Annotated in this window: 113 protein-coding genes, 3 pseudogenes, 1 riboswitch and 1 other annotated feature (2 of these 118 cut by a window edge); of the genes and pseudogenes, 65 read left to right on the top strand and 51 right to left on the bottom strand. The window is 42.3% G+C overall.

The annotated features are described in order from the left end of the window. Positions 1 to 84: the start of a membrane protein insertion efficiency factor YidD gene (yidD, locus tag AC0VX1_RS23745; protein ID WP_377331496.1), read on the bottom strand. It extends 138 nt beyond the left edge of the window; the window shows 84 of its 222 coding nt (coding positions 1-84); its start codon is at positions 82 to 84; the stop codon falls past the left edge of the window. Between the two features lie 209 nt (positions 85 to 293). Here yidD and AC0VX1_RS23740 point away from each other — a divergent pair, with 209 nt between their 5' ends. Further along, positions 294 to 767 (top strand): S-ribosylhomocysteine lyase, encoded by a 474-nt coding sequence (locus AC0VX1_RS23740; protein ID WP_034310515.1) that lies wholly within the window; start codon positions 294 to 296, stop codon positions 765 to 767. A 37-nt stretch (positions 768 to 804) separates the two neighbouring features. On the opposite strand, the gene ytzI is transcribed toward AC0VX1_RS23740, so the two are convergent. Beyond that, positions 805 to 960, bottom strand: coding sequence for a YtzI protein (gene ytzI, locus AC0VX1_RS23735; RefSeq protein WP_034310518.1), 156 nt, complete (start codon positions 958 to 960; stop codon positions 805 to 807). 124 nt (positions 961 to 1,084) lie between these two features. Between ytzI and AC0VX1_RS23730 the strand changes: the two genes are divergently transcribed. Then, on the top strand, positions 1,085 to 1,525 hold the full coding sequence (locus AC0VX1_RS23730) for a Dps family protein (protein WP_048686502.1): 441 nt from the start codon (positions 1,085 to 1,087) through the stop codon (positions 1,523 to 1,525). Between the two features lie 95 nt (positions 1,526 to 1,620). On the opposite strand, the gene AC0VX1_RS23725 is transcribed toward AC0VX1_RS23730, so the two are convergent. Further along, positions 1,621 to 1,887 (bottom strand): DUF6154 family protein, encoded by a 267-nt coding sequence (locus tag AC0VX1_RS23725; RefSeq protein WP_370020242.1) that lies wholly within the window; start codon positions 1,885 to 1,887, stop codon positions 1,621 to 1,623. Between the two features lie 226 nt (positions 1,888 to 2,113). On the opposite strand from AC0VX1_RS23725, the gene AC0VX1_RS23720 reads away from it, so the two are divergent. Next, complete coding sequence (locus tag AC0VX1_RS23720; RefSeq protein ID WP_048686500.1) at positions 2,114 to 2,464, top strand: hypothetical protein; 351 nt, start codon at positions 2,114 to 2,116, stop codon at positions 2,462 to 2,464. A gap of 113 nt (positions 2,465 to 2,577) precedes the next feature. Further along, the gene (ytkD, locus tag AC0VX1_RS23715) at positions 2,578 to 3,048 is read left to right on the top strand and encodes an RNA deprotection pyrophosphohydrolase (protein WP_475469328.1); all 471 of its coding nucleotides are present in this window, start codon (positions 2,578 to 2,580) and stop codon (positions 3,046 to 3,048) included. 3 nt (positions 3,049 to 3,051) lie between these two features. Here the strand turns inward: ytkD and AC0VX1_RS23710 are convergent, their stop codons facing one another. From AC0VX1_RS23710 to AC0VX1_RS23695, 4 genes are read right to left on the bottom strand one after another with little or no spacing between them, the layout of a single operon-like run. Continuing rightward, positions 3,052 to 3,261, bottom strand: a complete 210-nt coding sequence (locus tag AC0VX1_RS23710; protein ID WP_475469326.1) for a hypothetical protein — start codon at positions 3,259 to 3,261, stop codon at positions 3,052 to 3,054. A gap of 50 nt (positions 3,262 to 3,311) precedes the next feature. Next, positions 3,312 to 4,103, bottom strand: coding sequence for an ABC transporter permease (locus AC0VX1_RS23705; protein ID WP_223255909.1), 792 nt, complete (start codon positions 4,101 to 4,103; stop codon positions 3,312 to 3,314). Beyond that, complete coding sequence (locus AC0VX1_RS23700; RefSeq protein WP_475469324.1) at positions 4,093 to 4,863, bottom strand: ABC transporter ATP-binding protein; 771 nt, start codon at positions 4,861 to 4,863, stop codon at positions 4,093 to 4,095. The genes AC0VX1_RS23705 and AC0VX1_RS23700 overlap by 11 nt, the downstream gene beginning before the upstream one ends. Positions 4,864 to 4,890: 27 nt before the next feature. Further along, on the bottom strand, positions 4,891 to 5,892 hold the full coding sequence (locus AC0VX1_RS23695) for an ABC transporter substrate-binding protein (protein WP_475469322.1): 1,002 nt from the start codon (positions 5,890 to 5,892) through the stop codon (positions 4,891 to 4,893). A gap of 135 nt (positions 5,893 to 6,027) precedes the next feature. On the opposite strand from AC0VX1_RS23695, the gene AC0VX1_RS23690 reads away from it, so the two are divergent. From AC0VX1_RS23690 to AC0VX1_RS23675, 4 genes are all read left to right on the top strand, one after another. Then, on the top strand, positions 6,028 to 6,816 hold the full coding sequence (locus tag AC0VX1_RS23690) for an alpha/beta hydrolase family protein (protein WP_252267928.1): 789 nt from the start codon (positions 6,028 to 6,030) through the stop codon (positions 6,814 to 6,816). A gap of 50 nt (positions 6,817 to 6,866) precedes the next feature. Further along, complete coding sequence (locus AC0VX1_RS23685) at positions 6,867 to 7,109, top strand: DUF2584 domain-containing protein (RefSeq protein WP_034310541.1); 243 nt, start codon at positions 6,867 to 6,869, stop codon at positions 7,107 to 7,109. A 214-nt stretch (positions 7,110 to 7,323) separates the two neighbouring features. After that, positions 7,324 to 7,788, top strand: a complete 465-nt coding sequence (locus AC0VX1_RS23680) for a 2-thiouracil desulfurase family protein (RefSeq protein WP_475469319.1) — start codon at positions 7,324 to 7,326, stop codon at positions 7,786 to 7,788. A gap of 42 nt (positions 7,789 to 7,830) precedes the next feature. Further along, positions 7,831 to 8,601: a sulfite exporter TauE/SafE family protein gene (locus tag AC0VX1_RS23675; RefSeq protein WP_268591881.1), complete on the top strand. Its 771-nt coding sequence runs from the start codon at positions 7,831 to 7,833 to the stop codon at positions 8,599 to 8,601. 26 nt (positions 8,602 to 8,627) lie between these two features. On the opposite strand, the gene AC0VX1_RS23670 is transcribed toward AC0VX1_RS23675, so the two are convergent. Then, on the bottom strand, positions 8,628 to 8,936 hold the full coding sequence (locus AC0VX1_RS23670; RefSeq protein WP_475469317.1) for a hypothetical protein: 309 nt from the start codon (positions 8,934 to 8,936) through the stop codon (positions 8,628 to 8,630). Positions 8,937 to 9,139: 203 nt separating this feature from the next. Then, positions 9,140 to 10,276 (bottom strand): non-hydrolyzing UDP-N-acetylglucosamine 2-epimerase, encoded by a 1,137-nt coding sequence (gene wecB / locus AC0VX1_RS23665; protein WP_413024134.1) that lies wholly within the window; start codon positions 10,274 to 10,276, stop codon positions 9,140 to 9,142. 195 nt (positions 10,277 to 10,471) lie between these two features. Between wecB and AC0VX1_RS23660 the strand changes: the two genes are divergently transcribed. From AC0VX1_RS23660 to AC0VX1_RS23650, 3 genes are read left to right on the top strand one after another with little or no spacing between them, the layout of a single operon-like run. Further along, entirely contained in the window at positions 10,472 to 11,677 is a 1,206-nt protein-coding gene (locus AC0VX1_RS23660) for a glycosyltransferase family 4 protein (RefSeq protein WP_063574846.1), read from the top strand. A 23-nt stretch (positions 11,678 to 11,700) separates the two neighbouring features. Beyond that, positions 11,701 to 13,017, top strand: a complete 1,317-nt coding sequence (locus tag AC0VX1_RS23655) for a glycosyltransferase (RefSeq protein ID WP_413024131.1) — start codon at positions 11,701 to 11,703, stop codon at positions 13,015 to 13,017. 41 nt (positions 13,018 to 13,058) lie between these two features. Beyond that, positions 13,059 to 14,360, top strand: coding sequence for a nucleotide sugar dehydrogenase (locus AC0VX1_RS23650; protein WP_413024129.1), 1,302 nt, complete (start codon positions 13,059 to 13,061; stop codon positions 14,358 to 14,360). Positions 14,361 to 15,303: 943 nt separating this feature from the next. On the opposite strand, the gene pckA is transcribed toward AC0VX1_RS23650, so the two are convergent. Further along, on the bottom strand, positions 15,304 to 16,890 hold the full coding sequence (pckA, locus tag AC0VX1_RS23645; RefSeq protein WP_063574849.1) for a phosphoenolpyruvate carboxykinase (ATP): 1,587 nt from the start codon (positions 16,888 to 16,890) through the stop codon (positions 15,304 to 15,306). A gap of 418 nt (positions 16,891 to 17,308) precedes the next feature. Beyond that, positions 17,309 to 17,471, top strand: a riboswitch (SAM riboswitch). A gap of 163 nt (positions 17,472 to 17,634) precedes the next feature. On the opposite strand from pckA, the gene metK reads away from it, so the two are divergent. After that, positions 17,635 to 18,828 carry a methionine adenosyltransferase gene (gene metK / locus AC0VX1_RS23640; protein ID WP_268591885.1) on the top strand — a complete coding sequence of 398 codons (1,194 nt, stop codon included), beginning with the start codon at positions 17,635 to 17,637 and terminating at the stop codon, positions 18,826 to 18,828. Between the two features lie 289 nt (positions 18,829 to 19,117). On the opposite strand, the gene AC0VX1_RS23635 is transcribed toward metK, so the two are convergent. Further along, positions 19,118 to 19,636, bottom strand: a complete 519-nt coding sequence (locus AC0VX1_RS23635) for a gamma carbonic anhydrase (RefSeq protein ID WP_053537396.1) — start codon at positions 19,634 to 19,636, stop codon at positions 19,118 to 19,120. 210 nt (positions 19,637 to 19,846) lie between these two features. On the opposite strand from AC0VX1_RS23635, the gene AC0VX1_RS23630 reads away from it, so the two are divergent. Further along, the gene (locus AC0VX1_RS23630) at positions 19,847 to 20,650 is read left to right on the top strand and encodes an alpha/beta hydrolase (protein ID WP_098936419.1); all 804 of its coding nucleotides are present in this window, start codon (positions 19,847 to 19,849) and stop codon (positions 20,648 to 20,650) included. A 63-nt stretch (positions 20,651 to 20,713) separates the two neighbouring features. Here AC0VX1_RS23630 and AC0VX1_RS23625 read toward each other — a convergent pair whose 3' ends face one another. From AC0VX1_RS23625 to mnmL, 3 genes are all read right to left on the bottom strand, one after another. Continuing rightward, positions 20,714 to 21,109, bottom strand: a complete 396-nt coding sequence (locus AC0VX1_RS23625; RefSeq protein ID WP_098865865.1) for a hypothetical protein — start codon at positions 21,107 to 21,109, stop codon at positions 20,714 to 20,716. A 347-nt stretch (positions 21,110 to 21,456) separates the two neighbouring features. Further along, complete coding sequence (gene mnmM / locus AC0VX1_RS23620; RefSeq protein ID WP_475469312.1) at positions 21,457 to 22,029, bottom strand: tRNA 5-(aminomethyl)-2-thiouridylate-methyltransferase MnmM; 573 nt, start codon at positions 22,027 to 22,029, stop codon at positions 21,457 to 21,459. After that, positions 22,026 to 22,985, bottom strand: a complete 960-nt coding sequence (gene mnmL / locus AC0VX1_RS23615) for a tRNA modification radical SAM protein MnmL/YtqA (RefSeq protein ID WP_048686310.1) — start codon at positions 22,983 to 22,985, stop codon at positions 22,026 to 22,028. The genes mnmM and mnmL overlap by 4 nt, the downstream gene beginning before the upstream one ends. A 168-nt stretch (positions 22,986 to 23,153) precedes the next feature. On the opposite strand from mnmL, the gene AC0VX1_RS23610 reads away from it, so the two are divergent. The 4 genes from AC0VX1_RS23610 (at position 23,154) to AC0VX1_RS23595 (ending at position 30,377) form a co-directional block, all read left to right on the top strand. After that, the gene (locus AC0VX1_RS23610) at positions 23,154 to 23,660 is read left to right on the top strand and encodes an SMI1/KNR4 family protein (protein ID WP_052137365.1); all 507 of its coding nucleotides are present in this window, start codon (positions 23,154 to 23,156) and stop codon (positions 23,658 to 23,660) included. Positions 23,661 to 23,756: 96 nt separating this feature from the next. Further along, on the top strand, positions 23,757 to 24,020 hold the full coding sequence (locus AC0VX1_RS23605) for a DUF2524 family protein (protein ID WP_034310579.1): 264 nt from the start codon (positions 23,757 to 23,759) through the stop codon (positions 24,018 to 24,020). A 153-nt stretch (positions 24,021 to 24,173) separates the two neighbouring features. Beyond that, positions 24,174 to 24,404 (top strand) — a binding site (T-box leader). 53 nt (positions 24,405 to 24,457) lie between these two features. Beyond that, a complete protein-coding gene (gene leuS / locus AC0VX1_RS23600; protein ID WP_475469309.1) occupies positions 24,458 to 26,872 on the top strand; it encodes a leucine--tRNA ligase in 2,415 nt (804 codons plus the stop codon). Positions 26,873 to 27,209: 337 nt separating this feature from the next. Then, positions 27,210 to 30,377 (top strand): Ig-like domain-containing protein, encoded by a 3,168-nt coding sequence (locus AC0VX1_RS23595; RefSeq protein WP_475469307.1) that lies wholly within the window; start codon positions 27,210 to 27,212, stop codon positions 30,375 to 30,377. Positions 30,378 to 31,398: 1,021 nt separating this feature from the next. Here AC0VX1_RS23595 and AC0VX1_RS23590 read toward each other — a convergent pair. The 3 genes and pseudogenes from AC0VX1_RS23590 to gltC all read right to left on the bottom strand — a co-directional run bounded on the left by AC0VX1_RS23590 (position 31,399) and on the right by gltC (position 33,656). Further along, positions 31,399 to 31,998: a hypothetical protein gene (locus AC0VX1_RS23590; RefSeq protein WP_475469306.1), complete on the bottom strand. Its 600-nt coding sequence runs from the start codon at positions 31,996 to 31,998 to the stop codon at positions 31,399 to 31,401. Positions 31,999 to 32,127: 129 nt separating this feature from the next. Further along, positions 32,128 to 32,621 (bottom strand): annotated as a pseudogene (locus tag AC0VX1_RS23585) (spore coat protein). 132 nt (positions 32,622 to 32,753) lie between these two features. Beyond that, positions 32,754 to 33,656 carry a glutamate biosynthesis transcriptional regulator GltC gene (gene gltC, locus AC0VX1_RS23580; protein WP_475469304.1) on the bottom strand — a complete coding sequence of 301 codons (903 nt, stop codon included), beginning with the start codon at positions 33,654 to 33,656 and terminating at the stop codon, positions 32,754 to 32,756. Between the two features lie 133 nt (positions 33,657 to 33,789). Between gltC and gltB the strand changes: the two genes are divergently transcribed. Together gltB and AC0VX1_RS23570 are read left to right on the top strand one after the other, a co-directional pair. Beyond that, complete coding sequence (gene gltB, locus AC0VX1_RS23575) at positions 33,790 to 38,340, top strand: glutamate synthase large subunit (RefSeq protein ID WP_475469301.1); 4,551 nt, start codon at positions 33,790 to 33,792, stop codon at positions 38,338 to 38,340. A 16-nt stretch (positions 38,341 to 38,356) separates the two neighbouring features. Next, positions 38,357 to 39,838, top strand: coding sequence for a glutamate synthase subunit beta (locus tag AC0VX1_RS23570; RefSeq protein WP_475469300.1), 1,482 nt, complete (start codon positions 38,357 to 38,359; stop codon positions 39,836 to 39,838). A 269-nt stretch (positions 39,839 to 40,107) separates the two neighbouring features. On the opposite strand, the gene AC0VX1_RS23565 is transcribed toward AC0VX1_RS23570, so the two are convergent. The 6 genes from AC0VX1_RS23565 to AC0VX1_RS23540 form a co-directional block, all read right to left on the bottom strand. Next, entirely contained in the window at positions 40,108 to 41,448 is a 1,341-nt protein-coding gene (locus tag AC0VX1_RS23565) for an MmgE/PrpD family protein (RefSeq protein WP_475469298.1), read from the bottom strand. Positions 41,449 to 41,453: 5 nt separating this feature from the next. Then, a complete protein-coding gene (locus tag AC0VX1_RS23560; RefSeq protein WP_413022015.1) occupies positions 41,454 to 42,221 on the bottom strand; it encodes an amino acid ABC transporter ATP-binding protein in 768 nt (255 codons plus the stop codon). 4 nt (positions 42,222 to 42,225) lie between these two features. Beyond that, a complete protein-coding gene (locus tag AC0VX1_RS23555; protein WP_057279163.1) occupies positions 42,226 to 42,897 on the bottom strand; it encodes an amino acid ABC transporter permease in 672 nt (223 codons plus the stop codon). Positions 42,898 to 42,921: 24 nt separating this feature from the next. Then, positions 42,922 to 43,722: an amino acid ABC transporter substrate-binding protein gene (locus AC0VX1_RS23550; RefSeq protein WP_187050188.1), complete on the bottom strand. Its 801-nt coding sequence runs from the start codon at positions 43,720 to 43,722 to the stop codon at positions 42,922 to 42,924. A gap of 19 nt (positions 43,723 to 43,741) precedes the next feature. Continuing rightward, positions 43,742 to 44,275 carry a GNAT family N-acetyltransferase gene (locus AC0VX1_RS23545; protein ID WP_413004712.1) on the bottom strand — a complete coding sequence of 178 codons (534 nt, stop codon included), beginning with the start codon at positions 44,273 to 44,275 and terminating at the stop codon, positions 43,742 to 43,744. A gap of 84 nt (positions 44,276 to 44,359) precedes the next feature. Beyond that, the gene (locus tag AC0VX1_RS23540; protein ID WP_413022018.1) at positions 44,360 to 45,685 is read right to left on the bottom strand and encodes an LLM class flavin-dependent oxidoreductase; all 1,326 of its coding nucleotides are present in this window, start codon (positions 45,683 to 45,685) and stop codon (positions 44,360 to 44,362) included. Positions 45,686 to 46,123: 438 nt separating this feature from the next. On the opposite strand from AC0VX1_RS23540, the gene AC0VX1_RS23535 reads away from it, so the two are divergent. Further along, positions 46,124 to 47,266 carry an amidohydrolase gene (locus AC0VX1_RS23535; RefSeq protein WP_268565134.1) on the top strand — a complete coding sequence of 381 codons (1,143 nt, stop codon included), beginning with the start codon at positions 46,124 to 46,126 and terminating at the stop codon, positions 47,264 to 47,266. A 27-nt stretch (positions 47,267 to 47,293) separates the two neighbouring features. After that, positions 47,294 to 47,716, top strand: a pseudogene (locus tag AC0VX1_RS23530) (cytidine deaminase). Between the two features lie 57 nt (positions 47,717 to 47,773). On the opposite strand, the gene AC0VX1_RS23525 reads toward AC0VX1_RS23530, so the two are convergent. The 3 genes from AC0VX1_RS23525 to AC0VX1_RS23515 form a co-directional block, all read right to left on the bottom strand. Continuing rightward, positions 47,774 to 48,370, bottom strand: coding sequence for an MEDS domain-containing protein (locus AC0VX1_RS23525; RefSeq protein WP_475469294.1), 597 nt, complete (start codon positions 48,368 to 48,370; stop codon positions 47,774 to 47,776). A gap of 89 nt (positions 48,371 to 48,459) precedes the next feature. Continuing rightward, positions 48,460 to 49,095: a FusB/FusC family EF-G-binding protein gene (locus AC0VX1_RS23520; RefSeq protein ID WP_475469292.1), complete on the bottom strand. Its 636-nt coding sequence runs from the start codon at positions 49,093 to 49,095 to the stop codon at positions 48,460 to 48,462. A gap of 144 nt (positions 49,096 to 49,239) precedes the next feature. Beyond that, positions 49,240 to 49,503, bottom strand: a complete 264-nt coding sequence (locus AC0VX1_RS23515) for a CD3324 family protein (RefSeq protein ID WP_034310602.1) — start codon at positions 49,501 to 49,503, stop codon at positions 49,240 to 49,242. A 358-nt stretch (positions 49,504 to 49,861) separates the two neighbouring features. Here AC0VX1_RS23515 and AC0VX1_RS23510 point away from each other — a divergent pair, with 358 nt between their 5' ends. Further along, the gene (locus AC0VX1_RS23510; protein ID WP_048686325.1) at positions 49,862 to 50,506 is read left to right on the top strand and encodes an SDR family oxidoreductase; all 645 of its coding nucleotides are present in this window, start codon (positions 49,862 to 49,864) and stop codon (positions 50,504 to 50,506) included. A gap of 42 nt (positions 50,507 to 50,548) precedes the next feature. Here the strand turns inward: AC0VX1_RS23510 and AC0VX1_RS23505 are convergent, their stop codons facing one another. Continuing rightward, entirely contained in the window at positions 50,549 to 51,115 is a 567-nt protein-coding gene (locus tag AC0VX1_RS23505) for a sugar O-acetyltransferase (protein WP_413022021.1), read from the bottom strand. Between the two features lie 360 nt (positions 51,116 to 51,475). Here AC0VX1_RS23505 and brnQ point away from each other — a divergent pair, with 360 nt between their 5' ends. The 4 genes from brnQ to AC0VX1_RS23485 all read left to right on the top strand — a co-directional run bounded on the left by brnQ (position 51,476) and on the right by AC0VX1_RS23485 (position 57,104). Further along, positions 51,476 to 52,807, top strand: coding sequence for a branched-chain amino acid transport system II carrier protein (gene brnQ / locus AC0VX1_RS23500; protein ID WP_475469290.1), 1,332 nt, complete (start codon positions 51,476 to 51,478; stop codon positions 52,805 to 52,807). A gap of 649 nt (positions 52,808 to 53,456) precedes the next feature. Further along, positions 53,457 to 54,323 (top strand): ATP-binding protein, encoded by an 867-nt coding sequence (locus tag AC0VX1_RS23495; protein WP_082609479.1) that lies wholly within the window; start codon positions 53,457 to 53,459, stop codon positions 54,321 to 54,323. A 15-nt stretch (positions 54,324 to 54,338) separates the two neighbouring features. Continuing rightward, positions 54,339 to 56,255 carry a vWA domain-containing protein gene (locus AC0VX1_RS23490; protein WP_034310612.1) on the top strand — a complete coding sequence of 639 codons (1,917 nt, stop codon included), beginning with the start codon at positions 54,339 to 54,341 and terminating at the stop codon, positions 56,253 to 56,255. 156 nt (positions 56,256 to 56,411) lie between these two features. Then, positions 56,412 to 57,104 (top strand): hypothetical protein, encoded by a 693-nt coding sequence (locus AC0VX1_RS23485; protein WP_034311721.1) that lies wholly within the window; start codon positions 56,412 to 56,414, stop codon positions 57,102 to 57,104. A gap of 49 nt (positions 57,105 to 57,153) precedes the next feature. Here AC0VX1_RS23485 and AC0VX1_RS23480 read toward each other — a convergent pair whose 3' ends face one another. Next, positions 57,154 to 57,273 carry a DUF4023 domain-containing protein gene (locus tag AC0VX1_RS23480; protein ID WP_034310614.1) on the bottom strand — a complete coding sequence of 40 codons (120 nt, stop codon included), beginning with the start codon at positions 57,271 to 57,273 and terminating at the stop codon, positions 57,154 to 57,156. 275 nt (positions 57,274 to 57,548) lie between these two features. Here AC0VX1_RS23480 and AC0VX1_RS23475 point away from each other — a divergent pair, with 275 nt between their 5' ends. The 6 genes and pseudogenes from AC0VX1_RS23475 to eutC form a co-directional block, all read left to right on the top strand. Continuing rightward, positions 57,549 to 58,922 carry a sensor histidine kinase gene (locus AC0VX1_RS23475; RefSeq protein WP_475469288.1) on the top strand — a complete coding sequence of 458 codons (1,374 nt, stop codon included), beginning with the start codon at positions 57,549 to 57,551 and terminating at the stop codon, positions 58,920 to 58,922. A 9-nt stretch (positions 58,923 to 58,931) separates the two neighbouring features. After that, positions 58,932 to 59,516 (top strand): ANTAR domain-containing response regulator, encoded by a 585-nt coding sequence (locus AC0VX1_RS23470; protein ID WP_053537393.1) that lies wholly within the window; start codon positions 58,932 to 58,934, stop codon positions 59,514 to 59,516. A 144-nt stretch (positions 59,517 to 59,660) separates the two neighbouring features. Further along, on the top strand, positions 59,661 to 60,932 hold the full coding sequence (gene eutH, locus AC0VX1_RS23465; RefSeq protein WP_034310619.1) for an ethanolamine utilization protein EutH: 1,272 nt from the start codon (positions 59,661 to 59,663) through the stop codon (positions 60,930 to 60,932). Positions 60,933 to 60,950: 18 nt separating this feature from the next. Continuing rightward, a complete protein-coding gene (locus tag AC0VX1_RS23460) occupies positions 60,951 to 62,360 on the top strand; it encodes an ethanolamine ammonia-lyase reactivating factor EutA (RefSeq protein WP_475469286.1) in 1,410 nt (469 codons plus the stop codon). An 18-nt stretch (positions 62,361 to 62,378) separates the two neighbouring features. Beyond that, a complete protein-coding gene (locus AC0VX1_RS23455; protein ID WP_475469285.1) occupies positions 62,379 to 63,743 on the top strand; it encodes an ethanolamine ammonia-lyase subunit EutB in 1,365 nt (454 codons plus the stop codon). Between the two features lie 23 nt (positions 63,744 to 63,766). Continuing rightward, positions 63,767 to 64,501: pseudogene (eutC, locus tag AC0VX1_RS23450) on the top strand (ethanolamine ammonia-lyase subunit EutC); the annotation flags it as partial. 320 nt (positions 64,502 to 64,821) lie between these two features. On the opposite strand, the gene AC0VX1_RS23445 reads toward eutC, so the two are convergent. Next, positions 64,822 to 65,547: a DUF4261 domain-containing protein gene (locus AC0VX1_RS23445; RefSeq protein WP_413022030.1), complete on the bottom strand. Its 726-nt coding sequence runs from the start codon at positions 65,545 to 65,547 to the stop codon at positions 64,822 to 64,824. A gap of 259 nt (positions 65,548 to 65,806) precedes the next feature. On the opposite strand from AC0VX1_RS23445, the gene AC0VX1_RS23440 reads away from it, so the two are divergent. Continuing rightward, a complete protein-coding gene (locus AC0VX1_RS23440; RefSeq protein ID WP_053536610.1) occupies positions 65,807 to 66,526 on the top strand; it encodes a YebC/PmpR family DNA-binding transcriptional regulator in 720 nt (239 codons plus the stop codon). Positions 66,527 to 66,624: 98 nt separating this feature from the next. Here the strand turns inward: AC0VX1_RS23440 and AC0VX1_RS23435 are convergent, their stop codons facing one another. Beyond that, complete coding sequence (locus AC0VX1_RS23435; RefSeq protein WP_475469282.1) at positions 66,625 to 68,022, bottom strand: polysaccharide deacetylase family protein; 1,398 nt, start codon at positions 68,020 to 68,022, stop codon at positions 66,625 to 66,627. Between the two features lie 185 nt (positions 68,023 to 68,207). Between AC0VX1_RS23435 and AC0VX1_RS23430 the strand changes: the two genes are divergently transcribed. Beyond that, complete coding sequence (locus AC0VX1_RS23430; protein ID WP_034310632.1) at positions 68,208 to 68,723, top strand: sigma-70 family RNA polymerase sigma factor; 516 nt, start codon at positions 68,208 to 68,210, stop codon at positions 68,721 to 68,723. Beyond that, positions 68,708 to 69,577, top strand: coding sequence for an anti-sigma-V factor RsiV (gene rsiV, locus AC0VX1_RS23425; protein WP_475469280.1), 870 nt, complete (start codon positions 68,708 to 68,710; stop codon positions 69,575 to 69,577). Before AC0VX1_RS23430 ends, rsiV begins: the two co-directional genes overlap by 16 nt. A gap of 82 nt (positions 69,578 to 69,659) precedes the next feature. Here rsiV and AC0VX1_RS23420 read toward each other — a convergent pair whose 3' ends face one another. Then, the gene (locus AC0VX1_RS23420; protein WP_057279147.1) at positions 69,660 to 69,884 is read right to left on the bottom strand and encodes a hypothetical protein; all 225 of its coding nucleotides are present in this window, start codon (positions 69,882 to 69,884) and stop codon (positions 69,660 to 69,662) included. A gap of 339 nt (positions 69,885 to 70,223) precedes the next feature. Between AC0VX1_RS23420 and AC0VX1_RS23415 the strand changes: the two genes are divergently transcribed. Next, the gene (locus tag AC0VX1_RS23415; protein WP_475469278.1) at positions 70,224 to 71,717 is read left to right on the top strand and encodes a peptide MFS transporter; all 1,494 of its coding nucleotides are present in this window, start codon (positions 70,224 to 70,226) and stop codon (positions 71,715 to 71,717) included. 4 nt (positions 71,718 to 71,721) lie between these two features. Here AC0VX1_RS23415 and AC0VX1_RS23410 read toward each other — a convergent pair whose 3' ends face one another. Both AC0VX1_RS23410 and AC0VX1_RS23405 read right to left on the bottom strand, forming a co-directional pair. Then, a complete protein-coding gene (locus AC0VX1_RS23410) occupies positions 71,722 to 71,853 on the bottom strand; it encodes a hypothetical protein (RefSeq protein WP_440438787.1) in 132 nt (43 codons plus the stop codon). Positions 71,854 to 71,891: 38 nt separating this feature from the next. Continuing rightward, positions 71,892 to 72,164 (bottom strand): YesK family protein, encoded by a 273-nt coding sequence (locus tag AC0VX1_RS23405; RefSeq protein WP_440438786.1) that lies wholly within the window; start codon positions 72,162 to 72,164, stop codon positions 71,892 to 71,894. A 780-nt stretch (positions 72,165 to 72,944) separates the two neighbouring features. On the opposite strand from AC0VX1_RS23405, the gene AC0VX1_RS23400 reads away from it, so the two are divergent. Then, positions 72,945 to 73,136, top strand: a complete 192-nt coding sequence (locus AC0VX1_RS23400) for a hypothetical protein (RefSeq protein ID WP_063574880.1) — start codon at positions 72,945 to 72,947, stop codon at positions 73,134 to 73,136. A gap of 210 nt (positions 73,137 to 73,346) precedes the next feature. Here the strand turns inward: AC0VX1_RS23400 and AC0VX1_RS23395 are convergent, their stop codons facing one another. The 4 genes from AC0VX1_RS23395 to AC0VX1_RS23380 form a co-directional block, all read right to left on the bottom strand. Further along, on the bottom strand, positions 73,347 to 74,294 hold the full coding sequence (locus AC0VX1_RS23395; RefSeq protein WP_098865844.1) for a hypothetical protein: 948 nt from the start codon (positions 74,292 to 74,294) through the stop codon (positions 73,347 to 73,349). A 225-nt stretch (positions 74,295 to 74,519) separates the two neighbouring features. Then, a complete protein-coding gene (bioA, locus tag AC0VX1_RS23390) occupies positions 74,520 to 75,902 on the bottom strand; it encodes an adenosylmethionine--8-amino-7-oxononanoate transaminase (protein WP_475469274.1) in 1,383 nt (460 codons plus the stop codon). Beyond that, a complete protein-coding gene (gene bioD, locus AC0VX1_RS23385; protein WP_475469273.1) occupies positions 75,899 to 76,606 on the bottom strand; it encodes a dethiobiotin synthase in 708 nt (235 codons plus the stop codon). Before bioD ends, bioA begins: the two co-directional genes overlap by 4 nt. Further along, positions 76,585 to 77,169, bottom strand: a complete 585-nt coding sequence (locus tag AC0VX1_RS23380; RefSeq protein ID WP_098865841.1) for a biotin transporter BioY — start codon at positions 77,167 to 77,169, stop codon at positions 76,585 to 76,587. Before AC0VX1_RS23380 ends, bioD begins: the two co-directional genes overlap by 22 nt. A gap of 495 nt (positions 77,170 to 77,664) precedes the next feature. Between AC0VX1_RS23380 and bioB the strand changes: the two genes are divergently transcribed. The 5 genes from bioB to modA all read left to right on the top strand — a co-directional run bounded on the left by bioB (position 77,665) and on the right by modA (position 83,167). After that, a complete protein-coding gene (gene bioB, locus AC0VX1_RS23375) occupies positions 77,665 to 78,630 on the top strand; it encodes a biotin synthase BioB (RefSeq protein ID WP_218013321.1) in 966 nt (321 codons plus the stop codon). A gap of 1,048 nt (positions 78,631 to 79,678) precedes the next feature. Further along, a complete protein-coding gene (locus AC0VX1_RS23370) occupies positions 79,679 to 80,377 on the top strand; it encodes a polysaccharide deacetylase family protein (RefSeq protein ID WP_475471873.1) in 699 nt (232 codons plus the stop codon). A 17-nt stretch (positions 80,378 to 80,394) separates the two neighbouring features. After that, positions 80,395 to 80,994 carry a DedA family protein gene (locus AC0VX1_RS23365; protein ID WP_057279139.1) on the top strand — a complete coding sequence of 200 codons (600 nt, stop codon included), beginning with the start codon at positions 80,395 to 80,397 and terminating at the stop codon, positions 80,992 to 80,994. Positions 80,995 to 81,126: 132 nt separating this feature from the next. Then, positions 81,127 to 82,293 carry an MGDG synthase family glycosyltransferase gene (locus AC0VX1_RS23360; RefSeq protein ID WP_475469271.1) on the top strand — a complete coding sequence of 389 codons (1,167 nt, stop codon included), beginning with the start codon at positions 81,127 to 81,129 and terminating at the stop codon, positions 82,291 to 82,293. Between the two features lie 82 nt (positions 82,294 to 82,375). Then, positions 82,376 to 83,167 carry a molybdate ABC transporter substrate-binding protein gene (modA, locus tag AC0VX1_RS23355; RefSeq protein ID WP_413022045.1) on the top strand — a complete coding sequence of 264 codons (792 nt, stop codon included), beginning with the start codon at positions 82,376 to 82,378 and terminating at the stop codon, positions 83,165 to 83,167. Between the two features lie 482 nt (positions 83,168 to 83,649). Here modA and AC0VX1_RS23350 read toward each other — a convergent pair whose 3' ends face one another. Then, complete coding sequence (locus tag AC0VX1_RS23350) at positions 83,650 to 84,144, bottom strand: VanZ family protein (RefSeq protein ID WP_413022046.1); 495 nt, start codon at positions 84,142 to 84,144, stop codon at positions 83,650 to 83,652. A gap of 119 nt (positions 84,145 to 84,263) precedes the next feature. Here AC0VX1_RS23350 and AC0VX1_RS23345 point away from each other — a divergent pair, with 119 nt between their 5' ends. From AC0VX1_RS23345 to AC0VX1_RS23335, 3 genes are read left to right on the top strand one after another with little or no spacing between them, the layout of a single operon-like run. Next, a complete protein-coding gene (locus AC0VX1_RS23345) occupies positions 84,264 to 84,635 on the top strand; it encodes a hypothetical protein (RefSeq protein WP_413022047.1) in 372 nt (123 codons plus the stop codon). Then, a complete protein-coding gene (locus AC0VX1_RS23340; protein ID WP_095679297.1) occupies positions 84,632 to 85,132 on the top strand; it encodes a hypothetical protein in 501 nt (166 codons plus the stop codon). The genes AC0VX1_RS23345 and AC0VX1_RS23340 overlap by 4 nt, the downstream gene beginning before the upstream one ends. Positions 85,133 to 85,170: 38 nt before the next feature. Then, positions 85,171 to 85,680, top strand: coding sequence for a GrpB family protein (locus tag AC0VX1_RS23335; RefSeq protein WP_475469267.1), 510 nt, complete (start codon positions 85,171 to 85,173; stop codon positions 85,678 to 85,680). 68 nt (positions 85,681 to 85,748) lie between these two features. On the opposite strand, the gene AC0VX1_RS23330 is transcribed toward AC0VX1_RS23335, so the two are convergent. The 3 genes from AC0VX1_RS23330 to kduI all read right to left on the bottom strand — a co-directional run bounded on the left by AC0VX1_RS23330 (position 85,749) and on the right by kduI (position 88,593). Next, a complete protein-coding gene (locus AC0VX1_RS23330; RefSeq protein ID WP_063589890.1) occupies positions 85,749 to 86,756 on the bottom strand; it encodes a LacI family DNA-binding transcriptional regulator in 1,008 nt (335 codons plus the stop codon). Positions 86,757 to 86,940: 184 nt separating this feature from the next. Beyond that, positions 86,941 to 87,717 (bottom strand): 2-dehydro-3-deoxy-D-gluconate 5-dehydrogenase KduD, encoded by a 777-nt coding sequence (gene kduD, locus AC0VX1_RS23325; RefSeq protein ID WP_034310689.1) that lies wholly within the window; start codon positions 87,715 to 87,717, stop codon positions 86,941 to 86,943. Between the two features lie 45 nt (positions 87,718 to 87,762). After that, a complete protein-coding gene (gene kduI / locus AC0VX1_RS23320; protein ID WP_034311737.1) occupies positions 87,763 to 88,593 on the bottom strand; it encodes a 5-dehydro-4-deoxy-D-glucuronate isomerase in 831 nt (276 codons plus the stop codon). 309 nt (positions 88,594 to 88,902) lie between these two features. On the opposite strand from kduI, the gene AC0VX1_RS23315 reads away from it, so the two are divergent. From AC0VX1_RS23315 to AC0VX1_RS23275, 9 genes are all read left to right on the top strand, one after another. Then, complete coding sequence (locus AC0VX1_RS23315; RefSeq protein ID WP_328118580.1) at positions 88,903 to 89,868, top strand: sugar kinase; 966 nt, start codon at positions 88,903 to 88,905, stop codon at positions 89,866 to 89,868. 84 nt (positions 89,869 to 89,952) lie between these two features. Then, positions 89,953 to 90,978 carry a 2-keto-3-deoxygluconate permease gene (locus tag AC0VX1_RS23310; RefSeq protein ID WP_034310693.1) on the top strand — a complete coding sequence of 342 codons (1,026 nt, stop codon included), beginning with the start codon at positions 89,953 to 89,955 and terminating at the stop codon, positions 90,976 to 90,978. Positions 90,979 to 91,121: 143 nt separating this feature from the next. Further along, entirely contained in the window at positions 91,122 to 91,661 is a 540-nt protein-coding gene (locus tag AC0VX1_RS23305) for a GrpB family protein (protein WP_475469265.1), read from the top strand. An 11-nt stretch (positions 91,662 to 91,672) separates the two neighbouring features. Next, a complete protein-coding gene (locus AC0VX1_RS23300) occupies positions 91,673 to 91,894 on the top strand; it encodes a hypothetical protein (protein WP_413022051.1) in 222 nt (73 codons plus the stop codon). A gap of 86 nt (positions 91,895 to 91,980) precedes the next feature. Beyond that, positions 91,981 to 92,736, top strand: a complete 756-nt coding sequence (locus tag AC0VX1_RS23295) for an AAA family ATPase (protein ID WP_034310704.1) — start codon at positions 91,981 to 91,983, stop codon at positions 92,734 to 92,736. Between the two features lie 178 nt (positions 92,737 to 92,914). After that, a complete protein-coding gene (locus AC0VX1_RS23290; protein ID WP_034310706.1) occupies positions 92,915 to 93,295 on the top strand; it encodes a GntR family transcriptional regulator in 381 nt (126 codons plus the stop codon). Further along, on the top strand, positions 93,292 to 93,978 hold the full coding sequence (locus tag AC0VX1_RS23285; protein ID WP_258249300.1) for an ABC transporter ATP-binding protein: 687 nt from the start codon (positions 93,292 to 93,294) through the stop codon (positions 93,976 to 93,978). The genes AC0VX1_RS23290 and AC0VX1_RS23285 overlap by 4 nt, the downstream gene beginning before the upstream one ends. Then, the gene (locus AC0VX1_RS23280) at positions 93,975 to 94,802 is read left to right on the top strand and encodes a hypothetical protein (protein WP_475469262.1); all 828 of its coding nucleotides are present in this window, start codon (positions 93,975 to 93,977) and stop codon (positions 94,800 to 94,802) included. Before AC0VX1_RS23285 ends, AC0VX1_RS23280 begins: the two co-directional genes overlap by 4 nt. A 24-nt stretch (positions 94,803 to 94,826) precedes the next feature. Next, the gene (locus AC0VX1_RS23275) at positions 94,827 to 96,035 is read left to right on the top strand and encodes a hypothetical protein (protein WP_475469260.1); all 1,209 of its coding nucleotides are present in this window, start codon (positions 94,827 to 94,829) and stop codon (positions 96,033 to 96,035) included. 59 nt (positions 96,036 to 96,094) lie between these two features. Here AC0VX1_RS23275 and AC0VX1_RS23270 read toward each other — a convergent pair whose 3' ends face one another. From AC0VX1_RS23270 to AC0VX1_RS23260, 3 genes are all read right to left on the bottom strand, one after another. Continuing rightward, positions 96,095 to 97,294 carry an MFS transporter gene (locus tag AC0VX1_RS23270; protein WP_475469259.1) on the bottom strand — a complete coding sequence of 400 codons (1,200 nt, stop codon included), beginning with the start codon at positions 97,292 to 97,294 and terminating at the stop codon, positions 96,095 to 96,097. A 12-nt stretch (positions 97,295 to 97,306) separates the two neighbouring features. Further along, positions 97,307 to 97,726, bottom strand: coding sequence for a MarR family winged helix-turn-helix transcriptional regulator (locus AC0VX1_RS23265; RefSeq protein WP_048686687.1), 420 nt, complete (start codon positions 97,724 to 97,726; stop codon positions 97,307 to 97,309). Positions 97,727 to 97,827: 101 nt separating this feature from the next. Beyond that, positions 97,828 to 98,115: a hypothetical protein gene (locus tag AC0VX1_RS23260; protein ID WP_475469257.1), complete on the bottom strand. Its 288-nt coding sequence runs from the start codon at positions 98,113 to 98,115 to the stop codon at positions 97,828 to 97,830. 42 nt (positions 98,116 to 98,157) lie between these two features. Here AC0VX1_RS23260 and AC0VX1_RS23255 point away from each other — a divergent pair, with 42 nt between their 5' ends. Continuing rightward, the gene (locus AC0VX1_RS23255; RefSeq protein ID WP_475469255.1) at positions 98,158 to 98,550 is read left to right on the top strand and encodes a VOC family protein; all 393 of its coding nucleotides are present in this window, start codon (positions 98,158 to 98,160) and stop codon (positions 98,548 to 98,550) included. Here the strand turns inward: AC0VX1_RS23255 and AC0VX1_RS23250 are convergent. Next, positions 98,547 to 99,191, bottom strand: a complete 645-nt coding sequence (locus AC0VX1_RS23250; RefSeq protein ID WP_475469254.1) for a DUF6944 family repetitive protein — start codon at positions 99,189 to 99,191, stop codon at positions 98,547 to 98,549. The two genes, AC0VX1_RS23255 and AC0VX1_RS23250, sit on opposite strands and share 4 nt — an antisense overlap. A gap of 135 nt (positions 99,192 to 99,326) precedes the next feature. Here AC0VX1_RS23250 and AC0VX1_RS23245 point away from each other — a divergent pair, with 135 nt between their 5' ends. The 3 genes from AC0VX1_RS23245 to AC0VX1_RS23235 all read left to right on the top strand — a co-directional run bounded on the left by AC0VX1_RS23245 (position 99,327) and on the right by AC0VX1_RS23235 (position 101,513). Then, on the top strand, positions 99,327 to 99,809 hold the full coding sequence (locus tag AC0VX1_RS23245) for a DUF4306 domain-containing protein (RefSeq protein WP_475469253.1): 483 nt from the start codon (positions 99,327 to 99,329) through the stop codon (positions 99,807 to 99,809). 216 nt (positions 99,810 to 100,025) lie between these two features. Next, complete coding sequence (locus tag AC0VX1_RS23240) at positions 100,026 to 100,673, top strand: pentapeptide repeat-containing protein (protein WP_413011848.1); 648 nt, start codon at positions 100,026 to 100,028, stop codon at positions 100,671 to 100,673. 150 nt (positions 100,674 to 100,823) lie between these two features. Then, positions 100,824 to 101,513, top strand: coding sequence for a VOC family protein (locus AC0VX1_RS23235; RefSeq protein ID WP_475469251.1), 690 nt, complete (start codon positions 100,824 to 100,826; stop codon positions 101,511 to 101,513). A gap of 125 nt (positions 101,514 to 101,638) precedes the next feature. On the opposite strand, the gene AC0VX1_RS23230 is transcribed toward AC0VX1_RS23235, so the two are convergent. After that, positions 101,639 to 101,839, bottom strand: a complete 201-nt coding sequence (locus AC0VX1_RS23230; protein ID WP_057279124.1) for a hypothetical protein — start codon at positions 101,837 to 101,839, stop codon at positions 101,639 to 101,641. 124 nt (positions 101,840 to 101,963) lie between these two features. Between AC0VX1_RS23230 and AC0VX1_RS23225 the strand changes: the two genes are divergently transcribed. The 5 genes from AC0VX1_RS23225 (at position 101,964) to AC0VX1_RS23205 (ending at position 108,321) form a co-directional block, all read left to right on the top strand. Next, positions 101,964 to 103,241 carry a family 8 glycosyl hydrolase gene (locus tag AC0VX1_RS23225; RefSeq protein ID WP_475469249.1) on the top strand — a complete coding sequence of 426 codons (1,278 nt, stop codon included), beginning with the start codon at positions 101,964 to 101,966 and terminating at the stop codon, positions 103,239 to 103,241. Positions 103,242 to 103,286: 45 nt separating this feature from the next. Next, entirely contained in the window at positions 103,287 to 103,682 is a 396-nt protein-coding gene (locus AC0VX1_RS23220; protein WP_191929563.1) for a VOC family protein, read from the top strand. A gap of 749 nt (positions 103,683 to 104,431) precedes the next feature. Continuing rightward, entirely contained in the window at positions 104,432 to 104,794 is a 363-nt protein-coding gene (locus AC0VX1_RS23215) for a thioredoxin family protein (RefSeq protein ID WP_475471870.1), read from the top strand. A 168-nt stretch (positions 104,795 to 104,962) separates the two neighbouring features. Next, entirely contained in the window at positions 104,963 to 105,469 is a 507-nt protein-coding gene (locus AC0VX1_RS23210) for an Rrf2 family transcriptional regulator (RefSeq protein ID WP_063574903.1), read from the top strand. Positions 105,470 to 105,471: 2 nt separating this feature from the next. Next, positions 105,472 to 108,321, top strand: coding sequence for a YhgE/Pip family protein (locus tag AC0VX1_RS23205; RefSeq protein WP_413003190.1), 2,850 nt, complete (start codon positions 105,472 to 105,474; stop codon positions 108,319 to 108,321). Between the two features lie 38 nt (positions 108,322 to 108,359). Here AC0VX1_RS23205 and AC0VX1_RS23200 read toward each other — a convergent pair whose 3' ends face one another. From AC0VX1_RS23200 to AC0VX1_RS23185, 4 genes are all read right to left on the bottom strand, one after another. Further along, positions 108,360 to 108,731, bottom strand: a complete 372-nt coding sequence (locus tag AC0VX1_RS23200; protein ID WP_063589905.1) for an ArsR/SmtB family transcription factor — start codon at positions 108,729 to 108,731, stop codon at positions 108,360 to 108,362. Next, on the bottom strand, positions 108,732 to 109,160 hold the full coding sequence (locus AC0VX1_RS23195; protein ID WP_095391274.1) for an SRPBCC family protein: 429 nt from the start codon (positions 109,158 to 109,160) through the stop codon (positions 108,732 to 108,734). 119 nt (positions 109,161 to 109,279) lie between these two features. Beyond that, positions 109,280 to 109,723, bottom strand: coding sequence for a DUF6376 family protein (locus AC0VX1_RS23190; RefSeq protein ID WP_054399099.1), 444 nt, complete (start codon positions 109,721 to 109,723; stop codon positions 109,280 to 109,282). A 34-nt stretch (positions 109,724 to 109,757) separates the two neighbouring features. Then, positions 109,758 to 110,363, bottom strand: coding sequence for a protein kinase family protein (locus AC0VX1_RS23185; RefSeq protein ID WP_413011857.1), 606 nt, complete (start codon positions 110,361 to 110,363; stop codon positions 109,758 to 109,760). A 584-nt stretch (positions 110,364 to 110,947) separates the two neighbouring features. Here AC0VX1_RS23185 and AC0VX1_RS23180 point away from each other — a divergent pair. Continuing rightward, complete coding sequence (locus AC0VX1_RS23180) at positions 110,948 to 114,049, top strand: SH3 domain-containing protein (protein ID WP_475469245.1); 3,102 nt, start codon at positions 110,948 to 110,950, stop codon at positions 114,047 to 114,049. Positions 114,050 to 114,092: 43 nt separating this feature from the next. On the opposite strand, the gene AC0VX1_RS23175 is transcribed toward AC0VX1_RS23180, so the two are convergent. Next, positions 114,093 to 114,527 (bottom strand): Rrf2 family transcriptional regulator, encoded by a 435-nt coding sequence (locus tag AC0VX1_RS23175; RefSeq protein ID WP_475469244.1) that lies wholly within the window; start codon positions 114,525 to 114,527, stop codon positions 114,093 to 114,095. A gap of 312 nt (positions 114,528 to 114,839) precedes the next feature. On the opposite strand from AC0VX1_RS23175, the gene AC0VX1_RS23170 reads away from it, so the two are divergent. Continuing rightward, a protein-coding gene (locus AC0VX1_RS23170) for a DsbA family protein (RefSeq protein ID WP_057279115.1) crosses the window boundary here: on the top strand, positions 114,840 to 115,343 show its 5' portion. 189 nt of this gene lie beyond the right edge of the window; the window shows 504 of its 693 coding nt (coding positions 1-504); the start codon lies at positions 114,840 to 114,842; its stop codon lies beyond the right edge, outside the window.

Here is a 115,343-nt window from a genome sequence, read left to right as displayed (position 1 = left end):
ATAATGGGAACAAGTTGGATAAAAACGGCAGGTGGGCGGTTTTAATGGAGAAATGGCAACTTGGTAAAAACGGATGACTCCCATTACTATTTTTTTCAGCACGATGCTTTCAGCTCTTTTCGAGTAAATTGACTACCCTCAATTATAGCATATTTTCTAAATTTCCCAAAAGGGTAAAAAAGGAATGAGCCTATTGGCAATCCGATTGATATAATGAGAATTAATTTTAAAGGATGAAATATATTGTTATTCAAGGTAAAATAGAGATGACATACAATTAAGGAGTGAATTAAATGCCTTCAGTTGAAAGCTTTGAATTAGATCATAACGCTGTTAAAGCCCCATATGTTAGACATTGCGGTGTCCATAAGGTAGGAACAGACGGTGTTGTTAATAAATTTGATATCCGTTTTTGCCAGCCGAATAAACAAGCGATGAAGCCGGACACGATCCATACCCTGGAACATTTGCTTGCATTCAATATCCGTAAGCATTCCGAGCGCTTCGATCACTTTGATATTATCGACATTTCGCCAATGGGATGTCAAACAGGATATTACCTTGTGGTCAGCGGCGAGCCGACTGTGACGGAAATCATCGATGTTCTTGAAGATACATTCAAGGATGCTGTTACAATTACCGAAATTCCTGCTGCAAACGAAAAACAATGCGGCCAAGCAAAATTGCATGATCTTGAAGGAGCTAAGAAATTAATGAATTTCTGGCTTGCACAAGATAAAGAAGATCTTCATAAAGTTTTCGGTTAATAAAAAAGTTCCTGTCCATTTGTGACAGGAACTTTTTTCATTTTTCGGGTTCTTCTTTTTTTCCCTCATCCTCTGGCAAAGGTTTGACCGGATCGACTGTATGCTTGTAGCTGTAACCTTTTCCGATGGTTAAGACCGATAGTGCCAATACAATCAGAATCACAATAATGGAGATAACTAAAACCGTAATCATACTTTACAGCTCCTAACGTTCACAATTTAGATTCATTTTAGCATAAGAACCGAGTCAGATAATGTTTCAATTTTCGAATAGAGGGAATTATAAAGGTATAACCAACTTACGGAGGTAGATATTTATGGCTCAGAAAAAATTAGGAACTTTAGTGAATAAGGAAATAGCAAACTTCAGTGTTCTTTATACAAAAATTCATAATTACCATTGGTTCGTGAATGGACCGCACTTCTTTGAACTTCACCAAAAATTGGAAGAGTTATATAAAGAAGTGACATCCAACTATGACGAATTGGCTGAAAGACTATTGGCCATTGGTGAAAAGCCGGTTGCTACCCTTAAAGAGTACATGGAATTAACGACGATCGAAGAAGCGACAGGTAATGAAAATACAGAAGATATGGTCCAAAGCGTCATAAGTGATTTTGAAAAGCTTTCCGAAGAGTTCCTGGAAATCATCGAAGTTGCCGAACAAGAAGATCCGGTTACGGCCGATATGCTGACAGGCATGAAGAAAAGCTTAAACAAACATGCTTGGATGCTGCGTGCGTATTTAGGACATTAAGATTTAGGAAAAGCCCTGCTTCGGTGGGCTTTTTTTTTGGTTAAACCTATAAAAAAGGCATCCATCAAAAGAGGGACACCTGACATGGTATGTATTTAATGAATATTCCTAGGCGGAAAATGTGTAGGTTTCGTGTCGCTCATACTATTTTGAGCAAACTTCCCTTTTAACGTTTCAATAATGTAAAGGCCCATTAAATTGGTTAGTTCCTGATCATCCATCTCTTGAAGCAATTCGAAAATTTCCTTGCGGTCAAGCTGTTCAAGAACCGCAAACGTAAGCATATCAATATCTTCTTCATCACCAGTCATCTTATCACGGTACATATTGTATAATTCTTCAATTAACTTCAAAACTTTCACCTCACATTTATTAGAAATCCGTTATCTCTTTATATGTAGGTTATCAAAAAAACCTCTGGGTGCATATAAAAATCTTAAGGGATGCTTGGGCTTATTATATGTTTTACCCTTTGAAAGATACTTTAATCTATTATTTAACATCTTTGTTCTTCTGTAAACAAAATTTTCCATTGTATGAAGTGGGGAAATACGTGAAAAATAAGCGTAGGATATATGGAAAGGGTGGATGAATGTGTCTGAAGACAGGAAAAAATATTACATTTGGCTTCCGAATGGCCAGATAACACAAGATAGGGAAAGTTCTCCATGGAACTTCGAAATCGAGGCGACAGATAATGAAATCATCAAATTACGTGAATTATTTGATTACAATTATTCAATAGGGGAAGAAAATTTTTACCGGGCACATGTCCCATACCTTCAATATCATTTTGACCGTGAAAATGATAAGCAGGATATCACCCTTCAAAAAATTTACGAAATGATTTACGCCCTGGGAACTGAAGAAGGAAGGCGGCATATAGAAAGCATGGGAATACTACAGGCAAAACCAACAGACGATGGCCTCGAATATTGAGGGTCCATCGTTTTTTTGATGTAATGCAGATTCCCGCTGGATAGTGATTTTTTTTACCCATATAATGAAACAAGGAGCATAGCACCATTTCTTATACGGAGAGAAGGGGAAAAATGAAACGATTTTTTGATAAGAACGGATATAAGGTCGAATTCTCCGAGAATCCTGTCTTTGGAGAGCCTTGGCATGTTTTTGTGCTAAGCCGATATAAGGGCAGGTGGGTATTGACCAAACACAGAGAAAGGGGATTCGAGTTCCCTGGCGGTAAACGGGAAGCAGGGGAATCCATTGAAGAAACGGCCATACGGGAAGTTTATGAAGAAACAGGAGGCTTGGTGGGCCAGCTGCAGTTTTTGGGACAATATAAAGTGCATGATCCAGTGAAGCCATTCGTTAAATCAATATACTATGCCGAATTGCGTGAAATAGAGAAGAAACGGAATTACCTGGAAACGGATGGCCCGATCTTTATGGAATCATTGCCGGATGTACTCGGTGAGGAGTTTAGCTTCATCATGAAAGATGAGATTGTACCTTTGAGCTTATCGAGACTGGATGATGGCACTTTGCAAAGAAACGAGTGAATGTCAGGAACTCACGAGTAAAACGGTAGAATTCACGAGTAAATCACGAAAACTCACGAGTAAAAGTCCGAAACTCACGAGTAAATCATCGAAATTCACGAGTAAATCATCAAAACTCACGAGTAAAAGTCCGAAACTCACGAGTACATCACGAAAACTCGCGAGTAAATCATCAAAACTCACGAGTAAATCGCCGAATCCAACTACATTCATGTTTTAACTCAGCATGAGTGAAAAACTGCCGAGGGTTATCGGCAGTTTGGTCAGTCTTTGATTAATTTTCGCTCGAGCAGTTCTACTAGTTGATACATGATTGTGGCAAAGACGGCAATGATCATCAAGGCAAGCATTACAAGGGTGAAGTTGAAGACTTGAAAGCCATAAATGATTAGGTAGCCGAGTCCTTTGGCCGAAACAAGGAATTCCCCTACGATGACGCCGACCCAGGAGAGGCCGACATTCACTTTCAATGTCGAGATGATCGTTGGGAAGGATGCGGGTAATATGGCTTCCCGAAAAGCTTGTGTTCTTGTGGCGCCAAAAGTTTGGAGTACTTTCAGGTAGTTCGGGTCCACTTCGCGAAATGCAGTGTAGACGACGATGGTGGTGATGATGATGGAGATGATCGCCCCCATCGAGATGATGGATGGAAATCCAGGGCCGAATGCTACAATGATGATGGGGCCGAGTGCCACTTTCGGCATCGCATTTAAAATGACGAGATAAGGATCAAGTGTTTTGGATAATCTTGGCGACCACCAAAGCAGGGATGCCAGGATCGTTCCAAGCAGTGTTCCTATGATAAAGCCGAGAACGGTCTCGAATAGCGTCACTCCGGAATGGGATAGCAGGGTTCCGTCACCCAATTTCTGTATGAAAAGATGCCACACTTTAGTCGGGGAGCTGAAGATGAGCGGATCGATCAGTTCCTTCCTGGATAAAAGTTCCCAACTGCTGAAAAAAACGATGAAAATCAGGATCTGATAAAAGCGAATGAGCCTGTTTTCTTTTTTTAATGAGGTTTTATATTGGTTATGAAGCTGTTCAATATTCAAGGCTCTCAAGCTCCTTCCAGATCGTTTGGAATAGCATCGGATACTGCGGATGGTTGCGTGCATGGAAAGGCGTGCGTTCACGCAATTCATCGGGCACCTTGAAGGTTCTGTGCACGCTTCCCGGATTCGCGGAAAACAGAAAGATGCGGTCACTCATCGCAATGGCTTCACCGATATCATGGGTGACGAGCACGGCTGTCTTTCCGAAGGATTTCAGGGTTTCAAAAACAAGGTCTTCCAGCTTCAACTTGGTTTGGTAATCAAGAGCTGAAAACGGTTCATCAAGCAAAAGGATTTTTGGGTCGACCGCCAGTGTCCGTGCCAGTGCAGCCCTTTGCCTCATTCCTCCCGATAGTTCGCGCGGATATAATTTTCCAGTTTCTCCCAATCCAACGTCACTTAAAAGTTTAAGCGTTTTTATTCTCTCGAGTCCTTCATCTTTTTTAATCAGTTTCAATCCTAATAATATATTTTCTTCTATCGTCTTCCATGGAAATAGATAATCCTGCTGCAGCATATAGCCGATTGAAAGGTCGCTGTTGGCTTTCAGCGGTTTGTTTTCGAGCAGGATCTTTCCTGAAGTGGGGGGAAAGAGCCCGGCGATGATGGAAAGCAGGGTGGTTTTTCCGCAGCCGCTCGGACCTAGAAAAGAGACGAATTCACCTTTTTCAATGTCGAGGGAAATGTCCGCAAGTGCGGTCGCTGCCGTCTGATTTGAAAAATAAGTATGGTGAATGTCTTGGATTTTTAAAAAGCTCATCGGACATCCTCCTTACCTTTTGCTATGTTATTTTGTGACTTCTTCAGCAAAGTCGGTATTGACCAGCTCTTCATGGCTAATACGTGATGGAAGCTCGCCTGCTTCATCCATGATGTTTTGCAGATTGTTCCATTCTTCTTCATCAAGAATGGGATCGGTGGCAAAGGATCCTTGTTCTTTGTAGCGATTGATGACTGTTTCCATCGTCTCGAGATTGGTATCCTCAAAATACGGCTGAATGACTTTGGCAATTTCGGCAGCATCGTTTTCCTGAACCCAATCTTGTGCTTTCTTCAAGGCCCTCGTGAATTTTTCGACAGTCTCTTTGTCTTCTTTCAAATAGCTTTCTTTAGCCATATAAACTGTATATGGAAGATGACCGGACTCAGTGCCGAAAGAAGCGACGATATAGCCTTTTCCTTCTTTTTCAAACACACTGGCCGTTGGTTCGAACAGTTGAACGAAATCACCGGTTCCGGAAGCGAAGGCAGTTGCGACATTCGCGAAATCAATGTTCTGGATGAGGTTCAAATCTTTTTTCGGGTCTATGTTATGTTTTTTCAATACGAACTCTCCGGCCATCTGCGGCATCCCGCCTTTGCGCTGGCCTAGGAATGTAGTGTCTTTCAGCATATCCCAATTGAAGTTGTCAATTTTTTCACGTGAAACAAGAAACGTTCCATCCGTCTGTGTTAATTGAGCGAAGTTGATGACGGGGTCATTCGAGCCTTGTGCCTGAACGTAAATCGATGTTTCGGAGCCAACGAGAGCAATATCCGCGCCATCGGAAAGAAGCGTGGTCATCGTCTTGTCGCCGCCTGCCGTCGTTTTCAAATCAATGCTGAGGCCCTCATCTTTAAAAAAGCCTTTTTCGATCGCGACATATTGCGGTGTATAGAAAAGGGAGCGGGTTACTTCGGCAACCCTTACCTTCGTTGTTTCCTGTTCTTTGTTGCCGCATGCGCCAAGCGGGATCACCAGCACGCACAGAAGTAAAAATACGACACCTGCTTTACACCATTTTTTCAAAATGCCTTCCTCCTTGATATATGGGTATTTTGCCTACATTATCGTATGAACGGAAGAAAAAAATGTGAATGCCTCTCAGGGGATAAAAACAAGCGGATGTTTTACAATAAGAATAAAGAGAAAGGAGAGTGGAAATTGGAGAACGGAACGATTATTTCAAAACAGCGGTTTCCATCACCGCATCCACGAATCCATCTTTATTCAGTTACGTACATATCACAAGGCCTGAAGGTAAAAGGTTTGCTGGCTGAACCGGTTGATGGCGAAATACATGACGCCTTCTTATATTTACGCGGCGGGATTAAAAATGTCGGCAAGGTGAGGCCTGCAAGGATCGTGCAGTATGCTGTAGAAGGTTTCATCGTTTTTGCTCCTTTTTACCGTGGAAATCAAGGCGGGGAGGGGGATGAGGATTTTGGAGGCGAAGATCGATTCGATGCGATATCAGGATTCAATCTTCTTGAACAGCACCCCAGGGTGAACAAGGATCACATTCATATCCTCGGATTCTCCCGTGGCGGCATCATGGCTCTTTGGACTGGGATATACTGCAGGAATGCAGCGTCGATCGTCACATGGGGAGGTGTGTCGGATATGTTTTTAACATATGTCGAACGGGTCGATATGCGTCGAATGATGAAGCGTGTCATCGGCGGAACACCTAAAAAATGCCCGGATCAATATGAATACCGTACTCCATTGTTTGCGATTGAAGACTTGAATGTACCCGTCCTGATCATACATGGTGAAAAAGATGACAATGTCGCCATAGAACACGCATACCGGCTGGAAAAAAGGTTGAAAATGCATGACAAAGAGGTCGAAAGCTGGTATTTCCCTCAATTCACGCATTACTTCCCGCCTGCCGTAAACAGAAAAGTAGTCGAAGATTTAACATCTTGGATGAAAAGTAAAACCGAATAATGATAGAATGAAGGATATACTAAGTATATTGGCAAGAGGAGGAGATACACATGGGCATGCCTATGGAGCTAAATACCATGATCGTTACAAAAGGGAACGAAACCCGTGAAGAAGAAAACATTTTTCGGCTGGCGAAAGCTGGTTACAGGTTATACCCTATCGATATTCCAATCGATGTCCGCAAAACGATCCAATCTGATTCAAGCGGAACAGCCGTTATCCAAAAAATTGAATGGACCAGTGAAAAGACCATCATTACGTACCAACTGCTATCACTGAATTCAACTAACTAAATAGACAAGCGCTTGCCGGGTATCGCCTCCGCTGCAAGCGCTTTTTTTGTTTTGGCGGAATTCGACAGATGCACGGAAAATTCGTGAAAAAAATCCGACTCAAGTAAAACGGGATTTTATCAGCGCGAAATCCCTGGTGGATATTCAATCTTCGAAATGATTGTCACGAAAAGAGTGGTAAAATGGTGTAAAGTGCATGAGGCGGGGTGGTTTGATGATTTTGGTGAGTTCTTGTTTAGCGGGTCTTGAGGTAAGATACAATGGTACTCACAGCTTGGATGATGGAATTATGGCATTGATGAGGGAGAAAAAGGCTATAGCGGTTTGTCCTGAATTGCTTGGCGGTTTTTCGACACCGAGGGAACCTGCTGAGATAGTTGGCGGTGAAGGTGGGGATGTCCTTGATGGAAAAGCGAAGATCATCGAAAAGTCGGGCAGGGATGTAACGGAATTGTACATAAAGGGAGCGAATCTCACGTTATTGAAAGCACAGGAGGTAGGGGCGACGTTAGTCGTTTTAAAAGAAAATAGTCCATCCTGCGGGAGTGCCACGATATATAATGGGGAATTCAAGGGGAAGAAGAAGGACGGGAATGGAGTGACCGCGGCTTTGCTTAGGAGTCATGGGTTCACGGTCATTTCAGAAGAAAGGTTATTCGATTATTTGGATAAAAAATGAGTAATGGCATTTTAGATAGTGCTTTTGAAAGAAGGGGAATACATGGAGGATATCAATCTCTATACTTTGCTATTTTTAGTACTTGCGGGTTTTATTGCCGCATTCATCGATTCCGTAGTGGGCGGGGGCGGGTTAATTTCCATTCCTGCTTTATTGTTCACGGGGATATCGCCTTCAGCGGCACTTGCCACTAACAAGCTGGCGGGTACCATGGGGTCTTTAACGAGTACGATTTCATTCATTCGGGCTGGAAAAGTGGATTTCAAATTCGTCATCAAGTTGTTTCCGATCACCGTGATTGGAGCGGCGTTAGGAGCATACGTTGTACATTTCGTTTCCGCAGAGATATTGAAGCCCCTCATTTTGATCTTGCTGGTCATTGTCGCGATTTATACGTTGGTAAAAAAGGATTGGGGTAAAGATGCAAAGTATAAAGGGCTGACAAGGAAGAAAATGATTCTATTGATAATCATTATATTTGCGATTGGTTTTTATGATGGTTTTCTTGGACCAGGCACAGGTTCCTTTTTATTATTTTCATTTCTGATCATTGGGTTTGATTTTGTCCAGGCAGCCGGGAATGCAAGAATATTGAATTTTGGAAGCAATATTGCCGCACTTATCATTTTTTTATCTATGGGGACCGTCAATTTTGCCTATGGAATCCCGATGGGTCTTGCAATGGTCGCGGGAGCATTGGTAGGAACGAACTTCGCCATTAAGAAAGGTGCTTCCTATGTCCGTATCTTATTCATTTGCGTCACGGTTTTATTGATTGGAAAAAATGTCCTTAATTATTTTCATATTTTTTGATGGAGTGTTCAGCGAATGAATTCCTATTAAAAATGGCCGGGGATACAATGCGTATTTTCGGCCATTTTTAAACAAGGTTTCGCTTCTTCAGGTGTTGGGAAATCAGCTTCCCCGTAGGTTTGCAGTTCGCCATGAAATACTTCTGCATAAAAGGCCAATGCGTCTTTTGCTAATCCTCCTGTTTCGTGTTGACTATCCATTCGGGAGATATTTTTTAAATATGCTTTTATTTCAGTCACCCCTTTACGCCTTGGATACCGCATTTTCACAAGAACGACTTCGTCCCCCTTCATTTCTTTCCCACATTTAACACAATTGGGATCCTTCCCGAACATTACAGCACCTCCAAGGTAATAGATTGACTTCAATGAAACGTTAAATCTCCCCGAACTATCACATATGTATTTAACATTTACAAATCTAAATTGGACTTTGCTTTAATCCTTCGCTAATGAAAATGAAGGCAGCCGTTTCATAATCTGGCTGAATAGAAAAAGCCTGCCGCTTACGTGACAGGCTTTTCTCTCTATTTTATTTTTTATAATGGAAGGGGGGATTTCACTTTGCAATGCGTTAATAGGATATCGACAATCCGCTTTGAAGCGAATCCATCTCCATATGGGTTGGAAGCTGTCGCCATTTTTTTATAGGTTTCTTCATTTGTAAGTAATTCTGAGGCTAGTTGATAAATTCGTTCTTCCTCAATTCCTGCCAATAAAAGGGTACCGGCATCGATTCCTTCCGGACGTTCTGTTGTATCGCGTAACACAAGGACAGGAACGCCAAGTGAGGGAGCTTCTTCTTGCACCCCTCCGGAATCTGTCAATATGAGATGGGCGTGCGCCGCAAAATTATGGAAATCGAGCACCTCAAGCGGCTCTATTAAGTGAAGCCTTTCCGTTTCACCCAAAATCCGGTAAGCAATTTCACGGACAACCGGGTTTTTATGAAGCGGGAAAACAACTTGGATATCCGTGTAATCTTCAAGCAGCCGTTTGACGGAACGGAATATCTCTTCCATTGGTTTTCCGATATTTTCCCTTCTGTGCGCTGTCATCAATAACATGCGATCTCCATTCAAACCAGATAGAATCGGATGTTCATAGTCTTTACGTACTGTTGTTTTCAAAGCATCGATAGCCGTATTGCCAGTAATATGGATACAATCACTCTTTTTATTTTCCAAAATTAGATTCTCTGCCGCCTGATTTGTAGGGGCAAAGTGCAAATCAGCCATGACGCCTGTCAGCTGCCTATTCATCTCTTCAGGATATGGAGAATACTTATTCCCAGTCCGCAGACCAGCTTCAACGTGACCTATCTGTATCTTATTATAGAAGGCTGCCAGGCTGGCGATGAAAGTTGTCGTGGTATCCCCATGTACGAGGACGATATCCGGTTTTATTTCTTTCATGAGCGAACTCAATTTTTCAAGCCCTCGAGTTGTAATCTCTTCTAATGTTTGTCTATCCTTCATCATATCCAAATCGTGATCTGGATTTATTTGAAAACATTGCAAGACTTGGTCGAGCATTTCCCTATGCTGGGCGGTGACCACCACGATGGTTTCTATTTCTTCTGGATGCTTTTTCAGTTCCAAAACGACTGGTGCCATTTTGATAGCCTCTGGTCTTGTACCAAATACGGTCATGACCTTAATACGTTGTTTAGGCATGCTCATTTCCTCCCCTTCTGAATGTCTCCCCCATTATAACGGGAAGTTCATGGGAAATATAAAAACGAAACAATTATTAACAGAATTTTTACAATATTAATAATGACTTTATACTTCTTTAACCTTAAGTTAATATCTGGCATTTACAATATAAAGCAGGAAGTAAGCTAAGCAGAATAGAGGTGATAGGCGAATATGAAAAGCGTCCTGATGATCGTGCAAAACTTTTATCCGGAAATCGGAAGTGCGGGAAATAGAATGAAAAATATATATCTCCATTTGAAAAGAAACGGATTCGAGGTAACGGTCATCACATTGAAGCCGAGTTATCCTAATCAAAGTTTATATCAAGATACAAAGTTTTGGGATGAAGATAGCATTGAAGAAGATGTCATCAGGATTAAGCCGGACAAAGTGAAGAGGTATACAAGCAATATGGGGAAGCGGTTGCTTCATTATCTTGAAGCGATGTGGCTTTTCATTTATACAATCATCCGTCTCGAAAAAAAATATGATTATGTGTTTGCCACGACCCCGCCCATCTTCCCTACATTGGCAGCGTTGATCGCCAAGAAAAAGATGAAGGCGAAACTCATTACCGATGTCAGGGATTTATGGCCGGAATCGTTGATAGGTGTAGGCGTATTCAATAATAAGTGGGTATTGAAAATCGCTTTCTTCCTGGAAAGGAAGCTATATAGGCATTCAGATTTTATCATCATCAATAGTCCTGGTTTCAGGGATTATATCGTTGCAAAGGGAGTCAAGGAAGAGGCCATCCAATTCATCCCCAATTCGCTTACTGCGGATGAGCTGACGTTAAAGAACTTGCTTACACCCGTATCGGAAAAGGTAATCAAGGTCGTTTATGCGGGGAATATCGGACTGGCCCAGGATTTGAAAAAACTGATAGCCGTAGCTGAAAAGCTAAGGGAACATAAACAAATCGAGTTCTCGATGATTGGATATGGATATCGGATATCCGAAGTGGAGAAGGAGATAAGCTCCAGAGGGCTGACTAATATTAAGATGATTAATGCGATGAATCGAAGAGTGACTCTTCATGAAGTTTCAACGTCTCATATTGCCTATGTGAGCTTGGTTGAAAAAGAAGTCTTCAATAAGGTCCTGCCTGGTAAAATCATCGATTATATGTGTGTCGGAAAACCCATTGTCGGTGATGTGGACGGCAGGGCCAAGAAGATGCTAATAGAGGCGAAATGCGGGTTGGTGGCAGAGAGCAGAAATGTTGATGAAATCTGTCAGCATATATTGACAATGGCCTCAGATCCGGCCCTTCGTGAAGAACTGGGAGAAAACGGTCATCGGTATGCTAAACAACATTTTCAATGGTCTAAAAATATTAAAGGTCTCATCAACGTGATGGAAGCGTCAGGCTGAAAAATCCGGAAGTGGAGGACAACATGGCGAAGAAAGTATGTATGTTCGTGTGGAATCACTTTACGAACGATGCGAGGGTTCTAAGAGAATGCACAGCACTTACAGAAGCAGGTTATGAAGTCGATTTAATTGCCATTCATAACTGGAAAATCGAGGGTTTGGCCAAAAAGGAGAAACACCAAAATGGTTTCTCGGTCACTAGGGTGAATAACCGCTGGGAGGCGCTTAATAAGATTCTTAGGATCGTAGGTAAATTGAAGAAAAAGAAGTTTGAAATCGCCCTATTTGCCTTAGTGATCTGGAATACGTTGTGGAATTTGAACTTGATCAACGGCTGGGTGGGGTCGGGAATACTGTTCGGTGCATTTGGACTCCTTGCGCTGGGCACCCTGTTCATCACGAAAACGAAGCTGCCGACACTATTAACGAGGAGTTACATTTTTGGTCAAATGATCTATCATGGCCGGAAAAGGAAATATGATTTCTATCATTCAAATGACTTGAATACGCTCATGCAGGGAGCGATCAGCAGTAAATGGCTGAGAAGGAAAAAGCTTATTTATGACTCGCATGAAGTTCAAACGAGCAGAACGGGATATAATAGCCGAATTTACGGGATGATGGAGAAATTCCTATTAATGTTCGTCGATGAAATGATCGCCGAAAACCATACGAGAGCTAAGTATAACGAAGACTTATATGGTCTGTATCCCAAGGTGGTCCATAACTACCCGATTCCAACCAATCCGGAGGAAAGTACGGCCGTGAATTTGCATGAGCTGCTCGATTTGCCAGAGAATGAACCGATATTGTTATACCAAGGCGGCGTTCAAATGGGAAGAGGGTTAGAGCAATTGGTTGATGCTGTACCGATGATCGAGGGCGGAACGGTAGTTTTTATCGGGGATGGAAGGATCAAGGACGAATTAATGAAGAAAGTGAGCGACATGAATCTGGAGCATCGTGTGAAGTTCCTGCCGAAGGTTCCGGTCGACGAGCTGCTCCATTATACAAAAAATGCGTATTTAGGTTTTCAGATATTGAATAATGTCTGCTTTAATCACTACTCCGCTTCTTCAAATAAATTGTTTGAATACATGATGAGCGGTGTGCCAGTGGTTGCCTGCAGCTTTCCTGAAATTCAAAAGGTTGTCGATACGGAAAAAATCGGTGTATGTGTCGATTCGCATGATCCAAAATCAATTGCCGAAGGTGTCAATTACTTATTGAAGCATCCTGAAAAAAGGGCGGAAATGAGCCAAAACTGCCTGAAGGCGCGACAAAAATACAATTGGAAACAAGAGAAGGAAATCTTTATCGAAATCTATCAAACAGCCTAACAAATTTGAGTGCAGCAGAAAAATAGATAGGAGTGGTTTATATGAAACTTTGTACAATCGGACTAGGTTATATAGGACTTCCAACTTCTTTAATGTTTGCGAAATACGGTGTCGATGTTGTCGGCGTGGATATCCATCCTGAAATTATTTCCAATTTGAATAGCGGCAGGCTCCATATCGAAGAACCTGGATTGGATGAGGTATTAGAAGAAGTGATTGCTTCCAATAAGTTCCGAGCTGCGTTAAGCCCGGAACATGCGGATGTGTTCATCATCGCGGTGCCTACCCCAAATAAAAAGGACATGCACCAATCCTGTGATTTAACACATGTCATGGATGCAACCTCAAACATTCTTCCTTTTATCAAAAAAGGAAATGTCATCATTATCGAATCGACGATAGCGCCAAGAAGCATGGATGATCATATTAAACCGATGATCGAGAGGACGGGCCTTACCATCGGAAAAGACATTTTCCTCGTACATTGTCCGGAACGCGTTTTACCTGGAAGGATTCTTGAAGAGTTGGTTCATAATAACCGTATCGTCGGGGGCATCACCGAAACATGCTCATATAAAGGAAGTCTTGTTTACAAAACCTTCGTTCAAGGGGAGATCATTCAGACCGATGCGAAAACTGCTGAAATGTCCAAACTGATGGAAAACACCTTCAGGGATGTAAATATCGCCCTTGCGAATGAGCTGACGAAAATCTGTTTCGAGCTGGACATCAATGTTTTGGATGTCATATCGATGGCAAACAAACACCCTCGTGTCAATATACACCAACCAGGACCGGGAGTTGGCGGCCATTGTTTAGCGGTCGATCCGTATTTCGTCGTTGCAAAGGCGCCAGAGTATGCGAGAATCATTAAATTGGCCCGTGATACCAACGTATCGATGCCTTATTACATCGTTAATTCCGTAAGGATGATGCTAGAGGGGATCCGGAAGCCAAAAGTAGCTGTTTTCGGTCTAGCATACAAAGGAAATGTAGATGATATTCGTGAAAGTCCCGCCATTGATGTCGTCAATATCTTGATGGGGATGGAAAACATGGATGTAGCCTTGCATGACCCGCATGTCAAATCTGGAAAGATGCCAGTCGTATCAGTGGAAGACGCTGTAATTGATGCCGACTTGATACTTATCCTGACTGACCATGATGAATTTAAACAGATGGATTATGATAAGCTATCGAATCTCATGAGCAATAAATTAGTTCTAGATACACGCAATTGCATTGATGCAACGAAAACAGATATCCCGGTGGCCAACCTGGGCAATATATATCAATACAAAACGGTGTCCATGAAAAAAGACAGGAATAAAGCGATCATCTAAAAACTTGGACAACATCGATAATGGAATAACGATTAAGGGGGCACTGACTATCACAGTGCCCTTTTTCCACTGAAAAAAAGGACCATGCAAGAACGAGGCCCTTTCAGAACGTGGAAACGATCCAGTTGTTTTCAGATCCGCTTCCTGTACGTCAAGCCTCCTCACCGCAAGCATCCTAGGAGAGTCTCGGCTAGCCAATTATTCGAGCGCAGCCGCCATATTTCGGGTTATAAGGCAGTAAATTCGACCACAGATGGCGAATTTCGAGCTGAAAGGCAGTGAATTCGACGGTAGACGCGTATTCGGGTGTAAGGCATGCAGTAAGTTCGAGCGAAGATGCCGTATTTCGTGCTATAAGGCAGTATTTCGACCACAGATGGCGAATTTCGAGCTGTAAGGTAGTAAATTCGACTGAAAGAGCCGTATTTCGGGCTATAAGGCAGTAAATTCGACCACAGATGGCGTATTTCGAGCTGAAAGGCAGTGAATTCGATGGTAGACGCGTATTCGGGTGTAAGGCAGTAAGTTCGAGCGAAGATGCCGTATTTCGTGCTATAAGGCAGTATTTCGACCACAGATGGTGAATTTCGAGCTGTAAGGCAGTGAATTCGACTGAAAGAGCCTTATTTCGTGCTATAAGGCAGTATTTCGACCACAGATGGCGAATTTCGAGCTGAAAGGCAGTGAATTCGACGGTAGATGGCGTATTTCGAGCTGAAAGGCAGTGAATTCGACGGTAGACGCGTATTCGGGTGTAAGGCAGTAAGTTCGAGCGAAGATGCCGTATTTCGGGTTACTTGGTACTTTATTCGACAGTAGACGAGGTATTTCCCTTTCTATGGCACTTAATAAAGTAATCCATAATCATGGTTCGGGAAGTGACGTTTCTTACCGACAAACTGAAAGGACCAAGCAAGAGCTTGGTCCTTTTGTGTACAATTTATTAAGCTGTCGGGCCGCCAAGTTCTTCAATTTCACTTGGAACGCTTTTGAATTTCTTGAAGTTTGCACGGAATTGTGCGGCAAGGTCTGTTGCTGCTTCTTTATAAGCGGCAGGATCTGCCCAAGTCTTGATTGGTTGAAGCACTTCATCAGGAACACCAGGAACATGAAGCGGGATATCCAAACCGAAGATATCATCTTTGATCGTTTCGATGTTCGCTAATTCACCTTCAAGCGCCGCTTGTACCATTGCACGGGTGTAAGCAAGTTTCATACGGCTTCCAGTTCCGTATGCACCGCCAGTCCATCCTGTGTTGACAAGGTATACCTTTGCATTGTGCTCGTCAATTTTATCACCAAGCATCTCAGCATAGCGTGTAGCTGGAAGCGGTAAGAATGGTGAACCGAAGCAAGTGGAGAATGTAGCTTCCGGTGAAGTTACGCCTCTTTCAGTACCAGCCAATTTACTAGTGTATCCGCTTAGGAAGTGGAACATTGCCTGTTCTTTGGAAAGCTTGCTGATTGGAGGCAGAACGCCTGAAGCATCAGCCGTTAAGAAAATGATTGTATTTGGATGTCCTGCAATACTTGGGTTCACGATGTTATCGATTGCTTGCATTTGGTAAGCAGCACGAGTGTTTTCAGTCAATGAACTGTCATCATAGTTTGCTTCACGCGTATCCGGGTCAACAACAACATTTTCCAATACAGCACCAAAACGGATTGCATCGAAAATTTGCGGTTCTTTTTCACGAGAAAGGTTGATCGTTTTTGCATAGCAGCCGCCTTCGATGTTGAATACGCCGTTAGAAGACCAGCCGTGCTCATCATCGCCAATCAATTTACGGCTAGTGTCTGCTGATAAAGTTGTTTTGCCCGTACCGGACAGTCCGAAGAATAAAGCGACGTCCCCTTCACGTCCTACGTTGGCAGAGCAATGCATTGGAAGGATTCCAGCCTCTGGAAGTAAGTAGTTCATGATCGAGAAGATCGATTTTTTCATTTCTCCTGCATATTCCGTTCCGCCGATCAGGATCGTACGGCGTTCAAATGATACGATGATGAACGTTTCGGATGTAGTTCCGTCCACTTCTGGGTCCGCTTTGAAGTTAGGTGCAGAAACGATCGTGAATTCAGCTTCGTGACCTCTCAGTTCCTCTTCGTTTGGACGGATGAACAAAGTATGGGCGAAAAGGTTATGCCAAGCATATTCATTAACAACACGGATGGGAAGACGTGATGATTCGTCTGCACCAGCGAAACCTTTAAAAACAAAAATCTCTTCTTTTGCTTTTAGGTAGTCAACTACTTTATTATATAGTTTATTGAACACATCTTCGGAAATCGGCCGGTTCACTGGACCCCAATCGATTTTATCTTTAACTGATGCTTCTTCCACGATATATTTATCTTTAGGTGAACGACCAGTATATTTGCCAGTTTCAGCTTTTACCGCGCCGGTTGATGTTAAAACGCCTTCATTTCTGCTTAGTACTTTTTCGACCAATTGAGGAACTGATAGTTGAGTTTGCACATTGTTTCCTGTTAATAATTGGTGTAACTCATTAGAAACATCTACAGAATTCATATATGAGGTACCTTCCTTTGTTTGAGTTTTTAGATTACAATTAGTATAACACATTCATTTAATTAGTCTATACTATTTCTTTTAATTTGTGATTATTTTCAGCTAGCCGCATTAATCATTTTAATCCGGCAGGAACCGAGTCAGGATGATCGCATATACTTTCATGAGGAAAAATTTATTTAAATAGGAAGTAAGTAAGTAATAGGAAAGTCAGGGTGTCGTTCCTTTTCGATGTTCAATACTTTATTATTAATGGAAATTTACAATATTCCTATTCGTATTTTGCGTTGTAAACCCCTCTAGGACTTAGTATCAACATGTTTTTTCAAATGAACGCCATTCTGGGTGGAAATGTTCTTTTTAGAAAAGCATTGACAAGTTCCAGCCAGATACGATAATATCTTAAATTGTACGGATTCTCTTATCCCGAGTTGGTGGAGGGACAGGCCCTTTGAAACCCAGCAACCTGCCATATTGAACTTGACTCCAAGATCGATCGCCGAAAATAAAGCGAAGGTCTTCAAGGAATAGTGGTGATGGTGCTAACCTGAGCAAGGTAAAAAACCCTTGAACGATAAGAGTGAAAGGATAGAAGACAGAATTTTAAACCTTTCCTCATTTGCCAGGGAAGGTTTTTGTGTTTTTTATAAGTAATTCTGTGTCTATAGTTGAAACTAATGAGGGAAACGAGTTCCGTAAAAATCAGGCTTATGCCTACAACATACTAACTTCCAAGGAGGAAATATGATGTCAAAGAAACGTCTATTTACTTCTGAATCTGTTACAGAGGGCCATCCGGACAAAATTTGTGATCAGATTTCAGATTCCATTTTAGATGCTATCCTAGCTAAGGATGCAAATGCACGTGTTGCGTGTGAAACTAGTGTAACTACAGGTCTTGTACTTGTTGCTGGTGAAATTACAACGTCCGCTTACGTGGATATCCCGCGTATCGTTCGTGATACGGTTAAAGGAATTGGCTATACACGTGCGAAATACGGTTTCGATGCTGAAACTTGTGCCGTTTTGAGTTCCATTGATGAGCAGTCTGCCGATATCGCAGCTGGTGTCGATAAAGCATTGGAAGCTCGTGAAGGAAACATGTCAGATGAAGAAATCGATGCAATCGGTGCAGGGGACCAAGGTCTTATGTTCGGATTCGCTTGTAATGAAACAGAAGAGCTTATGCCGCTTCCGATTTCATTGGCGCATAAACTTTCATTCCGCTTGGCTCAAGTTCGTAAAGATGAAACTCTTGCTTACCTACGCCCTGATGGTAAAACACAGGTAACCGTGGAATATGATGAGAATAACCGTCCTGTACGTGTAGATACAATCGTCATCTCTACACAGCATGATGCAGAAATTACGCTTGAACAAATTCAAGCCGATCTAAAAGAACATGTGATCAAAGCTGTCGTTCCAGCCGAGTTGATCGATGCAGATACTAAGTACTTCATCAACCCGACTGGCCGTTTCGTAATCGGCGGACCTCAAGGGGATGCTGGTCTTACTGGACGTAAAATCATCGTTGATACTTACGGCGGATACGCTCGTCACGGCGGCGGTGCATTCTCTGGTAAGGATGCTACTAAAGTTGACCGTTCTGCTGCATACGCTGCACGTTACGTTGCGAAAAACATCGTGGCAGCCGGCCTTGCCGATAAAGCGGAAGTTCAATTGGCATACGCAATTGGTGTGGCAGAGCCTGTATCGATCTCCATTGATACGTTCGGAACTGGTACAGTTAGCGAAGAAGTCCTTGTTGACCTAGTTCGCGCAAACTTCGACCTTCGTCCAGCTGGTATCATCAAAATGCTTGACCTTCGTCGCCCAATCTACAAACAAACAGCTGCATACGGACACTTCGGCCGTACAGATGTCGATCTTCCATGGGAACGCACGGACAAAGCAGAAACATTAAAAGCACAAGCGTAATTCATATAAAAAAAGGTGTCCCGTTATTTGCGGGGCACCTTTTTTATGGATTAACTTAGCCGTCTGCGGGAATAATTCAAGAAATCCCAAAGAAATTAAACTTTAAGGGCCATACTCGTGAGCTAGAGCGATTTACTCGTAAGTTTGGAGCAATACTCGTGAATTTGGAGCAAATACTCGTGAGTTTTAGCGAAATACTCGTGAATTTGGAGCAAATACTCGTGAGTTTCAGCGAAATACTCGTGAGTTGCGTTCACGTACTCGTAATTTTCAGTCAAGTGAACGTGCGTTACTTTATTCGTTCCGCCGTTTTATAGTATTGGCCTTTTTCGGCGTATTCGCGTACGATGCGTTCCATATCCTGACGATCTTCTTCATTGATTTCACGGATGACTTTAGCTGGACGTCCGAATGCCAACATATTCGGTGGAATGACTTTGCCTTGGGGAACGAGACTGCCGGCACCGATGAAAGCCCCTTCGCCGATTTCGGCTTCATCAAGTACGATCGATCCCATGCCAATTAAAGCTCCTTTGCGGATTTTACAGCTATGTAATATGACCTGATGTCCAATGGTTACTTCATCCTCGATGATCAATGGATTATTTGGGCTTTGGTGCAGGATGCTGTTATCCTGTATACTGACTTTTTTTCCGATGATGGTTGGGGATACATCACCGCGAATGACGGAATTGAACCAGATTGATGTTTCGTCGCCAATTTTGACATCACCTGTGACGACAGCATTTTCAGCAATATAAGCGCTTTCAGCAATTTCAGGTTCTTTGCCTTTATACGGATAAATAATCATTTTCAATCATTTCCTTTCCGAAGTGAATGTTTTTATGTATTATTTTAATATACCGTATGCAAATACACTTGGCTATTTATAATAGCAATGTACAACTTGTTAGATTTCTTTTTTGTCGAAAATCACGAATATGGTTATAATTTATATATATTATTTCAACTATCATGGATCGTACACAACAAGTGAAAAGTGAAAGGGGGATTTCGAATGTGGAAATGGGAGACAGAAGGAGACGCAAAGGGCGTCATTGTCATCATTCATGGGGCAATGGAACATCACGGGCGTTATAAGTGGATAACACAAATGTGGCTTTCAGCTGGATACCATGTCGTCATGGGCGACCTTCCTGGGCAGGGTATGACTACTCGCGCCTACCGGGGACATATCGATTCCTTTGATGAGTATTTGGACGAAGTGAAAAGCTGGATAGAAGAGGCTTATGAATATTCGTTGCCGGTCTTTTTACTTGGACACAGCATGGGCGGTTTGATTTCGATACGCCTTCTTCAGGAAGAGGAATGGGACATTGCAGGGGTGATTCTTTCTTCTCCTTGCTTGGGCCTCGTGACGAAGCCGCGGAAGTTCCTTACAATGCTCTCGCATGGTTTGAACATCGTTATGCCTCAGTTCAGGGTGGATTCCGGATTGACACCTGAAATGGCGACGAGAAGTGCGGAAATTCGTGAATCCGATAGAAACGATACCTTATATATCACAAAGGTTTCGGTTCGCTGGTATCGCGAGCTTGCACAGGCTATGAAGGATGCTTTTGAAGAGATTCCTGAATTTCAGGATGTTCCGCTTTTGGTGATGCAGGGCGGAGATGACCGAATCGTGAACAAGAAGGCGGTTCGTGAGTGGTTCAATTATAATTTGGCCAGTGAAAAGCAATATAAGGAATGGCCGAAGCTTTATCATGAAATCTTCAATGAACCGGAGCGTGATGATGTATTTCAATATGCGCTGAGTTTTGTTGAAAACCGTTTAAAGATATTAGGGTATGTCGTTTGATTCCGTACATACTTCAGGATAAATGAAAAACTGCCGAAGTTAGCCTTCGGCAGTTTTTTTGGATCAGCCTGCGTTTTTAAGCAATTCGTTCGACTTGATGACCGGTGCCCAGAAAGTAACCGGGTACATAAATTGGTTCAAATGAGGAAGTTCCTTTTTGTTGGATAATGCAGTGGATAGGAGATAAATGGATTTGAAGGTCAAGTCATTGGCGAATAGGTCTAAAAGCGTCGCTTTCATATTCATGATCGCTTCATGGTTTTGGGTGGAAATCATTAAATCGAGCTGTGGCAGGAACTTATCAAAATGATGGTCAAATTGTTTGAGGCCCTCCATGGTTTTTTGTTCTTCTGTCAACGAGTTGAGCGAGCTGACAAAATCCCCGTATTGCTCGCTTGAATCCCTTTTGATTTTTTCAGTCAATATATCCGTCAGTAATGAAGTAGGCAAATGTTCCATTTTCTGCACCCTCTTATCTATTTTCTATCATTATAATCATTAAAGACGAAAAATTCAAAAAGTTAAGATTGGTAATTCTGCTGCCTGCGAGTTCGGATTGAAAAAACACAATTCTTATAGAACGGTGTTCAGACTGTAGATGTTTGTCTACAGTTTTTATGAGGGTTTGTAAAATCACGAGCGTTTTCCACTCTAGGCACTCGCTTTCCGCGGGCGGTCCAGCGCCTGCGGGGTCTCCCCTGGACGCGTTTCGTGTGGAGTCTTGCACACTCGCTCTAATCAAAAATTAGATAAAACCGCTTTTGTCTACAAATGAACACCGTTCGAATAGAACGGTGCCAGATTTATCATCTCTTTTCAATCGCGACAATGAATGGCGGATTGTTTGCTTGGTTGATGAACCCGTATCTCAGGATATGGGCTTTCTGTTGAGGGAAGTTCTCTACATAATCCATCAATGCATCCCGTTCTGCCGATCCCCCTGGATGACCATGGTATATGACGAGGATGATGATGCCTTCAGGCGCCAGCAGTTCGAACAGCTGTTCAATGGCTGATATCGTCGTCTCGGCTTGGGTGATGATTGATTTGTCTCCGCCAGGTAGGTAGCCCAGGTTGAAGATGGCGCCTGTGACCTTTCCGGAATGTTCTTTCCTGATATATTTGCTTAAATGTTCATGCCCATCGTGAATGAGGGTGCAGTGCTCTTGTAAATTCTCGGCGTTCAGTTTTGCCATTGTGGTTTCGATCGCTTCTTTTTGAATATCAAAACTATAGACATGTCCGTCTTTACCTGTAAGTCCTGCAAGAAAGACGGTATCAAAGCCGTTGCCCATCGTGCCATCTATGGTTATATCCCCGGGGCGGACCGCTTTTTCCAGCAGAATCCTGGCGAAAGGCAAAATTCGATCTAGCTTCATGATTGTACCTCCATGTGATGATTTTTCCCCTGCCAGCTGTTGCGGCGTTTCAGTTCGGCGTCAATGGCATTCAGGACATCCCATTTATTGACGCTCCACATTGGACCGATCATCAAATCGATCGGACCATCACCAGTAATGCGGTGAACGATCATTTCTGGAGGGATTATTTCCAGCTGGTCACATACAAGGCTGACATAATCGTCACGGTCAAGAAACTCGAGCAGGCCTTTTTCGTATTGTTTGACCATCGGTGTCCCTTTTAATAGATGAAGTAAATGGATCTTTATCCCCTGCACATCGAGTTTGGCGACTTCACGGGCTGTTTCCATCATCATGCCGTAATCTTCCTGAGGCAGGCCATTGATGATATGGGAGCAGACACGGATGCCGTGCTTGCGCAGTTTATCGACGCCTTCTTTGTAGCAATCGAAGTCATGGGCGCGGTTGATCATCGTTGCGGTCTTTTCATGGACCGTCTGGAGACCCAGCTCGACCCAAAGGTAAGTGCGTTCGTTCAATTCCGCTAAATACTCGACTACATCATCTGGAAGGCAATCCGGGCGTGTCGCGATGGAGAGTCCGACGACACCTTCCTGGGTCAATACACTTTCATATTTCTCGCGAAGCTCTGCCACGGGTGCATGCGTATTCGTGAATGCTTGGAAATAGGCCATATATTTTCCATCTTTCCATTTGTGGTGCATCCGTTCGCTGATTTTTTTAAACTGGACGTCCAAGGGTTCAACCCTGCTGCCAGCGAAGTCACCAGAGCCTGAGGCACTGCAGAAGGTACAGCCGCCATGTGCGACGGTGCCATCACGGTTCGGACAATCAAAACCGCCATCCAGGGCAACTTTAAAGACCTTATGTCCAAAATGTTCTCTCAGGTGGTAATTCCATGTATGATATCGTTTGTTGTCCGTTGCATATATAAACGGGTTTGCTTGATTCAAATCAGCAACCTCCTAAATAAAATAAAGCGCAACATATATTATACAACATTCTCGCAGCTAGGTCTTTTTTTGAAAAATAAGCGTATACTGTATACTTGAAGGCTAAATATTTTGCCGCTATTTCCAGTTTATCTTTGAATGACTATATCCAATCGGGAGCTGATGGACATGACCGGTCAAGTTGAAGAAGCGATCAAACAAATGAAAAAGAAATTAGCCGAAAATAATCAGGTGATCGAAGTAAATGAAGATGGATTCACATACAAAGCCACTTGCACCTTCAATTCACCTGCTTCGGATGAGCAAATTCATTCCTTTGAAAAGAAAACCGGACTGCTTCTGCCTGAGGATTATAAGGAGTTTTTAAAAATAACCAATGGATGCCGTCTGTTCGATAATGTGGAATCAGGCGGGGAAAACGATTTATACAGCTTGGATGATATTATTAATTACACATATGAAAATTCCTACGAGGGATGCTATAAAGTGGCCTGCATTTATCAAGATAATATTGTGATCGATGGGGAAGCCGTCGCCAAAGGCGATAAGGAGTATTTAATGGTAAAAGGCCATATCGATGATTTTGAAGAAGGCGAGAAGCTCCATATGGGCTTTGCCGAATGGATCGAACAGTTCATTTCCCATCAAGGTGAGAAGTTTTGGGATAAAGGTTGATTGCTCAAAAAAAAATGATAATCCTCCCGTTATTTGCTCAAACTAGAAAAGATGATTCCGAATCATCCAAATGAGACGCGAAGGAGAGGGTTTGAAATGGCAACCAGACAATCCGTCGATCATTTTTTAGAGCAATGTGAAGGGGCTCTCCATTTTGCAGAGTTTGAATTTAACGAGGCCTCACGGCAGGAGCATTATGATGATGAACAATTTCAAAATTCGCAAAGGTATATCGAAGAGGCTTTGACGGATATGGAACGATTGTATGCCAGTTCGAATGACCAGCAACGGGAAATGCTTTCGCGGATGAAGCAGCAGTTGAACGAATTGAGGAATGAAATGATTTTACTGCGACATTAAATGGAAGCAGGGGAGCTATGAATGAATAGCTCCCTTTTTTGCACGAATTTTCCTGATTTCGCATATATAATGAAAAACCTGTCGATAATGTTTATGTACGGCTATTGCAATTATCGGTGAAATTGACTAGAATGAAATAAAATCAATATTCTCATAAAGACTATGATGAGGAATAGTAGCGGTTTAAACCAGTAAAGAGAGTTGACGGGTGGTGCAAGTCAACCTGGGACGGTCGCGAACTCGCCTTGGAGTCCCGGGTGTGAATGAATAAGTAATGCCTGGCGTTTTAATCCATGTTACGGATGTTTTAAGCTGGGCGGATTTTAGCTATCGCCAATGTGGGTGGTACCGCGGGAAGATATACATAATCCTCTCGTCCCTATTTTGGGATGAGGGGTTTTTTATTGTTTTTTAAACGGAAATTAGGAGGAAATCATATGAGTTTTGACCATAGAAGCATAGAAACGAAATGGCAAAAGTATTGGGAAGGCAATAAGACATTCAAAACGGGTGAAGATAGCGGCAAACGCAAATTCTACGCGCTGGATATGTTCCCATATCCTTCAGGGGCCGGTCTTCATGTGGGGCACCCGGAAGGTTATACGGCAAGCAACATCCTGGCACGGATGAAACGGGCACAGGGGTATAATGTATTGCATCCGATCGGGTGGGACGCCTTTGGACTTCCGGCAGAGCAATATGCGATCGATACGGGAAATGATCCAGCTGAATTCACGGAGCACAACATCAACACGTTCCGCCGCCAAATCAAAGCCCTTGGTTTTTCTTATGACTGGGATCGTGAAATAAACACGACAGATCCCGACTATTACAAATGGACGCAATGGATTTTCTTGAAATTATATGAAAAGGGCCTTGCCTATATTGATGAAGTGGCCGTTAACTGGTGTCCTGCACTTGGCACGGTATTGGCGAATGAAGAAGTCATCGATGGGAAAAGTGAGCGTGGAGGCCATCCTGTTGAGCGCCGCCCAATGAAACAGTGGATGCTTCGTATCACGGCGTATGCTGACCGTTTAATCGACGATCTGAATGATGTGGATTGGCCGGAAAACATCAAGGATATGCAGCGTAACTGGATTGGCCGTTCCGAGGGAGCGGAGGTTACATTCAATATCGATGGCTTTGATGAAACATTCACGGTGTTCACGACTCGTCCGGATACGTTATTCGGTGCAACATATGCCGTATTGGCACCTGAACATCCGTTTGTCGATAAAATTACGACAGCTGATCAAAGTGCGGTAGTTGAAGCCTATTTGGATGAAGTGAAACATAAAAGCGACTTGGAAAGAACAGACTTGGCAAAGGATAAATCAGGCGTGTTCACGGGGGCTTATGCGATTAACCCGGTAAATGGCGAAAAAATGCCGATCTGGATTGCCGATTATGTGTTGATCAGCTACGGAACAGGAGCAATCATGGCCGTTCCTGCCCATGATGAGCGAGATTATGAATTCGCAGTAAAGTTCGACTTGCCGATCAAGGAAGTCGTAGCTGGCGGAGACGTGACAAGTGAAGCATATACAGGCGATGGACTTCATGTGAATTCGGAATTCCTTGATGGGTTGAATAAGGAAGATGCCATTTCGACCATGATCAAATGGCTGGAAGAAAAAGAAATCGGCACGAAGAAAATAACATACCGCCTTCGCGACTGGTTATTCAGCCGTCAGCGTTACTGGGGTGAACCGATTCCAATCATCCATTGGGAAGACGGCACGATGTCTCCAGTGAAGGAAGAAGAACTTCCATTGATTTTACCGAAAACTACGGACATCAAGCCTTCGGGTACAGGCGAATCACCACTTGCGAACATATCGGAATGGGTGAATGTAACGGATGAAAACGGACGAAAAGGGCGCCGTGAGACGAATACGATGCCACAATGGGCAGGAAGCAGCTGGTACTTCCTTCGTTATATCGATCCGGATAACAAAGAAGCACTTGCCGATCCTGAAAAATTAAAAGAATGGATGCCGGTCGACATTTATATTGGCGGCGCCGAGCATGCGGTGCTTCACTTGCTTTACGCTCGTTTCTGGCATAAATTCCTGTACGATATCGGTGTCGTGCCAACGAAGGAACCGTTCCAGAACCTATTTAACCAAGGGATGATCCTTGGTGAGAATAATGAAAAAATGAGTAAATCCAAAGGGAACGTCGTGAACCCGGATGATATCGTGGAAAGCCATGGTGCCGATACACTTCGCATGTACGAAATGTTCATGGGGCCATTGGATGCTTCGATTGCCTGGTCCACAAACGGATTGGACGGTTCCCGCAGATTCCTTGACCGTATCTGGCGTTTATTAGTCAACGATGACGGGACGATCACAGATAAGATGACAGAGACGGATGACACGGGCAAGCTCGAAAAAGTCTATCATCAAACGGTTAAAAAAGTGACCGAGAACTACGAGGAATTGAAATTCAATACGGCGATTTCACAATTGATGGTATTCATTAATGATGCTTATAAAGCGGATTCGCTTCCTAAGGTGTATATCGAAGGCTTCGTAAAGCTGCTTGCACCAGTTGCACCGCATATCGCCGAGGAGCTTTGGTCTAAACTGGGCCATTCCGAGAGCATCACCTACGGAACATGGCCGGCTTTCGACGAAGCGAAGTTAGTGGATAACGAAGTCGAAATCGTCATCCAAATCAACGGAAAAGTCAAAGCGAAATTAATGGTGCCGACTGACACTACGAGAGAAAAACTGGAAGAAATCGCGATGGGTGATGATTCCATCAAAGAACAAATCGATGGGAAAACCATTCGTAAAGTGATTGCCGTACCAGGCAAATTAGTCAATATCGTCGCAAACTAAATAAAAATGATTGGAAGCTGTCCCGCATATGTTTACTGCGGGGACAGCTTTTTTTTCGTGGCATTGGCTGATTTTAGGAAAAAGGTCATGTTAGGATACTCACCGATTTAACTCTATTAGCGATCAATCTGCCAAATGGACATCTACTATCGTCATGAGAGGAAATCGGAACGTAAATAACTTGCCTAATTGGTTCATGCGAATCATTTTTCAGCTCTTTGGCCAAGGAAATCAAGCATTTGACATAAAAAAGGGAAAAAATTGGTTGATAAAATTTTACAGTGTGATAGTTTGGTATAGTACTATATTTTTTTAACCAATTATTGGAGGGAAAACCGTGAAATTTAAGAATGTGAGTCGAATTACGGCGTTTGCACTAATTTTTGCACTGATTTTCAGCTTGATGGTTCCACTGAATTCTCAAGCAGCAGCTGCAGCACCCATTGAAAATGTAAAAACGATTAAAAATGGGGACACTCTGGACGGAAAGTTTGAAAAACCGGATGTTCAATGGTACCAAATCAGTCCCACAACAGAAGAAGTACAAAAGTTCTCCCATATTGAGTTCGAAGTCAATTCGGACAAAATCTTGAATATCTCCGTATATCAAGATAAAGAAAAAGCAGAAAAAGATGAGAGCAATTATATTGTCTCTGCTTATCCTGATGAAAAAGCTGTAGTCGATTTCCCATATGCATGGGAAGGCACATATTATGTTAAAGTTGAATATTTCGGCGATACGGATGATGAGGGAAATCCCATTCCGGATGCGGAAAATGTAGCTGAATACTCCATCAATGCGCATTCAGTAACATTGCCGCCATCTGCCGGGGACGAAGGGGAGGAGCTTGAATCTTGCCCGGTTGAAGTGAGTGTAAACGATAAGAAAACGGGAGAATCCATGTTAAAAACACTCCGCGTGTTTAGAGATGAAGTTCTTACGAAGTCGTCTGAGGGACGTACCCTTTCCTCTTTATACTATAAAGCTTCGCCATTCCTGGCCCTTCACCTGGCTGGTAATAAAACGGCAAGGGAAGCCGTTTATAATCACTTAGTCGAGATTAAGCCGCTTATTGAGGATCTTAATGAAAATGGAGCAAGCAGTACGGCAGTCATTAGCAATAAGCAGCAAGAAGCGATCAAGGCCTTATTCAAAAAGTCGGCAGACGTTGCTCCGGCCGGATTGAAAAAGGATATGGACGCCATTGCAAAGAAAATCAATCTTGATAAGCTTGCAGGTGAGAGGATCGTCGATATCGCAAGCAAAGCGGGAGTCGAACTTCCTGCTTCGAAAAATGTAAAGAACAAATATATCGTCAAACTTAAACCTGGGAAGTCATTAAGCGCTGTCCAATCCAAGATAAGCGGAAAAGGATATGGAACATTATCGGCACCTAAGCAACAAGAGGTTCTGTATGATGATATGTATGTCGTCGAGTTAAAGAACCAAGCTAAAATGAGCACAGCAGCTCTATCCGGTATCGAAAAACTTCCAGAAGTGGAATATATCGAAGCGGTAAAAACGTACAAAGCACTTTCTTCCGACATTCAATCACCGTATCAATGGTCTTTGAATAACGCCGGCGGGGAAGAAGGCGTAAAGGGAGCGGACATCGATAACGAAAAACTGCAGAACCTTATCAAGAAACGCAATTTAAAAGATACGTTGGTAGCGGTTATCGACACAGGTGTCGATGATTCACTTGCGGATCTACAGAGTGTCGTTGAAATGGAGTCAGGTAAGAATTTCATCGATAAGAAAGAAAAAGCAATCGATGACAATGGACATGGTACACATGTATCCGGAATCATCGCTGCCAAAGCAGATAACGGTTATTCCATGCAAGGAATCAATCCGGCAGCTAAAATCATGCCTGTGAAGGTCTTGGACTCTTCAGGATTTGGAGACAATGAGAAAATTGCACTAGGCATTAAATATGCCGTGGATCATGGTGCAAAGGTCATAAACCTTAGCTTGGGCGGAGAATATAGCAGGACGATTGAATATGCCTTGAAACATGCCGCTGCCAAGAATGTAATGGTTGTCGTGGCAAGCGGTAATGATGGGATGGAAGGTCTTTCTTATCCTGCATCATCAAAATACGCCATATCCGTCGGTGCAACCAATGCCCTTGATTTAGTATCCGATTATTCCAATTATGGATCGAAGTTGGACATGGTCGCACCAGGGACAGCCATCCCAAGCCTTGTGCCTAACGGGAATGTTACTTACATGGATGGTACATCAATGGCAGCTCCCCATGTTGCGGCAGCCACAGCCTTATTATTATCCGGAAACCCTGGGTTGAAAGTGAATGAAGTAAGGGAAATCCTTCATGAGACATCGGAATATGTCGCTTTTGAAGAAGAAGATAATGTAGACCCTTATGAGGACTATGTACCGGAAGATGGCGAAATCATCATACCGGAAGAAGAACTTCCTGTCGGAAAAGATTTAGTCTCTGGATACGGAAGATTGAATGCGTACAGTGCACTTAGTACAGTGGACTTGAATGCTAAAGTCAATCTTGTGATGGATACGCAAACAAAACTGACTGGTTCAGCTAAAAAAGGGTCAGTGATCGAAGTGAAAAGCGGAAGCAAAACGCTTGGTAAAGGAACGGCGTCAGCCAAGGGAACGTTCAGCGTTACGATTCCGGTCCAAAAAGCTGCGCAGCTGCTTACTGTGAATATCTCTGATTCTTCCAAACTATCAGTATCTTCAATCAAAGTATTCGTGAATAAGGGTGTAACCCCTAACAAGCCAACTGTCAAAGCTTTAAGTGACAAAGATACGTATGTAACGGGTCAATCGCAAGCGGACATGAAAATCTCGATCAAAAATAGTGCCAAAAAAGTGATTGGTTCAGGTAACACGGACAGCAAAGGGAATTTCAAAGTGAAAATCAGCAAGCAAAAGGCCGGAACTAAACTTTCAGTCACGGCTACAGACTTAGCGAAACGTGAAAGCAAGGCGGCAACCGTGACGGTTCTCGATAAAACAGCCCCGGATGCACCGAAAGTGAATGAAGTAAGCGATAAAGCAACGAAAGTAACTGGTAAAGCGGAAATCGGTTCAACCGTTACCGTGAAGCACAGCAATAAAAACATCGGAACGGCAAAAGCTGATAGTAAGGGGAACTTCTCCATCAAAATCAGCAAGAAAAAAGCAGGGTCCGCATTATACGTCTCAGCAAAAGACAAAGCGGGCAATACAGGAAAAGCTGCAAAAATAATCGTTAAAGATAAAACGGCTCCAGGATCACCAAAGGTGAATGAAGTAAACGACAAAGCAACAAAAGTAACAGGTAAAGCGGAAATCGGTTCAACCGTTACCGTGAAGCACAGCAATAAAAACATCGGAACGGCAAAAGCTGATAGTAAGGGGAACTTCTCCGTCAAAATCAGCAAGAAAAAAGCAGGGTCCGCATTATACGTCTCAGCAAAAGACAAAGCGGGCAATACAGGAAAAGCAACAAAAGTAACAGTGAAAAAATCAAAATAGTAATTAGAGGTGAAGGCCGTTTAGCTACATGTTAAACGGCCTTTTTTTTGTGAGAAAACGAATGAAAACACCGCTCGATGATATGCGGTGTTTTTGTCATGAGCGTGTCTTGTGCCTGTGCGTTGTCATAGCATGATATCAGATCTGGAGCTTCGTGTTTTAATTCTGAAACCTCATGTACTCGCCGTTCTTACATCATTAACCTGTTCAATAATAAATATCAGGAGGAAATATAATGAAAAAAGGAAGAGTAATAGCATAAGGTATTATTTTAGCTTGCTCAATTGGGTTAGGAACGCTTTCGGTTGAGGCTGGGAATGAGCGTTTGGGGTAACTTCCTGCTTAAATCCAAATCTCTTACTATGTGCTAAAAATGTTAACATTAACAGTTTAATGCATTATAAGAATCAAACTTTTATAAATGATTCCTTATTTTAAATGTATATACCTAGGGCGGGATTTTCGAGGGTCCATATATCCGCCGTTTATTTGATGTCCGAGAGAGCTTGCAATGACTACTGCTGCAAAGAGGAGGAGGATTTTCTTCAATTAAATATCTTCTTTCCGTTTTTTATTTTTAAAGATTACACCCAAATGCCTTTTTCTTCAACCCCCTTTTTTTGGATGTCGAATTAATTGTGACAAACATTAAATGATCGTTTTTAACTAATGTATCAAAGATGAAGTAGATGGTATTAATTTAGAAGTGAAAGACTTGAAATAATTCACTAATATAGATGAGAATAATAAGAGGATGTGAATTTATGGGAGTCAGTTCTTGGGGGACTCTCATATGCTTTTGGATCCGCTAATTCCACCACTTCGATATTGAATTGCTCTTAAAGCATGAGTTTTTATCTAGCTTGATGCAGAATATATGTAGTTCGTCGGGCGGCTAATTGGGATTACTGTAAGGCTAGGGAGATGACTGAAAGGGGAGGTCTTGATGCGGTAAATAGGGCGGAATGAAAAAACAATGCAGGGGCATGTTCGATTTAACTTGCCCCTTTAATTTGTCAGCTCATTTAGTGAATTCACTTCTCAGGAGATAGACCACATCGTATTCCTTCAACTCGTCCATATGTCCTTCCGTATCACCATAAAAATCAGTGGAAAGTGAACGTATGCCTTCATTTCCGCTGGAGTAACATATACTCGCCAATGCAAGCTTGTTTGTGCTGTTTATTATGAGTTTTCCTGCATTTCCCCATACGCTGGAATCCATTTCATCAATGGTTTCAGGATAAGTAAACGTATCCGTACCATCATGGTTTTGAATGCTGACGTTGAACATCGATCGTTTTTGATCATCATCCGTTTTCGATGTCGTAAAAATGATTGTCCCATTCTTTTCAATCCCCGTTGTCATGCGTCCCATTTCAGGTTCGACAAGTTTGCCAAATTCATATTTTTCGACCCAGACGGACATTTCCTTGTATGTATCATCCACACTGAAATCGATAAGAAAGGAATGTTCACTTGAATTCTCCAGGATGGCTTTCTCCCTTGCTGTCAGCTCTGGAACTGAAAGGATATTCTCGGACTTTTGATCATCGGCCTTACAAGCAACTAAGGAAAATGGGAGCAGGGAGAGGATAATGGATAAAATGATTTTTTTCATGATTTTCACCCCTTGAATACTAATGACCTAATTAAATCCAATTCTCGTATATTATAACATTATAATGAAAAACGGAATCGGAATGCGGCAAAAAAGGCAAGCAATCGGAATGCTTGCCTTTTTTCGTATTTAGAAAGGTTGGGAAAGAGCCTTATTGGCAACATCGACGTCATTTTGAAGCAATTGGTTAAGTCGTAAGCAGGATAGAGATTTCTTTCATAAAGGTAGTTGAAAATCTTGGCATGGGTATCGATGGCTCCATTTAAATGTTTCTTAAATACCTTTCGAAGGGAAGGGGTGGCTGTTTCCGTAATCGCCATTGCGTAATTTTTGATCGATGATTTGGCAAAGCCCAGCAATTCCCCGGCAGCGGCGGCCGATGTTTCATCTCTTGATGCATCGTCATCCCTGCCCGTTTTAGGCGTCAACGGGTAAAATTGCAGCAGCTCCATGATATTTTGGGTAAGGGTGTCGATCGTTTGCTTATATATCGTTTTTAGAATGGGGTCTTTTATTTTTGGATAAGCAATTTTAAATTTCATAAGGGCATTGGACTGGGCGGTGACCAACTCATGAAGCTCGAGTGTCTCATGCCAAGCAAGATGTGAATGGGTGGGTTGCATGTAAATTCCTCCTGAACGAATAATCTTGATACATTATTCGTTCAGTGGGCTATAGGTAAGTTGTCTAGTGAAATATTTATGGGAAGATCTGTCCCATCTTCAATTTCCATTAACAGTTTTGAAGGCCATGTTTTATTGATATTGTTCGAGAACAGAGAAGAACTTTTTGGCAAATTGGTAAAAAAGTTTTTCTGATGGAGCCAACTCCCTGTTTTTAGGAGTGATGATGCCGACCGTCCGTTTGACTTCGGGCGTATCGATCGGGACCTTGACAGTGAGTCTTGGAATGACTTCATAAAAGGTACTGTCAGGGAGCAGACTTACTCCGATTCCGGCAGAAACGAGCCCTTTTATGGAATCCATGTCTTCACCTTCCGAGGCGATGTTCGGTGTGAAACCGGCTGCTTTGCACGCTTCGAGAGCGATAGTGTGAAAGATATATCCTTTTGGAAACAAGACGAAGGGATCATTTCTTAAATCACTTAGGCGCACACTCTTCCTATCAGCCAATGGGTGAGTGATTGGCAGTAAAGCGGATATGTTTTCCGTGAACAGGATATGACCCTCGATATCTGGATCGTTTGTCGGGATCGGTCCAAGGAAGGCTAATCCGATTTCGCGATTTTTGACAGCTTCCTTTAAAGAGGAATAAGATCCCTGTCTTAAGTGGAAGCCGATATTCGGCTGCTCATCTTTAAAAGCGGAAATGACGGTAGGCAGTAAATGGGTGGAGAGGCTGGTCGGGAACCCGATTTTAATGCTTCCGTGTTCAGGGTCCAAAAACTCCTCAATTTGATATTTGGCATATTCAATCGCCTGTATCGCCGTTTTGGCATGGATCAAGAAAATTTTACCAATAGGGGTTAACTGGATATTACGGCCGACTTTCTCGAATAAAAGTACGCCAAGCTCATCTTCCAGTCTGGAGATTTGCCGGCTGATTGCTGATTGTGCGATATGCAGGTGCTCTGCGGCTTCTGAGACGTGTTCCCTCTCGGCGACTTCAACAAAATAACGTAATTGTCGTAGTTCCATTTATTCATCCTCCTGCCATTCATCTCAAATTGAGATGGATTCTACTAGAATTATATATTGTTTATATCGATTTGAAAACCTAGAATAAATGTAAGTGACATAACGGTGTAAGAATACGATGGGGGCGATTAATATGACATACAATCAAATACCAAAAGCACAAGGGCTCTACCATCCTGAATTTGAACATGATGCATGTGGAATCGGTTTATACGCTCATTTAAAAGGGCTTGCTACACATGACATCGTCAAACAAGGACTGAATATGCTGTGCCAATTAGATCATCGCGGCGGACAAGGCAGCGATCCCCTTACAGGAGATGGCGCAGGATTAATGGTACAGATTCCTGATGAATATTTCAGGCTGGCATGCCCGGAAATGAATTTGCCGGCAAAAGGACGCTATGGTGTAGGCATGCTCTTTTTCTCTAACAATGATGATGAACGGAATGAAATCGAAGCTCGTTTGAATGCATTTATCGAACAAGAGGGCCAAACGTTATTAGGCTGGAGAACGGTTCCTGTTGATGCAACGAAAATTGGGGAGGTCGGCAAGGAGACATGTCCGACGATCCGCCAAGTATTCATCGGGGCAAGCGTAGAGATTACCGATGATTTAGCTTTTGAGCGTAAATTGTTCGTTATCAGAAAACAAGCTGAAAACTGGGCCCGGGAACGCGGCAATCGTTTTTATTTTGCCAGCCTTTCAAGTGCTACGATCGTATACAAAGGATTGTTGACGCCAGAGCAGGTGGATGCTTTTTATCTTGATCTCCAACAGGAGTCTTTCGTTTCCGCTTTCGCTTTAGTGCATTCCCGCTTCAGTACGAATACTTTTCCTAGCTGGGAACGGGCACATCCAAACCGTTACCTGATCCATAATGGTGAAATCAACACGCTTAGAGGCAATGTGAATTGGATGAAAGCGCGTGAGCAGCAGTTTGTTTCGGAAGCATTCGGGGATGACCTGCAAAAGGTCCTGCCTATTTTGGATATAGACGGCAGTGATTCCTCGATTCTTGATAATGCACTTGAATTCTTCGTGCTTGCCGGGCGTAAACCGGCACATGCGGCGATGATGCTCATTCCTGAACCGTGGACGGAAAATCCGCATATGACGAAGGAAAAGAAAGCATTTTACGAATATCATAGCATGCTCATGGAGCCATGGGATGGACCGACGGCCATATCCTTTACGAATGGCAAGCAAATCGGTGCCATCCTTGATCGAAATGGTTTAAGGCCGGCAAGGTATTATGTAACAAAAGATGATTACATCATTTTCTCCTCTGAAGTCGGCGTGATCGATGTGGAGCCGGAGAATGTATTATATAAAGATCGTTTAAGTCCAGGCAGAATGCTTTTAATAGATTTAGAGGAAGGCCGTATTGTTTCCGATGAAGAGATCAAGTCGGAAATGGCCCAGGAAAATCCATACCAGCAATGGCTGGACGAACAGCTTGTTCAATTAAGTGACGAAGAACCTGTGCTTGAAGGGGAGCCTTTGAGTGATTTATTATTCAGGCAAAAAGCGTTCGGATACACGTATGAAGATGTCCAAAAGTATTTACTGCCGGTCATTAACGAAGGCAAAGATCCACTGGGCAGCATGGGCAATGACATTCCGTTAGCGGTCTTATCAGATCGCCCGCAATCGCTTTTCAACTATTTCAAGCAATCTTTTGCACAGGTAACCAATCCGCCGATCGATTCGCTGCGTGAACAGATCGTCACGTCAACGATGACATTTCTCGGTGCGGAAGGAGATTTGCTGAAGCCGGATGAAACGAACAGCCGCCGCATTCAATTGGATTCGCCTGTTTTGACGCCGGGTCAAATGCAGCAGTTGAAAGAAAATGCCTATCCTGAATTCAGGAGCAAAGTCATTCACACTTTATTTTCAGAAGATTTAGAGAGTGAACTCGATCGCATCTGCCGTGAAGCGGAACAAGCGATCGCTGATGGTGTCAGCCTTTTGATATTATCTGACAAGGATATGAGCAAAGAAAAAGCTGCGATTCCTTCCCTGCTGGCTGCGAGCGCCCTTCATCAAGAGCTGATCCGCCATGGTAACCGTACGAAGGTGAGCATTATCGTTGAATCGGGGGAAGCGAGGGAAGTCCATCATTATGCATCCCTAATCGGGTATGGAGTGGATGCAATTTACCCGTATCTTGCCTATGAAACATATAAGCAGGCGGTATTGGAAGGCAGTTTGGCCACCAGCTACGAAGAAACGGTAAGGAAATATGTAAGCTCTGTGACAGAAGGCATCGTAAAAGTGATGTCGAAAATGGGGATTTCAACGATTCAAAGTTATCGCGGCGCACAAATTTTCGAAGCGGTCGGAATCGGTGCTGATGTGATCGAACGCTATTTCAGCGGTACGGCATCGCAGCTTAGTGGAATCGATTTGGTAACGATCGCAGATGAAGCGTTGATTCGCCATAGGAAAGCTGCAGCCGATTCCCTTGATGAAACGCTTGAAAGCGGAAGTGATTTTCAATGGAGAAAAACAGGGGAACATCATGCTTTCAATCCTAAAACGATCCATACATTACAATGGGCGTGCCGGAAAGGCGATTATAATTTATTTAAGCAATATTCAAACTTGGCGAATGAAGAGAGACTTGGGTTTTTACGGAATTTATTCTCGTTCGATCAAAAACGCCAAAGCATTTCAATAGATGAAGTGGAATCCGTGGAAACCATCGTCAGCCGATTCAAAACGGGCGCGATGTCATTCGGTTCATTGAGTCAGGAAGCACATGAAACATTAGCGATCGCGATGAACCGTTTAGGCGGAAAAAGCAATAGCGGTGAAGGCGGGGAGCATCCTAGCCGTTACCAACTGGATGAAAACGGCGATAATCGCCGCAGCGGTATTAAACAAATTGCGTCCGGCCGTTTTGGAGTGAAAAGCCATTACCTTGTTAATGCCGATGAACTTCAAATCAAAATGGCGCAAGGTGCTAAGCCGGGTGAAGGCGGCCAGCTGCCCGGAAACAAAGTATATCCTTGGGTTGCAGAGGTCCGCGGTTCCACACCGGGTGTCGGCCTGATTTCACCGCCTCCGCATCACGATATCTATTCGATTGAAGATTTGGCACAGCTGATCCATGATTTGAAAAATGCGAACCGTGAGGCCAGGATCAGCGTCAAGCTTGTGTCAAAAGCAGGCGTAGGCACGATCGCAGCCGGCGTGGCCAAAGGAGCCGCAGATGTCATCGTTATCAGCGGGTACGATGGCGGTACGGGTGCATCACCAAAAACGAGTATCAAACATACTGGTCTTCCTTGGGAGCTGGGTCTTGCAGAAGCACACCAAACATTGATGCTGAATGGCCTGCGCAGCCGTGTTGTCCTTGAAACGGATGGGAAGTTAATGACGGGACGCGATGTGGTCATGGCAGCTATCCTTGGAGCGGAAGAATTCGGCTTTGCTACAGCACCGCTTGTGGTCCTAGGCTGTGTCATGATGCGTGCTTGCCATTTGGATACATGTCCTGTCGGGGTAGCTACCCAAAACCCTGAACTTCGCAGCAAATTCACTGGAGATGCGGATCATGTCGTGAATTTCATGCGCTTCATCGCTGAGGAAGTCCGGGAAACGATGGCTGAACTTGGCTTTAGAACACTGGAGGAAATGGTCGGCCGCACTGATGTTTTACAAGTGAGCGAGCGGGCGCAAAACCATTGGAAAGCGAAGCATCTGGACTTGACGACACTTCTTTTCCAACCGGAGGGGATTCGTACGTATCAACTCCCGCAAAACCATAAAATAGAAGAATCTTTGGATATCCGTGAGATTTTACCTGTTGTGGAGCCTGCTTTAAATGACCAAACCCAGGTGGATGTCAGCTTCCCGATTACCAATGTGAACCGTGTGGTCGGAACGATCGTCGGCAGTGAAGTATCCAAACGCTACGGTGAGGAAGGGTTGCCTGAAGATACGATCACACTTCGTTTTACAGGATCGGCGGGCCAGAGCTTCGGTGCGTTCATTCCAAAGGGGATGTCGATGTATTTGACTGGTGATGTGAATGACTATGTTGGGAAAGGTTTATCTGGCGGGAAGATCATTGTCACGGCACCTTCTGGAAATCAGATCGAGGCCGGGGACAATGTAATTGCCGGAAATATCGCCTTATATGGTGCAACAAGCGGCGAGGCCTACATTAATGGGCGTGCGGGAGAAAGATTTGCCGTACGGAACAGTGGAGTCAATGTCGTCGTTGAAGGAATTGGAGACCATGGCTGTGAGTATATGACTGGCGGACGCGTGGTCATTCTGGGAGACGTCGGCAAAAACTTTGCGGCAGGCATGTCAGGCGGCATCGCTTATGTACTTGCTGATGATGCAGAAGAATTCAAGGCATTATGCAATGGCGAAATGACAGAATTCGAGACGCTTGATGATATGGATGATGCCAATGAGGTAAAAGAAATGCTTTACAGCCACCTTCATTATACAGAAAGTGCCAAAGCATCGTATGTACTGGAGAACTGGGAGGATTTCGCAAAGAAATTCGTAAAAGTCATTCCGAAAGATTACAAACGGATGATCAAAAGCATCAATGAGCAGAAGCGTGCAGGGCTATCGGATGAAGAAGCAATCATGAGTGCATTCCAAGCAAATGCCGTTCAAGATAAAAAAATCACTAAACAAGCTGTGATGCAGTAAGGAAGGGGAGAGAAAGATGGGAAAAGCAACAGGATTTATGGATTATCCGCGAGAAAAACCAAAAGACCGGAATCCTCTCACTCGTTTAAATGACTGGAGAGAGTATACTGCTCCTTTCTCTGACGAAAAGTTAAGTACACAGGGAGCGCGGTGTATGGACTGCGCCACCCCTTTCTGCCATATGGGCATGGAATTGAACCGAGTCACTACGGGCTGTCCGATTCATAACCTTATTCCGGAGTGGAATGATTTGGTGTACCGCGGCAGATGGAAAGAAGCATTGGACCGTTTATCGAAAACGAATAATTTCCCTGAATTCACCGGGCGCGTCTGCCCGGCCCCTTGTGAAGGGTCTTGTACGGTAGCGATAAACGATCCTGCCGTTACCATCAAGAACATAGAACGGACCATCATCGATAAAGGATTTGAAAATGGCTGGATAACGCCTCGCATCCCTGAAAGCAGGACCGGCAAGAAAATTGCCATCATCGGTTCGGGCCCGGCAGGAATGGCGAGTGCCGACCAGTTGAATCAAGCGGGTCATTCGGTCACGGTTTATGAGCGCTCAGACCGTGCAGGCGGGCTGTTGACATACGGAATCCCGAACATGAAACTTGAAAAGGATATCGTTGCACGCCGAATCAAATTATTGACCCAGGAAGGCATCGATTTCATTACCAATACAGAAGTAGGCAAAGATATAACAGCTGAAGAACTGCAAGATCAGTATGATGCAGTCATCCTTTGTACAGGTGCCCAAAAGCAGCGTGACCTGGTAATTGAAGGACGCGGGGCATCAGGCATTCACCTTGCAATGGATTACTTGACTACATCGACTAAAAGCCTGTTGGACTCCAATTTTGAAGACGGCAAGTTCATCGACACAAAGGGGAAGGATGTCATCGTCATCGGCGGCGGGGATACAGGAGCTGACTGTGTCGCAACTGCCCTTCGCCAGGGATGTAAGAGCGTCGTACAATTCGGGAAGCATCCAATCCTTCCGACGGCCCGTACATCTGATAATATGTGGCCGGCCTACCCGAATGTCTTTTCCCTTGATTATGCATATGAAGAAGCGGAAGCGAAATTCGGTGCAGATCCGCGTCAATATTCAATCCAAACAAAAAAAATCGTCGCCGATGAAAATGGCAACGTTAAAGAACTGCACACAATCTCCATGGAAAAAATCAAAGGCGATGACGGAATGTACATTTTCAGGGAAGTTCCAGGAACTGAAAAAGTATGGCCTGCACAATTCGTTTTCATCGCAATCGGATTTGAAGGAACGGAAATGCCGCTATTAACTCAATTTGGCGTAGAAACAGTCAATCAAAAAATTGATGCCGTCTATGGCGAATACAGAACGAATGTCGAAGGGGTTTTCGCTGCCGGAGATGCAAGAAGAGGGCAAAGCCTCATCGTTTGGGCAATCAATGAAGGCCGAGAAGTGGCAAGAGAAGTGGACCGCTACTTGATGGGCGCAACCGTATTGCCTTAAACTCAAAAAAAAGAAGTGCCATTATGGCGCTTCTTTTTTTTCTGTGGTGGGAAATATGTACTCACGAGTAAATGCCCGGAATTCACGAGTAAAACGCCGAAACTCACGAGTAAATGCCCGGAATTCACGAGTAAAGCGCCGAAACTCACGAGTAAAGCGCCAAATTCACGAGTGAAACGCCGAAACTCATTTCACGTATAAAGATACCGTATTGATGGTATACAAAATAGGCGAGCAGCATAAATACTGTTCGCCTAATTTACTTTCAGTCAGCTTCTATAGTCAGCTTCTTGAAGAACGCCAAGTGATGTGTGATTCAGTGCATGGACAGCCGCTATTATTTTCTCTGTCTCTACTTCATCTCCTATGGCTTTATGCAATTTTTCTATTAGCTGGGGTTTTGTTAATGGGTTCCCAGGACTTCCTTTAGGTGTATCGATTCGTTTCGATAGTACGTCCCCACTCGTTGTGGTCACGGTCACAATTGTAAATCTTCCCACTGGGAGTGCTGCTTTGGCAGGCTTGATCGTTGCATCCGTCTCCCTATTTACTTTTTGCAAGGATTTTCTCCATGAATGGGGAAGAGGTTTCGATTCAAAAGAAGCAAAGGTCAGGGGCTTGCCTGTTAGCGCGAGCCATACAATATACTCAATCGAAAATCTTCCTTCTTCACCGGTTGAAGGGCTATGGTGAATCAAAGCGGAATCACCATTTGGAGGAAAGCAAACACTCACCGATTCAATATCTTCTTCCGACAAATCGTACGTCTTATGTAAAAAGACAGCTGCATCAGCGCCATGTGCCGCAGCAGAACAAAAAGGGTACTGTTTAAACCATAATCCCGGTGTTACGATCCGCCATGTCTTTCCCCAATTTTCCGTCAAATCGGGAACTCCATTTTCCGCATATACCTCAAAGAATCCATTCTTATCATTCAAAAAGTCGGGGTTGCTATGTAATCCCATCCGAATCCAATCAGCGGAATCCACAGCGTTTTTAGCAGCAATCCCTACATGGAGCGGCTTTATTACAGTGCCAAATTGGAATCGTAAACCCGCCGATTGGGTAGCTGCAAGACTCATGGTTTCAGCTATTAAGCGTGGTGAGTATTCCCGTAAATACGCAACCGCACCAGCTGCAGCTATTACGCCAAGTGTAGCTGTATTATGCCAGCCTTTTGTATAATGATATGGATTCATAGCTTCCCCGAACCGAGCCATGATTTCCACACCAACCACATAGGCAGCTAAAAAACGTTTTCCTGTCATTTCAGGTTCTCCAACTGCTAACAAAGCAGACAAAATGACTGCGCTTGGATGACCTCGTACGTCTGAATGTACATCATCATAATCTAGTAAATGAGCTTGAAAGCCATTGAAGAGTGCGGCCTGGGATCTTGTTGCATGTATGTGGCTTCCAATCAAATAACTCGTCCCATTTCCGCCTTCTTCCAAAATGATTTGCTTTAAAATCGTAATTTCCTTTTCGGATTTCGTTTGATAGGAAACAGCAAGATAATCAAGAAGTCCATCAATTGCAGCTTGTAATACTCCTTCATTTACCAACGGATTGGAATGATAAATCATTTCAGATAACCTTTCCGTGTTCATGCACTTCACTTCCTTTTTTGCCTGGCAGATCCTTCCGTTTCATCTCCCATTTGCCGTAAAAAACGCTGAGTTCGCGGATTAAGAGAATGCTCAATTACTTGTTCTGGGGTGCCTTGTTCGATAATATGTCCGTCTGCCATGAATATGACATGGTCAGCAACTTCCTTGGCAAATTGCATTTCGTGCGTCACGATCACCATTGTGGTATCCTCTTTCGCTAACTCCCGTATGACTTGTAAAACCTCATTAACCAATTCGGGATCTAGAGCGGAGGTAGGTTCATCAAATAAAATGGCATGTGGTTTCACAGCTAATGCTCTAGCGATGCTGACACGCTGCTGTTGCCCGCCGGATAAGGTAGCGGGGTATTGTTGGGCTTGTTTTTCCAAGCCAACCCGTTTCAATAAATCAACGCCGATTTGAATGGCTTCCTCTTTTTTCATTTTTTTGCTGACAAGCAATGCTTCAATCACGTTTCTTAAGGCCGTTTTATTTTTAAAAAGGTTATAGTGTTGGAATACCATCGCTGTTTGCTGTCTTAATTGATAGGCGTCTTTCTCTTTATATTTTTGGGTATCCAATTTTACATCCTTGATTTCGATGGTGCCGCTGTTGGGCTTTTCCAACAAGTTCAGACAGCGTAATAACGTTGATTTTCCAGAACCTGAAGGGCCAATAATGGCGACAACTTCCCCGGTTCTTATTTCCAAGTTAATATCGTTCAATACTTGTTTATCATCAAAATATTTAGATAAGTTTCTTACTTTTATCATATGATCACCTTCTAAGTGGTTTGCTGAGCCAAATTTCCAGGTATTTTTGTATCCAAGAATAAAGAATAACCAATAGCCAGTAAATCAAGCCAACCACCAAATACGTCTCGAAAAAGCGCATGTTAGCGGATGCAATAATTTTTCCCTCTGCAAATAGTTCCGTAATTCCTAATGTAAAGGCAAGGGACGTTTCTTTAATCAAAGATATAAATGTATTCCCTGTTGCGGGCAATGCATTTAAAGCAGCCTGTGGTAATATGATTCGCGAGTAAATCTGCACTCTTTTCATGCCTGTTGCAAGGCCCGCTTCCATCTGCCCTTTGTCCACGGAGTTCAAACCAGCTCGAAAAATTTCTGCTAAATAAGAGGATTCCTTCAAACTGAATCCAATGATTGCCGCCGTCATTGCTTCCATCGTTGACAACGACGGGAATAACTGTGGTAAACCGTAATAAATGATGAATAATTGTACCAATGTTGGCATTCCACGGAATAAAGAGATATATAAGCCTGCCAATTGGGTGATTCCAAAAATATTGCTATTTCTTATCAAGGCTACTACAAGTCCGATTATAATGGCTAAAGCCATCGAAATGATGGCTAAAACCAGAGTGATTGGAATAAATTTTGCGATTTGCAGGGAAATTTCCAACATATATTGTAAATCAAAATTCATAATGCTTTAAAACCTCCGCTATGCTTATTCGCCGGAATTCGTGGTGATGTCTTCACCAAAATATTTATTGGACAGCTTCGCTAATGTACCATCTTCTTTAAGTTTTTTGATTTCTGTCGTGAATTCATCATTTAATTTTTTGCCTTTTTCTGTTTTGGTAAATGGATACCCTACATTTTCATAGGCCACTGGATCGCCAACCAGTTTTAGCGGAAGATCATTTTTCTTTATCTCGGCAACCAGGATTGGGCGGGAATTGATATAGCCATCTACACGGTTGTTAATGGCATCTTGCATCGCACCATCCCGGGTTTCATAAGTTCGTATTTTGATTTCGCCATTTTTATCATATTTTTCTAGGTTTGTGACGTTATTAGACCCCAGCACACCGGAAACGGTTTTGCCTTTAAGATCAGCCAAACCTTTAATATCATCGTTTTTTGTGCTTGATACAATTTGTGCACCATAATAACTATACGGCTCTGTAAAATTAAATTGCTCTTCGCGTTCCGGTGTTATAGCAACGGCATTCGCAACGGTGTCCAGTTTACCTGATCCCAATTGCCCCATTATCCCACTGAAATCAGAAGTGACCCACTCTACCTTGTATCCTAAATTCTTGGCGATGAGTTCTGTAAGTTCTACGTCAAAACCTATTAATTTACCATCCTCTTGATAACCATTTGGATAGCTTTGGCCAGTGGACCCCACTTTAATTGTTTTTTGTTCGGAATCATTGGCCGCATTCTCTTGTTTTGAATTGCCACATGCTGCAAGTACTAATATGAAAAGTAATGCGAGTCCAAGGGAAAGAATTTTTTTCATCGTTATTTGCCTCCTGTTATTAAATGGTTTGATTATGTTTTTCAGTCCAAGCTTGATATTGTCCAGGCTGCAAGATTTTCCTCAAATAAATTGTGAGATGGCCTTTGCCTAAATCTTTTTGCCCGATCTCTTCAAATCCACTTTTTTCGTACATTTCCTTTAGCCATGGATGATTATCCGCGGTTCCGAGCGTAACCGCAGGGGCTCGCAGTTGCTTCTTCAAAATTTCTTCTTCGAGCCATGTCAGCACTTTTTTCCCTATTCCTTGACGCTTATACGCAGGGTTTGTAGCGAACCAGCCTATGTGTGGCAATACGAGCGGGCCAGGATTAGGGCCCCAAGGCAACCGGATCGATACGGTCGAAATAAATGTCCCGTTTTCCTCCAGGACATATACCTTATTTTCGGATATATGCTTTATCGCTTCCTCCCTCGTGGCCGTTGCTGCAGAGAAGTGAATATCCAACTCTCTTATACTCGCATAAGCATCCAATGTTAATTGGAGGAATTTATCCACATCTTCTACACGTACTTCACGAAATGTTTGACTCATCTTGCGCCTCCTATACTCTATCTAGTTAATTCCTCTTCGGGTGGGTGATTCCGTCTTTGAGAACTATCCGCCAGGTGTAAGTGTTTAAAGCTGGGAATATTGGTTGGCCGGTTTATCCAAGCCAAGATTCCCTCGTAATGTGTTGCTTTCATATTCAGTACGGAAAATTCCTTTCGATTGCAGTTCAGGGACAACAAGTTCTACAAAATCCGTTAAAGAATCAGGCAAGAGGGCTGGCATGATATTAAAGCCATCAGCCGCATTTCCATTCACCCAATCTTCAATCTTATCCGCAATCTGCGTTGGTGTTCCAATTGCGATATGATGTCCACGTGATCCTGCAACCCACTGATATGTCTGACGTAACGTCAAATTTTCATTGATCGCCCGTTTAACGATCAAATCATATTTACTTTGGATGCCGTCTACATGTTCTGGCAGCGTAATATCAGCGAACGGTGTATCCAAAGGGATGTTCGAAAAATCCACATTTCCAAAATATCTTCCCATAACAGCCAATCCTATTTCGGGAATGATCAGCTCCTGCAATGCCTCGTACTTTTCTTTGGCTTCCTTCTCGGTCTGTCCCACAATCGGGAACAACCCTGGCATGATGCTCAAGCTGTTTTTCCCCCGATTGAAAGCGGCCAATTGACCTTTTAATTCATGGTAAAATGAAACCGCGTCCTCCTTGTTCTCCTGGGCAGTAAAGACGATCTCTGCGTGCTTTGCTGCAAGCAATTGCCCAGGGCCAGAAGAGCCTGCTTGTACAATGACCGGATGCCCCTGGGGGGAGCGGGAAATATTTAATGGTCCTTTTACATTGAAAAACTCACCTTGGTGATTGATTTCATGAAACTTGCTTTCATCAATGAATTGGCCTGTTTCTTTATCGATGACCAATGTATCGTCTTCCCATGAGTCCCACAATTTCTTGGTAACTTCAACAAATTCAGCCGCCCTTTTATAACGGAGTCCATGTTCTAAATGTTCTGATTTATTGAAGTTTACTGCAGTGGAGGCAAGGGACGTCGTGACTACGTTCCATCCAGCGCGGCCGGAGGTAATATGGTCTAAAGAAGCAAATTTCCTAGCAACATTAAAGGGTTCTTCGTAAGTGGTGGAGGCCGTTGAAACCAAACCAATATTGGAAGTCGCCGAGGCTAGATAAGATAACAAGGTCAATGGCTCGAATCGAGTCAGAATATTAGGATGCGAGTCCTTTCCAACTGACAGACTATCTGCCAAAAATAATAAGTCAAATAAACCTTTTTCGGCAGTCTGGGCCAAACCTTTAAAATAATCGATGCTCATATTACCTTTCGGGTTGGCGTTAGGATGTCTCCAGGAAGCAACGTGATGTCCTGTTCCGGCCAAAAATACACCAAGCTTTACTGTTTTCTTTTTCATGTGTCAATTGCTCCTTTATGTCTTCACTTTTAAACGCAGGGGATTTATAATGGTAATATCCTTACTGGTTTACTATGAATTAATGCTGAAATAAAACCCGCTTCAGTTTAGAAGAGGGTTTCTTCCGACTATATATTTCCTTACTTGTTTTCTACTAAATTGAATCCTTTTTCGGGTTGATACGTTAATATAATATAGAAATTAAATCAAATGGTAGCATCTTATATAATAAATTGTCAATGTTAAATATTCGGAATATACACATTTATCATTTCCGGAAAACATTGTTATGGTGCTTATGACTCGACCTAAATTAGAGCTCAGTCTTTATACGTTAATCAAATAGCTTATTTGAAAGCTGTTTCAATTGATATTCCTTGGCTATTAGCTTTCGTTCTTTACTATTCGGATTTTTAAGGAGATGGACAACCGTTGACCATGAGCAATGTAGAATTGGAAAATTATTTATTGGAATTCAGACGCGATCTTCATATGACACCTGAATTATCAAACCAAGAATTTGAAACGACTAAAAAAATTAAAGAAGCGCTTCAAACTCAAGATATCAAGATACTTGATTTCCCATTGAAAACTGGTGTCGTAGCTGAGATAAAAGGGAGTAAGCCGGGACCTACGATAGCTCTTCGCTCCGATATTGATGCTTTACCAATTTTAGAGCAATCTGAGGTGGATTTTCCTTCAAGGCACAGCGGCGTGATGCATGCATGTGGTCATGATTTTCACACTTCCGTCATTTTGGGGACTGCTTTTTTATTAAAAAAAGAAGAAAGAGATCTATCCGGAACGATTCGCTTGATTTTTCAGCCTGCGGAGGAAACGGGGCATGGTGCAAGTGCTTTAATGGAAACCGGTGTGCTGGATGATGTGGATGTGATTTTTGGCCTTCATAATGATCCGACATTGCAAGTTGGGGAGTTAGGGACAAAACATGGAGCTCTGACAGCGGGAGTCGATCGCTTTGAAGTGCATGTTAAAGCAACTGGTTCTCATGCGGCCAAACCGGAAGAGGGTAATGATCCGATTATCATAACAGGACATATTATCTCAACGTTGCAAACCATCATCAGCCGCAATGTGGCGCCTAAAGAGTCCGCGGTTTTGAGCATCACCCAAATTCATAGCGGCTCAACGTGGAACGTTATCCCGGATAGTGCATATATGGAAGGAACCGTCCGCACCTTCAGTAAAACTCAACGAGAGTTCATTCAGAAACGTATGAAACAGGTCCTGCACGGTATTAGTGAAACATTCAATGCAAATGTTGAATTATCATGGCATCCTGGCCCGCCATCAGTTGATAATACGCCTGAATGGGCAGATTTGGCGCTTCAGGTTGGAGACACAGCAGGTTACACGACAAAAACCTTGGAAGCTAGTTCAATAGGGGAAGACTTCGCTTTTTACCAAGAAAAAATTCCAGGTGCTTTCGTAATGATAGGGTCGGGCGGTCCTTATGACCTGCATCATCCTAAGTTTATAGTAGATGAAAAAGCACTTTTTCCAGCTGCTTCTTATTTCCGCTTATTGGCTTTAGAAGCGTTAAAAAAAATTCCTGAATGAAATATTAGAAGCGAGGGAGGTCCAGTCATCAAAACTTATCCATTGAATGAGTCGGATCGTGATTTAATAGAAGCTGCAAGTGCAAAAATTAGAGATCTTTACGAGGAAAATAGGCATCATGTTGGCGCTGCATTAAAAACGAGTTCAGGAAAAAAGTTGCTGCCGTACATATTGAAGCATATATTGGCCGGGTTACTGTATGTGCAGAAGCCATTGCGATCGGCAAGGCGATATCGGACGGGGAAAAGGGATTCGATACCATCGTGGCGGTTAAGCATCCCTTTTCCGATGATGAAGAAAGAGCTTTAAAAGTGGTTAGCCCGTGTGGGATGTTCGGGAATTAATCTCGGATTATGCAAAAGAGTGCTTTGTCATCCTGAATATTAATGGGGAAACGGTAAGACGAAGATCGGTGAATTACTGCCGTATAAATACACGAGGGATTCATGATAAATGCAATGGAAAACAACACGCTTACGGGAATCCTAAGCGTGTAAGTGTATTATTTCATACAGATGGCAAGTATTGTTCACAGATGGTGATATCATCGTCTTCTAGAACATAAGGATGTGTTTCCAGCAAAATGGTTTTCAGGTATTCTGGCATCCTCTCACCTTTGTACGCACAAATTAATGGAAATGACAGCAGATTTACAGCTTTGTCTACTGTTCTCTCAAATTCCTCTATGATATGCAGGGGCTCTTCCAAGGTTGCCCATTCCACATGTGCCCATGATCGGAAAGAGATTTTATTTTCGACATAGGGCTGAACCGTTTTATTAAAGTATTCTTCGATTGCAGGAGGATGATAACTGCCGCTTGAGCAATAGAAATCGAAGTTGTTCACAAAGTGAAGGAGCTTCATTTGATCTTTTGTTAACCGAGTGCTTAGTTCTTTATGGATAAGGGGGTAAATACGGTCATTTTCAACAAGAATGACGTAATCCCCCGCCATGATGCCATCTTGGATATAACTTAAAACTTGTTTAATGTAATTTTCCATTTCATTATAGGAATATAGCACATGAACATTTTTTTGGTCTTCGAACAACTGATTCATTTTGCTTTTCAATATATCAATCCTTCTTTCATGTATCGTTTCCATTATACTAGAATTCCATAGCAGGACTAAATGAGAGTTTTTTAACAAGGGCAAAAAGCAATCCTTCTCCATTGAAGGATTGCTTTTCCGTTTTATTTCAGCCGTCCGATCAGGTCGGTCATTTTATCCAAAGTGGTTATGTTCTGGTTGCATTTCATGCTGTCCAGACAAATATAATTCCCTTTTTTAATGAATGTCCCTTGGACGGTTCCTTTTGTTTCAGACATGAACATCCCTACTTCTTCAAAGCGGCTGCATATGGCACAGATCCCTTTTTTGTTGGCAGGTTTAATGGTTCCATGCAATCCGGTGAGTTTATGATGATGGGGGGCAATGATGAATTTCTTTCCGGATCCGACATCATCCCAACCCAGGTATGAAATCTCTCTCAAATCGATGTTTTCCAACAAAGGGGTTTTTAATTTCTTTGCTTTAGGAAATAGTTTTTTTATCGTTTTTTCGGTTACTTCTTTAAATGGGATCACAAATGGCTTCACCTGTAGTAGAAAGGCTTCGGCTTGTGCGGGATCTTTGATGGTATCCACTGGATCCAGCAGTTGTTTTTGCTCTTCGCTCAAGTCACTGAATAAGCTTAGTACCCTTTCTTTGGCGACTGTTTTCAGGGTGTTGATCACATCCTTATCGTTGGCAGTCGCGTGTCCATTTATGAGAATTTGTGTTTGGGATTTTATGAAGTTATACTGCTCGCTCCTGATAAAAGGTTCCATTTTCTTCACTCCTGTTTCTTCAAGTGTTACCGTTTCTCTTTACTTTACATAAATTGCATCTGCTTTAAAAGGGGGGAAACGACTAAGAAACATACTCGGCATACAAATAGCACTGATATTATTATCAGTGCTACCCGTGTAATCCTATTTAGAATATACGATTTTCTTGATGGTTTCCGCGGAGAGAAAATGTTCCTCGGCTAATTGATGGATGGAATGCCCGTCTTTGAAAGCGTATTTTATAGAGGCATTTCGGTCATCGATCAATTCCCTTGATCCCGAACGGGTTCCCCATTTGTGATGGGCTTTTTCGGGTTTAGGGATATATATGGTTTCACCTTGCACATACTTTTGAATTTCAACGATCAGCTTTTCAGGTAAAACGGCCGTCGCTTTTACATACTTCATTTCTGCCAGCCCCTTATTCTTTATTAAGAATGAAATAAGGTGCAAAGCCGAATATTAGAAATGATAAGGCGGGCGATTAAATTTAGCTTAATTCAACCCCATGCAAAGTATCGCCTCCAATACTAGGCTTTGCATGAGACGCTGCAGAAGGTGGCATTAACATTCGTATTGCCATCTTTACACCTCCCCTTTGTGTTTCTAAGAACACGTGTTGTTCTTATTATAAAATAGAATAGGGTGAGTTGCCAAACTTTTTCCAATGTTAAAGCTGAATCGGCGGGCTGATTGTTTGATAATGTTCTGAGTCCATGAAATAATTTGGAGGGAAACCAAACTAAACATTATGGGAGCTGACTTTATGAAAGTATTCGTAGTTGGGGCAAATGGGCAGATCGGTAAACATCTTGTAGATTTATTAAAAGACAGCCCGGATCATAGTGTACGGGCAATGGTTCGCAAAGAAGAACAAAGTGAGCATTTAAAGAAAAATGGAATTGAATCTGCAGTCGTCAGTTTAACTGGATCAGTGGATGAGATTGCGAATGCGGCAAAAGGCTGCGATGCCATCGTGTTCACAGCAGGGTCCGGAGGTAGCACCGGTGCTGATCAAACGCTGTTGATTGATCTGGATGGTGCAGTTAAAACGATTGAAGCGGCAGAAAACCTGGGAATCGACCGATTCATCATGGTGAGTGCTTTTCAGGCCAATAATCGCGAAAACTGGAATGAAGCGATCAAACCGTATTATGTGGCCAAGCACTATGCGGATAGGGCATTGTTACAAAGCGATTTAAATTATACGATCATTCGGCCTGGCGGTCTGGTTAATGAACCGGGAACGGGCAAAGTGACCGCCGCCGAGGAATTGGAAAGAGGCTCGATTGCCCGTGAAGATGTGGCTCGAACGATTCTTGCTTCATTGACCGATGAAAATACCTATAAGCGTTCATTTGATTTAATCTCTGGCGATACTGCAATCGCGGAAGCCTTGAGGGAAATTTAACGTAAAATAGGGGCAGGGCCACTCAGGGGGAGTGGACTCTGCTTATTTAATTCCTTCGATATGCTTGATGACCTTCGCTGGGTTTCCACCGACAACAACGCCTTCAGGAACATCCTTTGTTACGACGGCCCCTGAGGCGACAACGGAATGACTCCCTATTGTAACGCCAGGATTGATGATGGCCCTTCCTCCAATCCATACATGATCCCCTATCGTAACCGGTTTTCCGTATTCCACTCCAGAACTGCGTTCAAAGGGATCCAGCGGATGTGTAGCTGTATAGATATGCACTCCGGGAGCCAACATGCAGTCCCTGCCAATTTTCACTTCGCAAACATCCAAAATGACACAATCAAAATTAGCATAAAAGTTTTCCCCGACAGAAATATTGTATCCATAGTCACAACGGAAGGTGGGTTCAATATATACATTTAGCCCAGTGGAACCTAAAAGCCGTTTCAGCAGTGCGGTCCGTTCATCCCCCTCGCTTTCCGTTGTCTGATTGTATGACCGGGTCAACTTTCTGGCATTTTCCCTATCTCTGATTAATTCCGGATCAGCGGCGATGTAAGGTTTCCCGCTCACCATCTTTTCTTTTTCATTATTCATGTATGCGCCTCCTGTTTCTTTTTTTATATAGTTTGAAAAAATATCTGAATATTAAAACATTTTTCCTGCAAAATAAATTGCAGTACTTTTTACTCAACTTTTCTGTTGAATCTAAATGCCTCTCTCGTTTTTTAAAAAAGAAGTTAGAAAAGAAAGATTTTTCCGAATAATGAATGAAATAGCTTTGACAAACGTTCCGCCGGATTTTATAGTAAGAAGAGTTATGGATGATTCATAGTTTCATGAAGGTCCATTTTAACAGATCAGTAGAATGGTTCGAAGTTCATGTCATTTTTTTTCGGAAATTGTGGACAACTCTTTTCTTGGTTAAGATAATCACAAAACAATGGAGGGCTCTATATGTCACAGAAAGCACCGCTGTCTTTTGTCATTGTAACAGGATTAATGCTTTTTGCTTTATTTTTTGGTGCAGGAAACTTAATTTTCCCTGCCATGCTCGGTCAATCCGCGGGGACCAATTTATGGTCGGCCAGTTTAGGATTCATCATTACTGGTGTTGGACTGCCATTCATTACAATATTGGCCTTTGGTTTTTCAGGAAAAAATGATGTTCAATCGCTTGTAAGCAGGGCACACCCGTTATTCGGCATCATTTTCACCGTCGTTCTTTATTTATCATTGGGACCGCTTTTCGCACTTCCCAGAACGGGGAGTGTATCCTACGAAATAGGGATTAAACCTTTCCTATCTAATGATGTCGGTTTTTTACCATTGCTGATATTCACGATCATATATTTTGGAATTGCCTGTTTTTTATCCATCAATCCATCAAAAATGCTAGATATCGTCGGAAAAATATTAACACCCTTATTATTGATTTTCATCGGGATTCTTATTGTGGTAGCGGTTATTAATCCAATGGGTGAAATCCAGTCACCAGTGGCAGATTATTCAGATAATTCTTTCTTCAAGGGATTTAAAGAAGGATATTTGACCATGGATACGCTAGCCGCATTTGCATTTGGGATCATTGTCATCAATGCGATCAAAGATAAAGGGATAACATCAAGAAAAGAAGTGTTAGGCTTCTGTCTGAAAGCCGGCTTAATAGCTGCCACCTTGTTGGTGATCGTTTATACGTCCTTAGTATATGTCGGGGCAACAAGTGTGGAAAAACTCGGTCAACTGGGTAATGGCGGAGACGTTTTGGCTCAAGCCTCGAATCATTTTTTCGGACAGGGTGGTGCCGTGTTGTTAGGGTTGATTGTGATCGCTGCTTGCCTGACGACAAGCATTGGTTTGATAACGGCTTGTGCTACGTATTTCAATAAAATACTGCCTGCCGTATCGTATAAATCATATGTCGTCATCTTCTCCGTTTTCAGTGCGGCTGTTGCCAATGTAGGTTTGACCAAGCTGATTTCCATTACAGTGCCTGTGTTAACTGCGCTTTATCCCGTGGCGATCGTTTTGATCGTTCTTACGTTCTTCCATTCCTTATTCAAAGGGAAATCGGAGGTATATTTAGGAAGCTTATTATTAACGGCCATCATCAGCATAATGGATGGAATAGTGGCATCAGGCATTAAACTGGATGCCGTTTCGGACCTTTTCACTCAATACCTTCCACTATATAGTGTAGGGGTGGGCTGGGTGATTCCTGCCATCATCGGCGGTGTATTGGGCTATATGGTATACCTATTGAAAGGTGACCCTAAGGAAGCCTATTAAGGGATATCAGAATGAACCTCGAATAACGTTGATTTCCACTCCAGGCACTCGCTTTCCGCGGGCGGACCGGGAGCCTCCTCGGCGCTCTTTGCGCCTGTGGGGTCTCCCTTGGCCGCGCTTTTCCGCAGGAGTCTTGTACCTTCCGTTCCAATCAACTGGATTGTCTTTAAAGAAAAAACTGTAGTCGGTTTCATCTTTAAGCTTGATTAAGACAGGGTTACACTTTCGTTTTTTATTGTTTTATGAACCCTTGTTGGATTGAAGAAATTTGCGACACTCCTGCCGAATATCTGGCTAGCCAGACCCCACAGCCGCTTGCGGTGAGGAGGCTTGGCAGACAGTCGGCGGAAAGGGAGCGGATTTCAGATATCAAGCTGGAACGTCTTTTTCATAAAAAGCTGACGCGAACTAGTTCTATATGGTTTTTTATTGTTTTATGAAACTCTTATTGTATGGAAGAAAGCTGCGACACTCAGTTTGTTTTGAGGAGTTTTGGTTAGAGTAAGGAACGGATTTCTGAAATGAAAAACTCACTTTACTCCGGGTTTATCTACAGTCGGGGAGCTGTCTTGATGACAGCTCCTTTTCTTAGTGTTTGTTTTTAATGGGAAAGAGCCTTAAAATGTTCAGAAAGGGGTGTAGGAACATAATGATCAATCGATTACCAACAGAAATAGCAAATATATTACAAGCAAGCAAAAAGAATCCTGCTCAATTTGAGGAATTGATCAGGAGCGGCGGATATCTCCCTCCCGAGATGGAGTTGATGGTGGATGCCATCACGGCCTTGAGCATGGGGAAGAATATCCTTTTGAAGGGTCCGACAGGGGCTGGAAAGACAAAGTTTGCCGAGACTTTATCGAACTTATTCAATCAGCCGATGTTCAGCGTCAACTGCTCAGTCGACTTGGATGCAGAAAGCTTATTGGGCTTCAAGACGCTGGCTTACAAAGAGGAAAAACAAGTGATAGAATTCGTACCTGGACCAGTGACCAATTCGATGAATCACGGTCACTTCTTATATATAGATGAAATCAACATGGCAAAACCGGAGACTCTGCCGCTTATCAATGGTGTGCTTGATTACAGAAGGACAATAACGAATCCGTTCACGAATGAAGTGATAACGGCAAAAGAGGGCTTTAATGTGATTGCTGCAATCAACGAAGGGTATGTCGGGACAGTGCCGCTGAACGAAGCACTAAAAAATAGGTTTGTCATCATTGAAGTTCCTTATATCGAAGGGGAGCAGTTAAAGCAATTGATAGAAACCAATACAAAGCTGAAGGACCCAAGAAGTATTGATTTGTTCGTTAAACTGTCGAGTGATTTGATAAATGCCGTGAATCAAGGGAAGGTGGCTGAAGATGCGGCGTCGATCAGGGCTTTGCTTGATGCTTGCGATCTGAGTGTGTTAATCCCGCCGAAACGGGCGATCCTTCGTTCCATTGTGGATAAGTTGGACGAGGAACGGGAGCGTGAGTTCGTGAAGAACTTGGCTGACACATTATTCTAACTAGGAGAATGCCTCATGAAGTATATCCGGTTCAATGATTCAATAATAGATACGGCACTTTTTTTACAGCTTCAGGATCTCTCGACTGTTTTATCCGGCATTCCTGAGCTGGAATTCGAATACAATTATGGCTCCTTCATTGATCTGATCGAGAATAAGGTCACTGCCAGCCACTTTTGGGAAAATGGCAATAAGGAAGTGAAGGAAGCAGGGCTGAAAACGGACGTGCTTCTTAGAACGATAGGCACGCTGCATCATACAACAATCCGGAGCATGAAGGAGTACCAGGACAGCATCGGGGAAAGTTCACTTCCGAAGTTTGCAGCGCAATTATTCGCTTTGCTGGAAGATTTGCGATTGGAAGAATTGGTGAAGAAAGAAAGACCAGGCACGAAAAAATGGTTTTCGGTAAGGGGGGCTTACCTTAAACAATATTTCGAAAGCCAATTGGCGACGAATGTCACAAGAAGTTTCGCACTGGATGAATTATATTGCCTCATATATTTACTGCTTCAATCCGACAGGCCGGATCCGATTTTTCCGAGAGCCAACGAAAGGCAGCTGGAAGAACTGGAGAAACTGAAACCGTTCATCCATTCGGTCTTTGATGCCACTAAAACCAGTGATATCACGAGGATTTGCGAGCAAATCGTTTTCCGTGTGAACGATGGGTACGAAGATACGATGAATGAATATTTCATTTTCCCCATTGCAAGTGTGGAAAAGTATAAAGCAAATACCTTATTTGATGAACTAACTAGAAATGATGAACTGTTGAACGATGATACAGATGATGCAGACGAAGAAAAAAGTGAGTTCATTGATGAAAAATTTTCGACTTGGCATCGGGAGAACAAGAACGGTGAAAGTAATTCGACGTTTCTCCAATTTGAATTGGAGCAGGGAACGAAAACAAGCCTGATGGGCGGAGGTGCCCGGGAAGCGGAAGATGCCGACCAAGCACTGGCTTCGATCCAGGGTTCATCAGGGGAAAGTCAACAAAAGGAATACAATCAGCAAGAAACGCTGGAGAAGAAACAAACCAATATGGGCAAAAGCGGTGAACATCCATTTGGTGAAGAAAATAAAGACGTCGTTCAGGTAATCAAAGAAGCCAAAGTACCAACACTTATGGAAGAGAAACGCTACCGAGAGTTTGTTGCGGATATCGAACCGTTCAAGAGGAAACTCTCCAGTACCATTGAAAAGACGCTGGAAAATAAAAAGAACGCACCAAGAAAAGATTTGGTTTTTGGCCGTTTATCAAAGAAATTACTGCCGCTTGTATTTGAAGAAAATCCAAGGGTCTTTTATAAAAAGAACCAGGATTCCAATGAAATGGATGCGGTATTCACATTGCTTATCGATTGCTCGGCTTCCATGCACAACAAAATGGATGAAACGAAACGAGGGGTCGTCCTGTTTCATGAAGTGCTGAAGAAATTAAGGATCCCCCACTCGATCGTGGGTTTCTGGGAAGATGCCAATGAAGTGAGGGAAGGATATCAGCCAAACTACTTCCATGTGATCCAGTCCCATTCCGATTCTCTTTATCTAAACTCAGGAGCTAAAATCATGCAGCTTGAGCCAGAGGAAGACAACCGCGACGGATACAGTATCAGGGTTGCCACAATGGAATTGGAAAAAAGGCGCGAAAAAAACCGTTTCTTGCTCGTATTTTCCGATGGTGAGCCGGCGGCAAGCGATTATGATCAAAATGGAATTGTCGATACACACCTTGCTGTTTCGGAAGCCAGGAAAAAGGGCATCGAAGTCATCGGCCTGTTTTTAGCGGATGGAGGCATCGATGAGAGTGAAGAGATGACGATGAAAAACATCTATGGCAAAGAACGCCTGATGATTCCGAGTGTAGCTGAATTGCCAGAGCAATTTACACCGCTGTTAAAAAAATTGCTGCTGAAGACCATTTAAGAAATATGTAGATAAACACGCAGTAGGATTCAAGTTTTGGATCTTACTGTTTTTTTTTGGCTTTGTCAGCTATTGGTGGAAACTTAAAATGAACGTCGAATGGGATTTCTTTTGTCGTGATTGGGGTAAACCATAGATGAGGAAGTGATCATTTTGATGAATGTACTTTTTATGCTGCTTTATTTTATAATCATTGTTCTTGTAATTGAAATATCGGTCACCTTGATGAAATTGACTGGATTAAAAGGCACAGTGGCAAGATTTCAGGTTATTTCCATGCTGACGGGCACTGGTTTTACAACTGACGAGTCAAAATCCATTATCGATCACCCCGTTCGAAGGAAAATAAGCATGTTCTTAATTTTATTTGGTGCATTCTCGCTTGCTGTCATCATTTCATCGATCAGTACATTGCTTACAGATGATCTGCGTTTGATGGAGTTAAGCATCATTATTGGAATCCTGCTGGTTTTAACCATTTTAGTGAAGGTTCCATTTTTGAATAATAGATTATCGAATAAGATGAAAAGTGAAATGTACAATCATTATGAATTATGGGAACACCCGATAGAAGAGGTCTTATTTTTAGAAGATGAAGACGTGGTCATGGAAATCGATATTTATGAGGACTCGGAGTTCATCGATGTCAAAGCCTTTGATGTCATTTCACATGGAGCCGACATCAATATTTTATTTATTGAAAGCGGAGAAGTGAAAATCAGAAAAGAGCTATATGAGTATAAAATCAAATTAGGGGATAATCTCTTTTTATATGGAAATAAAAAAGAGATAGAAGAAACATTCTCAAAAGAAATCGAAGAGATGAAGAAGAAAAGTGCATCAGACTGAAAAGATCCCAGCCTATATTAAAGCTGGGATCTTTTGAAGATTGTCTTCATTAGTGTTTTTTATTCGGTAATTTCTGAGCGGGATTCCCATTACCTTGACGGCGCATATTGCCTTCTTGCTTTTTTTGCTGCTCTTGTATGCTTTCAACAAACTCCTTTGAACTTTTCATGGAATGTACCTCCTCCGTTATTTTCTTTTTTACTATAACCAGAAGAGGTGGAATTCATGAGTATGCAAAAAGGAACGGTGGTCATATATGGACGTAAAGTGGAAATCTTGTTCCACAAGTGAGTCGAAAAGAATATGGGTCAATCGTTTTAAATATCGCTATCTAATGTTAGAATACATTACATTAGAATATTTTGAATATTGACAAAAATAAAGCCGGTATCTATAATAATCAATAATAATATCCATGAATAAACGTTTATTGGGGTTTTGCCTATGGATCGGACAATGACCGTCCGGGATTTATGTGCGTTGCATACTCATTTATTGAACAATGATATTCAAATTCTTGAAAACCTATCAACGAATTTACCGTTGATAGCCGATTTGAATAAAGCGAATGTGTTTATTGATTGTCCGGTGCGTGAAGGGAAGCATGCCATTGTCGTTGCAGAGGCATGCGGACACTCCGTGAAATCGGTTTACGATCATCCGGTTGTCGGTAAATTTGCTTATGAGGCATTCGAACCGGCCGTATTTTATGTATTGCGCACCGGAAAGGACATGTTCGTGAATCGGGCATTGACTCAAGAGGGAGCGATGGTCCAGCAAAGTGTCGTTCCAATCAAGGGGGAATGCAATCGGGTCATCGCCGTTTTGATCATGGAAAAGGTGATTCATGAAGAACCTGAATCTTTCAATCAGTTTGATAGGCAAGATCAACAAAATTCCTTAGTTCCTGAATTTATCGAGGAGTCCATTTTCCTGATTAATAACCAAAACCGACTTGTTTATACGAATCCTGCTGCCATTAATTTAGTATCGGAAATATGTTTGACGGACTGTGTTTTAGGTGAATCGATTTTCGATTATTTTCCTGGCTTTGCCGATGTTCTTGCTTCAAAAGAGGACATTTTGATGAAGGAAATGAACATTGGTAAAAAGATTATCCAACTAAAGAAGTTCCATTTGGGCAACAAGAATTCCAATGAAACGTTCATCATCATCCGGGACCTGACTGAACTGCGGGATAAAGAAAGGGAGCTGATCAGCAAGTCAGTAGCGATTCGTGAAATTCATCATAGGGTGAAGAATAATTTGCAGACAGTGGCCAGTTTACTTCGGCTGCAAATGAGGTTAGGAGCCCCTGAAGAAAGCAAGCCCCATTTATTGGTCAGTTTGAACCGGGTGTTAAGCATATCGTCGGTTTATGAAATCATTTTGGCAAGCAGTCAGGTCGATCATGTCGATCTGCTGGAGCTTATTAGAAAAATAGGCGATATGATCGTTCATACGGAGGGTCAAGCTCGCCAATGCGTAAGCATTGAATATAGGGGTGAGCTTCATTCGATTGATTCCGACATTGGCATTTCGGTCGCGCTGGTGGTGAATGAGCTCATTCATAATTGTGTGAAACATGCTTTCAAGGAAGGGACGGAAGGGAACATTACCGTATCCTTGCAAAAGGATGGTCCTGAATTGGAACTTCAAGTAAGAGATGATGGGATTGGATATTCACCTGCAGTGAAACCTTCTTTGGGGCTGGATATCATCCGTATGACGGTGGAAAATGATTTGGATGGGGAGTTTTCGATTCAGCGGATTAAAGAAGGTACCCTGGCTTCTGTAAGATTTCCATACAAGAGGTAGGTGGGAGAAGTGGACAAGAGGATTTTGGTCGTGGAGGATGAATCGATTGTTCTGCTTGATATAACGATCATGCTCAAGGATGCAGGCTTCGATGTGGTTGGACATGCCCGTAATGGCGAGAAGGCGATTGAATTGGCACATGCACTGCAGCCGGATCTCGTTTTGATGGATATCAAAATGCCGAAAATGAATGGGCTTAAGGCTAGCGATGTAATATCCAATACCTTTCAGATTCCGGTCCTGCTTTTAACTGCATTCAGCCAGCGTGAATATATCGACGAGGCGAAGCGAGCGAACATCGTCGGATATCTTGTAAAACCAATTACGGAGGCGAATCTGATTCCGGCAGTGGAGATAGCTTTGCTGCAAGCAGCCAATACAAAGAAGTATCAGGAACGAAATGCTCAATTGGATGAAACGCTCACAAATCGCAAAGTCATTGAAAAGGCAAAAGGAATCATCATGAAAAGGAAGAATGTCACCGAAGAAATCGCTTACAATAAACTGAGAAGGCTTAGTATGGATAAGCAGCTTTCCATGGAGACGGTGGCACGTCGAATCATTGCAAATGATCAAAAACAAGTAAATAGATGAAGCAATGGCGCTTTGATGGACCAAATTGGTTGTAGGCAGGCATTTCTGCCGAAAAACCTAAGTTTGGGCTATAAGAGGCGTCTTTTTTATACCCTTTTTTTAAGTCGATAGGCCAAATCAAATCGGAATTCAGGGGGAATATGTATGGAGATGGTAGGTAAATTTGTTATTTATATCATTATGGTGTGTGCCGTTGTCGGTGCTATTGCATCGATTAAAGACAGTGAGCAGGGCTTGGGGAAACAGTTCATGGAAGGTTTGCATACCGTTGGCCATATATTTATCCCGGCAGCTGGAATCATGGCCTCGATCCCTTATCTATCTTGGTTCATCAATACAGTATGCGGCCCGGTTTTCGCTGCGATCGGTGCAGATCCAGCCCTCGCCGCAACAACGATTTTGGCGACGGATATGGGGGGGTACCAATTAGCGGCCGAGCTGAAGGAATCCTATGAAGGCTGGATCATGGCGATGATTGTCGGCTTTATGTCCGGGGCAACGATTGTATTCTCGATTCCAATGGGGCTTGCGATGCTGGAGAAGCGTGATCATAAATACATGGCACTTGGTGTCATGTCAGGAATCCTGACGATTCCGATTGGCGCTTTTATCTCAAGCGTGCTGGTGGTGGCGACGAATTCGAAAATCCGCGAGGTGATTTCCACGAATGCGGATTCTACATACGAATTCGCGTTGAGCTATTTGAAAATTGCCCTGAACCTTTCTCCGCTTCTTATTTTTGTGGTCTTGCTCGCGTTAGGCCTTTATTTCCTGCCGGATTTGATGATCAAAGGTTTCATGTGGTTTGGAAAAATATTGGACGCCGCGATTAAACTAGTGCTCGTGTTTTCGATCGTGGAAATTTTCACCGGATTGTTTTCCAAAGTATTTGGTGCTTGGGGCTTCCATCCGATCATGGCCGATAAGGCAGACCAGTTCCGTGCCCTGGAAACGGCGGGGTATATCGGGATCATGCTGGCAGGTGCATTTCCAATGATTTACCTGATTCAAAAATATGCAGGCAAGCCATTGGAAGCGATGGGCGGGAAAATCGGGTTGAGCAAAGCCGGGAGTGCAGGGATATTAGCCACGGTAGCCAATATATTGGCAATGTTCAAGCTTGTTAAAGAAATGCCGCCGAAGGATAAGGTCATAAACATTTCCTTCGCTGTGTGTGCGGCCTTCCTATTGGGTGATCATTTATCATTCACAGCCAACTTTCAGCCTTCCTTAATATTGCCGATCATTGTCGGAAAGCTATCTGCCGGAGCGATTGGAATCGGTCTTGCTTACTGGCTGTCCGTTCCGAAAGCTTTGGAATTAGAAGAAAAGGATCGAGCAGCAGGAGTTATCGGCATAAATGAATATAAAACGAAAAACGAGGAAGAAAACAGCAATGAAATCCAAGTGGTGTAAAACTGGGGTGTGATTTTAGTGAATGAACAGGTGGAACGAATCATCAGTGCAGGAATTGATATTGGCACCAGTACGACGAAACTTGTTATCAGCGAGCTTTCGCTTAGGAATGTGGCGGGTGGCGGACAGGTGCCAAAAATTGAAATTACCGATAAGGAAATTCTGTATCGAAGTCCCATTTTCAGGACCCCGCTTGTATCCGAGACGGTAATTGACATACCTGCTGTTCAAAGAATGGTGGAAAGTGAATACCAAAAAGCAGGAATCACGATCGAAAACATACAAACAGGGGCTGTCATCATCACTGGGGAAACGGCAACCAAACAAAATGCAGAAGAAATGGTGTACCGGTTATCTAATGCGGCGGGTGAATTCCTTGTAGCGGCAGCCGGTCCGGATTTGGAAGGGATCATTGCCGCCAAGGGATCCGGCGCCTATCAACATTCCATCAAGACAAGAAAGACTGTAGCGAACATAGACATTGGCGGGGGGACCGCGAATATTGCCGTATACCGTTCAGGCATGCTTTGCGGAACCTGCACACTGCATATAGGAGGCCGTTTGGTGGAGTGGGAAGGAGCGAAGGTGAAGGTTGTTGCTCCTTCAATAGGAAAATGGCTGAAATCAATAGGGCGCTCTCCTTTGAATGGTGAAGGGGCAATCATCGCAAATGAAATGGCGAAGGTGCTTTCGAGTTTTTTGGCTGGCTCCTTCACAAAAGAAGATGAACTTCTATTAGTTGGGAAGGAGCCATCTTGGACAGAACGAATAGACGTGTTGATGTTCTCGGGCGGTGTCAGTGATTGCATCTATCATGAAGAACGGGAGGAAGAAAGCTTCCGGGATATCGGCATGATGCTTGCCGCCTCCATCAAGGAAAGTGAAGAATTGGCCGCATGGGAGTGGGAACAGCCTGTTGAAACGGTTCGGGCGACTGTACTTGGAGCAGGCGCACATACAACTGAAATCAGCGGAGCAACCATCGAAGTGAATGATTCTCATCTGCCAGTTCGTAATATTCCAGTCTATCGGGTCGACTTTCATGGCGGGCTTGATGATGTAACCGGGAAAATGACACAAGCTGTTCAGGATGCGATCACAATATACGACGCTTTGCAGGAGGGGCTGAATTTTGCCTTTTATTTAACGAATTTACCTTATCAATCATTTCGGGACATTCACCGCCTTGCAGTCGCTTTTACCGAGGCACTGAAGCAAAAACCGAATCGGCAGCAGCCTCTGATCATTGTCATGGATAGTGATTATGGAAAGGCACTTGGTCAAACCATTCTAGCGAACCAACCGGATCTGCCGGTCATCTGCATTGATCAGACAGAAGTGGAACATGGTGACTATTTAGATATAGGAAGGCTGCTGCGGACAGGGGTCGTTCCGGTTGTAGTAAAAACGCTAACCTTCCACAGTTAGGAAAAGGAGGATCATACGATGAAATTATCCACTCAATACTTTGGGGAAATCCATCAATTCAAATCGTTGAAAGAAGTCCTGGCCAAAGCGAATGAAGAGAAATCAGGAGATAGGCTTGCGGGAATTGCAGCAGATTCCGTTCAAGAACGGATTGCGGCAAAAGCGGTGCTTAGCGAATTGACTTTGGCGGACATCAGGAACTATCCCCTGCTTTCCCCGGAAGAGGATGAGGTGTCGCGGATCATAGATGGTCTCATCAATGGAACCATCTATCAATCTGTGAAGAATTGGAGCGTTGCCGAACTGCGTGAATATATTTTGAGTGACGAAACGACAGGCGAGGACTTAAAGCGATTAAGCAGGGGATTGAATAGTGAAATGATTGCAGCGGCAGCCAAGTTGATGTCGAACCTCGACCTTATCCATGCAGCCAATAAAATCGAAGTGCTCACCAAGAATAATAGCACGATCGGATACAAAGGAACGCTTACTTCGCGCCTTCAGCCTAACCACCCGACAGACAATGTGGATGGTATGCTGGCTTCTTTAAAAGAAGGCCTCTCCTATGGAATCGGGGATGCACTCATTGGAATCAACCCTGTCGATGATTCGGTCGAAAGCGTAAAGCGGCTGCTTCATGCGACACAGGATGTCATCCAGAAATGGAACATCCCGACACAAAATTGTGTGCTTGCGCATGTGACCACGCAAATGAAGGCCGTTCAGCAGGGGGCGCCTGCTGATATGATCTTTCAAAGCATAGCCGGAACGGAAACGGCCAATCGCTCTTTTGGAATTAACGTACAATTGCTCGAAGAAGCTAATGAGATAGCGAAGGCCTATGGCACCGGCACAGGCCCGCAGCATCTTTATTTTGAAACGGGGCAAGGCTCCGAGTTATCGGCCGAAGCGCATTTCGGTATCGATCAGGTGACGCTTGAAGCCAGGAACTATGGATTTGCCCGTTATTTTGACCCGTACATTGTCAATACGGTCGTCGGTTTCATCGGACCTGAATATCTATATAACAGCAAGCAGGTCATCCGGGCTGGGTTAGAAGATCATTTCATGGGGAAAATGCATGGACTGCCGATGGGGGTGGATATTTGCTATACGAATCATATGAAGGCGGATCAAAATGATATCGAGGACTTGGGTGTACTTTTAACGGCGGCTGGTGTGAATTTCATCATCGCTACTCCGATGGGTGATGACTGCATGTTAAATTATCAGTCTTTGAGTTATCACGATATAGCGACTTTGAGGCAAACGATGGATAAGCGGCCTGCCCCATTATATGAAGCTTGGCTGGAGAAGATGGGGATTATGGAGAACGGAAAATTAACGAAGCTTGCCGGTGATCCAACTATATTTAACCATTAGGAGTGGATGATATGGGAATGAATAATAAGGAAGATTTGGATGCCATGATAGCAAAAACCCCTGCGCGGATAGGGGTAGGCAGGTCAGGGACCCGGCCAAAAACGGATTCGTGGCTGAAATTCCGTTTTGACCATGCAGCGGCCGTCGATGCTGTATATGGTGAAGTCAGTGATATTCTTTTGAAGCGCTTGGATTTATTCAAGGTGAAAACGAAGGCCGATGATAAGGAAGTCTATTTACGGCGTCCGGATTATGGCAGGAAGCTATCGGATGAAGCAAAGAGGGTGATAGATGCCAAATGCATAAAGGCTCCAACGGTTCAAATCATCATTTCCGATGGCTTAAGTGCCAAGGCAATCGAAGAAAATGTCGAGGACGTCTATTTATCTTTCAAACAATCTTTGGCAGTGGCAGGTCTGGATACGGGTACACCATTTTATATTGAAAAGGGCCGGGTTGCCGTGATGGATGATATTGGTGAAATCCTTGGACCTGAGGTCATTGTCCTGTTGATCGGTGAACGGCCCGGTCTTGTCAGTGCTGAATCATTGAGCGCTTACATTTGCTATAAACCACGTTTGGGCACCATTGAAGCGGAGAGGATGGTCATTTCCAACATCCATAAAGGAGGGATCCCACCTGTTGAAGCTGGAGCGCATCTTGGCACGGTCATTCAAAAAATCCTCAAATACCAAGCGAGCGGCATGTCCCTCGTGAAGAAGGAACATGAAGAAGAAAAGCGTGAAAAACTCGGTTGAACCCCTAGTGTCTAAAAAAGGAAGTTCGGATGGTCTCATTTGACGATCATTAAGACTAGGCGTTGATTTCCTCTCCAAGCACTCGCTTTATATGTTTTTTTATTGTTTAATGAATCCGTTATTGGATGGAAGAAAATTGCGACACTCCTGCCGAAAAGCTGGCTAGCCAAGACCCCACAGGCGCTTGAGCCGAGGAGGCTTGGCAGACAGTCGGCGGAAAGGGAGCGGATTTCTGGAATCGACTGGAAATACTTTTAAAATAAAAAAACTGCAGGCACTCGCTTTATTTGCCTGCAGTCTGGGGGGAGCGGATCGCTCCCCTATTTACTTGTCCCTAAATTCCATAAACCAAACGGGTTGTAGAAGGGATGTTCTTCTTCATATCTAAAGTCTTGAAGGCCCGTCAATATAAAGTCGGGTGCATCTTGCTGAATGCTAAAGGTTTCGCCATTCTTAAAGAGAGGCCGTTCACCTACATGATAATAATTAAATGTGTTAAGCAGGGCAGCCGCCTCTTTCGGACTCATTGTGTTAAGTGTCACGGCATCCGGAAGACCAAAGGCTTTCATTCCGAAAGAACAATAATAGTCTTCCTCTCCGATGATCGTGACAAAATGGGCATATACCGAGAGAATATCCGGGCTATGATGAAGATGCAGCCAATCTTCCTTTGAATGGGCAATTCCCGCCGTATCTATTTTCACTGCCATTCCGCCTGCCTTGAGGATTGCTGCCCCGGCATCGATCAAATCGATAACAGTTCCGGTATCGGATACATCGGCTATTATATAAACGGTAAAGGTATGGCCATTGATTTCCTCTAATGCATTCTCTGAAAAGGCGTCTTTACTGGCGTAAGAAAAGCTCTCTTTTAAAGTGGGTTCATAATCATGGATCTCCGCCTGAAACGTAATGTTCTTATCACTGTTATGAAAAACATTCCCGGCTAACAGATACCCCTCGCTTTGGGAAGCAACCGTTTGAATCAATTCTGTCCGGTCCTTCCATTTCCCGGGTATCCCGATGATGATTTGGTTGTCCTTCATGGATCATCTCTCCTTTCCAATCACTTCATACTATACCACTACAGATGTTTTCCATAGCATTTGATGAAAAATGGCGCAAAGTACCGATAAATGCCAGTGAGGGATGCGCAGGACTTTTTCAAAATTATACAATTGATGTATAATATAATCTAGTAAACGTATAGCCTATCTTCAAAGGAATTCCCCTTGTGGGTTTTCTCATAGGGCCGTATCTTAATTATCTATTCGTATATATCAATGATGAAAGAGAGTGTTTATAATGGGTCGTAAGTGGAATAACATTAAAGAAAAGAAAGCGTCAAAAGATGCTAATACTAGTCGGATTTATGCTAAGTTCGGACGGGAAATATATGTAGTGGCAAAACAAGGCGAACCAGATCCAGAATCCAATCAGGCATTAAGGGTCGTACTTGAGCGTGCGAAAACGTACAATGTTCCAAGAGCGATCATTGACCGTGCGATTGAAAAAGCCAAAGGCGGTTCGGAAGAAAACTATGACGAACTTCGTTATGAAGGATTCGGTCCAAATGGTTCAATGGTCATCGTGGATGCATTGACAAACAACGTGAACCGGACGGCATCCGATGTACGTGCCGCATTTGGGAAAAATGGCGGGAATATGGGTGTCAGCGGATCTGTTGCTTATATGTTCGATGCAACGGCTGTCATCGGGATTGAAGGTAAAACGGCTGATGATGTTCTTGAACTGTTAATGGAAGCGGATGTTGATGTACGTGACATCATTGAAGAAGAAGAAAGTGTCATCGTTTATGCCGAGCCTGAACAATTCCATGCTGTACAACAAGCATTCAAGGATGCAGGAATCAGCGATTTTACAGTGGCAGAGCTGACGATGCTTGCACAAAATGACCTAACCCTTCCGGAAGATGCACAAGCACAATTCGAAAAAATGATTGATGCATTGGAAGATCTGGAAGATGTTCAACAAGTTTATCATAATGTAGATCTTGGTGAATGATAAAATGAGCAGGCCTTTGCTATATGATCAAAGGCCTGCTTATTTCATTTGAAAGGAAAGAGCCTGTTCCGAATCACGAAACAGGCTCTTTCCTTTTATTATTCACTTATGGTGATTCCGGAAAGTTCACGGTCTTTCTTTACCTTTTCCAATTCTGAAATAGTGACAAGTTGATAATCTTGGTCATGCAGTTGTTTAATGATTTTTCCTGCAGCTTGGGAGCTAGTTTGATAGATATCATGCATTAATATGACTCTGCCATCTTTGGCTTTGCTCATCACTTTGTTTACGATTTTCTTTTCATTGCGTTCTTTCCAATCCTCTGGATCGACATCCCAAAGTGAGACTTTCATATCCTCCATGTATTCCCGTACATTATGGTTAATCGCTCCATATGGGGGACGGACGAGATTTGGCTCAGTACCTGTAGCTTTTTTTACAGCGTCTTGGGTCTTTTCGATTTGATCTTCGATTTTGTTCTTGCTTAAGCGCGTCAGCTGTGGATGATCCCATGAATGGTTGCCGATCTCATTTCCTTCCTGCAGCATTTTTTGCAGAACTTCCGGATAGTGCTGTACGCGGCTTCCAAGTACGAAAAACGTCGCGTGACCATCATATTTTTTCAGGACTTCCAGGATGGACATGGTATGACTTGGATGCGGCCCGTCATCGAACGTCAAGGCAATGACCTTTTTTGAAGGGTCGATCCATTCATTTTGCACGGGCAGTTTGGCGACGATATGTTTTGGCTGCCATTCCTTTACACGATCCTCATTCAAATCTTGACTTTGATATGAATCTAGCAAACTATCTTTAAAAAGATCCTTCTTGATGGCTATTGTATGGGTCTTAGTTGAATCATCAGTCTTAACGTAGAAAACGAGCGTATTTTTCAAGACTGAAAAAGAATTGAAGTTGGCTGCCTTCAGTTTGTTTTCCTTTTTAATTGAAATGCCTTCTTCTTCCTTCTGCGTTAACTCTTCAAAAACAATATCGGATAAAACGGATAAATAATCAGTATCCGTGGCAAAGATGTCTTCTATGGAGAGCTTTTGCTGAGATGGAATATCATAAGTGAAGATTTGGGTTCCAGACTGCTTCTTTCCTTCCACTTGCTCATATTTATCGAAGGAAATCGTAATGGTCTGTTTGCTGAAATGGAGGATCGTATAGGTGAGGTTAAGCTCGGAGGCTTTTCCGTCGGATGCTTTCCATTTCTTTTCATAATCCTTAATTTCTTTCTTTATGTAGGCTTCTAGCTGCTTGTCGATATTTTCTAAATGCAGAACGGGCCTGCTGGCTGAATACCCGCCTTTCGTATTATCTTTCACATACGTTTGAATATCGGCTTCTGGGTAATTTTTATCAGTTGTATAGGCCGAAACGGTTCTCTTCTTATCAAAAGCAAGGCTTTTAATGGCTAACCCCATCGTTCCTACAGCAGCTGTTAGACAAAATAGAAAAATAAAGACTTTTTTATAATTTAATTTCCTCATGATGCACTCCACCTCGATAATCATTCTACTATATAGACGCGCCAAAAGCCTTAAAAGTTTGTAAAAAATTTCATTTTTTTATATTTATATATTTTCTTGCTCATTTTCAAACTTTTATGGCTGCACCAACGTCTATTCTTTGTACATAGGATACGTAATTTAAATGTAAGGAGCTCTAACATGTAATGAAAAACCCAGAAATGAATCAATTAATCGCGGCCCGGATAACCGAAAGGCAAGAGAATTTGTACAGACTTGCTTTTTACTATGTCAAAAACCAAGAGGATGCCCTGGATATCGTGCAGGAATCAATCAGGAAAGCGCTAGCCTCCAGCAGCAAAATCAAAGACGCCGCTTCTATAGATAGTTGGTTATATAAGATCATCGTCCGAACGGCACTGGATGTTTTGCGGAAGAAGAAGAAACTGACCGTCGCCGATGATGAAACAATAGAATACTTGCGCCGCGGTGAGGAGGATCACTATCCTGACCTGGATTTGCAAAAGGCCCTGGAAGGACTTTCAGTCAAGTACAAAACGGTAGTCGTCCTCCGTTTCTTTGAGGACCTGAAGCTGGACGAGATAGCGGAAGTGCTGGAAGAAAACGTAAGCACGATTAAAACGAGATTATATAAAGCGCTGCAACTATTGCGGATCAACATGACTGAACGGGAGGAAACGAAAAGATGGAAAAAAAATTAAAAGATCTGCGGGCAGAATATCTTAAAATACCGATACCAAAGGAATTGAATGATGTCGTTCAAGCAGCCTTGAATGAAAAGCAAAGGAAAAAGCCGAGGGTTGGCAGGAATATCCTCGTGACAGCGGCTGCAGCGCTCCTGATCGTGACAGCTTCCGTAAACATCAGTCCGGCAGCGGCGAAAGCCATGAGTGATATACCGATAGTCGAGAAGGTCATCAAAGTGATTACCTTCGTCGAATGGAAAGAAGAAGCGAATAATTCTTCGGCAGTAATCAAAACGCCTGCAATATCCGGTCTCGAGAATAAACAGCTCGAAGATAGCTTGAATGAAAAATACATATCGGAAAGCAAGCAGCTTTATCAGGAATTCACGGATTCCATGTCAAAACTGAAGGAAGGGGAAAAGGGCAATATCTCGGTGGAAAGCGGGTATGTGATATTGACGGATAATGAAACGATATTATCCGTACAGCGTTATACGGATACGATTTCTGCGTCCAGTTCTACAGAAAGTCAATTCGATACAGTCGACAAGAAAAATGAAGTGCTGTTAACGCTAAATAGCTTATTTAAAGATGATCGCTATCTTCAGGTGATCAGCGAGAACATCAAGGAACAGATGAAGCGGCAGATGGCTGAAGATCCGGAAAAGATATATTGGGTGGAAGATGATGATTTTACTGCTTTTAAAGGCATCGATGAAAACCAAAACTTTTATATAAACGAAGATGGCAAGCTAGTCATCGCCTTTAACAGCTATGAAGCTGCGCCGGGGTACATGGGGGCCGTCGAGTTCATCATCCCGACAAAGGTGCTGTCAGACCTTCTTGTTGGCGATCAATATATCCATTAAAACGGCCCTATTGTAATTCTATGATGGGCGGAGTTTTTAAAACGGCACAATATCCATTAAAAAAGACGAACAACGTTACTACTTACAGTAACCTTGGTTCGTCTCTTTTTTGTTCGAATTTCATCTGGTCCAGTTCCAGCCTCATTTTTTCCGTCTCCATAAGGAAGTTTTCATGTTTAAGTTTTTCAAGCTCCAGTTCAACTTGCAGCATCTTATGTTTGTTTTTTGACTGTTTTTCGAAATGGCTTGTCAGTATTCCGAGTATAGGGATGGAAAAAATCATTACCACGGTTATGATCCCGAACATTATGGTGCCTCCTCTTTTTTTATATCTATTATACGGTGAATATAACGGTTGTGGTGGGGTTATTTCAAAATTCATCATTTCCTTTTATCGTTAAAAAGTACATGGCAACCAAAGTGATATCAAGCGTAATACCATGGATGAAGTTAGGGTAATATATCATTGATGGCCGCTTTCTATTAGATTATATGGACTGTTTTTTAGTGCGAAATCCGGACTTTTGCTTGTATGGTGGAAAGTCTACTTCTATTTATTTTGAAATTAATTATTTAAATATACTAAATATTTGTTTACAATAGTGAAATTTAAAGTTATTATACAATAATAAAAGGAGGGCTAGGTATGGCAACGATAAATAAACAGAAAATTGTGGATAGTGTACCTCAAAAAGGTTTTTTTGGAAACCCTAAAGGATTATTCACCCTTTTCTTTACTGAGTTCTGGGAGCGTTTTTCCTATTATGGCATGAAGGCCATTCTTGTTTACTATATGTATTACGAAGTTTCTAAAGGGGGATTAGGCCTTGATGAACCCACGGCCCTTGCCCTTGTATCCATCTATGGATCTTTAGTATATATGTCAGGTATAATTGGCGGCTGGCTCGCCGATAGGATTTTCGGGACTTCAAAAGCCGTATTTTACGGCGGTATCTTGATCATGCTCGGGCATATTGTCCTTGCTGTACCAGGCAGTCTTTCCATGTTCTTTGTGTCCATGGTACTCATTGTTCTGGGTACTGGTTTATTAAAACCGAATGTTTCCAGCATTGTCGGGGAAATTTACGCAGAAAATGATGAACGCCGGGATTCCGGTTTCAGTATATTCTATATGGGTATCAACATGGGTGCATTCCTTTCACCATTTGTTGTCGGTACAGTCGGTATGGACTACAGCTTCCATCTTGGTTTTGGACTTGCAGCAATTGGTATGTTGATTGGTCTCATTGTCTTTGTTACAACAAAGAAAAAGAACCTGGGCTTGGCTGGAACTCTTCCTGCTAACCCATTATCACAGGATGAAAAGAAAAAAGTATTCACTAAATTGGGGATAGCCGCACTTATCATAGCTATCATCATTGGCATCACTGCTTCTGCAGGCATCTTAACGATTGAAACTTTTATTAATCTTGTAGGTATTCTAGGAATCGTAATTCCGACCCTTTATTTCATTTTCATGTATCGCAGCCCGAAAACGACTTCTGTTGAACGTTCACGCTTGATTGCCTATATTCCTTTGTTTATAGCAGCTGTCATGTTCTGGGCGATTCAAGAGCAAGGTGCAACAATATTGGCAAGCTATGCAGACAAACGGACACAGTTGAACTTTGCAGGATTGGAAATAAACCCGGCATGGTTCCAATCTTTGAACCCTTTGTTCATAATCACCCTTGCACCAGTATTCGCATGGTTATGGATTAAATTAGGAAAGCGTCAGCCGACCATTCCTCAAAAATTCTCGATAGGCCTACTGTTCGCCGGTTTATCATTCCTGGTGATCCTGCTTCCTGTTTATTTCAGTGGATCAGACGCATTAGTCAATCCGTTATGGCTTGTACTTAGCTATTTCCTTGTAGTGCTTGGAGAGCTTTGCTTATCGCCAGTCGGACTTTCAGCCACTACAAAATTGGCTCCGGCCGCATTCTCGGCACAAACGATGAGCCTGTGGTTCCTGGCCAGTGCAGCAGCACAAGCACTGAACGCACAAATCGTCAGATTCTACACTCCTCAGACCGAAATGGCTTATTTTGGAGTGATCGGTGTTGCTTCAATAATCCTTGGACTGGCCCTGATGGCCTTATCACCAAAGATTCAAGGTTACATGAAAGGCATTCGCTAACACATTAAAAAAGATGACCTCCGAACTTAACGGGGTCATCTTTTTTGTTTTTGATAATACGGGCAAACGCCCAACGCATTCGGCTATTTGCCATTTCATCAATGGTTTTCTTATTGGTTTTATTCGTTTTAGTCATTGAATATATTCCTGCTTTTATAGTATTTGAACTGAATTTTATCTTTGTACACCTTTGTTTTTGCTCGCAATAATTGAAGCTGCAATTGCAAAGGGAAGTAAAAAGAAAGCCAATATTCCATATCCAGCTCCTTCAAACCCTCTGATGTTCACAAAACCGATGTAAAACAAAATAATTGAAGTTATAACGGTTAATATGCCTGGTAAAAGCCTAACAAATAAAGATAAATGTAATTTCCTAAACCACCATGCTAAAAGTATTACTAGCATACCAGGGACGCAAGCAACCAGGAGGGGAACTCCGAACATCATTTTGTAACCTCCTCTAATTCATCATGTGAATAATGCCATAATAAGTAAATTTTATATTGTATTTTAACATGAAAAAGACAGCCGGTGGTGGTCATTTTCTTGGATGCGTGCGTGAGGAAAACAAAAGTCGAACGTAAAGGTGAGGTTAACTAAATTCTTAATATTGTTGGATAGGGGTTCTATTAAATTTTAAAACAAAGTTGATTGGAACAGGTGTGCGAGACTACTACGGAAAAGCGTGTCTAGGGGAGACCCCGCAGGCGCAAGCCGAGGGCCGACCGCCCGCGGAAAGCGAGTGCCTTAAGCGAAAACCAAAATCCAAATCGTACAAGCCAATAGAAAAGCTGAGGCAAAGTCAATTATTACCGGGTTTGTACAGACAAGTTCACTTACACGGGTGATCGGCCTTTTTTTTATCAAAATCTCCAAATAGCCAGCTGAAAAGTACAATACCTGCTACAAAATAGAATGCATATCCTAAATTCCCTGACCACCTTATCGTTTCGCCACTGAAGTATTGCAGACCAGACTTAGCAAGAAACACGAATATGATACCCACTATACATCTTATGAAAAATCTTTTCTTTGTTATCGACATACTGCAAATCTTCTCCTTTGCTTATCCAGTTTACAATAAATATCCAATCATTTACATCTGTGGATATTTTAGTGAAACAGTCTTTTTACAATGAGGAGTGGATGACCAATGGCTCCGCATAAAAAAGTCATTTAAACATAAATATATATAACGATAGGTGTTTTATGGGTAGGAGGGAAGATATGGAGGGAAGGAAGTACAAGTATGAGCTACTATTGAGAAGCGCCAGGAAAGTCGGGTCCAAACCTAAAGGTACTGAAATGCCATCTTCACCTGTATGGAGTCCCGATCATATAAAATCAGCTAAGGATTGGATCGGCAGGAGCCCTATTCTGGAACCGTATATTAATACATATCTTGGACTTAAAAAATAACCCCGTGAGTCATCAGGGGTTATTTTTAATTTACATGTGATAATACTTTTTTTACTGACGGACTATTCGGTGTCAACTTGTTCGAATGATAAGTTGGAATAACGACCTCGTGAGGCTGTGACTTACCAACCTTACTTGCGGATTTAAATAGTTTGGATTTACTATATTTTCTTTTAGGTAAAGACATCGTTATCACCTCTTTCCTTTATTTTACTTAATTTCTTCCTCAGATTCAACATCTTCCTCTTCTTGAATAGCCAAAGATGTGTGATATCTTCGGTATAATTCATATGTTAATGAAGCTAAGCCTGATACTAAATGGCCGTCATATTCATCAAAAATGGTTCGATAGCTCTTTAGGACAATGACATAAGTAATTAAGCATTCTTCCTCAGTCAAAAGATTTTCCTCGACGTTAATTGTGTGGATCATAAAGTTTTTAAAGTGTATGTATCTATCATTCTCTTTATTGATAGGAAGCCCGATTCCTTTCACTTTTGCAGAGGGAAGAGATTTTTTAACAAGTTTAGGAGCTGAATAATTCTGTTTAAACTTGGTTTCCGTCACTATATCAAATTCAAAATGGGAGTCCCAATTATTTTTATAGTGATCTCTCATGTAAAAGAGCATTTCTTCAAGAAAGTCCTTATAGCTTGTATTATCCCTTTCAACTTCTAAAAACAATGATTTAAAATCCTCTTTTAACCAGTAAGAGAGAAGTCCGAATTTATCTTGTTGAATGGTCAAATTCTTAGCTACCTCGATGGCTTGGGATTCTCTTTCAACTTCGAGGGTCATGAATTTAAATCTTTTAACGCTCAATAGCGGGATTGGTATGAGTATAAAAAGGAATAGCAGGATTAAAAAGTAACCGACATGTTCAAATATGATTTTTGCTTTTGGTGATTCCGCTAATGGTTTTAAAACCAGTGATGTTACGGTGGGGTCCTTTTCAATGACTTTACTTTCCTTTACTTTTTCACTGTTACTTGATTGTTCCTGTTTCGACTCTTGAACATTACCAGCAGGTGCCTGAAAATAGCGAATAATTCCAGAGACGATAATTAGAATGAGCAGACTTATATAAGCAAAAGTATAAAAAGTCCTGATCCAGTCTTTTCTGGTAGGGGAATCATACGCTTTTTCTATGCCTGACAAAACGGCTCACCTCTTTCCTTTTACCCTGATTATAGCAGAAATACCCAAAAATATTAAAAATATCAAGGTTAAAATCTATAGGTTTGTAAAACTGAAAAAGAGGCTAATGAGATTTTAGCCGTGCAGACAATGGAAGGAAATCAGGATATGTACTCCGAATTTCCAAAGTGTTTTGTGAAGAAAGGAAAGAACCGGATGAGCTCTGCTCTTCCGGTTCTTTGTGCATCAGTTTGCTGCTGGAATCAATCCTTTATGAATGGAGACTTCCTGAATGGCGCGGTAGACGGTTTCGACCATGAAATCGAGTTCCTTTTCTGACATGGAAAGGATCGGCATCATCGTGATGACTGGACCGAGTTCCCGGATGATCAGGCCATTTTCCCGTGCTGTATGGATGATTTCGGAAACGACATTCTCCTGGAGGGTGAACGTTTCTTTTGTTTGGCGGTCTTTAACGATTTCCACTCCAATCATGAAGCCGCGCTGGCGGATATCGCCGACTATCGGAAGTTCGTATAGCGCTTGCAGTCTTTGTGATAGGTATTTTGATTTTTCCTGGATGTCTTTAATGAGATTGCGGCTTTCCATTAGCTCGATATTCTTCAGAGCCAGGGCACAGGCAAGCTGATTTCCTGTATAGGTGTGACCATGATAGAAGGTTTTATGTTCTTCCCGTTCCCCCAAGAAGGATTGAAAGATCTGCTCGTTCATGATGGTGGCGGCGAGTGGCATATATCCCCCAGTGATCCCTTTACCCATGCACATGATATCGGGAACGACATCTTCCTGTTCGCAGGCAAACATCGTACCGGTTCGACCGAACCCTACAGCCACCTCGTCACATATTAAGAGGATGTTGTACTTTTTGCATAATTGCCCGACCTCTTTCAAAAAGCCATGGGGATGGGTAATGATGCCTGCTGCTCCCTGCACAAGCGGCTCGATGATCAATCCTGCAATTTCCTCGGATTGTTTCTGCAGTAACTTCTCCAGTTCCTTCAAGCAATGGTTTTTCACGGCTTCTGGATCTCCATATTCAGTCATGTGATAGGCATATGGTGAAGGAGCTGAAATCCGTTGAAATAAGAGGGGCTTAAAGATTCTATGGAATAGATCCATTCCGCCCACACTCACGGCACCGACAGTATCACCGTGGTATGCTTCGTCAAGGGAGACGAATTTGTTTTTATTCCGATGCTTGACGGGATCGATATTCTGCCAATATTGATAAGCGACTTTAAGGGCGATTTCCACAGCGGCTGATCCCGTGTCGGAGTAAAAGACTTTCGATAAAGAACCAGGGGTGATCTCTGCCAGTTTTTTCGCCAGTAAGATCGATGGTACATTCGCAGATCCGAGCAGCGTCGAGTGCGCGACTTTATTCATTTGCTCAATTAGGGCGCCGTTTAATTCCGGATTGTTATGCCCGTGCACATTCACCCATAATGAAGCATAGCCATCGAGGTAGCGTTTGCCATCCACATCAATCAGGTAGCTGCCTTCGCCACGTTCGATGATAAGCGGTTTACTTTCCCGATACGTTTTCATTTGTGTGAACGGATGCCATACATATTCCTTATCCCATTGTTCTAAATCCTGACTGTTCATGCTTCGAACACCTCTTTCAGTTGTTGGGTATATTCTTGATCACCAAGCAAATCAAGGATGCAGATCCTCAAGTCTTTTCTAACATCGGCCAGTGTCGGGATGCAGGCGAGGCCATTCAGCCCAGTCAGCTTTTCAATGGTTTTGATATTGTCTTGGTGAATCCGATCTTCTGCCCGGTAATGATTATACAAAATGGTTTTCACGTTTATATCATGGACTTGGGCATAAGAATGGGTCGTCACGACATCATGAATCGCCCCTAAACCGCTTGTGGATACGAAGAGGACAGGCATCCCGCAATCCCTTATGAAATCGGCCGTCATATAGAAACCTTTCGTTCGTTCAATAAGCGGCACAGCCAATCCTCCAGCGCCCTCGACTAATACGATGTCATACATTTCCTCAAGTTCATGAACCCTTTCCACGACTTTCTTCTCATCGATGAGACTGCCGGTTAATTTAATCGCCAAATGTGGGGAGGTTTCGGGTTCCAGTGTGTAAAACCCCGATTCCTTTACACCGAGTTCCTGCTCAAACCAAGATATATCCGGGTATGTATTCGTTTCCTCATTGATTCCTGTTTGAAATGGCTTGAAGATCGTGACGGTTTTTCCAAACGTTTGAAGAGAAAGATAAAGTGCACTCGTGACGATGGTCTTTCCAATATCCGTGCCAGTTCCGGTTATGAAGTAGGCTTGGCCCATGGGTGATTCAGCTCCTTTACGTTTATATATCTTGCAATACGCGGACGCACTTGCTGAATGATGACAGCACATAGAATGCATAGCATTAAATCACCGGGTACAGGTAACAAAAAGCCGTAAAGAATCGTTTGGCTGATGGAAAGCGGCGTTTCCACAATCCACTTCATGGCACCATACAGCCAGATGCAGCCGAAAAGGTAAACGGTCAGCAAAGTGGCGGCATTAGCAAAGAATATGGAACGAATCGTGGAGAGGGAAAACCGGTTGATCAGCCATCCATTTACATAGGCTCCCAGTATATATCCGAGCAAATAGCCGAAAGTGGGTTTGAATATATAGCCGAATCCCCCGCCTTCAGCAAACACGGGCACCCCGATAAGTCCGATCAGGACGTAGCATAACTGACTGAGCATCCCAAGCCGGGGCCCCAACAATGCGCCTGCCAAATAGACTGCCAGAATTTGCAGCGTGAATGGTATGTAAGGGATAGGTATCTTAATGAAGGCGCCAATGGCAGTTAGCGCGGTAAAAAGGGCCACATAAGAAATCGTCCTTGCTTTCAAGTTTTTAACCCCCTTTTTTTGAAAGTGCTGGCAGAATGCCCACTATTAGTTTGCCTGATTCCTATTTTATATGTCAACTAATTTGTTATTAGGTTAACATATAAAGTGCCAGTTTTCTTAGGATTTAAAGGACAACTAGGAAAATATTGAAAAAAGGCCATTGAATAATATTTTGTATGTATGTTATTATTCTAACGATATGTTAACTTGTTTCGATTTAGGTTAACAAATATTATCGCTCCATTGATACTGCTAAATGTTAATTGCCCATTGAGGCTGATGGTGCACATGCAACCGGTTGGTTGGAGGGGAAAGTGATTTAGGTAAACTCGCGGCTGGAGCAGCAGGTTGCAGGAAGCGGGTCTATTACTGGATATCTTCCGTTTTATGTGCGGAGAACCGGAACAGGATATGTTCTTTTTCAAGGAATGGCGATTCGGCACAAAATAAAAGAAAAGAGGGATAGGTTTGGAAACATTGGTAAGGGATTGGAAGATGTTAGCGGAGAACGTTATCAAAGGATATAAAGTGACGGAGGAAGAGGCATTATCCATCGTCCAAGCCCCAGACGAAGAGGTTTTGGAAATTCTGAATGCAGCCTATCTCATACGTAAACATCATTATGGGAAAAAGGTAAAATTGAATATGATCATCAATACGAAATCAGGATTATGTCCCGAAGATTGCGGCTACTGCTCGCAGTCGATCGTCTCGGAAGCCCCGATCGATAAATATGCTTGGCTGACTAAAGAAAAGATTGTCGAGGGAGCGCAAGAATCAATTCGCCGGAAAGCGGGTACTTATTGCATTGTCGCTTCTGGCCGTCGTCCGACCAACAGGGAAATCGATCATGTCATTGAAGCGGTAAAAGAAATCCGCGAAACGACGGATCTTAAAATCTGCTGCTGTTTAGGTTTCCTGAATGAGGAACATGCCGGTAAACTAGCGGAAGCAGGCGTTCATCGCTATAACCACAACTTGAATACATCACAGGAAAACTACAGTAAAATTACATCGACACATACATATGAAGACCGGGTAGATACAGTGGAAGCTGTGAAAGAAGCCGGAATGTCCCCATGCTCTGGAGCCATTTTCGGAATGGGTGAATCTGAGGCGGAAGCGGTGGAAGTTGCTCTATCCTTACGCAGCCTTGATGCAGATTCCATTCCTTGTAATTTTCTCAATGCAATTGACGGAACGCCGCTAGAGGGAACTTCCGAGCTGACCCCCACTAAATGCCTGAAATTGATTTCGATGATGAGATTCGTTAATCCTAGTAAAGAAATCCGCCTGGCCGGGGGCCGGGAGGTCAATCTCCGTTCCATGCAGCCCATGGCACTTTATGCTGCCAATTCCATCTTCGTCGGCGATTATTTAACGACAGCTGGTCAAGAACCCACAGCGGACTGGGGAATCATTGAAGACCTGGGATTTGAAATTGAAGAATGTGCCCTTTAATTGATAAAGAAGATTATTGAGAGAAACTAAAAAAGCACCCTTAGGGTGTTTTTTTCAGTTTGTCGACTAAAGGGGTGGTCTGGTCCCACCCCGAACCATAATCTTAAACATAACTAGTTTATCCTTCAGAGTTTTTTACAGTAATCCTTATGGAAGAAATTTGCGAGACTCCTGCCGAATAACTGGGTAGCCGAGCCCCCGCTTTCCGCGGGCGGTTCGCCCTCGGAGTTCGCCTGCGGGGTCTCCCTTGGCCACGCTTTTCCCGCAGGAGTCTCGTACCTTACGTTCCAATCAGCTGGAACTTCTTTTTTAAGAGATATTGTAGGAAAACTGGCTCTTCTTCTCCAATTCGGTACAGTCTGGCGGTTCAATCAATTTTCCGGAAAAAGGAGTTTCGAATTGCTCTCACCCCGAACCAATCTTAAACAAGACTAGTTTATCCTTCATGTTATTTACAGTCCCCCTTAAAGGATGGAAGAAATTTGCGAGACTCCTGCCGAATAACTGGCTAGCCGAGACCCTACAGGTGCTTGCGGCGAGGAGGCTTGGCAGACAGTCGGCGGAAAGGGAGTGGAATCTGGAATTAACTGGAATGTAATTTCAAGAAAAAACTGTAGGCTCGGCCATATCCCGAAGCAAGCTTAAGATAGGGGATCCTCATGTTTTTACAGTAATCCTAAAAGGATGGAAGAAATTTGCGAGACTCCTGCCGAATAACTGGCTAGCCGAGACCCCACAGCCGTTTACCGGCGAGGAGGCTTGGCAGGCAGTCGGCGGAAAGGGAGCGGATTTCTGGAATCAACTGGAACGGTTTTCAAAGAAAAAAAACTGCAGACATTGCAGTAATAGAACTAATGTCCTTCAACCTTTACAAAAATAAAAAAATAATGATAAGTGAAAATAATGAAAAAAAAATGCTAAATTGTTAGTGAGGTTTTATAATGAATTACCTGAATACTATAACATTTGCTGCATTGTAGTAAATGATTATGATATAGGGAAAGGATCAGTATTGGTAATATCAATAATGAGAGGATAGTTTTGTGTGATGCATATATGGCTGATTAGTTTTATTATTTTATTATTGCTATTAATATTTTATACTATTATCCCAACTGTGCTAATTCGTGTAGGCAGCTTGGGAATAACCAAAAAAATCAATTCGAATAATGGGATTGCGCTAACTTTCGATGATGGCCCAAACCCTGAATATACCATAAAATTACTGGATCTTTTAAAAGAATATGAGATAAAGGCCACATTTTTTGTTGTGGGCAGTAAAGTGAAAAGTAATCCTGGGATTATTAAAAGAATGCATGAAGAGGGACATACGATAGGTATCCATCATTTTCATCATGTTTCAAGTTGGGTCCTATCACCAATTCATCTGCGAAAACAGTTGGAAATGACTGAAAAGGCGATAACGGAATGCACGAATGAAAAGGTGATATTTTATAGACCGCCATGGGGCCATTTCAATATGTTCACCCCACTATTCAGTAGGAAATATAAAGTGATTATGTGGTCCGGCATCTTTGGGGATTGGAAAGTCGAAAATTGCAAAAATACTCTGCTTGATCAGCTTCGAGGCACTTCAACAGAAGGTTCCGTCCTATTGCTTCATGACTGTGGCGAAACCTTGGGAGCGGATAAAGAGGCGCCAGGCTATATGATTGAAATGTTAAAAATTTACCTGCAGGAGAGTAAAGAAAAAGGAACACACTTTATTTCTTTAAAAGACTTATAACTAATTCCGGGGGTATTATGGATATAGATACGCTTTTACATTTTATTGATTCTTATGGATACCTGATCATTTTTCTTTTTTTATTCTTCGGCATCGTGGGTGTGCCTGCTCCAGAAGAATCACTTCTATTTCTAATTGGGGTGCTGGCTGTCCAAGGTAAGCTCTCTATGGGTTTAGCGATGCTGTGTGCAATTCTCGGCGCCTTTATCGGAATGCTTGCAGCTTATGCATGCGGAAAATATGTGGGGTATCCATTTATAAAAAAATATGGAAGATTCATTGGGATTACGGCTGAACGCTGGGAGAAAGCAAAGAGAAACTACACGGATAATGCACGAAAAACGCTAGTATTGGGATTTTATATTCCGGGGATGAGGCAAATAAGTCCATATTTTGCAGGAATCTCTTCTATACCCTTTCGGAAATACTTCCTCTTTTCCCTATTAGGCACTATACTATGGACCGTCCCTTTTATAGTGGCCGGTTATTATGTGGGGGATGCTTTTAATGTTAATCCCAAATATGTTCCATATTTAGGTGTTGTATTTTTAGTTATTTTTGTACTCTATGTTACTATCAAATACATTAAAAAGAGAAAACAAAGATCCAAAAGTTGAGTCGGCTCCTTATTAAAAAACGTCGGAAATAAAAAATCGATTTAAGGAATTTGTTCAACGATATTGTAAGAGAAAGATATCATGAACTATATATTTTGTATTTTCAGAATGATTTCTTAGGAGATGACACATATGAAGAAGATTTTGTTTTTACCTCTCTTTCGAATGCAGTCGGGACATCATCAAGTTGCAGAGGCATTGATGGATATGTTAAAAAAGCATTCGAATGGGATTACTTATAAAAAAATCGATCTAATCAGTTATACCAATACCTCTCTAGAAAAATTCATTGCAAATAGTTATCTGACATGGATCCGTTATGCGCCGGAAACCTATAATCTTGCCTACAAGAACCTGTTTTATGTTCACTCGCCAAAGGAAAGTGTATGTAAATGGTATCAGCAATTATTCATGAATAAGATGGAACGATTGATAGCGGAAGAAAATCCTGATTTAATTGTGTGTACACACGGTTTCCCTTCATATCTTTTGAGTCAGTTAAAGATGAAAGGGAAGTGCAGCACACCGGTAATAAACGTGTACACGGACTTTTTTATTAATAATGTGTGGGGAAGCGAAGGGATAGATGCCCATTTTCTTCCTAGTCAAGAAGTGAAAGAAAAGCTGATGAGTAAGCGTCAAATACCAAAACAAACGATGATGGTCACTGGCATTCCCGTGCACGAGGAAATCACAAAAAATGCCCGTGTCCAAAGAAACACAGAACGGCCAAAAATTTTGATATCCGGAGGAAATAGCGGTCTGGGAGGGATTTTGAACTTAGGTGATGAGTTAAAGAACTCAAGAGACTTAGATTATTTAGTTCTTTGCGGAAATAACAACAAGCTTTATGAAGAAATCAATACATGGAATTTACCTCATATCAAACCATTGCCCTATATCTCATCAAGGTCTGAAATGAATAAGCTTTATGAAGAAGTGGACGCAATCGTTACAAAACCGGGCGGTGTCACGATCAGTGAATCATTGCGAAAAAGGCTTCCGATCTTTGTTCATTCCAGACTTCCGGGGCAGGAGGAAATCAATCTGCAGTATCTAAAACAGCAGGGTCTTGTATTTAAACTTAATCAGAAAACGCCTTTTGAAAAACAATTGCTGAGTATATTGAAGGATCAGAAAAAAATGAAAAAATGGAACACATCCATAGAGTCCTATCATAAGGAAATAGAGTTGGAGAAACCCGAGGGAATAGTGGAGGTCATGAAATTGATCCTTGATCTTAATCAAAATGGTACGCCTTCCTATCTAGCCCGACAGCCCAAACTTCTTTATAGCTAAATGCATGGTGTCCCCGAATGGATACGGAAGGCTGCTGAATTAGCAGCCATCCTATAATGAAAGGTCGGAAGGAAGAGTGACTTTGAAAAAAACATACCTTATGATTTTTTTGATGATGATGCTTGTGATGGCGGGGGCAGGGTGTTCAAGTGATGAAACGGAAATGAAGCCGCAAGCCGGAGGAAAAGTGGAATTGACGGTTTCCGCAGCTGTAAGTTTGCAAGATGCCTTGAATGATATAAAGAAGTCTTTTGAAAAAGAGAATGCAAATGTGGAAGTTCATTATAACTTTGGGGCCTCTGGAGCTCTTCAGCAACAGATATCCCAAGGCGCACCTGTTGACCTGTTTTTCTCAGCAGCGGGGGATAAGTTTGATAAATTAATAGAGGATGATCTTATTGAAGAGAAGAATGGAATCGATTTAGTCGGCAATGACCTGGTGCTGGTGGTGCCAAAGGATTCCAAAAAGGAAATCGGATCACTGGAAGACCTCACAAAGGCCGATAAAATTTCGATTGGCACTCCAGAGTCTGTACCGGCAGGGCAATATGCGAAACAAACTTTGGAAAACATGAACCTTTTCAAAGAGATGGAAGATCGATTGGTATATGCCAAGGATGTGCGGCAAGTGCTTACATATGTGGAAACGGGAAATGTGGACGCAGGCCTCGTTTATAAAACGGATGCGCTCAACTCATCAAAAGTTGAGGTCATTGCAGCAGCCCAGGGAGATTTACATGATCCGATCATATATCCCGTGGGAATGATCAATAACCTGGATCATGCCAAGGAAGCCAAGCTATTCTATGACTATCTCCAAACGGAAGCCTCCATGAAAATCTTTGAAAAATACGGATTTAAGAATTTGAAATAACCGCCAATCCGGTAGCCTCAGTTTGTAGACAAAAGGGGTTCGGAAAATATATCTTTCATCAAATGAAGTTCCCAAGCTAACACCCTCAACTCATCAGGTATGGTTTCTAACTAAATGTTATAACAAAGTTGATTGGAACGGAAGGTACGAGACTCCTGCGGGAAAAGCGCGTCTAGGGGAGACCCCGCAGGCGAAAGCCGAGGAGGCTCCCCGACCGCCTCTGGATAAGCGAGTGCCTGTAGCGGAAATCGACGTTCATTGTACAAGCCATAAAAATAGACAAACTCGATTTTCATCGAGTTTGTCTACAGTCTGTAACCACCAATCTGGTGGTCTTTTTTTTATTCATCCGCAGTAATATTAGGTATACTTTCCTTTATATTGAAACCTCTTCTCGCTTTACACGTAAGAATAAGGACATGCATGTAATCGTTTTCAATCGCTGCGTAATATGGACCTTGGGACAAAAGAAGGACAGCACATTACTGTCCTTTGGCTTGATTGCGAATGGTACCATTCTTTTTGAAAACGATGTAAAACAGTTTAATAGGCAGGTATCCTATAACCCCGCCAAGCGTATTCAGGATCAAATCATCGGTATCAAAACTTCCTAATTCAAATAAAAGCTGAAGAATCTCATAGGTGAAACTAAGACAGAATGTTGCAATCAAGATCGATCTGAGTTGGGAAAACCTTTTTGACAGTAAGGGAAGCATCAAGCCGAAAGGTACAAAGCCGATGATATTCCCCGCTATATTTTCAATCCGGATCGATGGGTTAACATTCGCTAAGAACAGGTAATGGGCAATGGTTTTAAAAGGGATGAAGTTATGGGACCCCCAATAGCGGCCATGGGAAAAACTTATATGACCATTCATTTCGGTTATCGAGAAGGTTTTAAATAAAATGAGCTTTGTAAGGATTAATAGATACAGAACCATAAATAACGATAATACTATTTTCATAAAAATTTTCATGATACAACTCCAATATTAAAGTGGGAAATATTTATCATTTTATCATAAATGGTATATGATGAGTTTAATGTAATAATTTACTATATTTTTTGTTCGAATTACCAAGGAGGGGTAAAACAGTGGAGGAAGCAATAATTGATTTTGTCATTGCGGTCATATTAATTATTGGTTTCACATACGGTCTCATTAGGCAATTTAGACATTGTGTCAGTATCAGGAAGGGAAATAAGTCGGAGTATGTACATTACAAGAGGGCATTGGTTGGAAACTATCTGGTTTGCTTATCCTATTCAGGGTTTCTTTTTTCTTATATTTTGAATTCATTATTGGCATCCCGAATTATACAAGCTTCATTTGTTACAAGTGATAATACAAGTTTTTGCAGTTTCAGTTTTCTTGCCATTCTATTAATCGCCAAATTTGGAATTATTCCTAAGGAAAATGAACAAATTGAATTACAAGAATACATAGTTGAGAAAGAGGAAATATGAAGAAAATTTCACTTATCATATTAATCGCATGTATTTCGATCACCTTTCTATTGAATGTTGCCATGCCTGAATTTGCTGGCAAAATGAAGCATAATATAAGTTCCATGAATATCCTTTATTCATACAGTGTCACAAAAACATTCTCGGAACAAACCCATGATACGATCGAAATGGCATCCGTTCCTTCAGGGAAAACAGAGACCAGGGATGCCGATTTCCGAAGTGATGTCAAGCTTGAGGGCACGCCGCTGAATATTAAAAGTGTAGTGAAAGAGCACTTGAATAAACCCCAAGTGTATAAAACTAAAGAAAAGTTAACCGGGCCCGAAAAGGGGTTTTCATACCGGACATATCATCTTACCAAAAATTATGATAAAGGAAGATATACAGTCATCCGAACGAATAAAATAACGGGAAAAGAAAAGGTGTATGCCGGAACTTACTATGAGCCGAGCACGCAAGATCCCATCGTAAAATGGTCGCGTGATGAAAAATGATGGCGGTCATACGATTTCACGTAAAGTTGGGTGATTAAATGGAAAAAACAGTGAAAATCGAGGAATATAACCCTGATTGGGGCAGTGAATTCCATCAGGAAAAAGCGAGGATAATGGAGGTTTTAAAGAACGATTCCCTTTGTGTCGAGAATATTGGAAGTACATCCGTCATGGGGTTGGGGGCTAAACCGATTTTGGACATCATGGCTGGCGTCCAACATTTAGCTGAAGTTGACACGTTCATTGAACCTTTGAAATCGATTGGGTATGAATTTGTCCCGCATAAGGAGTTTCCCGAAAGGCGTTTCTTTAGAAAAGGCCAATGGAGAGCAGGGACGCATCATTTGCATATCTATAGATTCGGAAGTGAACAGTGGAAGAATCAACTTTCATTCAGGGACTATTTAAGAAGCCATCCGGACGTACGGAAACAATATCAGCAATTAAAAATGTCCTTAGCAGAAAAGCATCCTGCAGATATTGTGGGGTACACAAAAGCGAAAGCGCCATTTATCCTAAATGTCATGGAATCAGCAAAAGGCGGTTGACTTCCAAGGTGAAGTTCCTTGAAAAATGGTAACGGCAGTGGTATAAACTGCCGTTTTTGTATGAACAATTAGCATGAACTTCGAACGATGAGTTCGGGGGCAAACCGATAAGTAATGTACGGGGCCTGATCCGAATTGGTTATCCGGTTCAATAGTAACTCAGCTGTTTTAATTCCCATTTGCTGAATGGGCTGTCCTATTGTCGTGATGGATGGTTCATAAAACTCCGTATAAGCGACATCATCAATGCTGACAATGGCCACTTCCCCAGGAATCGAGATTTTTTGCTTTTTCAAATAGCTAAGGATTTCACGTAATACTAAATCATTTCCTGCCACAATGGCTGTCGGTGGATTTTCTGCATCGAGTATCCGGGCCAATTTTTCTTGAATTTGGTTTCGGGGTAAAGAATGAATATCATCCTCCCTTACTTCCAATTTATGAGATGCCATCGCTTTTTTAAATCCTTCGATCCTCTCCAGCCTTGGTGTGATCGGGATATCAATCGGTAAGGTTAAAAATGCAATGTTTTCGTGTCCTTTTTCAGCCAGCATGGAAACAGCTAAAAAGATTGCAGCGTGGTTATCTAAAAGAACGGAATCGGAAGTTACCCCATCAACCAATCGATCGACGAATACCATTGGAATGGAATGATCGATCAAGTAATTATAGACTTTAAAATCATTTCCTACCGGAAAGATGATGATTCCATCCACTTGCGTAGAAACGAGCAAATCAAGGTATTCTTTTTCTTTCTCTGGATCATCGGCAGAGTCACATATGAATACTTTCATGCCGTGCTGCTGAAGCTGTTCTTCTACGGTACGAATGATTTCAGTGGATAAAGTATGTAAAATATTAGCTACGAGTATGCCAATGACCTTTGTTTTTTTCACTTTTAAATTCCGGGCATTATCATTGGGACGAAAGTCAAGTTCCTGGATGACTTGCTCGATTCTGTCCTTTGTTTCAGCACTCATATAACGAAAACGCTGGTTAATATATTGAGAAACCGTACTTTTGGAAACACCGGCCTTCTCAGCAACATCTGATATGGTAGTTTTCTTTTTTTTCATGATGTTCTCCTAAAGGATATTATTTCTTGAACTAGAACGGGATACCTTCATCATAACAAAGGAGCATGACGATTCCAACGCCAGTTAGCGGATTTTGTTAAACATTGGATGTAAGAAACACCCTAAGCACTTTGGCTAAGGGTGTTAACCTTAAACTATTGATTTACATATCTTGATCAGCGGATTAACGAACGAGCCAGCCTCCATCAACAGCGAGGATATGGCCATTCATATAATCAGAGGCCTTGCTGGCAAGAAAAACGACAGTTCCCATGACATCGAAGGGTGTTCCCCATTTTTCAGCCGGAATCCTTGAGAGAATGTCTTTGTTTCTTGACTCATCTGCACGAAGCGCGGCAGTATTGGCCGTTTCAATATAACCTGGGGCAATCGCGTTTATTTGAATGTTTTTAGACGCCAATTCATTAGCGAAGGCTTTGGTCAGCCCGGCAACGCCATGTTTACTCGCAGTATATGCGGGAACGAACTTGCCTCCTTGGAAGGTGAGCATCGAAGCGATATTTATGATTTTCCCGCTGCCTTGTTCAACCATTTCTTTGGCAACGAGCTGACTGAGAAAATACAAGGAATTAAGGTTAATGTCCATTACTGCATTCCAATCCTCGTCTTTATATTCCAATAAAGGGGCACGGCGAATCGTTCCTGCATTATTAACAAGGATATCGATTTTTCCGTATGCATCAAGACAGCCTTTTACAACACCTTTAAGGCTTTCCTTATTCGTGAGCTCCGCCTGATAAAAGACAGCTTTTTGCCCGGTCGTTTCGATTAAATCCTTTGTTTCCTGCCAATTATCACCATGGGCAACGATAAAAAGATCTGCACCCGCCTTTGCTAATGCAACCGCATACCCTTGGCCCAATCCGGTATTTCCTCCTGTTACGATGGCAACTTTCCCTTTTAAACTGAAAAAGTCCATTGAAAAATCCAGTAAACTCATCTTGTTTCCCCCATCCCCATATGGATTAATAAACCACTCTTAGTCTTACTTCATATCTGAAATAGGAAAGGTATCCATATCTTCATATGTATAATTCTCTCCAGCCATTGCCCAAATGAATGTGTAGTTGCTTGTAGCGGAACCACTATGTATGGACCATGGAGGTGAAATGACAGCCTGTTCATTTTTCATGACAATATGCCTTGTTTCATCGGGTTCACCCATCATGTGGAACAAAACCGCATCATCTGCCAAGTCAAAATACATATAAACTTCCACTCTGCGGTCATGAACATGAGGGGGCATGGAGTTCCAGACATTACCTGGAGCCAATTCAGTCATCCCCATACACAGTTGGCAGCTTTGGATTCCTTTTTCATGAATCATTCTGCGAATCGTCCGCTTATTTGCCGTTTCCTGTGATCCCATTTCATCACCTTGCACTTCCTTGAACGCTACGTGTTGAATAGGGTAATTTTTATGTGCCGGAGCAGAGGCTAAATAAAATTTAGCAGGTTCGGAGTCTGAGTCACTAATGAAAATCAGTTCCTTACAACCTAATCCTATATATAGACAATCACGATTTTGAAGGGGGTATACTTTCCCATCAACTGAGATCCTTCCTGATCCCCCTATATTAAATACACCTAATTCTCTTCGTTGGAGAAAATAATCAGCTTTAATGAAATCATGGCCCTCAAGCTTGACCTCTTTAGAAACAGGTTTGATTCCTCCTATGATGATCCTGTCATCAAGGGAATAGCATAAAGAAACGTCGTCATCGAGAAATAATTTTTCCACTAAAAAGTTTTTGCGGATTTCACTTGTATCAAAGTGTTTGGCTTGTGACGGATGAATGGAATAACGTTTTTCCATATGCATATAAATAACCTCCTATTTAGTAAAACGGTTTATCGTGAATATTCAAAATGTTAGCGCTACCAATATTAAAAATATATATAATATTTTCCAAATAGTCAATGATAATAGAAAAATTTAGTAGATTAATCAGTGTAAAAGAAGAAATTAATGATTGAAACTATGCTTTTATACAAAATAAAAATATAAAGATTAGTATTGTTAAAAACTGGTTTATATGGTAATCTGACTTTATTGAAAAGAAAGCGCTTTCTTGTGGTTTTGGTTTACTAAACCGTAATACACCTTTTTCAGGGGGAATTAGGAATGAAAGAATTAGATGTGATCACCTTTGGGGAACCGATGAACATGTTCTATGCAAATGAAGTAGAGCCTTTACATGAGGCTAAATCCTTTTCCCGAGCGATTGCGGGAGCCGAATCAAACGTGGCTTGCGGATTGGCGCGTCTTGATTTAAATGTTGCTTATATGACGAAACTTGGCAACGATAGTTTCGGAAAGTTCATCATCGGAGAATTGAATAAAGAAAAAGTCGACACGACAGGTATCCGTTTTACAAGTGATCACCCGACAGGAATGCTCATTAAATCTAAAGTGCATGACGGAGACCCGGAAGTGGAATACTTCAGAAAAAATTCAGCTGCTTCCACTCTGAATATCGACGACCTTTCAGAAGAGTATTTTCGGCAAGCTAAACATCTGCATGCAACAGGTATCCCATCCGCATTATCTGAAAGCTGCCATGAATTTACCGTTGCTGCCATGAAACTTATGAGGAATCAAGGAAGAACCGTTTCATTTGACCCGAATTTACGGCCAAACCTATGGCCGGATAAACAAAAAATGGTGGATTGCATTAATGAGCTTGCTTACATTTGTGATTTATTTCTGCCAGGCATGTCCGAAGCGGAAGTTTTAACAGGGCTCCGAACACCTGAGGAGGTGGCCGAATTTTATTTGAACAAAGGAGTTAAAATGATTGTCATCAAGCTTGGAGCAGAGGGAGCTTATTATAAAAATGCCAATGAAGAAGGGTATGTTAAAGGGTTCGTACCTGAAAAAGTCATTGATACGGTAGGTGCCGGCGATGGTTTCGCCGTCGGTGTGATCAGCGGCTTGCTTGAAGGGAAGTCCACGATTGAAACCGTTACTCGGGGCAATGCGATTGGCGCCCTTCAAGTCATGGCTCCCGGTGATATGGATGGCATGCCCAGCCGGAAAAAATTGCAGGACTTTATTGAAAGCCAGAACAAACTATTAAATGTTGAATGATCGATAACAGCAGCCAGTTAACTCCACAACTAGACTTCCAATTACAAATATTCATAAATTTGATAATGAAGTGGAGAGATTGTGATGAGAATAAAAGCCGCAATAGAAAAAATCCCTGGTGGCATGATGGTTGTCCCGTTGTTCATAGGTGCTTTGATACATACTATTTTTCCTGACACGGCAACCTTCTTTGGCGGATTTACAGGCGCCATGCTAACAGGTACCGCATCGATATTAGCCGTCTTTTTCTTTTGTGTCGGAGCTACGATAGATGTTAAGCAATCCGGTTATATTGCAAGAAAAGGATTTACATTGCTTATCGGTAAAGTCGTATTTGCGGCATTATTGGGATATGGTGCAGCTTTGCTGCTTCCGGAGAATGGGATTCAAACCGGTCTCTTTTCCGGTCTTTCGGTTTTAGTGCTGATAGCGGCTTTTAATGAAACGAATGGCGGTCTTTATACCGCACTCATGACAAAATTGGGCAGAACGGAAGATGCTGCGGCATTCCCGTTCATCAGTATTGAAAGCGGTCCGTTCTTCACGATGATCATCCTCGGTGTTGGAGGCCTTGCAACGTTTCCATGGCAAACAATTGTCTCCACATTGATTCCATTTGCAGTCGGGATGATTGTAGGGAATATTGATAAAGAGTGCCGGGAATTCTTTGGACAGGCCGTACCGGTCCTTATCCCGTTCTTCGCATTAGCTCTAGGATTCGGGTTGGATTTTGGCATGATTCTAAAATCCGGATTCATGGGTATTTTAATGGGCGTTGCCGTCGTCTTCCTTTCCGGAGGCGTCTTATATCTACTGGACCGTTACGTTACTGGCTCCGATGGGGTTGCTGGGGTCGCCGCTTCTTCAACGGCGGGTGCCGCAGTTGCTGTACCTTTCATCATCGCCGAGTTAAACCCGCAATTCGCTCCTGTAGCAGAATCGGCAACAGCAATCATCGCAACAAGTGTATTGGTGACGGCAATCCTGACACCGATGCTGACGATGTGGGTTGCAAAGAAACAGGAGGAAAGAGGCATTCCGCAGCGAAGAGGCATGAAACCAACTATTTTGAAAGATCAAAATGTGGCTTCCATACAAAAAGCGAAATAAAACAAATGAAATGTAAGCGTTATCCAAAAAGCAACTGGGGTTATTATCCCGGCTGCTTTTTTGTGATGCATGCACATTGGTGTTAAAATTAGGAAAAAGTAAAACGGAATGTGTAAACGCGAATTCCTATCAAGGAGGCTTCCATGAGAAAGGTAGAGGTCGTACCATATAAGAAAGAATGGTCCAAGCTATTTCATGATGAATGCCAAAAATTAGAGGGTATTTTCGGGCCTGAAATGATGAATGTATACCATATTGGCAGTACGACCATCCCGGCAATACATGCCAAGCCTGTAATAGATATTTTGGCAGTGGTGAAAGATGTGGAATGTGTCGCTGACTTTAATAAAGAGATGGAAGAGCTGGGGTATGATTTCAAGGGGGAGAACGGAATCGCTGGACGACGGTTTTTTCGTAAAGGCGGGGATGAGAGGACGCACCATATTCACATGTTTCAAAAAGGACATGAAGAAATTGCGCGACACCTCGCCTTTCGGGATTATTTGCTATCACACCCTGATGAAGCACAAGAGTATAGTAGGCTGAAGCAGCGCTTGGCAGCGGAATTTCCAGATGATATTAAAGGATATGTAAACGGGAAAAATGATTTTATCAAAAAGGTCGATGAAAAAGCGAAACATTGGGCGAAGCGTGGTGGTCATCCTGTTAATGAAGTGGATTAAATGCCAAGTGAATGAGGAAAACAAGCGTTCAAAAGCACAAGAGGGATGGAGGCGCATTCGGTAAAAGGCAAAACGGCAGATACCTGGCATCATTATGGGACAATGAAGATTCACATCAACAGTATGCGGATAAGGAATTGCCTGCACTGATAAACGAATCGGGAGTGAAAGATTCAACCCAGCGCATTTCAGTAAGTTTAATTGAATTGCATCCAAAGTGGATGTTCATTTAGAATCAAACATTATCAATCTATCAATTTGAATAATCTATGGCGTATTGGATTGTTACAGTCTAAATGGCTACAGAAGGGGATAACAAATGAAACTAGATTATGATTCACAGTATATCAGGGGCATCTACCTCAATAGAGACCGCATATCTTCGTATGACCATTTCCCTCTAGATCTTCCGGTTATCAGGCACCTTCAGGAAGTTGCTTTTCATCCCAGTGTTACCTATGTCATCGGGGAAAATGGAATGGGGAAGTCCACCTTGCTTGAAGGTATTGCGATAGCGTATGGCTTCAATCCAGAAGGAGGAACGTTGAATTTCAATTTTTCCAATTATGATTCACATTCCAATTTGGACGAATACCTCCGTTTGAAAAAAGGCGTATACAAACCGAAGGATCATTTTTTCTTTAGGGCGGAAACCTTTTATAATTTAGCTACGAATATAGAGGAATTGGACAGGGAGTCATCGTTTGGGTCGAAAATCATCGATTCCTTCGGTGGGAAATCGCTACACCAGCAATCTCATGGGGAATCGTTTTTTTCTGCTTTTGTAGAACGATTTCAAGGCGATGGATTGTATATCCTCGATGAGCCTGAAGCTGCTTTGTCCCCATTGAGACAAATATCGATGCTGGCCAGGATAAATGAGCTTGTTCAACAAGGTTCCCAATTCATCATTTCCACCCATTCCCCGATCATCATGGCCTATCCGGATGCTAAAATCCTCCAAATTTCAGATGAGGGAATGAGTGAGGTGGCATTAGAGGAGTCCAATCACTATTTGTTAATGAAACAGTTTTTTGAAGATAAAGATCGGCTGCTTCATCATCTGTTTCAATGAGATTTTAGCATCTCTAACGAAAACCCCGTCTGCACTGCGCATTCGGGGTTTTCATTTTTTTGGAATTGGTTGTTGACAGCTTAGGTGTATTACGGGTATAGTACATCTATAAGGTGTATGAACCACTTAGTACATACACACATATCAGACTTTTTTAAATAAATAGGGGGTGGTTTTAATGAACGTAAATACCCGGGAACCGGTATATCTGCAAGTCGTTAGACATTTTAAAGAACAAATAGCCATTGGTAATTTCGTGGCGGGGCAGGAAATTCCCTCCCGAAGAGAACTGGCGGCTTCACTCAATATAAATCCCAATACCGCTCAAAAAGCGTATAAAGAAATGGAGGAACAGGGCTTGATTCATACAGAACGAAATTTCCCCAGTCAAATCACGACGAATGAAACGATTTTACAGGCTGTAAGGCAGGAATTGATTTTGGCGGCCGTCGATACATTTGTCGATGCGATTCGTCCGATTAATGTACCGGTTGATGAACTGCTTCGTGTGGTTAAAGAAAAATACTCGGAAGAAATAAGGGAGGAGGAAGAAAAATGATAGAAGTAAAAAAGATCTCCAAGAATTATGGACGGAAAAAGATCTTGGATGATGTTTCATTTACAGCCAATAAAGGAGAAGTCACTTGTCTGATCGGGATAAATGGTGTCGGTAAAACGACTACACTCAAAGCGATCATGGGATTGACGCCATATAAAGGTGAAATCCTGATCGATGATCAAAAGATGACAAAGGACAGTTATGAAAAAATCACCTTCATTCCGGACGCACCAACCATGCTTCCGCAAATGACCATTAAACAGTCCATGGTTTTCATGTCGGATTTCTATACGTCCTGGAATCCGGAAAGAGCTAACCAGCTAATGGGGTTTTTCAAGCTTAAAGAGGAGAATCGCATTTCGGAATTGTCAAAAGGGAATACAGCTAAACTCAACCTGATGCTTGGTTTGTCTCTTGACGTCGATTATGTACTGATGGACGAACCATTTTCGGGAATCGATATGTTTAGCCGCGAGCAAATTGCCGATGTCTTTGCGAGCCACCTGATTGAAGATAGAGGAGTCATCATCACGACCCATGAAATCGGTGATATTGAACATTTGATCGATAAGGTCATTTTATTGGATAACGGTTCGGTGCTTAAAGAGTTCAATACAGAAGAAATGCGGGAAGAGGAAGGGAAATCGGTAGTCGATGTAATGAGAGAGGTGTATCAATCATGATGCGATATATAAAACTAGTGAACTTTGAAATCAACCGTTTCAGTAAAATCTATCTTAGCTTATTGTTGATCACCTTGGTTTCGCAATTTGCCGGAGTGATCATCGTAACGAAGAGCCTTCTTAATGATGCCAGGGATATCATGAAAGAAGAAAGACTATCTGAAGCCGCTTATATTACCAATTATGGAGCCATTGATTTTAACCATATCGCCAATAGCCTCTTGTTTGTAGGACCGATAGCGCTGGGTGCGGTTGCCCTAATTTTTTACATTTTCCTTATTTGGTATCGTGATTGGTTTGGAAAGAATACGTTCATTTATCGTCTATTGATGTTACCGACATCCAGATTATCGATCTACCTTTCAAAAGCTACGTCCATCTTCCTGATGGTATTAGGGTTGATTGCTTTCCAAATCATCATTTTACCTATGGAAAATGCACTATTTAATTCGAATGTGCCGGAAGCGCTCTTGAATGAAATGTCAATTTCTACCATAATGATAGCCAATCCGATTTTGTCATTGATCATCCCAAGCACATTCACGCAATTCCTGCTTTCCTATGGCATCGGTCTTATGATCATGTCGATATTATTCACGGCGATCATGTTTGAAAGAAGTTTCCGCATAAAAGGAATCATAATGGGCTTGTTATATTGCGGAATCGCTGCTGTGTTATTTTTAGCCCCAGTTTTAATGGAAATCGGGAATTTCTATTTCTATCCTAATGAATTATTTGGCCTGCTGCTCGCATTAGGAATCATTTTGACAGGATTATCAGTTTGGCTTGGTGCTTGGTTATTAAAAAATCGCGTTACCGTATAACAACTTTAAAGGAGAGTGAACAAGGTGAAACGTTATTTATGCAGCATCATTATTGGAATGGTTGTCATCTTAAGCATCGGGACCTATTATGTCAAAGTAGCTTCTTCCGCTTCCAGCCTTCCAAAGTATACGTTCAAGACACTGGAGGGCAGCGATAAAGAGCTTGATCCGGTTATCATAAATGCTACGCTTCAAAGCAACAGTACATTTTATGAACCATTAACAATTGAATCCAATACAACGACATATGCCAGCGAAAGGTCTTACTTGGAGAACTTAACTGGAAGACAAGATCATCTAATTGAAAGATTGGTAAAAGAACATCGTTCATTTATGCGTGGCAAGGATTCAATTAGTTCTTTATATGAAGACGATGATTTTCTTGCTTACGCTTGGGTGAATAGCAAATATACAAAGAGCGGGAATATGGATGCAGAGTTTGATATCGGTTTACTGGAGAAGAAGGACGAAGAGGAAACTTCATTCCAAATTGAACTTCCGAATCAAGAGAGAATCATGAATGCTGATGTCAGGGATGTGCAGTTGGTCCATTCAAAACTACAGGTTTTAACGATGAATGATGTGAATTCCAACAATGATAAGCAGACAAAAGAGGTTCATCTATATACGATCGATGTAGCCAATAAAAAAGTCTTGAGCGATAAAACCCTTGTATCTGAAACCTATACTGACCCTAATCAAGTTGATTTTGAGATGCCAATCGATCTTGCTCCCTCACAGCCAAACAACATAGTATTCATTTCGGTAAATAAAGGGGTAAATCATGAGGATGGCTTTAAAGAAAAACTAAAGGAAAGCAAGCTTTTAACTTATAATTATGAAACGGAAAAATTAGAAACGGTTAAAAAAGGACCACTTAGCCTGGACATGGCTAGATCAGGATATGCAGACGGGAAAAACCTTTATGCAGTTGAAATGGAGTCAGGTAAATATCGCATTAAAACATTTGACCTCAGCAGTCAAACGTTAAGGAGTGATACGGAGCTTGATATAGCTGTTAATGAGGAAGAACAATATACCGCTGCCTTTAAAAACGGGCGTGTGTACTTCCTATTAAACGAAATGAATCAAGAGGGCAAATCAAACAAGCCTGCCAAACTTCTGATTGCAGATTTAAAGACTGGAAAGACTTTATATAAAGGTGAAACAGTCATTAATAAAAAGAACAGCAAAAGTTTTGGACTTTATTTTGATGACTTGGAAATAAAATAAAATGGAAGCTGTTTCAAAAAGCAAAAAGGGATATCCCCCAATGGGATATCCCTTTTTATTTAAATGGAAGCCAAGTTCGCTCTGGCTGCACGTTCCTTCTTGCCGTGCAGGAAGTGGTAAAGGATGGAGGTCAAGATGACCAAAACGCCCAAGATGACATAAAGTGTGCTGTAACCTGTTATCGGAATGATGAATCCCAGAATATAAGGGCCGAATCCAAGTCCTGCATCAAGCATGATAAAGAAGGTGGACGTTGCCATCCCCATTCGGTGAGGCGGTGTCAGTTTAACGGCAATCGCCTGTGAGCTTGATTGCATATTACCGAATCCGAGGCCAATGAGGAAACCAGCTGCCAGTAAAGTGAAACTATTGGTTGTTATACTTAGAAGCAGCAAGCCGACTCCGAAAATAATGAAAGCCGGATACATAATGAAGTTCGATCCTTTCCGGTCCATCAATGGTCCTGAGAAAGGACGTGATATCAATACGGCTACTGCGTACACTACAAAGAAGAAGCTTGCCGTATTGACCAGATCGATTTCGATGGCATAGAAACTGATGAAAGAAAGGACACTGGAATAACAGAAAGCCAATAACAGAGTGATGATTGAAATGGGCAGTGCCTTAGGTTCAATGAAATTGGAAATCTTGAATCCTTTGCTTTCCGTAACTTTTGCCGTCACTTTCAATGCCGGGACATACAGGAAGAATGCTGTAATCAGGGAGATCACACCTAAAGCCAGGCAGAAACTGAAAATGATTTGGAAGCTTGTATGTTGAGCCATAAACAGACCGATGAAAGGACCGATAGCCGTCGCAAGTGTTGCGCTCATGCTGTAATAGCCGATGCCTTCACCCTTTCGTGTCGGCGGAATGATCTGCGCGACGATCGTACCTGTCGCAGTACTTGCCATCCCCATTGCCATCCCATGGATCAGGCGGTTAACAAGCAGGAAGCCGATTCCAAGGTCCACAAAATAAAGAATTGTTGTCAAAGTGAAAAAAATCAAACCTATGAATAACGTTTTCTTGCGGCCGATTGAATCAATGAAACGGCCAATGAACAGACGTCCGATCAACGTCCCGATAATAAAAATCCCCGATATGAGTCCCGCTTCGCTTGTAGAAGCATCCAATTCATTAACAGCATAGATGGCAAGTGTCACCATCAGTAAATAAAAGATTAATGTTATGAAAAAATTGATGGAAGAAACGATGACAAAGTCCTTCGTCCACAGTCTGGTTCTGGATTGATCCATGTTATTATCTCCTTACTTTATAATGTTATTTCTAATTTCGCCCATGATACGTATAGCAGCGAGTTGTTCCTCTTCCGTGATCCCTTTCAAGATTTCCTGTTCATATTGATCGATTGTCACGCGGACTTCGCTGTAGACCTTTTTGCCAAGCTCCGTAAGCCGCATCCTTTTCTCGCGTTTATCTTTGCTTGGCACATGCTCGACATACCCCAGCTCTTCCAAGCGGGCAATGGTCCTCGTAATCGTGGGTTTCTCCACGCTTTGGTAATTGGCAAGCTCTACAAGCGTCGCCGAACCATAATTGTTCAAGTAATACAAAATGGACCATTGCGCCCTGTGTAAATCATGCTTGTTCAGCTGGATATTAAGATTATTTTCAAACGGCCGGTAAAGCAGCAATAATTGCTGAAAGAATTTTTGGAAAGTCTTTATCAGAAACACCTCTTATCAATATATAGTTATCATGAGTAATCGTTACCCTGGGTAACTATAATACCAAAATAAATCCATTCTGTCCACTCGGATTTGTAATGTTATTTTGAAAAAAAATAAGGGAGAGAACGGCAGAAATCACGAGTAAAAGCACCAAATTCACGAGTAAAAGTCGAAAACTCACGAGTAAGGCGCAATTCACGAGTAAAAGTCGGAAACTCACGAGTAAAAGCACCAAATTCACGAGTAAAAGTCGGAAACTCACGAGTAAAAGGCACAAACTCACGAGTAAAAGTCGGAAACTCACGAGTAAAAGGCCCGAACTCACGAGTAAAAGCACCAAATTCACGAGTAAAAGGCCCAAACTCACGAGAAAGGCGCCAATTCACGAGTAAACGCTCCAAAAAGTGATCATAAGAGGAGGATTACAGGTGTCAAAGGGATTTCTTCATTATATTGAGCTGTATGTTTCAAATTTAAAGAGGAGTATTGATTTTTGGGGCTGGTTTTTGGACGAGATGGGCTATGAGCCATTTCAGGAGTGGGAAAGCGGGAGGAGTTGGAGATTGGGTGAGATGCACATTGTTTTTGTACAAGCGGAAACGAGGTTTCTTGACATTCCCTATCATAGGGGACGAGTGGGTCTTAACCATTTAGCCTTTCACGCGCTTCCCGGCAACAGGTTGATGAGGTTGACAGGAAAGTTAAGGGGAGGAGTTACCATCATTTACGCCGATAAGCATCCATTTGCCGGCGGGGAGGAACATTATGCTGTATATTTCGAAGATCCAGATCCGATGCAGGTCGAACTCGCGGCCCCTTAACAATAGTTGGCATAGCTATAACCATTATTTCCATCTTTCCCATTCTCAGGTTCGGGCACTGGGCCAAGTGAAAAGGCCTCGATCAATATGAATGCACCGAAAACCTGGGTCCAGCTGCCTAGTAAAAGAATTTGTTCTCCCATCCGTACTTTTTCATTTAAAATGAAAATATTTCCGACCGATTCCAAAAATGAACCGGCTGCAATGAGGCCATTTCCCTTGATCTCAAAAGGTGAAATGGCCTCATCAGTCAGCGTTGCACCGAATGTTTCAAAAGCGGCACCCAGGCCTTGGATTCCACTGCCGATTGCATCGGTTCTCGTGCCTTCCTTCTCTGAACCACTCAACTGCATATCTATTCCAACTACATTTGCGGTATTGCCAATGGCCTCAAGCCAATTGCCGAATATAAAGTAAGATTCCGAACGTTCGTTTTCCGGGTTCAGCATTTTTGAACGGCCGATCGCTTGCAGGGAATTTGCAACGGCTTCAATACCATTCCCTTTGAGGATGAGATCTTTTCCGAGATTAGTGCTCGTTAAAGTTTGCCGGGTTTGCCCGATTGCACCAACAAGAGTGCCGATGCCAAGTAACCATGCTGCTGAAATAAGGAGGTCATCTCCATTTCCATGAGTGATCATATCTTAAACGCTCCTTATAAGTGGTTAGATTATATTATTCAGGAAACAGTGTTTGTTTACTTAATGCTTTATCACTTTGGGCTCAGGTTGTAAGTTACCCATTTATTGGTATAATGACAGCTGGAGGAGATGATATTGACTTTTAACATTTTTTTGCAAATGATTATCGCAGCACTTTTCTTTATGGTTTTTACGTTTTGTACCTGGTATGAAGGAAGCGAAATTCTGGATAGACCTTGGGAATGGAAGCATTCCACGCATTTCACACACATAAATGATGAACAGGCGATAGAGGCAGATGATATTTCGAATTTTGATCATTTCGTGTATGCCGCAAAATTCAAACCGTTATTTCCATTTCTTATGGTCCTAGCCGCATCGTACTTAATCATTCTTACGGGATATATCCTGTTCCAAAGAATGATTAAAAAGATGGCCCTATTCTTATTGGGATTTGGAGTCATTTTTCTGTTTTCTAGCGGTTATGTATCCAATTCCCCAACTGTTGGAGGAAATATCTTTCAAGCATTTTTTCTGATAGGCGGAATGATAGCGATAATGGCTGCAGCTCACTATTATTATCGGATGCCAAGAGGATTCAATACGCTCATGAAGTAAGCAAGCTGCCGATGAGGCAGCTTTTTTTTGTGCAAATTGTTGACACAAAATAACGAAAAATAATAGTCATTTTCGCGAAATTCTTAGATTGAACTTCACTGTAATGTAGTTTATAGTTAAGTCGAAATTTAGTAGACCAGTTGTTATAATACCGGCGATGAACCCCTATCGATTGGATAAACCAGTGATTGAAGACTAAAGCGAAAAGGTGATAATATGTCAGGCAAAATCAAAATTGAACAGCCAAAGATCCCCCAAGACTTAACACAAGCGAACTTTCAGGAAATATATTATCAAGATGAGCCTTATCTTGAGTCCTGTATCATAACCAACTGCACGATCGATAGAGAAAAAATGGACAAAATCGTATTAACACAGGTTGTTTTTAAAAATGTGACATTCAGTGATGTATCATTCAGGAATATCGAGCTGACGGATGTCATCTTTGATCATTGCGATTTAACGAATGCCGATTTCATGGGCGGCTCGATTCATCGTGTGGAATTCAAAGAGTCCAAACTTTTAGGCATTAACCTTTCTGACGCAAGCTTAGGGAATGTCTTCTTTGAGAATTGCAACCTGAATTTAAGTGCCTTTGGTTATTCCAGTTTAAAGCAAGTGAGGTTCGATCATTGCTCATTGGAAAGTGCTGATTATTATGAGTGCAAATTCATTAAAGTGAAGTTCGAAACATGCAGATTAAATGAAGTGAACTTTTCCCGGACACCGCTCAAGGGAATTGATATTAGCAGTTCTGCATTTCAAAGGATTACCGTATCCCCGGAGGATTTAAAAGGATGCGAAGTTTCCCCGGACCAAGCGATAGTCTTTGCGGCCATGCTCGGACTGAAAATTAAAGAGTGAACCTTTCAATAAGGCTGAAGCGAGGGACCGCTGAATTTGGCGGTCCTTTTTGAGTTATTTGTGGTGAATATAGGCAGAGTGAATAAAATGATATGTTTTGAACAAATGCAGTATTGCTTTACAATATTTGTTAAGTGGAAGGGGGATTGAATGTTGATTATCAATAAGGTCACTTTGTATGGTCATGCCTGGAATGAAATGCGGAATTTTTATGTTGATGTGTTAGGATTTGAGTTACTATCGCAAACGGATGATGCTTTTGAAATTAAGGCAGGGGAAAGTGTGCTTGAAATCAAAAAATATCATCACAAAGATAAGCCCTTTTACCATTTTGCCATGAACATTCCGACCAATTTATTTACTTCGGCAAAAGCATGGGCGAAATCAAAAGTGGAATTGACCAGGGAAGAGGATGATGACGAAGTTTATTTCAGCTTTTTAGACGCACGGTCTTTTTATTTTTTAGACCCTTCAGGCAACATTGTCGAGTTCATATCGAGATATTCCGTATCACCCGAATCCGCGACTGAGTCTTTTTCAGCTCAAAACATTCTTTGCATCAGTGAAATAAACATTACGACAGATGAAGTCAGGGCTTTGGGGAATCGGTTGATCAGCAATGGTGTGCCAGTAAGGAATGGTGAAGCGATAAGAGAAGATGGATTGAATTTCATGGGTGAACATGAAGCAGGTTCGTTTTTACTTTTAGGTCCAAGGAAACGGCGTTGGATTTTCTCGGATAAAGAGTCGGAAACCTTTCCGCTTTCGCTAGTCATAAATCAGCATCTGGAAATTTCATTGGATGGCGAAGGATTTATGGAAATGAAAAAGGGGGAATGATGTCGATTTATATTTTGGCAATAAAGCAGAAGCAGGGCTGCCTGTCATTGGTGTATTTCCAAACCAGCATTCATTCTGCCAGTCTTCTGCTTACAAATGTCGATTAGCTGTATATATTTATATTATTACTTAATAAATTCTCTAAAATTATCAATATAGAAAGCTACATAACCGCAATTTGGGCATACAGATGCTTTAGGGTTTGAAGAAACACTATTGAAAAGTCCTTTCTTTTGGCTAATCTTAATTCCATTCATACCGCCTTGTACATTTACTTTGCAATCATCTATCATTTCAGTTTGGCACTGATTACAAATTCTTTTCATCAAAAACACTCCTTTTTCATTTAAAAATTACTTAAACAGAAACACTCACAATTCGATTTATTTTAATATAAATATCCAAAAGTCATTATGACATTTTGAATTACATAACCCAAGGAGCAAAGCCATGAAAAAAAGAAGTTTATTGATAGCGGTGGGCGTGATCGTTTTTGGGATCATTGCCTCGATAGCATTGGTTTCTCAAACCAAAAAGAAAGAGGTCGCCGGTAAGAGGGCATTTCCCCAGCATACAGTCTATCAAGCGGGGACGATAAAACCTGACAATCTGTCACAGGAGGAAATGGATGCTGCCGTGAGGACTTTTTATGAAACATGGAAAGATAACTATCTTAAGCAGCCTGCCGATAAAAATGATGAATATTATATTTTTTACAATGACAAAGGATATGCTGAGCCAAAGAATGCAGTGACCGTTTCTGAAGCGCATGGTTATGGGATGATGATAACGGCAATCATGGCAGGCAGCGAGGACAAGAGGTACTTCGATGGGCTTTATCGTTTTTATAAGGCGCATGGAAGTGATCATGACCCTTCATTGATGGCGTGGCAGCAAGTAAAGGATAAATCGGGTAAAATCATCAATACGCCAGGGGATGCCGATTCAGCAACTGATGGCGATATGGATATCGCCTATTCATTATTATTGGCTCACCGGCAGTGGGGAAGTGAAGGGGAGATCGACTATCTTGCAAGTGCAAAGGACATCTTGGATGCGATCATGTCGAATGAAATAAATCGGTCGCAGTCCCTTGTTAAACTAGGGGACTGGGCGGAAGATGAAGATGACGTATACGGACAATCGACTCGTTCCTCTGACCTTCTTCTCAATCATTTTAAGACATTTGAGGCGGCGACTGGGAATGAAGAATGGAAAGATGTAAGAGATAAGGCCTATAAGGTCATTCTATCTATTTATAAGGAGAAAAGCGGCAATACTGGCCTCATCCCGGACTTCATTGTACAATCCCAGGGAGAATATCAGCCGGCAGAAGCGGACTTTTTAGAAGGGGAGAATGACGGCAATTATAGCTGGAACAGCAGCAGGGCCCCATGGCGCTATACGCTCGATTACTTACTGACTGATGATGAAAGAGCGCTGCCGCAATTAAAGAAGATGAATGATTGGATTAAAGCGGAAACGGATGGCAACCCTGAAAATATCCAATCCGGTTATACGCTAAGCGGAAAAGCCGTGGAAGAAGGGAATAGTACAAGCTTCGTCGCTCCATTCATGGTGAGTGCCATGGTGGATTCCTCCAATCAGCAATGGATTAACCGCTTATGGAACCGGACGATACAGGAACAAGATGATGATGACTATTTTGCCAATACGATAAAATTACAGACAATGATCGTGGCTTCGGGTAACTGGTGGGCGCCATGATTCAATGGAAGAAACCAATTAAAGATGAAAAGGAGTTTGATGAGGATGATGAAGGTCACACCTTTCTTGATGTTCGAAGGTAATGCGGAGGAAGCGATGAATTATTACACATCTTTAATCGAAGGATCGAAAATAAACAGCATTGTCCGGTATGGTGCAAATGAATCAGGTACAGAGGGAAGTGTCATGCAGGCTACCTTTACCTTGAAGGATCAGGAATTCATGTGCATCGATAGCAATGTTAAGCATCAATTTACATTTACACCATCGTTTTCAATTTTCCTTACATGTGATAGTGAAGAGGAAATTGACAGACTTTATTCGAGCTTAACTGATGGAGGACAAGTGATGATGCCATTGGGTGACTATTTCTTTAGTAAGAAGTTCGGCTGGGTATCCGATAAGTTTGGTGTTTCCTGGCAGCTTACTCTCCCAATATGAATGAAATGAAAAGGCCACTGGATAGTGGCCTTTTTCAGTTTATTGACCAAAGGGGGTTCATAAGTGACACCCCGAACCATGAAGAGCGGACGGATCGAAAAAAGTGCGTTAACAACGAAAAAACATAAACAAGACCTGGTTGTAACTATATGATTTCCACTCCAGGCACTCGCTTTCCGCGGGCGGTCCGGGAGCCTCCTTGGCGCTCTTTGCGCCTGCGGGGTCTCCCTTGGACACGTTTTTCCCGCAGGAGTCTCGCACCTTCCGTTCCAATCAACTGGAATGTTTTTTTAAGAAAGAACTGTAGGCTGGCCTCATCCTGAACCTTGATTATGTTTTTTTAGTGTTTTATGAATCCACCCGCTAGATTGAAGAAATTTGCGACACTCCTGCCGAATAACTGGCTAGCCAAGACCCCACAGCCGCTTGCGGTGAGGAGGCTTGGCAGACAGTCGGCGGAAAGGGAGCGGATTTCTGAAATCAACTGAATATTTTTTCAGACTGTAGAGGCATCGATTCACATCGCCGAAAAGATTCCTGACAGTGAATTGATCATTTTTGAAAAAAGCTGCCACTATCTTTTCATTGATGAAAATAGGGAATTCATTTCGAGGATTTCTTCTTTCATTAAAGAGAGATTTGGACACAAAGAAAACGAGGCATCGTATCCGGGCAAGAATTAGATACTTTTAGGATAAACCGTTTGTGCTGTAAAGGAATTAATTATATATTAATCCTTGAGTACATTAATTCATGGATTAAAGCATGATGATAAGAAAAGCCCGGAGGAGACAATCATGAAAAATATCAATACAGAACAAGAATATCGTGAACAAATCAACCAAGAGGGACTGACGGTCGGGATTTTTACGACTACATGGTGCCCGGACTGCAAACGTTTAGACATGTTCATCGATGAGATCACTCAAGAACATCAAGACAAACAGTGGTTTACAATCGATCGTGACGAGTTCCCTGAGATTTCAGAAGAGCAAACGGTAATGGGAATTCCATCACTTTTAGTATTTAAAAATGGGGAAAAGGTTGCGCACCTGCACAGTGCAAATGCTAAAACTCCAGAAGCGGTCAATGAATTTTTAAAAGACCTATAAAAGAAAAGGTGAACCCCATGGTGCTGTAATGAGGGGTTCATCTTTTTTTTTAGAAATTTTTTCTGGAAATGACTTGATTTCTAAGGTGAAACGGGGTTTAATTATAGATACCGAATATCCATTATGGATATGTGATATCCATATACATGCTAAAAGAGGTGAAATGATTTGCAATTAACAAAAGGGGTCGAGCAAGCTATATGCATCATCGTTATACTCTCTACCCAGGATAAAAATGTCCCGCTTTCGTCAAATGAGATCAGCAGGCGATTAGAGGTGTCTCCTTCTTATTTGAAAAAAATCATAAGGAAATTGGTCGTAAAGCAGTTAATCACTTCCGTTCCTGGTAATAACGGCGGCCTTACTCTTGCCAAAAGTGTAGATAAGATTAAAAACCTTGAAATTATTGAGGCGATGGAAGGTCCCATTTCGATGTTTCCGGATACAGGACTTATAGAAAAAGCGTTTAAAGATGGAGAGTATGCAGAGAAGGGAATGGACGTCCTTCGTCGGATGTTTTCTCGGGCGGATCAACTTTTAATAGAGTTCTTTTCCAGCCAAACAGTGGCGGATTTGCTTAAAGAAAGCTTTGGCACCACGGACATACCGACTCTTAATTGGAATACCGCGTCATTGAGTGATGTACTGCGTGAAAAGAAAGGTGAAAAGAAGTGAATATGCTTAAACAAGAATGGAAGCTTTTCCTTACGAATCGAAAATTGGTCGGTGTCGCAATCGTTTTACTGTTCGTCCCGATTATTTATGGGGGGTTATTCCTTAGTTCCGCTTGGAATCCATACGGAAAAACAGGCAAATTGCCCGTTGCAGTCGTGAATAAGGATGTAAAGGCGGAATATGAGGGGAAAACCTTAACAGTCGGTAATGAGCTAGTCGAGCAATTAAAGGACAATGATGATTTAGAATGGCATTTCGTAACGGAAAAAGCGGCGAAAAAAGGGTTCGATGATGGTACATATTATATGGTCGTCACCATTCCGGAGGACTTTTCAAAAAATGCTTCTACCGTCATGGATGATGAGCCTAAAAAAATGAATCTGACGTATGATGTGAATCCTGGACGCAGTTTCGTTTCTGAAACGGTCGGGAAACAGGCAACGAATAATTTGAAAACGGAAATTGCCGAGAGTGTCACAAAAGAATATGCGGAAGCGATCTTCTCCCAACTGGATGAAATCGGAGAAGGATTCGGCGATGCGGCAGATGGGGCATCCAAGCTGGATGACGGTGCAAAAAAACTGCATGATGGAAACAAAGAAGTGACGGAAAATCTGAATAAGTTAGCTTCGAGCACATTAACTTTTAAAGATGGAGCGAATAAACTCCAAGTGGGCGTTGGCGAGTTTTTGGAAGGAGCCAACAAGCTTGAAAGTGGCGCGTCGGAATTGAATAAGGGTATTTCACAATATACCTCCGGTGTCGGTCAGTTGCAAAAGGGTGCGAACGAACTCGCATCAGGCACAGGGGAATTAACTAATAATAGTGAAGCACTTATAGAAGGTTCTTCCCAGCTTTCCACTGGGCTGGCCAAAGTGGTTCCAGGAGCGCAAACTTTGAATACTGGATTGGCACAAGCGCAAACAGGCAGTGCGAATTTGAATGATGGGTTGAATCAATTATCACAAAATGCAAGCCAGCTGACGGATCAATCGACAGGAATTCCAAAATTGGCAGCAGGTCAGCAGAGTTTAAATGATGGAATCAATAAACTGGCAGGAGGAAGCCAGGCGCTAAATGACGGGCTGAAAAAAATGGATGGTCAATTGCCCGGAGAAGAACAGCTGGATCAGCTTAAGCAAGGACTGACAAGCATTCAAAGCGGTGTAAATCAATTGCAAGAAGCGGTTCCAGCAGGAAGCAGCGCGTCCGGTACCGTATCCGGCATTACTGAAGACCTCAATAACAGTCAAGCGGCGTTAACGGAACTTCAATCAACGATTGCGAATAATGGTCAGAGCACGATCAGTGCCGTTCAAAACACGGAAGCCTTCAAAAGCATGACCAGTGAACAACAATCAGAAGTAATCGGAGCCATTCAAAATGAACTTCAAAGCCAAGCGGAGGCACAAAAACGAATTGCATCGGCTCTTGCTGCAAGTGTATCAGACTTATCAACGCAATTAACGGATAAGGTAATGCCTGTATTGAATGGATTAGGGCAGCTTCCGGAACAAGTGGCCCATTTAAATAATGCGGTGAATAAAGTCAATCCAAACGCCGTTTCAGCGTTAAACGGGTATACGTCAATAAGGAACGCACTGGAAGAACAATTGATTCCTGGTGCGACCCAATTAAATGGCGGCTTGAATGAAGCTGTAGAAGGCAGCAATCAATTAACGGCGGCAACGCAAAGTTTAAATGAACGGACACCGGAATTAGTGAAGGGGATCAACCAGTTAGCACAAGGCGGTTCCTCGTTGAATAATGGCCTTTCAAAACTAACTGAGGGATCTGGTCAATTGGTTGATGGAGTTTCACAACTGCAAGCAGGTTCATCCTCCTTTGGGAGTGGTCTTGAGAAGTACGCATTTGGTGTTAGCCAAGTTGGAGAAGGGGCAAGCAAACTGGCTAATGGGGCCAATCAACTGGATGCCAACTCAGCGGCCTTGAACGAGGGCTCATCAGCACTTGTTAAAGGAACTGAACAATTGGCAGGCAATCTGCCTACTTTGAGCAATGGGGTCATCCAGCTTGCTGATGGCGCGGGTAAGATCAATGAAGGTTCATCAGCACTTGCTGAAGGTTCCGGTAAATTGGGTGAGGGAATCTCCTCACTTCAAGATGGAACGGTCGAGCTTTCGGAAAAACTCAGTGATGGTGCAAAAGAAATTAGTGAAAATAAAACAACCGATGATAATTACAGCATGATTGCTGAACCGACACAGGTCAAAGAACAAAAAAGCAGTGACGTGCCGAATTATGGTCATGCACTGGCTCCTTATGTCTTGTCTCTAGGGTTATTTGTTGGAGCCATTGCCTTCAATATGGGATTCCCGACAGGCTTGCCTTCTACTAGGCCTACATCAGGAGTGGCATGGTGGTTCAGTAAATTTACGGTCCTATTCATCCAAGCCACGCTTTCTGCATTAGTGTTGGATGCGATCATGATTTGGGGAATGGATTTACAGGTAGAGAACATGGGGCAATTCATTGGGGTTTCCATACTGACTTCCCTAACGTTCATGTTCATCGTTACCTTCTTGACCGTAGGATTTGGAAATCCAGGTCGTTTACTGGCGATGATATTCCTTGTATTACAGCTAGGTGCAAGCGGAGGAATGTTCCCTGTGGAACTGACAAATAACTTCTTCAGTCATGTTCACCCGTTCATTCCGATGACATACTCTGTCATGGGCTTCCGCCAGGCGATGAGTACGAGCCTTGGGGCGGATGCATTGACAGCAAGTATAGTGTTCCTTACTGGATGCATCATTGTCTTTAATCTGCTGCTATTGCTAACGATGGTCATCAAGAAGCGCAAAGCACATAATATTGAGATGAATGCATAAACAAAAACCCCCGGTGCAATGCGCCGGGGGTTTACTCATTAAGATGGTTCAGTCGTGTCCTTTTCTTTTTCGATGACTTTCAATCCATTTTCCCCTGAATTTTCAATCACATGTTTAAGAATGGATAATTTGTTATCCCAGAATTGATCGTAAAAAGAAAGCCACTGTTTCAATTCCGCTAAAGGTTCCGGCTGAAGCCGAAAGCGTTTCTCTCTTCCTACCTTCCGGCCACTGACCAATTCAGCTTCAGAAAGGATATGAAGATGCTTGGCAATTGCCGTACGGCTCATGGAAAAGTGAGAAGTGATTTCTGAAATGGGTAAATCCCCTTCAGCAAGCAATTGCAGGACCTTTCGGCGGGTTGGATCGGCGATAGCCTGGAATACATCATGTTTTTCTGATGCAGACACTTAGCCCTCAACAGCCTTTTTAAGACCTTGATTAACGATCTGTTCCCAGCCATGATTCATTCTATCGCGAATCACTGAGCTTTTTTCGTTCGGTTTCGTAAGAATCGTATCAGGCTCTTTCCAGCCGCCATGAATAAGGGTGAACTCCGTTTTGCCATCCACTTCTTTTAAAAGGAAGGAAATGAACCAACCGTCCGTATCCCAACTGAATGAAAGGCGATGAGGAGCATCTAACTCCGTTACCTTACAAGGAGATGGGCCGAAGGGTGATTGCACATGGAACTCATGTCCCACTTTCGGTTGAAAATCATTTGGCATGAACCATGAAGCTATGCCCTCTGCAGTGGAAACTGTATCCCAAACTTTTTGGATAGGTGCTTCAAGAATAACCGTCTTCTTGATATCCTGTAATGTATTTTCCATACTGATTCTCCTTTGTAAGTGAAAATATGAAACCAATTGGTTTTGCTTTGTTGATTATATAAAACCTTTTGGTTTCATGTCAATAATTTGTTTCAAGCGATTCCTTTTTATTCATTGCAGGAGGCTTAATTTCCCAACTCTTCGATTTGTTTTGCCAATCCCGTTATATTATCGATTGATTTCATTATCTCTGAATCTTCCAATGCCTTAGGATCAATTTGGCCCTTTTCAATATTATTCAGATATAATTCAATTCCATCTGACAGCTGTTGATTTGAGCTGACGATCTTCTCATGGATGCCTTCAGCGATTTGGGGTGGTTCAGTTGCATTGAATTCTTCAATCTCCGTTTTCATCAATTCCAGTTCCTTTTCAAGATTTGCTCTTGTTTCGGCATTCGTGATGGCATCCTGTGACATGGCGGGAACCTCATTGGCAAAATCCTGAACGGTATTTACATACTCCGTCGCATCATCGGCATACTCCAATGATGAATTGACTTCTTCTAATGCTGAACATCCGCTTAATGTAAGGATGGACAGCAGAGCAATGGTCATTATTTTTTTCATATGTTCCTCCAATGTGATTTTTTTATAGTAAGGATCAGATGGGCAGAAATCTTTTTTTATAAATTGCTGCAATGGAATTGAGTATGAAACTGGGAATCTTCTTCGGAAAAAACGACTTCGAATAGAATAGGTGAAAAGCACTTTTCAAGTCGTGCCACTGATTACAGGATTTCACTTGCTTAAACCTTGCAACGTCAATGATCTTCACCTTTTTTTCAGAAGTGATGAAGATGTTTCGTAAGTGGATATCCGAAGGGTTCAATCCCTCTTTCCTTGCCAATTGCAGCGCATGGTCTATCTCCGCAATGTTTTCTTCCGTTATCGGGATTCCCAATGTTAAACATTCAAAAAGAGTGTTGCCTTCAATGTGATCTATAACCAGGTAATTTACCCCCGCATCATATAGGGTTGGATAGTATTCGATGGATTGGACGGTTTTGTATATATCAGCTTCAACTTTAGCTGTGTGAGTATGATCCGGGAAAAAGACTTTTAGTGCTTTATTGGTGGAATGTATTCGGAAAACATATGCGCTTCGGCCTTTTCCGATCAGTGATAAAGATGGGGCGGCATCGAGCAATACATGCTTTTTATCATCGGAAATCTTAACGCTTTGAGCTAATTCATTATAGTTCTGCATACTTTTCACCTCTATTGTGCAATTTTTCGAATCAAAAAAGACGGTATAACCGATTATTGGTTATACCGTCTTAAATTAAAAGACCTCACCAAATAATCGGCAAGGTCTTGCAAACAACTAAAATCAGTTGCCAATAAAGCCGAGGATTCAATCCTGTACTGACGACTTTATTGTATAGCTACTCCCCTTAACAGAAGGATTCTTATAAGTTATATACAGTAATTATATAGGTCATTGCCTCGATCCGTCAAATATAAGGATCGTGTGCCTACCCTTTATATATATTCGATTTAGGCAGAAAGATGCTCGTCTCATTAGCATTAATTTGAGCGGCAAGTAATTATATCAATATACTTAATAGTCATCATTTGCTTGTCGCATAAGTTTCATTGCAAATGTTTCTATATAATTACTTAAATGTCTGTTAGTTTACCATTGTGTTACAATCGATTTTATCTCCCTATAGATCTAAAGGAATATGTTATATTTTAGATGAATGAGCACATTTACCTATGTTACCATACTGATTTTAACCGATATTTAAATAAATGTTAAAAATATAATTCTTTAGTAGGGAGAATGGGATGAAGAAATTAATTATACCAACTTTCTGTTTTGCAGTGTTGTCTACAGTTGCTTTCGAAGAAAAAATATCTGCAGCTCCACTACATGCCGAACAGGCCAATATTGGGGACGTCATGTTTGTGCAGGTGAATTCCGGATCGCTCAATATGAGAAAAACCGGGACGGAAGGTGCCAGCATAGTCGCAAAGCTGGCAAATGGCACAAAGGTGACGGTGTATTCGGAATCCAAAGGCTGGGCGAAGATCAAGGCCAATGGAAAAGAAGGATATGTCAGTACCAAGTATTTATCGGCAACGAAGCCAGGGACTTTAACGAAAACGGCAGTAACCATTAAAACGACAACTAAATATGTGAATGTGAGCACAGGTTCACTTAATATGCGAAAAAGCGGGAGTGATAGTGCCAGCATAGTCGCAAAGCTGACAAGGGGTATACAGGTGACGGTGTATTCGGAATCCAAAGGCTGGGCGAAGGTCAAGGCAAATGGAAAAGAAGGATATGTCAGCACGAAGTATCTATCGGCAACGAAGCCTGGAACAGTGACCAAAGCTGCGGCAACGGTTAAAACGACAACGAAATATGTGAATGTGAGCACAGGTTCACTTAATATGCGAAAAAGCGGGAGTGATAGTGCCAGCATAGTCGCAAAGCTGACAAGAGGCACACAGGTAACGGTCTATTCGGAATCCAAAGGCTGGGCGAAAATCAAAGCCAATGGAAAGGATGGATATGTCAGCACGAAGTATCTATCGGCAACGAAGCCTGGAACAGTGACCAAAGCTGCGGAAACGGTTAAAACGACAACGAAATATGTGAATGTGAGCACAGGTTCACTTAATATGCGAAAAAGCGGGAGTGATAGTGCCAGCATAGTCGCAAAGCTGACAAGAGGCACACAGGTAACGGTCTATTCGGAATCCAAAGGCTGGGCGAAAATCAAAGCCAATGGAAAGGATGGATATGTCAGCACGAAGTATCTATCGGCAACGAAGCCAGGAACAGTGACCAAAGCTGCGGCAACGGTTAAAACGACAACGAAATATGTGAATGTGAGCACGGGGTCACTCAATATGCGAAAAAGTGGAAAAGCTACCGCAAGCATAGTCGCCATCCTTTCAAAAGGAACGAAAGTGACGGTGTACTCGGAATCCAATGGCTGGGCGAAAATCAAAGCCAATGGAAAGGATGGATATGTCAACACCAAATATCTGTCTGCTTCTAAGCCGGGCTCGGGATCAACGGCAGCCACACCTGAAAAAACGACGACGAAATATGTAAACGTGAGCTCTGGAACGCTCAATATGAGAAAAAGCGGATCGGAAAGCGCTAGCATAGTCGCAAAGCTGTCAAAAGGAACGAAAGTGACGGTCTATTCGGAATCCAAAGGCTGGGCGAAAATCAAGGCAAATGGAAAGGATGGGTATGTCAGCACCAAATATCTATCGACAACAAAACCAGGAACGGGATCAACGGCAGTCACGCCTGAAAAAACGACGACGAAATATGTAAACATAAGCTCTGGAACGCTCAATATGAGAAAAAGCGGGTCGGAAAGTGCGAGCATAGTCGCAAAGCTGTCAAAAGGAACGGAAGTGACGGTCTATTCGGAATCCAAAGGCTGGGCGAAAATCAAGGCAAATGGGAAGGATGGGTATGTCTGTACTGACTACCTCTCAACGGCAAAGCCTGGAACGGACTCCAAACCATCCATACCTGAAATAACGACAACCAAATATGTAAATGTCAGCTCGGGTTCACTGAATATGCGGAATAAGCCGTCGGATAGTGCTTCCGTCATTGTGAAATTGGCAAGGGGTGTAGAGGTAGAAGTCATCTCGGAATCAAATGGCTGGTCAAAAATTAAAGCGTATGGCGGAGAAGGTTATGTCAGTACGAAATATCTATCAGCAACAAAGCCAGGTTCTGTACCGGGACTGAATCCAGATGGAGAAGCAAACACATTAGTTAAATATGTAAATGTAAGTGATGGCTCGAGTCTGAATATGCGTTCATCAGCATCGGCTTCCGCTTCAATTATAGCCAAGCTTGTAAATAATACGACCGTAACGGTGTATTCAGAGTCTAATGGCTGGTCAAGAGTCACGGCCAATGGAAAAACCGGATATGTCAGTACGCAATATTTAACGGCCAAAGCACCGGAAGGTCCGGGAAGCTCGAATGGATCGATAATCAGGATCGATAAAGAGTATAATCTTACGATGGAAAAGATGGTTGAAATTCAAATGGCCGTAAACGGTCAGACGGATAAGAAGTATAAAACCTACATACGCGAAGATGGATTAACTTTAATCAATTCAACAAAAGGTACCGTTAAAGGAACCGGATGGCGTGTCAGGGGCGGAGCTGGATCGAATTATTGGGCAGTCGGACCTGTAAGCAATTATCAATCATTGAACATTAAATCAAAAGTAAGGGGCTCTGACGGATATTATTGGTATGAGGTGGACTATAACAAGACTTGGGTAAATGCCAGTCCGGAAGATATAGAATATAATCTTAACCCAAATAATTTCGTGAATGATCCAGTCCATTCATTCCAATTCGTCAAGCTCTCCCAAGTCACCAACATGAACGTTTCTGAAGTGAATAATAGAATCCTTTCAGGCAAAGGGATACTACAAGGCAAAGCGGCAACCTTCACTGCGGCAGGGGAAAAATACGGGGTCAATGAAATCTACCTGATTTCACATGCTTTGCTTGAGACCGGGAATGGCACTTCTCCATTAGCGACTGGCGTAAAGGTGAACGGGAAAACGGTTTATAATATGTATGGAGTCGGGGCGTTTGACGGAACGGCGCTAAGCAGCGGCGCTCAATACGCCTATAATGCCGGCTGGTTCACTCCCGAAGCGGCCATCATAGGCGGTGCTGAATTCATCGCCAAAGGATATATCTCTGCTGGGCAGGACACACTTTATAAAATGAGGTGGAATCCTACAGCTGCAGAGAAATATGGATATGCATCACACCAGTATGCGACTGATATTGGCTGGGCAACAAAACAAGTGAAACAGATTTATAATTTATATAGTTTATTAGATTCGTATAAATTGACGATTGAGGTTCCTAAGTATAAATAAGGAAATGGAAAAAACACATGAGTCCGGCTCATGTGTTTTTTTGCTACTCAGTTTTATCCTTTTCCATAATCCCCTTGACGACATCCTCGATCGTCACCGCTCCCAACGCCTTTTCCAAGGCAAGTTCAGCAACGGAAAAGATGGGTTCTATTGTATCTTGTATATTTCTTCCAACAGTGCATGCTGGATTAGGATTTTCATGAATTCCAAATAATTCTTTATCGGAGACAATGTTGACAGCGTGATAAACATCGAGCAAAGTGATATCAGACAATTCCCTGGCCAATGTCGCTCCTGCGATACCCGGCCGAACATTCACTAAACCTGCATTCTTCAGCATGCCAGTGATTTTTCTGATTAAGGCTGGGTTGGTGTTTACACTTTTTGCAATAAAATCGGAAGTGTTAACGCCTTCTTTGTTTATTTCTAAAAGAGATAATATATGGATTCCTACGGAAAAGCGGGTACTGATGGACATCTCTTTTTTCTCTCCTTTAAAATCTCTATTCCTATATAGTATAAATTATTTAACATGTAATTCAAGTGGTTACAAGTTATAATGGCCTGCAAGAATAATATTTATCCATTAACCGTTTCCTTGTCAAGTCACGCCGTTGCTGCAAAGGCAAAAATAAAAGGTATGTGTAATTGACAAACAAGCATGGTGAAACTTATATTATAACGTGTAAATGAATCAGTTACAGGTGAAAGGTACAGGAAAGGGGGAACTGAAACCGGCCGCCATGGCTGGATAAGGAATCGACACAACTACAAGTGATGGAGGTATATGATGGCTAATAAAAAAAAGGGTAATCAAAAACAATCTTCTGCATTCACGTTTTGGATCATCGGGTTAATCGCTGTAATCATTATTGGCTTTATATTTTTAGCAAATGGGAAAAAAGACGAAGATACAGCCGTTAATGAAATCGATTATAAATCACAACCATATTTGGGAGAAAAATCGGCTCCTGTCCAAATAGTGGAATTTGGGGACTATAAATGTCCGGTCTGTAAGACATTCGAGAAGCAATTCTTCCCTTCTATACAAAGTGAATTGATTGATACAGGAAAAGCGCAATTTTATTTCATGAATTATTCGTTCATTAACGTCGATTCAACCAGATCCGCTAAATTCGCGGAAAGTGTTTATCAGGAATTAGGCAATGAGACCTTTTGGGAATTTCATGAGCTTTTGTTCGATAAGCAGCCAGCTGACCTGAAATATGAAAAGGAAGATGTCTTTACGGACAAATTCTTAGAAGAAACATTGAAAGAAATCGCAAATGACAAA

It is taken from the genome of Peribacillus sp. QJM3NY_7, from assembly GCF_056173225.1.
The sequence above is the reverse complement of the archived record's forward strand: the minus strand, read 5'-3'. Positions and strand labels throughout refer to the sequence as shown.

What these genes read in the sequence shown, in the direction of transcription:
- AC0VX1_RS23435 (WP_475469282.1), bottom strand. Translation starts at nt 68,022, where the DNA reads ATGAGGAAATTAAATTATAAAAAAGTCTTTATTTTTCTATTTTGTCTA.
- AC0VX1_RS23555 (WP_057279163.1), bottom strand. Translation starts at nt 42,897, where the DNA reads ATGAATTTTGATTTACAATATATGTTGGAAATTTCCCTGCAAATCGCA.
- AC0VX1_RS23660 (WP_063574846.1), top strand. Translation starts at nt 10,472, where the DNA reads ATGAAAAGCGTCCTGATGATCGTGCAAAACTTTTATCCGGAAATCGGA.
- kduI (WP_034311737.1), bottom strand. Translation starts at nt 88,593, where the DNA reads ATGGAAAAACGTTATTCCATTCATCCGTCACAAGCCAAACACTTTGAT.
- AC0VX1_RS23610 (WP_052137365.1), top strand. Translation starts at nt 23,154, where the DNA reads ATGACCGGTCAAGTTGAAGAAGCGATCAAACAAATGAAAAAGAAATTA.
- AC0VX1_RS23190 (WP_054399099.1), bottom strand. Translation starts at nt 109,723, where the DNA reads ATGAAAAAAATAATGACCATTGCTCTGCTGTCCATCCTTACATTAAGC.
- AC0VX1_RS23270 (WP_475469259.1), bottom strand. Translation starts at nt 97,294, where the DNA reads ATGGATCAATCCAGAACCAGACTGTGGACGAAGGACTTTGTCATCGTT.
- AC0VX1_RS23505 (WP_413022021.1), bottom strand. Translation starts at nt 51,115, where the DNA reads ATGAATAATGAAAAAGAAAAGATGGTGAGCGGGAAACCTTACATCGCC.
- AC0VX1_RS23540 (WP_413022018.1), bottom strand. Translation starts at nt 45,685, where the DNA reads ATGAAAAAGAAAACAGTAAAGCTTGGTGTATTTTTGGCCGGAACAGGA.
- mnmM (WP_475469312.1), bottom strand. Translation starts at nt 22,029, where the DNA reads ATGAAGCTAGATCGAATTTTGCCTTTCGCCAGGATTCTGCTGGAAAAA.
- wecB (WP_413024134.1), bottom strand. Translation starts at nt 10,276, where the DNA reads ATGCCTAAACAACGTATTAAGGTCATGACCGTATTTGGTACAAGACCA.
- AC0VX1_RS23405 (WP_440438786.1), bottom strand. Translation starts at nt 72,164, where the DNA reads ATGATGTTCGGAGTTCCCCTCCTGGTTGCTTGCGTCCCTGGTATGCTA.
- AC0VX1_RS23535 (WP_268565134.1), top strand. Translation starts at nt 46,124, where the DNA reads ATGAGCAATGTAGAATTGGAAAATTATTTATTGGAATTCAGACGCGAT.
- bioD (WP_475469273.1), bottom strand. Translation starts at nt 76,606, where the DNA reads ATGGGCCAAGCCTACTTCATAACCGGAACTGGCACGGATATTGGAAAG.
- AC0VX1_RS23370 (WP_475471873.1), top strand. Translation starts at nt 79,679, where the DNA reads ATGCATATATGGCTGATTAGTTTTATTATTTTATTATTGCTATTAATA.
- AC0VX1_RS23570 (WP_475469300.1), top strand. Translation starts at nt 38,357, where the DNA reads ATGGGAAAAGCAACAGGATTTATGGATTATCCGCGAGAAAAACCAAAA.
- AC0VX1_RS23280 (WP_475469262.1), top strand. Translation starts at nt 93,975, where the DNA reads ATGATGCGATATATAAAACTAGTGAACTTTGAAATCAACCGTTTCAGT.
- AC0VX1_RS23710 (WP_475469326.1), bottom strand. Translation starts at nt 3,261, where the DNA reads ATGAATGTAGTTGGATTCGGCGATTTACTCGTGAGTTTTGATGATTTA.
- AC0VX1_RS23350 (WP_413022046.1), bottom strand. Translation starts at nt 84,144, where the DNA reads ATGAAAATTTTTATGAAAATAGTATTATCGTTATTTATGGTTCTGTAT.
- ytzI (WP_034310518.1), bottom strand. Translation starts at nt 960, where the DNA reads ATGATTACGGTTTTAGTTATCTCCATTATTGTGATTCTGATTGTATTG.
- AC0VX1_RS23315 (WP_328118580.1), top strand. Translation starts at nt 88,903, where the DNA reads ATGAAAGAATTAGATGTGATCACCTTTGGGGAACCGATGAACATGTTC.
- AC0VX1_RS23410 (WP_440438787.1), bottom strand. Translation starts at nt 71,853, where the DNA reads ATGACTAAAACGAATAAAACCAATAAGAAAACCATTGATGAAATGGCA.
- AC0VX1_RS23220 (WP_191929563.1), top strand. Translation starts at nt 103,287, where the DNA reads ATGATGAAGGTCACACCTTTCTTGATGTTCGAAGGTAATGCGGAGGAA.
- AC0VX1_RS23310 (WP_034310693.1), top strand. Translation starts at nt 89,953, where the DNA reads ATGAGAATAAAAGCCGCAATAGAAAAAATCCCTGGTGGCATGATGGTT.
- AC0VX1_RS23365 (WP_057279139.1), top strand. Translation starts at nt 80,395, where the DNA reads ATGGATATAGATACGCTTTTACATTTTATTGATTCTTATGGATACCTG.
- AC0VX1_RS23185 (WP_413011857.1), bottom strand. Translation starts at nt 110,363, where the DNA reads ATGCAGAACTATAATGAATTAGCTCAAAGCGTTAAGATTTCCGATGAT.
- metK (WP_268591885.1), top strand. Translation starts at nt 17,635, where the DNA reads ATGATGTCAAAGAAACGTCTATTTACTTCTGAATCTGTTACAGAGGGC.
- AC0VX1_RS23475 (WP_475469288.1), top strand. Translation starts at nt 57,549, where the DNA reads ATGGATCGGACAATGACCGTCCGGGATTTATGTGCGTTGCATACTCAT.
- AC0VX1_RS23430 (WP_034310632.1), top strand. Translation starts at nt 68,208, where the DNA reads ATGAAAAACCCAGAAATGAATCAATTAATCGCGGCCCGGATAACCGAA.
- leuS (WP_475469309.1), top strand. Translation starts at nt 24,458, where the DNA reads ATGAGTTTTGACCATAGAAGCATAGAAACGAAATGGCAAAAGTATTGG.
- AC0VX1_RS23285 (WP_258249300.1), top strand. Translation starts at nt 93,292, where the DNA reads ATGATAGAAGTAAAAAAGATCTCCAAGAATTATGGACGGAAAAAGATC.
- AC0VX1_RS23525 (WP_475469294.1), bottom strand. Translation starts at nt 48,370, where the DNA reads ATGGAAACGATACATGAAAGAAGGATTGATATATTGAAAAGCAAAATG.
- AC0VX1_RS23445 (WP_413022030.1), bottom strand. Translation starts at nt 65,547, where the DNA reads ATGAAGGACAACCAAATCATCATCGGGATACCCGGGAAATGGAAGGAC.
- AC0VX1_RS23545 (WP_413004712.1), bottom strand. Translation starts at nt 44,275, where the DNA reads ATGAGTCAAACATTTCGTGAAGTACGTGTAGAAGATGTGGATAAATTC.
- AC0VX1_RS23720 (WP_048686500.1), top strand. Translation starts at nt 2,114, where the DNA reads ATGAATGTGTCTGAAGACAGGAAAAAATATTACATTTGGCTTCCGAAT.
- AC0VX1_RS23340 (WP_095679297.1), top strand. Translation starts at nt 84,632, where the DNA reads ATGAAGAAAATTTCACTTATCATATTAATCGCATGTATTTCGATCACC.
- AC0VX1_RS23495 (WP_082609479.1), top strand. Translation starts at nt 53,457, where the DNA reads ATGATCAATCGATTACCAACAGAAATAGCAAATATATTACAAGCAAGC.
- AC0VX1_RS23675 (WP_268591881.1), top strand. Translation starts at nt 7,831, where the DNA reads ATGGAGGATATCAATCTCTATACTTTGCTATTTTTAGTACTTGCGGGT.
- AC0VX1_RS23625 (WP_098865865.1), bottom strand. Translation starts at nt 21,109, where the DNA reads ATGGAACATTTGCCTACTTCATTACTGACGGATATATTGACTGAAAAA.
- bioB (WP_218013321.1), top strand. Translation starts at nt 77,665, where the DNA reads ATGTTAGCGGAGAACGTTATCAAAGGATATAAAGTGACGGAGGAAGAG.
- AC0VX1_RS23685 (WP_034310541.1), top strand. Translation starts at nt 6,867, where the DNA reads ATGGGCATGCCTATGGAGCTAAATACCATGATCGTTACAAAAGGGAAC.
- rsiV (WP_475469280.1), top strand. Translation starts at nt 68,708, where the DNA reads ATGGAAAAAAAATTAAAAGATCTGCGGGCAGAATATCTTAAAATACCG.
- AC0VX1_RS23515 (WP_034310602.1), bottom strand. Translation starts at nt 49,503, where the DNA reads ATGAAGTATGTAAAAGCGACGGCCGTTTTACCTGAAAAGCTGATCGTT.
- AC0VX1_RS23290 (WP_034310706.1), top strand. Translation starts at nt 92,915, where the DNA reads ATGAACGTAAATACCCGGGAACCGGTATATCTGCAAGTCGTTAGACAT.
- eutH (WP_034310619.1), top strand. Translation starts at nt 59,661, where the DNA reads ATGGAGATGGTAGGTAAATTTGTTATTTATATCATTATGGTGTGTGCC.
- AC0VX1_RS23700 (WP_475469324.1), bottom strand. Translation starts at nt 4,863, where the DNA reads ATGAGCTTTTTAAAAATCCAAGACATTCACCATACTTATTTTTCAAAT.
- AC0VX1_RS23415 (WP_475469278.1), top strand. Translation starts at nt 70,224, where the DNA reads ATGGCAACGATAAATAAACAGAAAATTGTGGATAGTGTACCTCAAAAA.
- AC0VX1_RS23330 (WP_063589890.1), bottom strand. Translation starts at nt 86,756, where the DNA reads ATGAAAAAAAAGAAAACTACCATATCAGATGTTGCTGAGAAGGCCGGT.
- AC0VX1_RS23680 (WP_475469319.1), top strand. Translation starts at nt 7,324, where the DNA reads ATGATTTTGGTGAGTTCTTGTTTAGCGGGTCTTGAGGTAAGATACAAT.
- AC0VX1_RS23230 (WP_057279124.1), bottom strand. Translation starts at nt 101,839, where the DNA reads ATGAAAAGAATTTGTAATCAGTGCCAAACTGAAATGATAGATGATTGC.
- ytkD (WP_475469328.1), top strand. Translation starts at nt 2,578, where the DNA reads ATGAAACGATTTTTTGATAAGAACGGATATAAGGTCGAATTCTCCGAG.
- AC0VX1_RS23305 (WP_475469265.1), top strand. Translation starts at nt 91,122, where the DNA reads ATGAGAAAGGTAGAGGTCGTACCATATAAGAAAGAATGGTCCAAGCTA.
- AC0VX1_RS23510 (WP_048686325.1), top strand. Translation starts at nt 49,862, where the DNA reads ATGAAAGTATTCGTAGTTGGGGCAAATGGGCAGATCGGTAAACATCTT.
- gltC (WP_475469304.1), bottom strand. Translation starts at nt 33,656, where the DNA reads ATGGAACTACGACAATTACGTTATTTTGTTGAAGTCGCCGAGAGGGAA.
- AC0VX1_RS23420 (WP_057279147.1), bottom strand. Translation starts at nt 69,884, where the DNA reads ATGTTCGGGATCATAACCGTGGTAATGATTTTTTCCATCCCTATACTC.
- AC0VX1_RS23455 (WP_475469285.1), top strand. Translation starts at nt 62,379, where the DNA reads ATGAAATTATCCACTCAATACTTTGGGGAAATCCATCAATTCAAATCG.
- AC0VX1_RS23400 (WP_063574880.1), top strand. Translation starts at nt 72,945, where the DNA reads ATGGAGGGAAGGAAGTACAAGTATGAGCTACTATTGAGAAGCGCCAGG.
- AC0VX1_RS23590 (WP_475469306.1), bottom strand. Translation starts at nt 31,998, where the DNA reads ATGAAAAAAATCATTTTATCCATTATCCTCTCCCTGCTCCCATTTTCC.
- AC0VX1_RS23250 (WP_475469254.1), bottom strand. Translation starts at nt 99,191, where the DNA reads ATGATCACTCATGGAAATGGAGATGACCTCCTTATTTCAGCAGCATGG.
- AC0VX1_RS23295 (WP_034310704.1), top strand. Translation starts at nt 91,981, where the DNA reads ATGAAACTAGATTATGATTCACAGTATATCAGGGGCATCTACCTCAAT.
- AC0VX1_RS23490 (WP_034310612.1), top strand. Translation starts at nt 54,339, where the DNA reads ATGAAGTATATCCGGTTCAATGATTCAATAATAGATACGGCACTTTTT.
- AC0VX1_RS23300 (WP_413022051.1), top strand. Translation starts at nt 91,673, where the DNA reads ATGAGGAAAACAAGCGTTCAAAAGCACAAGAGGGATGGAGGCGCATTC.
- AC0VX1_RS23740 (WP_034310515.1), top strand. Translation starts at nt 294, where the DNA reads ATGCCTTCAGTTGAAAGCTTTGAATTAGATCATAACGCTGTTAAAGCC.
- AC0VX1_RS23205 (WP_413003190.1), top strand. Translation starts at nt 105,472, where the DNA reads ATGCTTAAACAAGAATGGAAGCTTTTCCTTACGAATCGAAAATTGGTC.
- gltB (WP_475469301.1), top strand. Translation starts at nt 33,790, where the DNA reads ATGACATACAATCAAATACCAAAAGCACAAGGGCTCTACCATCCTGAA.
- AC0VX1_RS23335 (WP_475469267.1), top strand. Translation starts at nt 85,171, where the DNA reads ATGGAAAAAACAGTGAAAATCGAGGAATATAACCCTGATTGGGGCAGT.
- AC0VX1_RS23485 (WP_034311721.1), top strand. Translation starts at nt 56,412, where the DNA reads ATGAATGTACTTTTTATGCTGCTTTATTTTATAATCATTGTTCTTGTA.
- AC0VX1_RS23440 (WP_053536610.1), top strand. Translation starts at nt 65,807, where the DNA reads ATGGGTCGTAAGTGGAATAACATTAAAGAAAAGAAAGCGTCAAAAGAT.
- AC0VX1_RS23180 (WP_475469245.1), top strand. Translation starts at nt 110,948, where the DNA reads ATGAAGAAATTAATTATACCAACTTTCTGTTTTGCAGTGTTGTCTACA.
- AC0VX1_RS23520 (WP_475469292.1), bottom strand. Translation starts at nt 49,095, where the DNA reads ATGGAACCTTTTATCAGGAGCGAGCAGTATAACTTCATAAAATCCCAA.
- kduD (WP_034310689.1), bottom strand. Translation starts at nt 87,717, where the DNA reads ATGAGTTTACTGGATTTTTCAATGGACTTTTTCAGTTTAAAAGGGAAA.
- AC0VX1_RS23730 (WP_048686502.1), top strand. Translation starts at nt 1,085, where the DNA reads ATGGCTCAGAAAAAATTAGGAACTTTAGTGAATAAGGAAATAGCAAAC.
- AC0VX1_RS23175 (WP_475469244.1), bottom strand. Translation starts at nt 114,527, where the DNA reads ATGTCCATCAGTACCCGCTTTTCCGTAGGAATCCATATATTATCTCTT.
- AC0VX1_RS23655 (WP_413024131.1), top strand. Translation starts at nt 11,701, where the DNA reads ATGGCGAAGAAAGTATGTATGTTCGTGTGGAATCACTTTACGAACGAT.
- AC0VX1_RS23480 (WP_034310614.1), bottom strand. Translation starts at nt 57,273, where the DNA reads ATGAAAAGTTCAAAGGAGTTTGTTGAAAGCATACAAGAGCAGCAAAAA.
- AC0VX1_RS23240 (WP_413011848.1), top strand. Translation starts at nt 100,026, where the DNA reads ATGTCAGGCAAAATCAAAATTGAACAGCCAAAGATCCCCCAAGACTTA.
- AC0VX1_RS23605 (WP_034310579.1), top strand. Translation starts at nt 23,757, where the DNA reads ATGGCAACCAGACAATCCGTCGATCATTTTTTAGAGCAATGTGAAGGG.
- bioA (WP_475469274.1), bottom strand. Translation starts at nt 75,902, where the DNA reads ATGAACAGTCAGGATTTAGAACAATGGGATAAGGAATATGTATGGCAT.
- AC0VX1_RS23360 (WP_475469271.1), top strand. Translation starts at nt 81,127, where the DNA reads ATGAAGAAGATTTTGTTTTTACCTCTCTTTCGAATGCAGTCGGGACAT.
- AC0VX1_RS23225 (WP_475469249.1), top strand. Translation starts at nt 101,964, where the DNA reads ATGAAAAAAAGAAGTTTATTGATAGCGGTGGGCGTGATCGTTTTTGGG.
- AC0VX1_RS23565 (WP_475469298.1), bottom strand. Translation starts at nt 41,448, where the DNA reads ATGAACACGGAAAGGTTATCTGAAATGATTTATCATTCCAATCCGTTG.
- AC0VX1_RS23550 (WP_187050188.1), bottom strand. Translation starts at nt 43,722, where the DNA reads ATGAAAAAAATTCTTTCCCTTGGACTCGCATTACTTTTCATATTAGTA.
- pckA (WP_063574849.1), bottom strand. Translation starts at nt 16,890, where the DNA reads ATGAATTCTGTAGATGTTTCTAATGAGTTACACCAATTATTAACAGGA.
- brnQ (WP_475469290.1), top strand. Translation starts at nt 51,476, where the DNA reads ATGTCACAGAAAGCACCGCTGTCTTTTGTCATTGTAACAGGATTAATG.
- AC0VX1_RS23650 (WP_413024129.1), top strand. Translation starts at nt 13,059, where the DNA reads ATGAAACTTTGTACAATCGGACTAGGTTATATAGGACTTCCAACTTCT.
- AC0VX1_RS23235 (WP_475469251.1), top strand. Translation starts at nt 100,824, where the DNA reads ATGTTGATTATCAATAAGGTCACTTTGTATGGTCATGCCTGGAATGAA.
- AC0VX1_RS23630 (WP_098936419.1), top strand. Translation starts at nt 19,847, where the DNA reads ATGTGGAAATGGGAGACAGAAGGAGACGCAAAGGGCGTCATTGTCATC.
- AC0VX1_RS23670 (WP_475469317.1), bottom strand. Translation starts at nt 8,936, where the DNA reads ATGTTCGGGAAGGATCCCAATTGTGTTAAATGTGGGAAAGAAATGAAG.
- AC0VX1_RS23560 (WP_413022015.1), bottom strand. Translation starts at nt 42,221, where the DNA reads ATGATAAAAGTAAGAAACTTATCTAAATATTTTGATGATAAACAAGTA.